The organism is Mesobacillus persicus (assembly GCF_900109925.1).
Taxonomy (GTDB): domain Bacteria; phylum Bacillota; class Bacilli; order Bacillales; family Cytobacillaceae; genus Mesobacillus_B; species Mesobacillus_B persicus.
Genome location: NZ_FOBW01000004.1, coordinates 115,344 through 230,686, shown reverse-complemented (window position 1 = coordinate 230,686; position 115,343 = coordinate 115,344). Strand labels below are relative to the sequence as shown.

Annotated in this window: 107 protein-coding genes, 1 tRNA gene and 1 other RNA gene (2 of these 109 cut by a window edge); 84 read left to right on the top strand and 25 right to left on the bottom strand. The window is 41.4% G+C overall.

Going from position 1 to position 115,343, the window contains the following annotated elements; translation table 11 throughout:
* Together BMX30_RS08045 and BMX30_RS08040 are read right to left on the bottom strand one after the other, a co-directional pair.
* Positions 1 to 110, bottom strand: the 5' portion of a protein-coding gene (locus BMX30_RS08045; RefSeq protein WP_244532529.1) for an LCP family protein. It extends 934 nt beyond the left edge of the window; only the first 110 of its 1,044 coding nucleotides appear in the window; it begins with the start codon at positions 108 to 110; its stop codon lies off the left edge, out of view.
* 90 nt (positions 111 to 200) lie between these two features.
* Entirely contained in the window at positions 201 to 839 is a 639-nt protein-coding gene (locus BMX30_RS08040) for a YigZ family protein (RefSeq protein WP_090743396.1), read from the bottom strand.
* Positions 840 to 1,169: 330 nt separating this feature from the next.
* On the opposite strand from BMX30_RS08040, the gene BMX30_RS08035 reads away from it, so the two are divergent.
* The 7 genes from BMX30_RS08035 (at position 1,170) to BMX30_RS08005 (ending at position 8,232) form a co-directional block, all read left to right on the top strand.
* A complete protein-coding gene (locus BMX30_RS08035; RefSeq protein WP_090743393.1) occupies positions 1,170 to 2,309 on the top strand; it encodes a sensor histidine kinase in 1,140 nt (379 codons plus the stop codon).
* Positions 2,310 to 2,383: 74 nt separating this feature from the next.
* Positions 2,384 to 3,070 (top strand): response regulator, encoded by a 687-nt coding sequence (locus tag BMX30_RS08030; protein ID WP_090743390.1) that lies wholly within the window; start codon positions 2,384 to 2,386, stop codon positions 3,068 to 3,070.
* 223 nt (positions 3,071 to 3,293) lie between these two features.
* Positions 3,294 to 4,136 carry a DegV family protein gene (locus BMX30_RS08025; protein ID WP_090743558.1) on the top strand — a complete coding sequence of 281 codons (843 nt, stop codon included), beginning with the start codon at positions 3,294 to 3,296 and terminating at the stop codon, positions 4,134 to 4,136.
* A gap of 141 nt (positions 4,137 to 4,277) precedes the next feature.
* On the top strand, positions 4,278 to 5,774 hold the full coding sequence (locus BMX30_RS08020) for an ATP-dependent helicase ComFA (RefSeq protein ID WP_090743387.1): 1,497 nt from the start codon (positions 4,278 to 4,280) through the stop codon (positions 5,772 to 5,774).
* Positions 5,771 to 6,484 (top strand): ComF family protein, encoded by a 714-nt coding sequence (locus BMX30_RS08015; RefSeq protein ID WP_090743384.1) that lies wholly within the window; start codon positions 5,771 to 5,773, stop codon positions 6,482 to 6,484. Before BMX30_RS08020 ends, BMX30_RS08015 begins: the two co-directional genes overlap by 4 nt.
* A 213-nt stretch (positions 6,485 to 6,697) precedes the next feature.
* A complete protein-coding gene (hpf, locus tag BMX30_RS08010; RefSeq protein WP_090743381.1) occupies positions 6,698 to 7,243 on the top strand; it encodes a ribosome hibernation-promoting factor, HPF/YfiA family in 546 nt (181 codons plus the stop codon).
* A 149-nt stretch (positions 7,244 to 7,392) separates the two neighbouring features.
* Positions 7,393 to 8,232 (top strand): DUF1028 domain-containing protein, encoded by an 840-nt coding sequence (locus BMX30_RS08005; protein WP_090743378.1) that lies wholly within the window; start codon positions 7,393 to 7,395, stop codon positions 8,230 to 8,232.
* A 65-nt stretch (positions 8,233 to 8,297) separates the two neighbouring features.
* Here BMX30_RS08005 and BMX30_RS08000 read toward each other — a convergent pair whose 3' ends face one another.
* The 6 genes from BMX30_RS08000 to BMX30_RS07975 form a co-directional block, all read right to left on the bottom strand.
* Positions 8,298 to 10,190 carry a cytochrome c3 family protein gene (locus tag BMX30_RS08000; RefSeq protein ID WP_090743375.1) on the bottom strand — a complete coding sequence of 631 codons (1,893 nt, stop codon included), beginning with the start codon at positions 10,188 to 10,190 and terminating at the stop codon, positions 8,298 to 8,300.
* Positions 10,191 to 10,416: 226 nt separating this feature from the next.
* Positions 10,417 to 11,520, bottom strand: a complete 1,104-nt coding sequence (locus BMX30_RS07995; protein ID WP_090743372.1) for a cytochrome c3 family protein — start codon at positions 11,518 to 11,520, stop codon at positions 10,417 to 10,419.
* 102 nt (positions 11,521 to 11,622) lie between these two features.
* Positions 11,623 to 12,591: a 6-bladed beta-propeller gene (locus BMX30_RS07990; protein WP_090743369.1), complete on the bottom strand. Its 969-nt coding sequence runs from the start codon at positions 12,589 to 12,591 to the stop codon at positions 11,623 to 11,625.
* Positions 12,592 to 12,606: 15 nt separating this feature from the next.
* Positions 12,607 to 13,314: a tetratricopeptide repeat protein gene (locus BMX30_RS07985; protein WP_090743366.1), complete on the bottom strand. Its 708-nt coding sequence runs from the start codon at positions 13,312 to 13,314 to the stop codon at positions 12,607 to 12,609.
* Between the two features lie 93 nt (positions 13,315 to 13,407).
* Complete coding sequence (locus BMX30_RS07980; RefSeq protein ID WP_244532528.1) at positions 13,408 to 14,589, bottom strand: cytochrome c3 family protein; 1,182 nt, start codon at positions 14,587 to 14,589, stop codon at positions 13,408 to 13,410.
* A gap of 28 nt (positions 14,590 to 14,617) precedes the next feature.
* Positions 14,618 to 15,973, bottom strand: coding sequence for a cytochrome c3 family protein (locus tag BMX30_RS07975; RefSeq protein WP_090743361.1), 1,356 nt, complete (start codon positions 15,971 to 15,973; stop codon positions 14,618 to 14,620).
* 573 nt (positions 15,974 to 16,546) lie between these two features.
* Here BMX30_RS07975 and secA point away from each other — a divergent pair.
* The 7 genes from secA to BMX30_RS07940 all read left to right on the top strand — a co-directional run bounded on the left by secA (position 16,547) and on the right by BMX30_RS07940 (position 25,579).
* A complete protein-coding gene (gene secA / locus BMX30_RS07970) occupies positions 16,547 to 19,060 on the top strand; it encodes a preprotein translocase subunit SecA (RefSeq protein WP_090743359.1) in 2,514 nt (837 codons plus the stop codon).
* 150 nt (positions 19,061 to 19,210) lie between these two features.
* A protein-coding gene (gene prfB, locus BMX30_RS07965) for a peptide chain release factor 2 (RefSeq protein WP_139195383.1) occupies positions 19,211 to 20,312 on the top strand; the annotation gives its coding sequence in 2 pieces (ribosomal slippage) (positions 19,211 to 19,282 and positions 19,284 to 20,312; 1,101 coding nt in all).
* A gap of 599 nt (positions 20,313 to 20,911) precedes the next feature.
* A complete protein-coding gene (locus tag BMX30_RS07960; RefSeq protein ID WP_090743356.1) occupies positions 20,912 to 21,781 on the top strand; it encodes a YitT family protein in 870 nt (289 codons plus the stop codon).
* Positions 21,782 to 21,831: 50 nt separating this feature from the next.
* The gene (gene cccB / locus BMX30_RS07955; protein WP_342028064.1) at positions 21,832 to 22,152 is read left to right on the top strand and encodes a cytochrome c551; all 321 of its coding nucleotides are present in this window, start codon (positions 21,832 to 21,834) and stop codon (positions 22,150 to 22,152) included.
* Between the two features lie 466 nt (positions 22,153 to 22,618).
* A complete protein-coding gene (ftsE, locus tag BMX30_RS07950; protein ID WP_090743353.1) occupies positions 22,619 to 23,305 on the top strand; it encodes a cell division ATP-binding protein FtsE in 687 nt (228 codons plus the stop codon).
* Positions 23,295 to 24,191 carry a permease-like cell division protein FtsX gene (gene ftsX, locus BMX30_RS07945; RefSeq protein ID WP_090743350.1) on the top strand — a complete coding sequence of 299 codons (897 nt, stop codon included), beginning with the start codon at positions 23,295 to 23,297 and terminating at the stop codon, positions 24,189 to 24,191. Before ftsE ends, ftsX begins: the two co-directional genes overlap by 11 nt.
* Before the next feature lie 92 nt (positions 24,192 to 24,283).
* The gene (locus tag BMX30_RS07940) at positions 24,284 to 25,579 is read left to right on the top strand and encodes a murein hydrolase activator EnvC family protein (RefSeq protein ID WP_090743348.1); all 1,296 of its coding nucleotides are present in this window, start codon (positions 24,284 to 24,286) and stop codon (positions 25,577 to 25,579) included.
* A 105-nt stretch (positions 25,580 to 25,684) separates the two neighbouring features.
* Here the strand turns inward: BMX30_RS07940 and BMX30_RS07935 are convergent, their stop codons facing one another.
* Together BMX30_RS07935 and BMX30_RS07930 are read right to left on the bottom strand one after the other, a co-directional pair.
* The gene (locus BMX30_RS07935; RefSeq protein WP_090743345.1) at positions 25,685 to 26,047 is read right to left on the bottom strand and encodes a phage holin family protein; all 363 of its coding nucleotides are present in this window, start codon (positions 26,045 to 26,047) and stop codon (positions 25,685 to 25,687) included.
* Positions 26,048 to 26,620: 573 nt separating this feature from the next.
* Positions 26,621 to 26,902 (bottom strand): alpha/beta-type small acid-soluble spore protein, encoded by a 282-nt coding sequence (locus BMX30_RS07930; protein ID WP_090743342.1) that lies wholly within the window; start codon positions 26,900 to 26,902, stop codon positions 26,621 to 26,623.
* A gap of 237 nt (positions 26,903 to 27,139) precedes the next feature.
* On the opposite strand from BMX30_RS07930, the gene BMX30_RS07925 reads away from it, so the two are divergent.
* From BMX30_RS07925 to BMX30_RS07875, 11 genes are all read left to right on the top strand, one after another.
* Positions 27,140 to 28,579, top strand: a complete 1,440-nt coding sequence (locus BMX30_RS07925; protein WP_090743338.1) for a S41 family peptidase — start codon at positions 27,140 to 27,142, stop codon at positions 28,577 to 28,579.
* Positions 28,580 to 28,952: 373 nt separating this feature from the next.
* Entirely contained in the window at positions 28,953 to 30,128 is a 1,176-nt protein-coding gene (locus BMX30_RS07920) for a PDZ domain-containing protein (RefSeq protein WP_090743552.1), read from the top strand.
* A gap of 217 nt (positions 30,129 to 30,345) precedes the next feature.
* Positions 30,346 to 31,101: a hypothetical protein gene (locus tag BMX30_RS07915; RefSeq protein WP_090743335.1), complete on the top strand. Its 756-nt coding sequence runs from the start codon at positions 30,346 to 30,348 to the stop codon at positions 31,099 to 31,101.
* 415 nt (positions 31,102 to 31,516) lie between these two features.
* Positions 31,517 to 32,116 carry a flavin reductase family protein gene (locus BMX30_RS07910; protein ID WP_090743332.1) on the top strand — a complete coding sequence of 200 codons (600 nt, stop codon included), beginning with the start codon at positions 31,517 to 31,519 and terminating at the stop codon, positions 32,114 to 32,116.
* A gap of 37 nt (positions 32,117 to 32,153) precedes the next feature.
* Complete coding sequence (locus tag BMX30_RS07905) at positions 32,154 to 32,759, top strand: alpha/beta hydrolase (RefSeq protein WP_090743328.1); 606 nt, start codon at positions 32,154 to 32,156, stop codon at positions 32,757 to 32,759.
* Positions 32,760 to 33,086: 327 nt separating this feature from the next.
* Positions 33,087 to 33,821: a TVP38/TMEM64 family protein gene (locus BMX30_RS07900; RefSeq protein WP_090743325.1), complete on the top strand. Its 735-nt coding sequence runs from the start codon at positions 33,087 to 33,089 to the stop codon at positions 33,819 to 33,821.
* 356 nt (positions 33,822 to 34,177) lie between these two features.
* Positions 34,178 to 35,101 (top strand): cysteine synthase A, encoded by a 924-nt coding sequence (cysK, locus tag BMX30_RS07895; RefSeq protein ID WP_090743322.1) that lies wholly within the window; start codon positions 34,178 to 34,180, stop codon positions 35,099 to 35,101.
* Between the two features lie 120 nt (positions 35,102 to 35,221).
* A complete protein-coding gene (locus BMX30_RS07890; RefSeq protein ID WP_090743320.1) occupies positions 35,222 to 35,647 on the top strand; it encodes an OsmC family protein in 426 nt (141 codons plus the stop codon).
* A 203-nt stretch (positions 35,648 to 35,850) separates the two neighbouring features.
* Entirely contained in the window at positions 35,851 to 36,657 is an 807-nt protein-coding gene (locus BMX30_RS07885; RefSeq protein WP_090743317.1) for a uroporphyrinogen-III synthase, read from the top strand.
* A 44-nt stretch (positions 36,658 to 36,701) separates the two neighbouring features.
* Positions 36,702 to 37,340 carry a YitT family protein gene (locus BMX30_RS07880; protein ID WP_244532526.1) on the top strand — a complete coding sequence of 213 codons (639 nt, stop codon included), beginning with the start codon at positions 36,702 to 36,704 and terminating at the stop codon, positions 37,338 to 37,340.
* Positions 37,341 to 37,470: 130 nt separating this feature from the next.
* Positions 37,471 to 37,698, top strand: a complete 228-nt coding sequence (locus tag BMX30_RS07875) for a CsbA family protein (RefSeq protein WP_090743313.1) — start codon at positions 37,471 to 37,473, stop codon at positions 37,696 to 37,698.
* A gap of 106 nt (positions 37,699 to 37,804) precedes the next feature.
* Here the strand turns inward: BMX30_RS07875 and BMX30_RS07870 are convergent, their stop codons facing one another.
* Positions 37,805 to 39,094, bottom strand: a complete 1,290-nt coding sequence (locus tag BMX30_RS07870; RefSeq protein WP_090743310.1) for an ATP-binding protein — start codon at positions 39,092 to 39,094, stop codon at positions 37,805 to 37,807.
* A 507-nt stretch (positions 39,095 to 39,601) separates the two neighbouring features.
* Between BMX30_RS07870 and uvrB the strand changes: the two genes are divergently transcribed.
* The 4 genes from uvrB to BMX30_RS07850 all read left to right on the top strand — a co-directional run bounded on the left by uvrB (position 39,602) and on the right by BMX30_RS07850 (position 46,181).
* The gene (uvrB, locus tag BMX30_RS07865; RefSeq protein ID WP_280139944.1) at positions 39,602 to 41,578 is read left to right on the top strand and encodes an excinuclease ABC subunit UvrB; all 1,977 of its coding nucleotides are present in this window, start codon (positions 39,602 to 39,604) and stop codon (positions 41,576 to 41,578) included.
* Positions 41,579 to 41,585: 7 nt separating this feature from the next.
* Positions 41,586 to 44,462 carry an excinuclease ABC subunit UvrA gene (uvrA, locus tag BMX30_RS07860; protein WP_090743304.1) on the top strand — a complete coding sequence of 959 codons (2,877 nt, stop codon included), beginning with the start codon at positions 41,586 to 41,588 and terminating at the stop codon, positions 44,460 to 44,462.
* A gap of 253 nt (positions 44,463 to 44,715) precedes the next feature.
* Positions 44,716 to 45,834, top strand: coding sequence for a DUF4097 family beta strand repeat-containing protein (locus BMX30_RS07855; protein WP_090743301.1), 1,119 nt, complete (start codon positions 44,716 to 44,718; stop codon positions 45,832 to 45,834).
* Complete coding sequence (locus BMX30_RS07850; protein WP_090743298.1) at positions 45,831 to 46,181, top strand: phage holin family protein; 351 nt, start codon at positions 45,831 to 45,833, stop codon at positions 46,179 to 46,181. Before BMX30_RS07855 ends, BMX30_RS07850 begins: the two co-directional genes overlap by 4 nt.
* A 103-nt stretch (positions 46,182 to 46,284) precedes the next feature.
* Here BMX30_RS07850 and BMX30_RS07845 read toward each other — a convergent pair whose 3' ends face one another.
* Positions 46,285 to 47,085, bottom strand: coding sequence for an N-acetylmuramoyl-L-alanine amidase (locus tag BMX30_RS07845; RefSeq protein ID WP_244532525.1), 801 nt, complete (start codon positions 47,083 to 47,085; stop codon positions 46,285 to 46,287).
* Between the two features lie 92 nt (positions 47,086 to 47,177).
* Positions 47,178 to 47,411: a DUF2164 domain-containing protein gene (locus BMX30_RS07840; protein WP_090743292.1), complete on the bottom strand. Its 234-nt coding sequence runs from the start codon at positions 47,409 to 47,411 to the stop codon at positions 47,178 to 47,180.
* A gap of 485 nt (positions 47,412 to 47,896) precedes the next feature.
* On the opposite strand from BMX30_RS07840, the gene hprK reads away from it, so the two are divergent.
* The 5 genes from hprK (at position 47,897) to BMX30_RS07815 (ending at position 51,912) form a co-directional block, all read left to right on the top strand.
* Positions 47,897 to 48,832, top strand: coding sequence for an HPr(Ser) kinase/phosphatase (gene hprK / locus BMX30_RS07835; protein ID WP_090743289.1), 936 nt, complete (start codon positions 47,897 to 47,899; stop codon positions 48,830 to 48,832).
* Between the two features lie 70 nt (positions 48,833 to 48,902).
* Positions 48,903 to 49,754: a prolipoprotein diacylglyceryl transferase gene (lgt, locus tag BMX30_RS07830; RefSeq protein WP_090743286.1), complete on the top strand. Its 852-nt coding sequence runs from the start codon at positions 48,903 to 48,905 to the stop codon at positions 49,752 to 49,754.
* 31 nt (positions 49,755 to 49,785) lie between these two features.
* The gene (locus BMX30_RS07825) at positions 49,786 to 50,730 is read left to right on the top strand and encodes a nucleoside recognition domain-containing protein (protein WP_090743283.1); all 945 of its coding nucleotides are present in this window, start codon (positions 49,786 to 49,788) and stop codon (positions 50,728 to 50,730) included.
* Complete coding sequence (ppaX, locus tag BMX30_RS07820; protein ID WP_090743280.1) at positions 50,720 to 51,367, top strand: pyrophosphatase PpaX; 648 nt, start codon at positions 50,720 to 50,722, stop codon at positions 51,365 to 51,367. The genes BMX30_RS07825 and ppaX overlap by 11 nt, the downstream gene beginning before the upstream one ends.
* Positions 51,367 to 51,912: an acyltransferase gene (locus tag BMX30_RS07815; RefSeq protein WP_090743278.1), complete on the top strand. Its 546-nt coding sequence runs from the start codon at positions 51,367 to 51,369 to the stop codon at positions 51,910 to 51,912. Before ppaX ends, BMX30_RS07815 begins: the two co-directional genes overlap by 1 nt.
* Positions 51,913 to 52,129: 217 nt before the next feature.
* Here the strand turns inward: BMX30_RS07815 and BMX30_RS07810 are convergent, their stop codons facing one another.
* Complete coding sequence (locus tag BMX30_RS07810; protein WP_090743275.1) at positions 52,130 to 53,662, bottom strand: BCCT family transporter; 1,533 nt, start codon at positions 53,660 to 53,662, stop codon at positions 52,130 to 52,132.
* A gap of 640 nt (positions 53,663 to 54,302) precedes the next feature.
* Between BMX30_RS07810 and BMX30_RS07805 the strand changes: the two genes are divergently transcribed.
* From BMX30_RS07805 to BMX30_RS07735, 15 genes are all read left to right on the top strand, one after another.
* Positions 54,303 to 55,487: an ATP phosphoribosyltransferase regulatory subunit gene (locus tag BMX30_RS07805; RefSeq protein WP_090743272.1), complete on the top strand. Its 1,185-nt coding sequence runs from the start codon at positions 54,303 to 54,305 to the stop codon at positions 55,485 to 55,487.
* Complete coding sequence (hisG, locus tag BMX30_RS07800) at positions 55,484 to 56,107, top strand: ATP phosphoribosyltransferase (RefSeq protein WP_090743269.1); 624 nt, start codon at positions 55,484 to 55,486, stop codon at positions 56,105 to 56,107. Before BMX30_RS07805 ends, hisG begins: the two co-directional genes overlap by 4 nt.
* 30 nt (positions 56,108 to 56,137) lie before the next feature.
* Complete coding sequence (hisD, locus tag BMX30_RS07795; RefSeq protein WP_090743267.1) at positions 56,138 to 57,409, top strand: histidinol dehydrogenase; 1,272 nt, start codon at positions 56,138 to 56,140, stop codon at positions 57,407 to 57,409.
* 113 nt (positions 57,410 to 57,522) lie between these two features.
* Complete coding sequence (gene hisB, locus BMX30_RS07790) at positions 57,523 to 58,110, top strand: imidazoleglycerol-phosphate dehydratase HisB (RefSeq protein WP_090743264.1); 588 nt, start codon at positions 57,523 to 57,525, stop codon at positions 58,108 to 58,110.
* Positions 58,111 to 58,731, top strand: coding sequence for an imidazole glycerol phosphate synthase subunit HisH (gene hisH / locus BMX30_RS07785; protein ID WP_090743261.1), 621 nt, complete (start codon positions 58,111 to 58,113; stop codon positions 58,729 to 58,731).
* Between the two features lie 55 nt (positions 58,732 to 58,786).
* Positions 58,787 to 59,518 (top strand): 1-(5-phosphoribosyl)-5-[(5-phosphoribosylamino)methylideneamino]imidazole-4-carboxamide isomerase, encoded by a 732-nt coding sequence (gene hisA / locus BMX30_RS07780; RefSeq protein ID WP_090743258.1) that lies wholly within the window; start codon positions 58,787 to 58,789, stop codon positions 59,516 to 59,518.
* On the top strand, positions 59,518 to 60,276 hold the full coding sequence (gene hisF / locus BMX30_RS07775; RefSeq protein ID WP_090743255.1) for an imidazole glycerol phosphate synthase subunit HisF: 759 nt from the start codon (positions 59,518 to 59,520) through the stop codon (positions 60,274 to 60,276). Before hisA ends, hisF begins: the two co-directional genes overlap by 1 nt.
* The gene (hisIE, locus tag BMX30_RS07770; protein ID WP_090743254.1) at positions 60,273 to 60,908 is read left to right on the top strand and encodes a bifunctional phosphoribosyl-AMP cyclohydrolase/phosphoribosyl-ATP diphosphatase HisIE; all 636 of its coding nucleotides are present in this window, start codon (positions 60,273 to 60,275) and stop codon (positions 60,906 to 60,908) included. Before hisF ends, hisIE begins: the two co-directional genes overlap by 4 nt.
* A 534-nt stretch (positions 60,909 to 61,442) precedes the next feature.
* Positions 61,443 to 62,942, top strand: coding sequence for a tetratricopeptide repeat protein (locus BMX30_RS07765; protein WP_090743251.1), 1,500 nt, complete (start codon positions 61,443 to 61,445; stop codon positions 62,940 to 62,942).
* 181 nt (positions 62,943 to 63,123) lie between these two features.
* Positions 63,124 to 64,074 (top strand): thioredoxin-disulfide reductase, encoded by a 951-nt coding sequence (gene trxB / locus BMX30_RS07760; protein ID WP_090743248.1) that lies wholly within the window; start codon positions 63,124 to 63,126, stop codon positions 64,072 to 64,074.
* A gap of 539 nt (positions 64,075 to 64,613) precedes the next feature.
* Positions 64,614 to 65,072: an NUDIX hydrolase gene (locus tag BMX30_RS07755; RefSeq protein WP_090743245.1), complete on the top strand. Its 459-nt coding sequence runs from the start codon at positions 64,614 to 64,616 to the stop codon at positions 65,070 to 65,072.
* A 62-nt stretch (positions 65,073 to 65,134) separates the two neighbouring features.
* On the top strand, positions 65,135 to 66,028 hold the full coding sequence (rapZ, locus tag BMX30_RS07750) for an RNase adapter RapZ (protein WP_090743243.1): 894 nt from the start codon (positions 65,135 to 65,137) through the stop codon (positions 66,026 to 66,028).
* A complete protein-coding gene (locus BMX30_RS07745; RefSeq protein WP_280139943.1) occupies positions 66,025 to 66,996 on the top strand; it encodes a gluconeogenesis factor YvcK family protein in 972 nt (323 codons plus the stop codon). The genes rapZ and BMX30_RS07745 overlap by 4 nt, the downstream gene beginning before the upstream one ends.
* Positions 66,997 to 67,295: 299 nt before the next feature.
* The gene (gene whiA / locus BMX30_RS07740) at positions 67,296 to 68,246 is read left to right on the top strand and encodes a DNA-binding protein WhiA (RefSeq protein ID WP_090743241.1); all 951 of its coding nucleotides are present in this window, start codon (positions 67,296 to 67,298) and stop codon (positions 68,244 to 68,246) included.
* 26 nt (positions 68,247 to 68,272) lie between these two features.
* On the top strand, positions 68,273 to 68,530 hold the full coding sequence (locus tag BMX30_RS07735) for an HPr family phosphocarrier protein (RefSeq protein ID WP_090743238.1): 258 nt from the start codon (positions 68,273 to 68,275) through the stop codon (positions 68,528 to 68,530).
* A 121-nt stretch (positions 68,531 to 68,651) separates the two neighbouring features.
* On the opposite strand, the gene clpP is transcribed toward BMX30_RS07735, so the two are convergent.
* Positions 68,652 to 69,248 carry an ATP-dependent Clp endopeptidase proteolytic subunit ClpP gene (clpP, locus tag BMX30_RS07730; protein WP_090743235.1) on the bottom strand — a complete coding sequence of 199 codons (597 nt, stop codon included), beginning with the start codon at positions 69,246 to 69,248 and terminating at the stop codon, positions 68,652 to 68,654.
* A gap of 515 nt (positions 69,249 to 69,763) precedes the next feature.
* Between clpP and BMX30_RS07725 the strand changes: the two genes are divergently transcribed.
* The 20 genes from BMX30_RS07725 (at position 69,764) to BMX30_RS07630 (ending at position 90,411) form a co-directional block, all read left to right on the top strand.
* A tRNA-Arg gene (locus tag BMX30_RS07725) sits at positions 69,764 to 69,835 on the top strand.
* 110 nt (positions 69,836 to 69,945) lie between these two features.
* On the top strand, positions 69,946 to 71,319 hold the full coding sequence (gene rpoN, locus BMX30_RS07720) for an RNA polymerase factor sigma-54 (RefSeq protein WP_090743232.1): 1,374 nt from the start codon (positions 69,946 to 69,948) through the stop codon (positions 71,317 to 71,319).
* Positions 71,320 to 71,434: 115 nt separating this feature from the next.
* Positions 71,435 to 71,695 (top strand): glutaredoxin family protein, encoded by a 261-nt coding sequence (locus BMX30_RS07715; protein WP_425283745.1) that lies wholly within the window; start codon positions 71,435 to 71,437, stop codon positions 71,693 to 71,695.
* A gap of 125 nt (positions 71,696 to 71,820) precedes the next feature.
* A complete protein-coding gene (locus BMX30_RS07710; RefSeq protein ID WP_090743226.1) occupies positions 71,821 to 72,843 on the top strand; it encodes a sugar-binding transcriptional regulator in 1,023 nt (340 codons plus the stop codon).
* A gap of 99 nt (positions 72,844 to 72,942) precedes the next feature.
* A complete protein-coding gene (gap, locus tag BMX30_RS07705; protein WP_090743223.1) occupies positions 72,943 to 73,950 on the top strand; it encodes a type I glyceraldehyde-3-phosphate dehydrogenase in 1,008 nt (335 codons plus the stop codon).
* Between the two features lie 202 nt (positions 73,951 to 74,152).
* Positions 74,153 to 75,337 carry a phosphoglycerate kinase gene (locus tag BMX30_RS07700; RefSeq protein WP_090743221.1) on the top strand — a complete coding sequence of 395 codons (1,185 nt, stop codon included), beginning with the start codon at positions 74,153 to 74,155 and terminating at the stop codon, positions 75,335 to 75,337.
* A gap of 141 nt (positions 75,338 to 75,478) precedes the next feature.
* Positions 75,479 to 76,234 (top strand): triose-phosphate isomerase, encoded by a 756-nt coding sequence (gene tpiA, locus BMX30_RS07695; protein ID WP_090743218.1) that lies wholly within the window; start codon positions 75,479 to 75,481, stop codon positions 76,232 to 76,234.
* Entirely contained in the window at positions 76,231 to 77,769 is a 1,539-nt protein-coding gene (gene gpmI, locus BMX30_RS07690) for a 2,3-bisphosphoglycerate-independent phosphoglycerate mutase (protein ID WP_090743215.1), read from the top strand. Before tpiA ends, gpmI begins: the two co-directional genes overlap by 4 nt.
* A gap of 113 nt (positions 77,770 to 77,882) precedes the next feature.
* A complete protein-coding gene (gene eno, locus BMX30_RS07685) occupies positions 77,883 to 79,181 on the top strand; it encodes a phosphopyruvate hydratase (RefSeq protein WP_090743212.1) in 1,299 nt (432 codons plus the stop codon).
* A gap of 151 nt (positions 79,182 to 79,332) precedes the next feature.
* Positions 79,333 to 79,566 (top strand): preprotein translocase subunit SecG, encoded by a 234-nt coding sequence (gene secG, locus BMX30_RS07680; RefSeq protein WP_090743210.1) that lies wholly within the window; start codon positions 79,333 to 79,335, stop codon positions 79,564 to 79,566.
* 207 nt (positions 79,567 to 79,773) lie between these two features.
* Entirely contained in the window at positions 79,774 to 80,520 is a 747-nt protein-coding gene (locus tag BMX30_RS07675) for an alpha/beta hydrolase (RefSeq protein ID WP_090743207.1), read from the top strand.
* 63 nt (positions 80,521 to 80,583) lie between these two features.
* Entirely contained in the window at positions 80,584 to 82,920 is a 2,337-nt protein-coding gene (gene rnr, locus BMX30_RS07670; RefSeq protein ID WP_090743203.1) for a ribonuclease R, read from the top strand.
* A gap of 124 nt (positions 82,921 to 83,044) precedes the next feature.
* A complete protein-coding gene (gene smpB, locus BMX30_RS07665; RefSeq protein WP_090743200.1) occupies positions 83,045 to 83,512 on the top strand; it encodes an SsrA-binding protein SmpB in 468 nt (155 codons plus the stop codon).
* 161 nt (positions 83,513 to 83,673) lie between these two features.
* Positions 83,674 to 84,010: a transfer-messenger RNA gene (gene ssrA, locus BMX30_RS07660) on the top strand.
* 672 nt (positions 84,011 to 84,682) lie between these two features.
* The gene (locus tag BMX30_RS07655) at positions 84,683 to 84,874 is read left to right on the top strand and encodes a YbxH family protein (RefSeq protein ID WP_090743198.1); all 192 of its coding nucleotides are present in this window, start codon (positions 84,683 to 84,685) and stop codon (positions 84,872 to 84,874) included.
* Positions 84,875 to 85,013: 139 nt separating this feature from the next.
* On the top strand, positions 85,014 to 85,991 hold the full coding sequence (locus tag BMX30_RS07650; protein ID WP_090743195.1) for a ring-cleaving dioxygenase: 978 nt from the start codon (positions 85,014 to 85,016) through the stop codon (positions 85,989 to 85,991).
* Positions 85,992 to 86,158: 167 nt separating this feature from the next.
* Positions 86,159 to 86,428 (top strand): DUF1450 domain-containing protein, encoded by a 270-nt coding sequence (locus tag BMX30_RS07645; protein WP_090743192.1) that lies wholly within the window; start codon positions 86,159 to 86,161, stop codon positions 86,426 to 86,428.
* 177 nt (positions 86,429 to 86,605) lie between these two features.
* A complete protein-coding gene (locus BMX30_RS07640) occupies positions 86,606 to 87,619 on the top strand; it encodes a DUF418 domain-containing protein (RefSeq protein ID WP_090743189.1) in 1,014 nt (337 codons plus the stop codon).
* A 347-nt stretch (positions 87,620 to 87,966) separates the two neighbouring features.
* Positions 87,967 to 89,142 carry a YeeE/YedE family protein gene (locus tag BMX30_RS07635; RefSeq protein ID WP_090743540.1) on the top strand — a complete coding sequence of 392 codons (1,176 nt, stop codon included), beginning with the start codon at positions 87,967 to 87,969 and terminating at the stop codon, positions 89,140 to 89,142.
* A gap of 282 nt (positions 89,143 to 89,424) precedes the next feature.
* A complete protein-coding gene (locus BMX30_RS07630; RefSeq protein ID WP_090743186.1) occupies positions 89,425 to 90,411 on the top strand; it encodes a Gfo/Idh/MocA family protein in 987 nt (328 codons plus the stop codon).
* Between the two features lie 41 nt (positions 90,412 to 90,452).
* Here BMX30_RS07630 and BMX30_RS07625 read toward each other — a convergent pair whose 3' ends face one another.
* Positions 90,453 to 91,592, bottom strand: a complete 1,140-nt coding sequence (locus BMX30_RS07625) for a zinc-dependent alcohol dehydrogenase (protein WP_090743183.1) — start codon at positions 91,590 to 91,592, stop codon at positions 90,453 to 90,455.
* A gap of 138 nt (positions 91,593 to 91,730) precedes the next feature.
* Between BMX30_RS07625 and BMX30_RS07620 the strand changes: the two genes are divergently transcribed.
* Both BMX30_RS07620 and BMX30_RS07615 read left to right on the top strand, forming a co-directional pair.
* The gene (locus BMX30_RS07620; protein WP_090743180.1) at positions 91,731 to 92,003 is read left to right on the top strand and encodes a ubiquitin-like small modifier protein 1; all 273 of its coding nucleotides are present in this window, start codon (positions 91,731 to 91,733) and stop codon (positions 92,001 to 92,003) included.
* A 1-nt stretch (position 92,004) separates the two neighbouring features.
* The gene (locus tag BMX30_RS07615; protein ID WP_090743177.1) at positions 92,005 to 92,277 is read left to right on the top strand and encodes a MoaD-like domain-containing protein; all 273 of its coding nucleotides are present in this window, start codon (positions 92,005 to 92,007) and stop codon (positions 92,275 to 92,277) included.
* A 60-nt stretch (positions 92,278 to 92,337) separates the two neighbouring features.
* On the opposite strand, the gene BMX30_RS07610 is transcribed toward BMX30_RS07615, so the two are convergent.
* Positions 92,338 to 94,179 carry an aldehyde ferredoxin oxidoreductase family protein gene (locus BMX30_RS07610; RefSeq protein WP_090743174.1) on the bottom strand — a complete coding sequence of 614 codons (1,842 nt, stop codon included), beginning with the start codon at positions 94,177 to 94,179 and terminating at the stop codon, positions 92,338 to 92,340.
* 135 nt (positions 94,180 to 94,314) lie between these two features.
* On the opposite strand from BMX30_RS07610, the gene BMX30_RS07605 reads away from it, so the two are divergent.
* Both BMX30_RS07605 and BMX30_RS07600 read left to right on the top strand, forming a co-directional pair.
* Complete coding sequence (locus BMX30_RS07605; RefSeq protein ID WP_090743171.1) at positions 94,315 to 95,349, top strand: ThiF family adenylyltransferase; 1,035 nt, start codon at positions 94,315 to 94,317, stop codon at positions 95,347 to 95,349.
* A gap of 168 nt (positions 95,350 to 95,517) precedes the next feature.
* Entirely contained in the window at positions 95,518 to 95,712 is a 195-nt protein-coding gene (locus BMX30_RS07600) for a hypothetical protein (RefSeq protein ID WP_090743168.1), read from the top strand.
* 121 nt (positions 95,713 to 95,833) lie between these two features.
* Here BMX30_RS07600 and BMX30_RS23470 read toward each other — a convergent pair whose 3' ends face one another.
* The gene (locus BMX30_RS23470; protein WP_170843820.1) at positions 95,834 to 95,983 is read right to left on the bottom strand and encodes a hypothetical protein; all 150 of its coding nucleotides are present in this window, start codon (positions 95,981 to 95,983) and stop codon (positions 95,834 to 95,836) included.
* Between the two features lie 417 nt (positions 95,984 to 96,400).
* On the opposite strand from BMX30_RS23470, the gene BMX30_RS07595 reads away from it, so the two are divergent.
* Both BMX30_RS07595 and BMX30_RS07590 read left to right on the top strand, forming a co-directional pair.
* Entirely contained in the window at positions 96,401 to 97,126 is a 726-nt protein-coding gene (locus BMX30_RS07595) for a response regulator transcription factor (protein ID WP_090743166.1), read from the top strand.
* Positions 97,104 to 98,480, top strand: a complete 1,377-nt coding sequence (locus tag BMX30_RS07590) for a sensor histidine kinase (protein ID WP_090743163.1) — start codon at positions 97,104 to 97,106, stop codon at positions 98,478 to 98,480. Before BMX30_RS07595 ends, BMX30_RS07590 begins: the two co-directional genes overlap by 23 nt.
* A gap of 11 nt (positions 98,481 to 98,491) precedes the next feature.
* On the opposite strand, the gene BMX30_RS07585 is transcribed toward BMX30_RS07590, so the two are convergent.
* The 5 genes from BMX30_RS07585 to BMX30_RS07565 all read right to left on the bottom strand — a co-directional run bounded on the left by BMX30_RS07585 (position 98,492) and on the right by BMX30_RS07565 (position 102,705).
* Positions 98,492 to 99,247 (bottom strand): (S)-benzoin forming benzil reductase, encoded by a 756-nt coding sequence (locus BMX30_RS07585; protein ID WP_090743160.1) that lies wholly within the window; start codon positions 99,245 to 99,247, stop codon positions 98,492 to 98,494.
* 189 nt (positions 99,248 to 99,436) lie between these two features.
* Positions 99,437 to 100,171 carry an ABC transporter ATP-binding protein gene (locus tag BMX30_RS07580; protein WP_090743157.1) on the bottom strand — a complete coding sequence of 245 codons (735 nt, stop codon included), beginning with the start codon at positions 100,169 to 100,171 and terminating at the stop codon, positions 99,437 to 99,439.
* Positions 100,164 to 100,865 (bottom strand): ABC transporter permease, encoded by a 702-nt coding sequence (locus BMX30_RS07575; protein ID WP_090743155.1) that lies wholly within the window; start codon positions 100,863 to 100,865, stop codon positions 100,164 to 100,166. Before BMX30_RS07575 ends, BMX30_RS07580 begins: the two co-directional genes overlap by 8 nt.
* A gap of 36 nt (positions 100,866 to 100,901) precedes the next feature.
* Positions 100,902 to 101,774: an ABC transporter substrate-binding protein gene (locus BMX30_RS07570; RefSeq protein WP_090743537.1), complete on the bottom strand. Its 873-nt coding sequence runs from the start codon at positions 101,772 to 101,774 to the stop codon at positions 100,902 to 100,904.
* Positions 101,775 to 101,790: 16 nt separating this feature from the next.
* Positions 101,791 to 102,705, bottom strand: coding sequence for a helix-turn-helix transcriptional regulator (locus BMX30_RS07565; RefSeq protein WP_090743152.1), 915 nt, complete (start codon positions 102,703 to 102,705; stop codon positions 101,791 to 101,793).
* A gap of 581 nt (positions 102,706 to 103,286) precedes the next feature.
* Here BMX30_RS07565 and BMX30_RS07560 point away from each other — a divergent pair.
* The gene (locus BMX30_RS07560) at positions 103,287 to 104,456 is read left to right on the top strand and encodes an FtsW/RodA/SpoVE family cell cycle protein (protein WP_090743149.1); all 1,170 of its coding nucleotides are present in this window, start codon (positions 103,287 to 103,289) and stop codon (positions 104,454 to 104,456) included.
* A 208-nt stretch (positions 104,457 to 104,664) separates the two neighbouring features.
* Here BMX30_RS07560 and BMX30_RS07555 read toward each other — a convergent pair whose 3' ends face one another.
* Positions 104,665 to 105,639: an ABC transporter substrate-binding protein gene (locus tag BMX30_RS07555; protein WP_090743146.1), complete on the bottom strand. Its 975-nt coding sequence runs from the start codon at positions 105,637 to 105,639 to the stop codon at positions 104,665 to 104,667.
* A gap of 241 nt (positions 105,640 to 105,880) precedes the next feature.
* Between BMX30_RS07555 and BMX30_RS07550 the strand changes: the two genes are divergently transcribed.
* From BMX30_RS07550 to BMX30_RS07530, 5 genes are read left to right on the top strand one after another with little or no spacing between them, the layout of a single operon-like run.
* Complete coding sequence (locus BMX30_RS07550) at positions 105,881 to 106,885, top strand: FecCD family ABC transporter permease (RefSeq protein ID WP_090743142.1); 1,005 nt, start codon at positions 105,881 to 105,883, stop codon at positions 106,883 to 106,885.
* Positions 106,882 to 107,937, top strand: a complete 1,056-nt coding sequence (locus BMX30_RS07545; RefSeq protein ID WP_090743139.1) for a FecCD family ABC transporter permease — start codon at positions 106,882 to 106,884, stop codon at positions 107,935 to 107,937. The genes BMX30_RS07550 and BMX30_RS07545 overlap by 4 nt, the downstream gene beginning before the upstream one ends.
* A gap of 26 nt (positions 107,938 to 107,963) precedes the next feature.
* Positions 107,964 to 108,788, top strand: a complete 825-nt coding sequence (locus BMX30_RS07540) for an ABC transporter ATP-binding protein (protein WP_090743137.1) — start codon at positions 107,964 to 107,966, stop codon at positions 108,786 to 108,788.
* On the top strand, positions 108,778 to 109,548 hold the full coding sequence (locus tag BMX30_RS07535) for an IucA/IucC family C-terminal-domain containing protein (RefSeq protein WP_170843819.1): 771 nt from the start codon (positions 108,778 to 108,780) through the stop codon (positions 109,546 to 109,548). Before BMX30_RS07540 ends, BMX30_RS07535 begins: the two co-directional genes overlap by 11 nt.
* A 2-nt stretch (positions 109,549 to 109,550) precedes the next feature.
* On the top strand, positions 109,551 to 109,793 hold the full coding sequence (locus BMX30_RS07530; RefSeq protein WP_090743133.1) for a YusU family protein: 243 nt from the start codon (positions 109,551 to 109,553) through the stop codon (positions 109,791 to 109,793).
* A 267-nt stretch (positions 109,794 to 110,060) separates the two neighbouring features.
* Here the strand turns inward: BMX30_RS07530 and BMX30_RS07525 are convergent, their stop codons facing one another.
* Entirely contained in the window at positions 110,061 to 110,192 is a 132-nt protein-coding gene (locus tag BMX30_RS07525; protein ID WP_090743131.1) for a YuzL family protein, read from the bottom strand.
* A gap of 230 nt (positions 110,193 to 110,422) precedes the next feature.
* On the opposite strand from BMX30_RS07525, the gene BMX30_RS07520 reads away from it, so the two are divergent.
* From BMX30_RS07520 to BMX30_RS07510, 3 genes are all read left to right on the top strand, one after another.
* Positions 110,423 to 112,804, top strand: a complete 2,382-nt coding sequence (locus BMX30_RS07520) for a 3-hydroxyacyl-CoA dehydrogenase/enoyl-CoA hydratase family protein (RefSeq protein ID WP_090743531.1) — start codon at positions 110,423 to 110,425, stop codon at positions 112,802 to 112,804.
* 151 nt (positions 112,805 to 112,955) lie between these two features.
* Entirely contained in the window at positions 112,956 to 114,131 is a 1,176-nt protein-coding gene (locus BMX30_RS07515) for an acetyl-CoA C-acetyltransferase (RefSeq protein WP_090743128.1), read from the top strand.
* A gap of 347 nt (positions 114,132 to 114,478) precedes the next feature.
* Positions 114,479 to 115,343, top strand: partial view of an acyl-CoA dehydrogenase family protein gene (locus BMX30_RS07510; protein WP_090743125.1) — the 5' end (the start) only. The gene runs 923 nt beyond the window's last position; the window shows 865 of its 1,788 coding nt (coding positions 1-865); it begins with the start codon at positions 114,479 to 114,481; its stop codon lies off the right edge, out of view.

Genomic DNA, 115,343 nt, shown 5'->3' with positions numbered 1-115,343 from the left:
CTTAGGAAAATGAGTGTTAGGAGTAAAAAAATGTTTCGTTTTCTTCGTTTTTTCTTTTTCATTATATGATTATGGCTTCTATTCATAGAATGCTGGGTATTCGGTCTCATTTATTCCCTCCATTTTCTAAACCAAGAGTCCTAATGGTTAATTATAATATATTGTGAGATTTTATCTATAATATTTTACAAGAGGTTAATTTAAAGATTTACCAATTCTTCTAAAAACCAGTTATTCTTGATTTTTATTACAGCCTGCCCATTCGTAAGCTCCACGATCCAGGCTGTAAAGTTTTCTTTCTCCCCTTCTTCGACAAATGTTTCAATTTCGACATTTTCAAGATAATGAATCTCCTTAATTTTATATACAGAGGACCGAAGATCATTCTCTACCTTTCCTAAAAGCGTATAGTCGATGGTCGTGTGCATGATACGCATGAGTTTTCTCTCAACAATGCCAATTGAATTAAGTGCTTCGGAGGTGGCTTTTCCATATGCACGTATCAGCCCACCTGCACCAAGCTTAATGCCGCCAAAATAGCGTGTTACGACAACAACGGTATCTTTTAGTTGTCTCTTTTTAAGGACTTCTAGGATCGGGACTCCTGCAGTCCCGCTAGGCTCGCCATCATCATTTGCCTTTTGAATTTGATCATGTTCACCGATCATATAGGCAGAGCAATTATGGTTGGCATCCCTATGTTTCTTTTTAATCTTCTGGATAAAATCTTGGGCTTGTTCTTCCGTTTCAACCCGTTCGGTAAAAGCAATGAACCTAGATTTCTGAATCGTTATCTCATGTTCACCATAACCTTTTACCGTTAAATAATGGGGCAGCATCAAACCGCTCCTTTCTCTGATCATCTATCTCCATCCATTATAATTCGACAAGAGCAATCCGACAAATTGAGGCAGGAATGTAAATAAACTTTAATATTCGTAAAATGATAGGATGGTATAATAGAACATATTATCAAAAGAACTCGCTTTTTGACGTAATCTATTTGTAGATGTGCAGAGTGCTTCACGCTATGATGGATTATTATAGGGTTATATCTTTTGAAATAGTAAAGGGCTAATCCTTTTGTATTTATTGCGGGGTTGCCTGTACTCCATCTCTAGATGATTTCGATAAACTAAATTTGATAGAGATACTCCGGGGGAATCACGATGGTTTTGAAAAAGATAGAGACAAAAACGCTTGACCATATTCTTGAGACGATGATAGATACGGTTGTCGGCAGTAAAAAGGAAGTTTTTAGTATTGGTGAACAATGCCGACAAGATTATGAATCAATTATGACTGAGTTAAAAGAAGTCAAACAATTAGGATTGAAGAACCTTGAAGAAGGGGACAAACTTGAGGATCAAGTCCGTTCAGCGCGTAAACGATTGTCTGACGTAAGCAAATGCTTCAAAGACTATTCGGAAGCAGAAGTTAGGGATGCCTATGAAGTAGCTCATACACTGCAGATGGAGCTGACAATAAAACGTCAGATGGAAAAGCAACTAAAGGTCCGGCGAGAGGAGCTTGAGCATCGTCTGATTGGCCTAACAAACACAATTGACCGGGCTGGGGACCTTGCCTCGCAAATATCCGTCGTCATGAATTATATGATGAGCGATATTCGCCAAATGGGTAAGGCGCTAGAAACAGCGAAACAGAAGCAGGATTTTGGATTGAAAATTATTGAAGCGCAAGAAGAGGAGCGAAAGCGATTGTCACGGGAAATCCATGATGGACCTGCGCAAATGCTTGCCCATGTAATGATGCGCTCGGATTTAATTGAGAAAATATATAAAGAGCGAAGTGGCGAAGAAGCGATTGATGAAATTCGTAATTTAAAGGTCATCGTTCGCTCTGCTTTGTATGAGGTTAGAAGGATTATTTACGATTTGAGACCAATGGCACTTGATGATTTAGGCTTAGTGCCTACCCTCAAAAAATACCTACAAACGATCGAAGATTATCATAAGACAACGAAAATTCAGTTTAGTAATCTTGGTGAAGCCCAAAGGCTCCCAGCGAAATATGAGGTTGCGCTCTTTAGGTTGATTCAAGAATCGGTTTCCAATGCGTTGAAACATGCGGAAGCGTCGTACGTAAATGTCGAATTGGAAATTACGAAAGATATGGTAAAGGTTGTTACGAAAGATAATGGCAAAGGCTTTGATGTGAATACAAAGAAAATGCAATCCTTTGGCATTCTTGGGATGAAGGAGCGGGTAGAACTGCTCGATGGGGAAATCTTCATCGATTCTACCATTGGGAACGGGACACAGGTCATTGTCCAAGTGCCGATTAGTTGATAGAACAACGACTGGGCTTAAACGAATAGAAGAATAACAGATGGAAAAGTGGATACGAGGAGGGCGAAGGAAAGATGGGAACGAAAATCGTCATAGTTGATGATCATCAGCTTTTTAGAGAAGGGGTAAAACGAATCCTTGATTTTGAAGATTCATTCGAGGTGGTAGCCGAGGGAAATGATGGCAGCGAAGCGTTGTCTTTATATGAGCAATACTTGCCTGACGTGATGCTTATGGATATTAATATGCCGGCGATAAATGGAATAGATGCAACTCAACAACTTATCGAGAAATACCCTACGGCAAAGGTGATTATTCTTTCGATTCATGATGATGAAAATTATGTGACTCATGCGTTGAAAACCGGAGCAACGGGTTATCTATTAAAAGAGATGGATGCAGACGCTTTAATTAACGCTGTAAAAGTGGTTGCTGAAGGTGGATCTTATCTACATCCAAAGGTTACACATAATCTTGTAAAAGAATTTAGAAGATTGTCTATGCAAGAGGGAGGGGCAGGGGTTCAAACGATTGCCCGGGTCGAAATTCGTCGGCCACTGCATTTGTTAACGAGACGCGAGTGCGAGGTGCTCCAACTACTTGCGGATGGCAAAAGCAACCGAGCCATCGGTGATGCCCTATTTATTAGTGAAAAAACCGTCAAAAACCATGTGAGCAATATCCTCCAAAAAATGAATGTAAATGACCGGACGCAGGCCGTTGTCGTAGCAATCAAAAATGGTTGGGTAGAAGTGAAGTAGTCACGAAGCAAGGGGACGGTTCCCTTGCTTCTTTAATTGGAATTACATTCCAATTAGGAAGCAGAAGAACCGTCCCCAATCAAATCAATCATATAAGGTCATAGCTTCGAGCTCTTCTAAAGACTTTTAATCTTTTCTGACAAAAGAATGCAATTTGATTGAAATTCATATAAAATGGAAAATAGACGAAATGCTAGATAAAAAAAGGCAGGTAATTCTATACATGAAAACGGCTGTTGTCACGGATAGTACCGCGTACATCCCTAAGGAATTACGTGAGAAACTAAATATCCATATGGTTCCATTAAGTGTTATTTTTGGTAGTGAGTCCCTTCGTGAAGAGATAGATTTAACGGCAGAAGAATTTTATGAAAAGGTGAAAGTCGGCGAACTTCCGACCACCTCGCAGCCACCGATTGGGCAGTTTGTTGAGTTGTTCGAACAGCTTGCAAAGGAATATGATTCGGTCATTACTGTTCACCTTTCAAGTGGAATTAGTGGCACTTATCAAGGTGCTGTCTCAGCTGGTGACATGGCCGAGGGTATTACCGTACACCCATTTGATTCAGAGACCGCTTGTATGGTTCAGGGTTTTTATGCGATTGAGGCGGCAGAGCTGGCAGCACAAGGCCAGACGGCTGACGAAATTATCGCTCGACTCAATCAAATGAAAGAATCCATGCGTGCATACTTCATGGTTGATGATTTAAGTCATTTGCAACGCGGTGGAAGGCTGTCCAATGCGCAGGCGTTTATTGGAAGCTTATTACAAGTGAAGCCAATCCTTCATTTTGTTGATAAAAAAATCGAACCATACGAAAAAATTCGCACGAAGAAAAAAGCCCTTAACCGTGTCTCCGACCTACTAGGCTCAGACGTAGCGAGTGGTGGCAGCTACCGAGCGGTTGTCATTCACGCTAACCGTGAAGAAGAGGCGATGGAGTGGAAAGTTGATCTCGAAGCAAAGTATCCAAATGTAGAGTTTACGATTAGTTACTTCGGTCCGGTCGTTGGCACACATCTTGGGGAAGGCTCACTAGGGATGGGCTGGTATAAAAAAGGGTAAATCCCTTCAGCTAGTAGAATGACGTCATCTCAGGCTTGCAAAAGGCCTGGGAATGGCGATTTATATAAATGTCCATAAAAATATAGCAGATCCTAATTAGGAGGGTACCATGAAACATTCCGTTTGCTCAGGTGGTCTTGTATGAGGTTTGCCATCGAAGAGAATAAACTAACCCCTGCTCCATTGCTTCTAACTCCTCAAGAAACCTATCCCATTAGTAAACTAAATCTACTTCCTGAAATACCACTAGATTCTACTTTTTGTTTTAACTCTCAGCTGCAACATTATCTCTCGGGAAAACAATTATTACTAGATGATCTTCCTTTCACCTTAGACGACATTCAACTGCATTATGTAAAAGGCTATCTCATGTATCGAAAAGGGATAGAAATCGTTGGCGATAAGAACCATTGTCTAAGATGTGGGACGAAAGATTCCCGCTGGTTCGCTGAATTTCCTTGTGCTCGTTGTGGTGATATATGTACCTATTGCCGTCAATGCTTAATGATGGGGCGCGTTAGTAGTTGTACCCCGCTAATCAGTTGGAGGGGTCCTGTTCCTGAAGGGAAGGTTCCGCTAAACCTATTAGAATGGACAGGTACACTTTCGCCAGGCCAAAGTGGAGCATCGTCACGTGTCGTTAACGCAGTTGACCGATTAGAACAGCTCCTCGTGTGGGCGGTGTGCGGAGCAGGAAAAACAGAGGTGTTATTTAAAGGGATTGAACACGCTTTAACCCAAGGCAAGCGTGTTTGCATCGCAACCCCTCGGACGGATGTCGTCCTTGAGCTTACGCCCCGTCTGAGAGCAGTCTTTCCACACACTACTGTTGCATCCTTATATGGTGGTAGTGAAGACCGCCATACATACGCTCCCTTAACGATTGCGACGACTCACCAGCTTCTCCGCTTTTACCAAGCATTTGATACCTTGATTGTCGACGAGGTCGATGCCTTCCCATATTCCATCGATGAAACGCTTCAGTATGCCGTAAAACAAGCCAAAAAGCCTCATTCAGCACTAATCTTTCTAACCGCCACACCAAGCCGGAAATGGCAGCGAGAATGTCATTTAGGCAAGCGCGAGTTTGTTACCATTCCAGCTCGTTACCACCGCAAACCACTGCCAGTTCCGAAGTTCGTCTGGTGTGGGAATTGGGCAAAACTCCTAGCTCAAAAACGTCTGCCGACGAATCTTCTCGTCTGGACGAAGAAAAGGCTAGCCGCTAATAAACAAGCACTCATTTTTGTACCAAGAATTGAAGCAATGGATAAGATGTTGCATGTGTTTCAGAAACTGCACCCGCAAATTGAATCTGTCCACGCTGAAGACCCCGACCGCAAAGAAAAGGTTATGCGCATGCGAAATAAGGAAATTCCGGTCCTGCTCACTACAACCATCCTTGAAAGAGGCGTCACTTTCGCGAATATTGATGTCGCAGTCTTAGGTGCCGAGGATCAAGTGTTTGCAGAAAGTGCACTCGTTCAAATTGCTGGGAGGGCAGGAAGAAGTGCACAATTTCCATCAGGAGAGGTCATCTTTTTTCATTATGGGAAAACAGAGTCAATGGTTCGCGCACGCAATCAGATTCTCGCAATGAATAAAGAAGCAACTCAAAGGGGGATGTTAGACAAGTGAGTTTGTTCGCGGATTCATATTGTTTAATCTGTCATGGAGTAATTGACCTGGCGATTAGTTGGTCGAGTGTTCTCTTGGCTACCGAGGATATGGTCGTATGCAAGAGCTGTCATGAGCGACTCAAACCATTAAGTGGTGAACGTTGCCGGATCTGTGGCCGTGTGCTTTCAACGGATTACCGCAACAGAGACCAATGTTTTGACTGCATCCGCTGGGAGGAAGACTCAGAATGGGGCGGCTTGTTAGCTCAAAACTTCTGCCTGTATGAGTACAATGAATTTTTAAAAGAAGTGATTGCTACATTTAAGTATCGAGGGGATTATCTATTGGCTCGAGCTTTTAAATCTGGCATTTTGAGAACTTTAAAAAACCGTAAATTTGACTTGATTGTTCCCATCCCCTTAAGTGGAGAAAGGCTCTATGAACGAGGGTTCAACCAGTCAGAAGCGCTTATTTTAGAAGCAGGTTTACAGCCGACAAGGCTTATATCGAGAATTCACTCGGAAAAGCAATCAAAGAAGTCTCGTTCGGACCGGATTCACATCCCGCAAGTCTTTCGCATAAGTGAAGTTGAAGTAGTGCTTCTGCGGGATAAAACAGTGCTTCTTATTGACGATATCTATACGACAGGTTCAACACTTAGGCATGCTGCAAAAGTGTTGCATGAGCATGGGGTGCATCAGGTGTTTTCTTTTACGATTGCGAGGTAGAAGTTGTGAAATGATCTCTATCCTTTTTCAATAGCATCATTCGTTAACTTCCGACAGTTTTCAACAAAGTTCCGCGTGATTTATTTACCTTTTTTACTATGATGACGGAGAAAACTTCATGAATTCGTCAATCTTTTCCCTGTTAATGCAGGAGTTCTTTAGGGTAAAATAGAAGTATAGTTACATAGTTATTTTAAAGGAGGAGTATCGCTTATGAACTATAACATTCGTGGTGAAAACATTGAGGTAACTCCAGCTATTAGAGAGTATATTGAAAAAAAGGTTTCGAAGTTGGAGCGTTATTTTCATGAAACACCAAATGCAAGCGTAAGCGTGAACCTGAAAGTTTATCAGGACAAAAAATCCAAAGTCGAGATCACAATCCCGATGAAAAACCTTGTCCTCCGTGCTGAAGAGCTTCATGAAGACATGTATGCGGCGATTGATTTGATTACCGATAAATTAGAACGTCAAATTCGTAAGCATAAAACAAAAGTAAACCGCAAATTCCGCGGTCAAGACAGCATCAAAGATGTGGCTCCAATCTTTTCCGAGATTGAGTCTTATGGAGACGAAGATGAACTAGAATTGGTTCGTACGAAGCGCTTTGATTTAAAACCGATGGACAGTGAGGAAGCGATTCTACAAATGAATCTACTTGGCCATAACTTCTATGTATTCCATAATGCAGATACAAACAATACAAACGTTGTGTACAAGCGTAAAGATGGCCGCTACGGCTTAATTGAAGCTCAATAATTGTTCATCTAAAACTTAAACTAAGCTGAAGCCCGTGGCCATTAATTTTGGCGGCGGGCTTCATTTTTGTCAGGGAATAGCTGATAATATTTCTATACATACTTCAAGTATTGTAAAAAAACATCTGTGAGAATGAGGGGGCTATCATTTTGACTTTTTCAATCGTTGGCTACGATCCGAAGGAAAAAGAGTGGGGAATTGCCGTACAATCTAAGTTTCTCGGTGTAGGAGCGGTGGTACCGTTCGCCAAGGCTGGAGTCGGGGCTGTGGCGACACAATCTTACGCGAATACTGCTTATGGACCACAAGCGCTTGAATTGATGGCCGCGGGGAAATCGGCTGCAGAAGCGTTAGAAATCATTACAAAGGACGACCCTGATAAAGAAATGCGCCAGGTGGGGCTGATTGATGCCAATGGCAACCCGGCTACTTTTACAGGTACCTATTGCTATGACTGGGCCGGAGGAATCACAGGAGAGCACTTTGCAGCCCAAGGAAACATCCTCATTGAAGGCACAGTAGAGGCGATGGCTCGTACGTTTACAGAGACAAAAGGAAGCCTCGCTGAGCGACTGCTAGCAGCGTTAGATGCTGGTCAGGAGGCAGGAGGAGACAGCAGGGGCCAACAATCTGCTGCACTACTTGTCGTCAAAGAGGCGGGCGGCTACGGCGGTTATAATGACCGTTACATCGATCTGCGAGTGGATGATCACCCGCAGCCGATTAAAGAACTCATCCGAATTTATGGATTACAACAGCTTTATTTTGCTAAATCTAAACCGGAAAATGTTGTGGCGATTGAAGGTGAAGTGAAGGTTGAAGTCGTTAAACACCTGTTACGCCTTGATTACTTAAAAGCTGACCCAGCCAATGGGGAGGAGCTTCACAAGGCGCTTACTGCTTACATCCATACCGAAAACTTTGAGGAACGTGAGCAGGAAGCAGGGAAGATTGATTTGGATGTATTGGAGTTTATGAAAAAACAGTAGGGATGGAAAAAGACACCTTTCAGATTTGTGAAAGGTGTCTTTTTCCTAGTTAGGATCTATTGGTTCTAAGGTGTTTCACTTGTCGAAGAAAGGCTTGTCTCCGTTTCTGTTGTTACATCAGAGTTCTGTATTGTCGAGTCCTCTAAAGTACTTCCAGATTCCTTTACAGTCACTGGGTCAGTGGTTGGTTCAGGATTTCTCACAATCAATTTCTTAGGAGCATGTGCAGCACTTCTCATCTGCTCTCGAATATCCTCTCCTGATCCGTGACAGGATGAACAGGATTTCGTTGTGTCCTGGTGATTATCCGCTTCAGCGTTATAGATTGGGTTCTTCCCGTATAACTCCGTATTTCCATTATGGCATTTCAAGCAGAAGTTTCGCTCGTTATCTACTGTCCATTCCGTTCCGACCGTTTTGAACTGATCCCCAGCCGCTAGAGGGGCATTGCCAAGATTTCCTTTAAGAAGCTTGAGATTATCGGAGCCATGGGTCTCATGGCAATCAGCACAGGTTAACTGACCGTTTAAAGAAGTTCCATCTTCAGCTGTAATCTTGTGACCTGAATCCGCAAGCAAGGTCTCGTCTTTATAATACTTTTCGATATCAACTGCCGTCCCATTTCCATTATGGCATTGGAAGCATAACGAGAAGTCTGTTGATATCCCCGTGGCTGTACCTTGTTTCTTATATGTGTTCTCGGGATGATTCTTTAGTTTATTCGGATTTTCTTCTGTCCAACCTGTATGTGGATTATGACAGGACGTGCATGAATAGGTTGCTTCTAAACCATCTGTGTAATTAAAATGTTGATTCGCTGCATTGTAATGATCAGGTATAGGAGCACCATTGGTCCCGTCATGACATGACATACATAAATTTTTCGCAGTCTCGCCACCATATTTCCCACCTAAAAGCTTCGGGTCATTTCCATTGTGCGTACTATGGCAGTTCGCACAAGAGTTAGTATTGTTGCCAAAATTCCCATGGATTTCATGAGATGGTACTTGTGGAGCTGTAGTAAACTTCAGAAACCTCTGATAGATTCTCCCGTTCTGATCATTCGTAATAGCAGGATTCACGAATACATAATAAGTAGTGCTGTATTCCAGGGTTTCTGTTGGGGTAAAAGTAATTCTGTATTCCCCGTCTGTCTTTCCAGGAATAACATCATCTGCTACTTCCGTACTTTTAAGGGTTGCCCTCGTATCAGAAGTAATAATTAAAGGTTCACCGGTAAGATTAAGGGTTCCGCTTTCCTTAACAATTATCTCAATTGAAGAATCTACAGGAACTCCTGTCATATCTTCAGCTTGTAAGTAGTCTTCAGGATTTGAGACACCATTTGGCATGATGTTTAGACTAACAATATATGGTCTAGGAACTGGTGCGATTTCAGTAACAGCCTCTGCAGTTGATTCGGGTTCAATCTCGGTCGAGCTACTCTGTTCAGGCTCACCAGTCTGTCCCGATTCTTCAGCTTCCTGTTCCATTCCACCGGGTTCAGGGTTAATAGAGTCGATGTTACCTGAGGGTTCAACTGAAAACGTCAATTGAACCTCTGACCTATTGGTGTCTTCATCATCCAAAGTAAATAGTAGGGTATGGTTGCCTTCGCTAAATGGCCTTGTGTAAATCCATTCCCCAGAACTAGTGTTTACTAATTCAAACTCTCCTGTGCTAGTTATTTCTAAAGGTACTTCTGAATCAGCTAGCTTTTGATACACCTTAAAATTTAGCTTCTCTGGCGGGGTCAAATCATCCGAAATCCGCCCTGTGAATTCAATCATTTCTGTATCGAATAATGTCCCATCTACTGGTGTTATGATCTCGAGGATGGGGCCGCCCGGAGCCGAAAGGACCGTGTTACCAGGAAAATAAAAAAGGAGAGAACTAAGAGAGAGGCAGCAGATGACGAAATATGAAATTAGCTTCTGGGTATAATTCGTCTTTTTCACAATACTTCATCCTCTTCTTTAGATTAGGCCGTCTTATCAGCAGCTCTTAATTTGATTATATCAACCGTTAAAACGGGAAAAGTCGTTGTTCAAGGAAAACTTTTTGACATTTTCACAACAGGTTGAAATAATAGAAGACAAGGCAGTAATAATCACTATTACTACCTTGTTTACAAGCATTCAATTGGTTTGGCTATCCAGTAGTGGCGCTATTGGATAGCTTTTTTTATCTAATTCCTGGCTTACCCAAGAAGGCATCTTGAATTCCGTATTTTCCTTGAATAGGAGCTAGATATTTAGAATCCGGCTGTTGTGTATCAATAGCCTTTGATGTTTGATGACAAGTCCAGCATACAACCATGTTCGTGTATTTTTTAAGAGAAGAACCAGCCGCGCTTACATCCTTCATATATTCTTCTGCAACTGCTGGATCCCAACCTTCAGCTACCTTATCAGCAACTGTATGTCCTAATGTGTCCTTTAACAACGTAATATCTGTACCATGAGCGTAGTGACAGCTTGCGCAGTTACGTCCCGCAGAAGCGCTGTTTGTTGTGTGTGAATAGTGTCCACTAAATGATGATTGATTTCCGCTGCCTGCTAAATAATCATCATGGCAAGTAGAGCAGAATTTAGCATAGTTTTGCTTATCGGTATTGCCCTTTGGACCGACAGAAGTAGTAATTTGTAATCCAGACGTAGTAGTCATTGCATTTAAATCTTCAAAATCTGGGTCTGGAGTCAACTCAAGGGTAATAGCCTTTGTGCCTTTTTCAAGACCGGCGTAGAGCCCACCTTGTTTACCCATTGATGCAGTAACAACTTCTTCCCTTAGTAATCTGTCATTTACAGAACCGTGTGGGTTGTGACAGCTTGAACAAGTTAATTCAATCGCATCAGCTTCAAATGTGGCACCTGGTGCGGCACTAATAGCAACACCTGATTTCACGTTGTGCATAGAAGAACTCTGGTGTGTATCATTGAATGTACCGGCACCAGCGCCTTCACCTAAAACATTATAGAAGCCCATTGTTCCATCGTGACAAGACAAGCACATATCATATTCTGCATTTTCAAATTTTAATAAAGTCGAAGTATCTCCTTGGTGCGTACTGTGACAGTTTGCACAAGAGTTGGTGTTGTTTTGAAAATTACCATGTGTTCTATGGATATTTTTTTGACCTTCACTGTCAATGGTTCCTACATTAATGCCAGGTGCTGGATTGGTTGAAGTTGGATCAAACTCCCCTTCAGCAAAGGCACCAGTACTGAACATGCCTAACAAAAGCAGCATGAATACAGCGGATAAACCAATTTTTAATTTACTCATTTTACAAACCTCCCTGATTCCTCTCTTTTTTCTCTGTCTCTATATCTATGAGATTACTATTACTGGCTACTTCCAAGCATCACCACCTTTAAGGAAAGAGTGTTAATAATAAACAGAGACCCTTTGGTTGATTGTATCTGTAACGTAAAGGGTATCGCGGTTATCGATAAATAAGCCGTTAGGGAGATACAGCTTGCCATTATCGGTACCCATTCCACCTAATACAAATGCTTCAGTTCCATCAGGGGTGTAAGCATAAATGTTATGAGATTGGTTGCTTACTATATAAACAACGCCTTGAGAATCAACAGCAACTCCTCTAGGATTTACAAACAGCGGCGAACCTTTGCCGTCTTGGGAGCCATTGATGATACGAATAAACTTGCCATTTTGATCAAAGACTTGAACACGGTTATTCCCTGAGTCGGTAACATAGATTTGTTTCTCCCTGTCGACTGTGACTGCATTAGGGGCAATAAATTGACCTTCTTCAGCACCTGGTCCGCCAATTTCCATTATTTTTTCACCATCTAATGTAAAAACGAATAGTTTATTAGCTTTAATGTCTGTCACATATAGTTGTTCATCATAAATGCGCAAGCCACCTGGAGAGGCAATCGCTTTTTCTTCCGATTTTTCCTCAAAGTATCTAATGAATTTCCCTTTTGAATCAAATATTGAAATATTCCCGTTGTAGAGGTCTGCTACATAAATTTCACCTTCAGCATTTCCTGCTATTCCGTATGGGAATTGAAACTGACCTTCTTCCGTTCCGTTTTCACCAAACTTAAAGATAGCTGTTCCTGCTTGATCGAAAACTTGAATTTGTCGATTGCTTGTGTCGCTGACATAAACAAATTCTCCAATTCTCGCTACATCCATTGGTTTTGATAAGGGCTCGTTAAAATCCCCGTAAAACGATTGAGAGTACTGTGGTGGGCCGCTCTGATCGACAGCTGCGAGCATTGGCCTTACATTTCCTTCTAAATTAAAGAAGGAGATGGTTGCGAAGAGGGCAACGGAGAGCGCGAAAATTGAACTCATGGTGATATAGACATTTTTTTTCTTCACTACAATCAGCTCCTTCTACTCGTTTTCTATTGCGTTAACTGCTAGTCGTTCTAAGCCTTCATTAGCTGGCTTGAATAATGGGTCAAATGCTAATGCTTGTTTATAAAGATTTTCGGCTTCCTCAGTCTTGCCTTGATCTTCTGCGAGACGACCAAGCTCATTAATAATATCGGTGTTTGATGGTACAAATGAAAGTGCTTCTTTTAATGACTTTTCAGCATCGGCATACATTTCTAGTTCACGATAAACCATACCCGCTAATAGATGGCTACGGTAATCGCGTGGAGCAAGCTCAATTGTTTTTTGCGACTCTTTTAATGCATCGTTGAAGCGACCCTCAGCAATAAAGACAAGGCCAAGATTGAAATAAGCACCAAAATAATCAGCTTCAAGGTCTGTCGCTAACTTCATTTGTTTAATGGCTTCTTCGTTATTGCCCATTAAATGTTGTGTGTAGCCAAGATTTACACGGTGCTCCGCACTGTTTGGCTCAGCATCAACCAGTCCTTTATAATGGTCAAGTTGCTCCTTTAATCTGTTTTCATCTGCGTTAGACCAAAAGAACTGATCGCTAATAATATAGCCCCCTCCTAAGCAAAGAACTAGGGTTGAGAATATTAAAAGAAAGGATTGTAATTTGGTGAAACGGTCACTTTTTTTCTTTTTTATTTCTTCTTGACTATGGTTGTTTTCTTCTATGACTGGCAGCTCTTGGGCTTCCATAAAAATCACCTCGTATTTCATAGTTTTCTTTAAGACGCCTGGTAGTTAATCTACTGTTTATATCCTTCAAAAGCTCCAAATCATGATTTATATTTAATCTCTTTTAGCTAATTCTTGGTGACAGCTTGTACATTTTTGTTCAACATGACAGGTAAAACAGGTTTCTGTCAGCTTCTGATTTGGACTAATCGGAATTGGATGGCGTTCGCGCCACTTTTTATTCTGACTATGCGTGCTTGGGTGACATGATGAACAGTAGACCTGGCTATTGCTAGTTGCTGTCGTAGTCGTATTTGTTGTTTTCTTAATGTCATGGCAAGCAAGACAGGATTCTTGATTTTGCTCGGCTAAAGTTCCGTGATTGCTAATGAATTTTTGATTGTGGCTCTCTGGCCGGATCTCATGACAATCTACACAAAATGTGTTTTCTTTAGCGTAGTTTAAATGATTCTTAGGTTGCTGTTTTACGTCATTTAAATATTTTGCAACTGGTGAAGCTTCTTCGTATCCTTCAAGCTTTATAGTCGACATATCTTTATGGCAGTCATTACAACTTGCTAGGTCCTCTTTTGCTTCAATACCATGTGTTTTCACAAAACTAGATTCTTTGTGGCTATCTGGTACCATGCCAGTTGTATGACAGGCGCTACACTCGGTGGTAATCTTTCGGGCTTTATGACAATCTATACAAGTTTCCATATCCGGTTTCACAAATTTTTGATCAGACATGATGCTTGCTCCGGTCTTGTCATCCCACTTCACGTAGTCGGTTTTATAGGTCATTTTCCGTTCAGCAATCTTGCCGTGTGCGATGCCGCTATGGCATTGCATACAGCTGACATCTTCTTCTTTATGCTTGTCGTGGGGAATAATTAAGTCTCCAGAAACAGTAAAATTTCGATTATAAACGTTATGGCACTTTTCACAGGAAGCGTCTGATATTTCACTTGGCATCCGAATGGGCGCTTCGTAGGTTTGCATTTGCTTTTTTATGGCTTGCTCAATTGTATCGATTTTGCCTTTTGCGACGTTTTCAACACCTGGCTCGGTATGGCAGTCAACACAATCCACTTCACTATGGGCGGAGTTCTTCCAAGTGAAGTACTCTGGTGCCATCTCGTGACAGGAAGCGCAGAACTCTGATTTTGATGACCCTTGAAGACTAGCGAAACCAACCGAGAAGAAAATCACCAGGAATAGTAGTGTAAGGGTGGCAATTTTCCATTTTCCGCGAAAGCGGGGAGGGGTCGGTTTTTCTTCGGTATGGTCTTCCATTATGATCCCTCCTCAATCTTTGGACTCATTATTGTTTTAGACCGCTAAAACCAGTTCGGTGACATTGTTCGCAATAGACATCAGTCGGTGCCGTTAGTTTGGTTGTAGCAGAAGGTTTGGCCTGATCATGGCAGATAAAGCACTGTTCTTTTTGTTGCTTTGATTTTGCATCGTCCGCATGGGCAGTTAACCATACATCAGATTCTAGGTGACTCTCTGGCCGAGAACTGTGACAAGAGCTACAGAAGTTATTTTCACGCGATTCTATTTTTGCGATTGCAGGGTCAGGATTATACTCTGTTCTCTTAGCGCCAGCATCTATAAGGCTAGTAATTTCTTCTTTCGCAAAATGCTTAACCCACTTAGAGTCCTGGTGGCAATCAATACACTCGTCCAACTGTTGAATGGCATCTGTACCATGGTTTTTGTCCCAATTTATTTCCTGATGGTTATCAGGGATTCCAACTTCCATATGACAAGTCGAACATTCCATTGAAACCTTCACATCTTCTGTCTGTTTTCCTAGTGCTTGTAGAATAATTCCTTGGACTTTTTTCTTTTCATTCGTTTCTTTTTCTGCATCTGTTAAATTAGAAGCGGCTGTATCAATTGTTGCTGCTTTCGCATGATCATCATCTTGCTTTCCATGACCATCTTTATGTGGATTTTCTGGGAGGCTATATTGGATATCTTCCCAAGGACGGTTTCCTTTATTGACCTCATCATGGCAGTCGATACAAGACCCCATGTTTGGCCTCATATAACTGTCATTTACTAGCTTGTCTGCATTTTCCATTGTCCAATAATCATAAGTGGTTGAATCGTTAATTCCTCTTTCTACGACCTTTGCGTGGGCGACGCCACTGTGACAAGTGATACATGGGATGTCTTCTTGAATATGTTCACTATGATTGACGATTAGGTCCCCGGTAGCTGACACGAGTCGGTTCTCGGAGTGACACTGCATACAGCTTTCATCTGTAACTGCTATGGTTTGAACAATTGGGTCTGGTGGGCCAACAATATGGTAGTAAACTTCTTTAAGTGAATGAATTTTGTGGGTAACCAGGTTTACCGCCCCAGGCTCAATATGGCATTGGGTACATTTAATTTCACTATGGGCACTCACTTCAAACGTGACATACTCAGGGGCCATTTCATGGCACCAGGAACAGAATTCCGGATTGGATGTAAAAGCGATGGCTCCCCACAAGGTTCCTGAAAAGGCAATAACAGCAAATAAACTAGCAAAGAGTAGTTTCCAGCGATTCACTGGATTCTTCCAATCTATACCGCGGAACTTGCGCCATAATCTTCTGAATAGACCTGGTTTTTTCTCTGTTTCTTCTGTCTGGACTTTCTGTTTTCTCTTCCAGAACTTCATTATGCTCTCCCCCTTTACGAGACAATTGTTTTTTTATTTTTATAAGGTGATCTTCCCTATTACAAAGTATCCGATATTCCTAATCTATTTCCAATGTACATTCTGTGAATAAAATTACATATTTAACTAATTTTTAAAACGTTCACATTTTGGTCTAAATATCCAAATAAACGTTGATTTTAAGGGATTCATAACGTGATTATAGTGGTTAATAATCATTATCATTAAATGAATATTTATGTAACTAACCTTATAAACTTATAAACTATTAAAACTTTACATCCTCAGTTTTTATGATCATTGCGGAATTGTTTTTAAACAAAATTTTGAATTTTATACAATGTTGTGTGATGGCAGATTTTTTTTAAGAGTAGGAAGTAGTTTCCTTATTGCTTAAACACGGTCTCCCCTTTTTAGGAATTTCGTCATTCGCCTCTTGGTTGTCACTGTTATTAGTAAGTGGTAAAATTAGTAGGATAAAACGGATTTTCTTAGGATTCGTAGCTTTAGAGCGAATCTTTTTTCTTTTTAGTTGGATATATAATGGAATGAATACATAAAAGGAGCGTCAGTATGGGGATTTTAAATAAAATTTTCGACCAGAACAAACGCGATTTAAAACGTCTAACGAAGTTAGCGGATCAAATTGATGCCCTTGGTGGCGATATGGAAAGGCTTTCGGACGATGAGTTGAGAGGAAAAACGAAAGAGTTTCAAGACAGATACCAACAAGGTGAATCAACAGATGATTTATTAGTTGAGGCGTTTGCGGTTGTTCGCGAAGCTGCACGTCGTGTGCTGGGCCTCTATCCGTATAAAGTTCAGTTAATGGGTGGCGTTTCTCTGCACGAAGGAAATATCTCTGAAATGAAAACAGGGGAAGGGAAAACCCTAACAGCTACAATGCCTGTTTATCTAAATGCAATCACTGGTAAAGGTGTTCATGTTGTAACCGTTAACGAATATTTGGCAAGCCGAGATGCGAATGAAATGGGCCAGCTATATGAGTTCCTTGGATTGACTGTTGGGTTGAACCTAAATGGAATGAATAATGAAGAAAAGCAAGCTGCCTACAATGCCGATATTACTTATGGTACAAATAACGAATATGGGTTTGATTACCTCAGAGATAACATGGTGCTCTACAGCCAGCAAAAGGTCCAACGCCCGCTTCATTATGCTGTCATCGATGAAGTAGACTCGATTTTGATTGATGAAGCTAGAACACCATTGATTATTTCAGGGTCAGCGCAGAAGAGTGCCTCTTTATATATTCAAGCAAATGCCTTTGTTCGAATGCTGAAAAAAGAAGAGGATTACACTTACGACGAAAAAACAAAGGGCGTTCAGCTAACAGAGGAAGGAATCACGAAAGCTGAAAAGGCTTTTGGGATTGAAAATCTGTTTGATATTGCCCATGTAACGTTGAATCACCATCTTAATCAGGCATTAAAAGCAAATGCCAGCATGCATTTAGATGTTGATTACGTTGTCCAGGAAGGCGAGATTGTCATTGTTGACCAGTTTACGGGTCGTCTGATGAAAGGTCGCCGCTATAGTGATGGGTTGCACCAGGCCATTGAAGCGAAGGAAGGTCTGGAAATTCAGAATGAAAGCATGACGCTCGCGACGATTACCTTCCAAAACCTTTTCCGGATGTACGAAAAGCTTGCTGGAATGACCGGTACAGCGAAAACGGAAGAAGAGGAATTCCGGAACATATATAATATGAATGTTATCGTCATCCCAACAAACCGTCCAATCGCTCGTGATGACCGAGCAGATCTGATTTTCTCATCCATTGATGGAAAGTTCCGAGCAGTTGTTGAGGACATTGCGCAACGGAATGCATTAGGACAACCTGTGCTTGTCGGTACAGTGGCGATTGAAACGTCTGAGATTATCTCTAGATATTTGACTAAAAAGGGCGTTAAGCATAATGTCTTGAATGCGAAAAACCATGGTCGCGAAGCAGAAATCATTGCCGAAGCTGGACATAAAGGGGCAGTAACGATTGCCACGAACATGGCTGGACGTGGTACTGATATCAAGCTTGGTGAAGGTGTGAGGGAGCTAGGCGGACTAGCGGTCATTGGAACAGAGCGCCATGAGAGTCGCCGTATTGACAACCAGCTCCGTGGTCGTTCTGGACGTCAGGGAGACCCTGGTGTTACTCAGTTCTACCTGTCGATGGAAGATGAACTCATGCGCCGCTTCGGCTCGGATAATATGAAAAATATGATGTCTCGACTTGGAATGGATGATACCCAGCCAATTCAGAGCAAAATGGTGACAAGGGCTGTTGAGGCAGCGCAAAAACGAGTTGAAGGCAATAACTTTGATGCGCGGAAGCAATTGCTTCAGTACGATGATGTCTTACGTCAACAACGGGAGATCATATATAAGCAGCGTGATGAGGTACTTGAATCCGATAACCTCCGCGACATTGTTGAAAGCATGATTCGTGCTACTGTCGAAAGAACGGTTTTCGCTCATACAGCAGATGAACAGGACCGTGATGAATGGAAGTTAGAAAGCATTATTGATTATGTGAACGGTAACTTCTTAAATGAAGGCGATCTTAAGATAGACGAACTTCAAGGAAAAGACCGCGATCTAATTGTTGAAGTTATCCTTGATAAAGTGAAACAGCGTTACAATGAAAAGGAAGAGCAAATGCAGCCAGATCAAATGCGCGAGTTTGAAAAGGTTATTGTTCTCCGTAGTGTTGATTCGAAGTGGATGGACCATATTGACCAAATGGAGCATCTGCGCCAAGGAATCCATTTACGTGCCTATGGACAAATCGATCCTCTACGTGAATACCAAACGGAAGGTTTCGCTATGTTTGAAAGCATGGTCGAGGCGATTGAGGCTGATGTTGCAAGATACATCATGAAAGCGGAAATCAGAAATAACCTTCAACGTCAAGAAGTTGTAAAAGGACATGCGGTTAACCCGAAGGAAGAAGGCGGCCAAAAGGCTAAGAAAAAGCCAATGGTTAAGCAGATGGATATCGGACGCAATGATGCATGCTATTGCGGTAGTGGCAAGAAGTATAAAAATTGTCATGGGAAAGTAGAGTAACAAACTGAGGCGCAACCTTAGTTGAGTTGTATAGACTAAATACACGTATTCCTAAAAAGGAGGCCGGTGAAGTTTTCGCCGCCTCTTTTTTCCTTAAGGCAGTAAAATCAGCTATAATGTTATTATCTATTTTTTTATGAGGTGAACGAGATGGAATTAGCGGATATTCGAAATGAACTTGAAAAAACAGCTAAGAAATTAGCGGACTTTAGGGGGTCTCTTTGACTTAGAGAACAAAGAGGCCAGGATTGCTGAGCTTGATGAAGTGATGCTCGCTCCCGAGTTTTGGGATGACCAGCAACAGGCTCAAACTACAATTAATGAATCCAATGCTCTGAAGGATCAGGTTCATGTTTTCCATGATATGTTTGAGACGTTTGAAAATCTGGAAGTTTCTTATGAACTTGTAAAAGAAGAAAGCGATGTCGAACTTCAAGCTGAACTTGAAAGTGAGTTAGTTGAGTTGTCAAAGCGATTAAATGATTTTGAGCTCGAGCTTTTATTGAGCGAGGAGTATGATAAAAGCAATGCCATTCTTGAGCTACACCCTGGTGCGGGTGGGACTGAGTCACAGGATTGGGGTTCGATGCTGCTTCGTATGTATACAAGATGGGCGGAGAAGAAAGGCTTTAAGGTTGAAACACTTGATTATCTACCTGGTGAGGAAGCAGGGATTAAAAGCGTCACTCTATCAATAAAAGGCCATAATGCCTACGGGTACCTTAAAGCTGAAAAAGGAGTGCACCGTCTCGTGCGAATTTCCCCATTTGATTCTTCAGGACGCCGACATACATCCTTTGTATCTTGCGAGATTATGCCAGAATTAAGTGATGACATCCAAATCGAGATCCGTACAGAGGATTTGAAAATTGATACGTACCGTGCGAGTGGCGCGGGTGGTCAGCATATTAACACAACAGACTCAGCCGTGCGAATCACGCATACTCCAACGGGTGTCGTGGTTACATGTCAAACTGAGCGTTCCCAGATTAAAAACCGTGAGCGTGCAATGACGATGTTAAAAGCTAAACTCTATCAGCGGCAGATCGAAGAAAAGGAAAAGCAGCTAGCCGAAATTCGTGGTGAGCAAAAAGAAATTGGCTGGGGAAGCCAGATTCGCTCTTATGTCTTCCACCCGTATTCCATGGTTAAGGACCACCGCACCAATACCGAATCGGGAAATGTGCAGGGTGTGATGGACGGCGACATCGATCCGTTTATTGATGCTTACTTAAGGTCAAAGATTCTATAAGATATAGAAAAAACCTCTACTGCATAGATTGCCGGTAGAGGTTTTTGCTTTTAACTATTATTGGTGAATCTGCGTACCTTTAATTTTGTTTTTTAGTGTAAACATTGAGGACCAGATTAATTGGTGCCCGGATTGGCTGTTGGAAGAGGGAGAAAGGTCACCAATGGGGTCGATAGGTTCCCTAAGTGGTAGATGAAAGAGGGAGAAAGGTCACCAATGGGGTTGATTGGTGCCCTAAGTGGTAGATGAAAGAGGAGGAGAGGTCACCAATGGGGTTGATTGGTGCCCTAAGTGGTAGATGGAAAAGGAAGAAAGGTCACCAATGGGGTCAATTGGTGACCTAAGTGGCAGTCAGAAGAACTAGAAGGGTCACCAATAAGAGGCCACGGTTACCAGACCTATGAATCTAATCCAAGACAACCTCCTAGCTACCTCAAAATAACGAACCAAAGACTCTATAATGAATATTTACCCTACTGTTCACAGCAAACTAAGGTCAACGTTTTATTCCTTTAATACGGCAGATGGCTGGCGTTTACAGCATTCTTGCCCCATGGTATACTCTACGCTGGAAAATTCATCTAAGGGGCTTATTTACTATGAAGAAGATAAACAGAAATCATCGACCGAATCCAAAGCTAGGCAAGCTGATGGAATACATAAATACGCTAATCGGTGCTGCTTTTGTAGCATTGGCATTCAACTTATTCCTGTTGCCCAACCAGATTGCTTCAGGAGGAGTTAGTGGAATTAGTATCATCCTAGCCAACGTTCTTGGCTGGGAGCCAGCGTTTGTTCAATGGGCTTTTAATATTCCCTTATTCATTGCTGGGGTAATGCTGCTTGGGGGAAGGCAGTACGGGCTGAAAACCCTTGTAGGTACGGCTTTTCTCCCGTTTGTCGTTTATCTTACAAACGACCTAGAGCCATGGACGACAGATCCGCTATTGGCAGCCTTATTTGGAGGCATTGGTGCTGGTTTGGGCTTAGGAATTGTCTTCCGCGGAAAGGGTTCCACTGGTGGGACCGACCTTGCTGCACAAATTTTTAACAAATACACCGGCTTTTCACTCGGTACATCGATTGCCGCTATCGATGGCATCATTGTCCTTGCCGCCGCGGCCATTTTCGACATTGAGCGCGGGCTTTATGCGTTAATCGGTTTATATGTTACCAGCAAAACCATCGACCTCGTACAGGTTGGGTTAGGTAGGTCAAAGATGACTTTAGTCATTACTTCGAAACAAGAAGAAGTTCGTGAAGCCATTTTGAATAAAATTGACAGAGGTATGACAAAACTAACAGCATATGGTGGGTATACCGATCAAGAACGGCCAATTCTGATGTGTGTAGTAGACCAAACGGAGTTCACAAAATTGAAACAAGTTGTGAAAACCATTGACCCAAGTGCGTTTGTCATTGTAACCGATGCTTCAGAGGTCTTAGGTGAAGGTTTTAAAAGAGAGTAGGCTTGGTATATTATAGGAATGTAGGGAAATTTTACTTAGGGGGAGTTAACGTGAAGAAGAAGTTTTTATTCACATTATTCATGGGAGCATCACTAACACTTGCTGCGTGCGGTGGTGGCGATGACACAAGCGACGGCGGTGGTGATACAGCTACAGCTGATGGTGAAACTTTATATGCGCAATCCTGTTCGGGATGCCATGGCGGCAATCTACAAGGTGGAGCAGGTCCTGAGCTAACGGCAATTGGAACGAAATACTCTCAAGAAGAAATTGAAAGCATTATTGCAAACGGTCAAGGCACAATGCCTCCTAAATTACTTGAAGGCGAAAAAGCAACGGCTGTTGCAGAATGGCTTGCAGCAAAAAAGTAGGCTAGAAATAGCCCTCGAAGAAGCTTGTGAGAATATATCTCACAGGCTTTTTTTTACATGAAAATGGAAAATGCGACAATCAGTTATTCTTCCTCTACTTCGAAAAATCGACAGAAATCTTCCCTTACCAGCCTCACGATCCGAATATCCTTCTAACTTAATCAAATTTTTTTCACACTTTAGTCAAAGTTCTTTACACGTTGTCACTAGAATTAAATATCAAGGCATGCCGTTGGAAACTGCCTTAAAAGCAAGGATATACAGGGGAATCATCTATTATCCTCAATGTCTATTCTCCCCTCTAAAACCAGTATATGGTGCCTTTGGTAATAATGCAGTACCCTTGAAAAGAAACTGTAATATTTTTATGGGTTTCATTGAATGCCCTTAATGATATAATGAGTCTGTTACAAAAATTGTCGAATGCTAGTCAATGGTTAAAATACTATCAAAGGTGATTTTAAAAATGATAGAAATGAAGGATGTTTTTAAAAAGTACCCGAATGGAGTTACAGCTGCAAACGGGATTAATGTCTATATAGGCCAAGGCGAATTTGTTTATGTCGTTGGACCCAGTGGCGCAGGTAAATCTACGTTTATTAAAATGATGTATCGAGAAGAAAAGGCAACAAAAGGTGATATTACCGTAAATGGTGTAAATCTTACCACATTAAAAAATACTAAGGTTCCAATTTTCCGCCGTAACATTGGAGTCGTTTTCCAAGATTTCAAGCTTTTAAATTCAATTTCTGTTTACGACAATGTTGCCTTCGCTTTAGAAGTGATTGAAGAACAACCGAATGTAATTCGGAAAAGGGTTCTTGAAACGCTTGATTTAGTTGGGCTAAAACATAAGGCTAGAATGCTACCTACTGAACTTTCTGGTGGAGAGCAACAGCGTGTGTCCATTGCTAGGTCCATTGTTAACTCCCCTAAAGTAGTAATTGCCGATGAACCAACGGGGAATCTTGATCCTGATACTTCATGGGAGATTATGAAAATTTTTGAAGAGATTAATATTAGAGGGACAACAATTGTGATGGCAACTCACAACAAAGATATCGTGAATTCGATTAAGCATCGTGTCATTGCGATCGAAGGCGGAAAAATCGCACGTGACCAACAGAAAGGTGATTATGGTTATGAAAGCTAGAACATTCCGCCGTCATGTGAAGGAAAGCTTTAAGAGTTTAGGTCGAAACAGCTGGATGACCTTTGCATCTGTAAGCTCTGTAACTGTGACGCTCTTATTAGTTGGTGTCTTTTTCGTCATTATGATGAATTTAAATAGTGTGGCAACCTCGATTGAGCAAGATGTTGAAATTCGCGTTCATATCGATGTGGCTGCAAATGAACAGGATAAAGAATTATTAGAACAAGAGATGAAGAGGATTTCACAGGTTGCTAGTATTGATTATTCTCCTAAAGAAGAAGAACTTAATAGTTTAATTGCAAGCTTTGGTGATGAAGGAGAAGCTTTCAAGCTTGTTGAACAGGAAAATCCTTTAAAAGATGTGTTTATCGTAAAAACAAAAAATCCAAGCGACACGATGGTTGCTGCGGAGAAAATTGAAAAACTTGATTATGTTTCAAGTGTTAAATATGGGCAGGGAACAGTAGAATCTCTTTTCAAATTTATTGATATTAGTCGAAATGTGGGCCTTATTTTAATTATTGGGTTGTTATTTACTGCAATGTTCCTCATTTCGAATACCATCAAAATTACGATTATGGCCCGTCGTTATGAAATTGAAATTATGAGACTTGTTGGAGCTACCAACTCTTTTATTAGATGGCCGTTCTTCCTTGAAGGACTTTGGCTTGGAATTCTAGGTGCGGTTGTGCCTATTGCGGTTATATCAACGGCATACTACTACTTGTATGACCTCATCCATTCGAAGCTAGCAGACAATAACTTTATTCAACTCCTTGAATTCAACCCATTTGTCTACCAGTTATCTGCGATTTTAATTCTAATGGGGGCAGCGATTGGAATTTGGGGAAGTCTTATGTCCGTTCGGAAGTTTTTAAAAGTATAAGTCTAGTAAGGGGTAACCCCTTACTTTACATATCACGAGATGGTTAGAAAAAAGGTACGAAACAATTAATAGGATGAGAGGGGAAAGTCATAGTGAAAAAGCAGTTACTCTCACTAGCGGTCGTCAGTACTTTAAGTTTAAGCTCATTGCTAAGTCCAGCAATGGTTGAACAGGTGAATGCAGAGGACATATCTAAGTTAAAAGAAGAACAACAAAATATAATTCAAGAACGTTCAAGTTTGAATGCGGAAATTGAAGAAAAAGAATCAAAATTGAATGAAATAAAAAGTGAACAGGCTACGATAGATTCAGAGATTAAGAGGCTCGACCTTGCAGTGGCAGATGCTACGACCAAACTCGAGGAAAAAAATGCTGAAATCGACCAAACCGAAAAGGATATTGAGCAGCTTGAGGTTGAAATCGCTGAATTAACTGAACGTATTGAAAAGCGAAACGATATGTTAAAGGAAAGAGCGGCGTCCTACCAAGAAAGTGGAGGATCCATCAGTTATTTGGACGTTCTATTTGGAGCTCAGAGTTTTAGTGATTTTATTGACCGTGTAAGTGCGGTTGCAACGCTAGTTCAAGCCGACAAGGATATACTTGAACAGCATCAAGCCGATAAACTTGAATTAGAAGCAAAGCAAACGGAAATAACAGCAAAGTTAGATAGTTTAAAAGAAATGAAAGTAGAGCTAGAAACACTAAAGTCTAGCCTTGACAGTCAGATTGAAGAAAAGAATCAATTAATGAGCTCTTTAAATCAACAGGAAGAAGAGATGCATGCGGAAATGATTGCCGCTGAGGAAGAGCAAGCTGTCCTTGCTGCACAGGCAGCTACTATTCAGAGGGCGATTCAGTTGGAGCAGGCACGACAAGCAGAACTTGAAAGACAAAGAGCAGCTGCTGCCGCTGCCGTTACAACTCAAAGTAGTAGTGGAGGAGAAACGGCGTCAGTAGATACTACTGCTTCGGCACCAGCGGTTTCTAGCGGTTTGTTTACATGGCCAGCTTCAGGAATTGTATCCTCTGGCTACGGAAGTCGCTCTGGTGGGTACCACCACGGGATTGATATTGCCAAGCGAGGTCCTGGTGTACCAATTGTGTCTGCTGCCGATGGGGTTGTCATTCGTTCGTACTATTCACCAAGCTATGGGAATGCTATTTTTATTTCGCACTCCATTAATGGACAAGTCTTCACTACCGTCTATGCACATATGAGTAACAGAAGTGTTTCTAGTGGGGCCGTTGTGAAAAAGGGACAAAGAATTGGAACAATGGGCAACACCGGTCAGTCATATGGTCAGCATTTACACTTTGAACTCCACAAAGGACCTTGGAATAATTCAAAGTCTAATGGTGTTAATCCATTATCTTATTTACCATAAAAATAAAAGGGGAGAGATTTTATCTCTCCTTTTTTATTTTCCCTTTTCGTTCGCCTGTAAACTTGTTATTACTAGGTAATACACTCTATTATCCTCCCGATAATGTTAACTCTCCTCATCTTCGTTTTCGATTGTCACCTTTTTCTTATTTACTTCTTCTTTTCCGCAGTCGGAATCGATCCTTTTCTCAACTTTGATGATTTCCTTTTTTTCCTTACGAGAGCCCATTGTTTGCTTCAACATTTGGTGGCCAAGTACAGCAATCCCTGCTGCAAGAATTCCATTCAAGATTCCTTCGTAGGATAATCCGAAAGCAAAGGTTCCAAAGCCAATCGCGGCGACCAACAAAATCCATATAATCATCCAATCTGGTATTTTTGGGGTTTGTTTTAGAGCGAAACCAACTACCCATAAAGCTGGAACGAGTAGATAATAATTTCGGTTTAAATACTCAATTAATAACTCCATCGCTTCACCTCCAATGCAATAACTTGTCTAACTTCTGTATAATATGAATTTGTGTTTCAATTTGCTTAGACAATGGCTTACTATACATAATGTTGTCTGAAAGGATATGGTGACTGTTGTTTTATGGAAGGGGAGATTTGTTCTTCAATATTGTAATAAAAGCTATCTTAAACTAGGATGTTGATTTCCGCTCCAGGCGCTCAGCGAACAGCGGGGCGTGCGGTGAGCCTGGCCAGCTCCAGCGCCTAGCCCCTCGAGTCGCTTCAGTCCGTCAGTGGAAGTCAAAGAACGACTTCCTCTGCCGGCCTTCCAGCGCTTGTCGGGGCTGAACAAGGCGCTTCCGCTTTTCTATCTCCTCGTCGCTTGTGCTCCTGTGGGGTCTCACCTGTCCCGCTGCTCCCGCAGGACATTGAATAACTTCCTTGAATAGGCCCACGCACGAGAAAATGAGCAGTTCATTTTCGAGGAGTCAAGCGCCTGGAGTTCCAATCAACGGGTAGCAAAATCAACAGCGTCCTTTTAACAAAATAAAATAAAAAAGCACACCATTCTAAAGGTGTGCTTTCGAGTCGTTTATCGCTTCTGATTTTTCATTTGTTCTTGTGCCATTTTGATCATTTCTTTGACCATGTTTCCGCCGATGGGTCCTCCTACTTTGCCTGCTTCTTTTGAGGTGAGGCTGCCGTTATATCCATGTTGAAGGGGAACGTTGACTTCTTTGGACACCTCGTATTTTACCTGGTCGGGATTATTGTCATCCACTTGATACCCTTGCTGTTTCATGACATTTACCTTCATTTGATTCAATGCCTCACGTGCTTCTGGAACGAGAGGTCGCCGATTTCTACGGGCCATCTTTTGAGCCTCCTCATATTTTTGTTTAGTATGTGCTTTTACTTTAAAAATACTAAGTGATTCCGCTAATTAATGGTTATTAATAACAACCTTCCTGAGAACATGTTGATGAATAGAAAAAAGCTAGGAAACAAGCCTTAAAGATTGCTTCATAACTCGTCCAGTAGCATCATATAATGGAAAGCAAGTCCAATAAATATAGATAAAAGTCAGAAAAGAGAGGCGAGGAGGACGAAAATGAAGCGGAACTGGATCGCGATAATGATGACGGGGTCCTTGCTGATTGGGGCGGGTGGCACATATGCCGGCATGCAGTGGGCTGACTCGAATAAAAACAACAGCGGGGTAGGAATAAATCAATCTGAACCACAAGTTATTTCCACTGAGGGGCTTGAAAAGGTTGAACAAGCTTATAGTTTGATTTTAAGTAATTATGTTGAAGAAGTGGAACAGGAGAAGCTAATCGAAGGCGCTATTCAAGGGATGTTGACGACCCTTGAGGATCCGTACTCCGTTTATATGGATGCAGAAACCGCAAAGCAATTCAATGAAACCCTGGAGTCATCCTTTGAAGGCATAGGCGCTGAGGTGAGCATGGTCGACAATAAGATTGTGATTGTTTCACCGTTTAAAGATTCTCCAGCAGAAAAAGCTGGGTTGAAGCCGAATGATCAGATTCTCAAGGTGGATGGCGAAAGTGTTGAAGGTCTTGATTTATATGAGGCGACGATGAAAATTAGAGGGGAAAAGGGAACGGCCGTTGAGCTAGAAATTCAGCGTCAAGGCTTGCAGGAACCTCTAAAGGTAAAAGTGAAGCGTGATGAAATCCCGCAAATCACCGTCTATGCCGACATGAAACAGCAGACAGGTGAAAACATTGGCTATTTAGAGATCACCTCGTTTTCCGAAGATACGGCCAAGGAGTTTAAAAGCGAATTAAGCAAGCTCGAAGATCAAGGATTAGACGGTCTTATCATTGATGTACGAGGAAATCCTGGTGGTTTTCTTTCTAGCGTTCAAGAAATTTTAAAAGAATTGGTTACCGGGGAAAAGCCGATCTATCAAATTCAGGAACGAAACGGCGAAAAGACGCGTTATTTCTCTTCGTTGAAAAAAGCAAAGGAATATCCAATCACGGTGCTTACAGATAAAGGTAGTGCCTCAGCGTCAGAGATTCTTGCTGGTGCATTAAAGGAGGCCGGTGGTTACCCTGTCATTGGCGAGAAGACCTTTGGCAAGGGGACGGTCCAACAAGCGGTTCCAATGGGAGACGGAAGCAATATCAAGCTTACTTTATTTAAATGGTTGACTCCAGAAGGGAATTGGATTCATCAAAATGGGATTGAGCCATCTGTTCCTGTAGAGCAACCGAGTATTTATCACACTCACCCGATTCAAGCAGAGCAGCCGCTTAAAAAAGATATGAATAACGAGCAAGTGAAAAATGCCCAGGAGATTCTCTCAGGTATTGGCTATGCACCGGGACGTACGGATGGTTATTTTAGTGATCAGACGGAAATGGCGGTAAAAGCCTTTCAGCGCAAAAGAAAAATGGATGTAACGGGAATTATTGATCCGAAAACGGCTACTGCGCTCGAAGAAGCAGCACGAGAAGAAATGAAAAAGGAAGAAAATGATGCCCAACTGCAAACAGCGGTTAAGCTATTAGTAAGGTAGAAAATTCAACCAGCCTAGCATTAGGTTGGTTGAATTTTTTTGTTGATTTCATAGTTTTACGTTATTGGGGGTGGTTGATTTACAGTAAATTCGTGGATTTGGTCGTCGATTTTTGACTTACTAGCCAGTTTGCTTTGTTTACTTGCCGATTTTTTGATTTACTAGCCAAAAATCTACAATTTATATGCCAAAAGACATAATATGTAAAAAGACAAAACACATACTACCAATAAATTAGAAATCCACGATAATAATATTTTCCAAAACTAGTAATATGTTTTAATCAAAAGTTTTGATAAAATAGGTTTAACTGACGATTAAACGCAAATCTTGATATAAAGGCTGGTGACATGGGGTGACGTTCGTTTGGTTCATGGAATTGCTCAAGGGGACAGGTCAACTTTTTCTTCACCCTTTGTTCTATTATTTCTTATTTTTAGCAGCAGTTTTAGGAGTTTCTCGGGTAAAACGTGAGCGCAGGAATTTCCATGTACGTGCAGAGGATGCATATTTTGAGTTGAGGCAGCTGCTACCTATTGGGCTTCTCATTGGATTGGTGCTATCGGTCATTACGATTCTAGCGGGACTGACTGTACCATTCGCTTTAATCATCTTAACTGCAGCTGTGACGATTCTTTTGAGTTTGCCTGCAAGGGTAAGACTTCTTTCTCCAGTTTATACGGTAGGAATAGCTTTCTTTATTCTCATTTTTACGACAGGTCAAGATTTGGGAATCCCGTTCATTGGACATTATTTCGAATCACTTGAAGACAAAATTTACCCATCCGTTGCTCTTTTGTTGGCGCTACTCGTAATCGGGGAAGGGTTATTAATTAAAAATAACGGGGCGAAGGGCACTTCTCCAAAATTGGTCAAAAGTAAGCGGGGACAGACGGTTGGTGTTCACGAAGTCAAACGGCTTTGGATGCTTCCGATGTTTCTTTTAGTTCCAGGTGAAGCAATTGAAATCCATTTTTCTTGGTGGCCTTTATTCGTAGTTGGTAATCAATCCTACTCTTTACTCCTTGTTCCATTTGGCATCGGGCTGCATCAGCAGATTCAGGGGATGCTTCCGAAAGAAGCAATCCGTCTTCACGGAGGGCGTGTCATCGGGCTAGGAGTTCTTGTACTGGCGATTGCGATTGCGGGTTATTGGTTTCCACTTGCCTCGATTGGAGCAGTTGCGGCTGCGATCATTGGCAGAGAATTAATTGCCTTTGGCCAACGAGTTCAAGACGAGGGACGTCCGTTTTATTTTTCAAAGCAAAATCAGGGCGTCATGATTTTAGGAGTGATTCCAGATTCCCCAGCTGCTAAAATGGCACTACAGGTTGGGGAAAAGGTGACGAAGGTTAACGGTGTCTCTGTTAATGATGAGAAAGGCATTTACGAGGCAATTCAGCGAAATGCCGCTCACTGTAAACTTGAGGTCATCGATACGAATGGTCAGATTCGGCTCATCCAACGGGCATTATATGTAGGTGACCATCACCAATTAGGTATTCTATTTGTCCAAGATGAAAAGAAATGGGATAGTTCAGCCGTTTAGTTAACAAAAAGGATGTCTCGAAGTTCGCTTTGAGACATCCTTTTTCTCTATTTTGAAGTTGGCTAGAATAGCAAAAAAATAATAAAATCCAAAATAATTAAAAAATAGGCCAAAAGAGTCTTATATTAACATACCCCAAACTGTATAATATAAAAGTTATATGTCATTTCGTAAATTAAAAGTACGAATAGATGTTTTTAAGAAACGAGGCATTGAGATGAATTTATTTGAATCCAATGAAACAGTCCAGGCGTTAAATGCAATTGGGGAAAATATATTTGTTGCTGATACGAATTTTGACATTGTTTGGGTGAATGACTACGCAGATGAACTGATTAAAAAAATTGGCTCGTTCATAAATATTACTAGAAAAGAAGAGTTATATGGACGGAATATAAAGGATTTTCACCGTAACCAAGGGAAACAGCAAGCTAATATCCTACTGAACGGTCCTTTTCCGTACCAAACGAAAATTAACCTCTTTGACCGTTACAGTGCCAGTATTGTGGTTAACCCATTAGACAGAAACGGTAGTAGAATAGGTTATATTTTGACTTGGAAAGATGTAACCGAATATGAGGAAGATCGGGCAATCATGGAGGGTATGTATACACCAATCCTCGAAATGTATTTAGACGGAGTCCTGTTGATTCCGATAACTGGAGTGTTAAAAGCAGACCGGATTCAAAAGATGAAGGAAAAAACTCTCTGTATGGCTTCTGAAAAAGGAGCGGAATATGTGGTAATAGATTTCACGGGTATGACCGAAATTGATGAGCGATTTGTTCTGAATGAAATCAATTCTTTGTCAAGTGCATTACGGCTATTGGGTGCGGAGGTCCTTTACACTGGTTTTTCAGTTGATTTAGTCAAAATGATGGTCCATCAAGGACTCCAAGTCAATGCGATGACCTTTAAATCTGCAAGACAAGCGATGAATTACTTAGTTCGAACAAGAGCAAGTAAAAGCTAGCCGGTTACATCAGTCAAGGAGTTCATTAACCTTGGCTTTTTTCATTTTAAGGAAGCTAGTTTGATTGACACGGTGTTTAATTTGTACTACCATTTATCTCAGAATAAGTATATTTTTATTTAAGGCTCTTTTCACTACTTTGTTGTTATAGGAGCTTTTTGAGAAAAGAGCGTGCAAACTCTGTATCATCGCGCAATTAATAGATAATTTGATTTGGGGCGTGAACAACAATCTCTACGAAAACAGGTATTTTAAAAAGTACAGTAAGTTATTTTGGGCCAATGGGGTCCTTATATTTTAAAAGTATATCTCGAATTCAAGATAATAGTCGTGGGTAGTCGAAAGGTAAAGTTCAAACACAAGGAAGCAAAGTGATTGATATGAGACAATAAATAAAAAGTAGGAGGCGATTTGTTTGCTTGCCATTGATCCATCCGCCAACACTGAAAGGGAAAATTATAAGCTACTTACAGGAAGTATCATTCCAAGGCCGATTGCTTTTGTAACGACCTTGTCAAAACAAGGAGTTCTAAATGGTGCTCCCTTCAGCTACTTTAATATTGTCTCAGCTAATCCGCCGATGATATCGTTATCTATTCAGCGAAACGGTCAATCTCTAAAAGATACTGCTCGCAACATTCATGATACGAAAGAATTTGTTGTTCATATCGTCGATGAGCAAAATGTGACGAAAGTAAATGAGACAGCAGCAAGTCTTCCAGCAAATCAAAGCGAAATTGATCTTGCCAATCTAACTACGGTTTCGAGTACAAAAGTTTCTGTACCTGGGGTGAAAGAAGCGAAAGTTCGAATGGAATGTACACTAGAGCATTCCATTGAAATAGGGGAAGGGAGCACTGATTTCATCATCGGTAGAATCGTTCAGTTTCATATTGAGGAAACTATCTACGAGCAAGGAAAGATTGATCCTACTGGACTTGCAGCAGTCAGTCGACTGGCGGGGAATGACTATGCAAAAATCGGGGAGATTTTTACAATTAAAAGACCAAAATGATAAAAGTGAATTCAAATCGAGGGTAGGAGGAAAAAGGATGAAACATATATTTCAAAAAGGCAGTGATCCATCTAGACCTGTATTGTTATTGCTACATGGTACAGGGGGAAATGAATTAGACTTATTGCCGCTTGCTGAGAGAGTGGATGGAACAGCTTCTGTGTTAAGTGTTAGAGGGAATGTGCTTGAAAATGGGATGCCAAGGTTCTTCAGACGATTAGCGGAAGGCGTGTTTGATGAGGAGGATTTAGTGGCTCGTACGAAGGAATTATATGAATTCCTTGATGAAGCGGCGGAGCAATATGACTTTGACAGAAGAAATATTGTCGCAGTTGGTTATTCAAATGGTGCGAATATTGCAGGGAGTCTGATGTTCCATTACGAGGATGCTTTAAAGGGAGCGGTTCTTCACCATCCAATGGTTCCACGTAGAGGCATTGACCTACCGAATTTATCAGGAAAGCCTGTTTTCATAGGTGCCGGTTCGAATGATCCAATCTGTCCTGCACAGGAATCAGAAGAGCTTAAGTCCTTGTTAGAGAATGCCAATGCAAATGTCGAACTTCATTGGGAGAATCATGGCCATCAGCTTACCTTCGGAGAAGTTGATGCGGCAGCAAAGTGGTATCAGCAGAATTTTTAACGATATTTTACAACCTAGGGAGGAGCGAAGGCTCCTCCTCTTTTTGTCCTTCCTTCAAGCCTGTGCCTGGCAAGTATGTACCACAGAATTGCTGGTGGATGGACAATCTAGTAAAAATAGGAAGAACAGCCAATGAGAGTAATTTTCATCCTTTTTCTTGCCCTTCTTCTTCCGTTAATGAGATAATTATTTAATAACTAATAAGTTTTCAAGTAAGGTTACATTAACCAAATTGCTATTTTCTTTCAATTGCGCTTCATCTTAAAAGTTATGTGCAACTAGCTTGAGGTGAACAACATTTAAATTTAGATGGAGAATAGGGTGATTATGAAAAATAAATGGGGCAAACTGAATTTTACCCAGGGTAAAATAAATGGGAAGATTATTTTGGTGGGTATGGTGCTTTTGGCCATTGCTGGACTTTTAATGACTGGCCAGGATTTCCTTCGTCTCATTCTAGACGGAGATATTGATAAAATTAGAACGGCTTTCACAGGAAATCCCTTAAATGCTTTTCTGTTCATGCTGCTTGTAATGATGATCCAAAATAGCTTTACCGTGATTCCGCTTATCTTAGTGATTACCATTAATATCACACTATTTGGAGTAGTGAATGGTTTTTTATGGAGCTGGTTTACTAGCGTAATAGCAGCAGTACTTGTGTTTATAGGTGTACGTTTTTTATTTAAAGATTTGTTAATCAACCGATTTCCACCACGTGTGCTCGAAGATGTCCAAACAAAAGGGTTTACCTATGTGTTTCAAGCGCGAATTTTTCCGTTTGTCCCTACCAGTTTAATCAATATATTGGCTGGATTGAGTACTGTACACTTCAGGCATTTCTTTTTGGGCACGATGTTTGGGAACTTCTTATTCTTCATTGTGCTTTCGCTCATTCCAGCGGGCATACTCTCGTCATCATTTAGTGAGTACGAACTAGGAATGATTCTATTTGCAGCCATTACCGTATTCCTCGGTTTAAGGAAGGTCTATCTACGAAAGAAGCGATCAATTATAAATGAGCCACTAGAGGGATCACCTAGCAAGGAAATTAGTAAGTAACACTGGTAAGCTCTTTTCGCTATGTAAAAACAGCTTGCGAACTAATTTACTCTCACCAAATAGCTTTTTCCTACGATAAAATCGGCTTTAGGATTTTAACGACAATCATTACGAAACAGCCCTTTGTAACAATAAAGGATGTAGTCATCAATGAAAAACGGAAGTCTTAATGAAATGAAGGCTCTGAAGATATTCCGGTTTTTAAGGAACAAGAGGCCTTGTCGACAAATGTGAAAGAAGAAGATATTGCCCTACCTCTGCAATTACTGGAGTTAATCGGCCGAACGAAAAAAGAGATGGATCACTAATTCTAAAGTATAATTTATAGCGTAAATAGATTGAAAGGTTGGTAAAAGATGAAATTATATAGCTCCATTCTTGAATTAATCGGAAAAACACCCATTGTAAAAATGAATAGAGTTCCAAAACCAACAGGTGGAGAAGTCTATATGAAGCTTGAATCTTTTAATCCGGGCGGAAGTGTGAAAGACCGTGCTTCGATTAATATGATTGAGCGTGCAGAAGCAGAAGGGAAGCTCATTCCAGGGAAAAGTACTGTGATTGAGCCGACATCTGGGAATACGGGCATTGGGATCGCGATGGTCTGTGCTGTAAAGGGTTACCGATGTATTATTACGATGCCAGCAAATGCAACGGCTGAACGCGTGAAAATTTTAAAGGCATACGGCGCTGAAGTTCATTTGACTCCTGCGGACCTCCGTATGCAAGGAGCCATTGATGAGGCCAATCGTTTAGCAGAGAATATCGAGGACACGTTCATTCCAATGCAGTTTGAAAACCAAGCAAATTCAGACGCACACCGAGGAACAACGGCTGTCGAGATATTGGAAGCATTTGAAGGCAAGCTGGATGCCCTTGTGTTAACTGCTGGAACAGGTGGGACAGTAACCGGTGTTGGTGAAGAGTTAAAGAAGCATATTCCAGGAATAAAAATTTATGTGGTCGAGCCATTTGGTTCGCCTGTTTTATCAGGAGGAGAGCCAGGGCCACATAAAATTCCAGGAACAGGACCAGGTTTCATACCGAAAATCTTAAATCGCGAAGTTTACGATGAAATCCTTCATATCAAAGATGAAGAAGCCCAAGTAATGGCTCGACGTCTAGCCGCAGAAGAAGGGATTTTTGTTGGAGCGTCCGGTGCGGCCTCTGCTCATTTTGCCGTTGAAATTGCCCAATCTCTCCCGACTTCGGCAAGGGTACTCTGTTTGGCACCTGATACAGGAGAGCGTTATTTATCTTCTGATTTATTTCCTGGTTAAAAGAAGATCCGGATAGCCAATAAAAGGGGCTCGCGCTTTTTATTGGCTTTTCATCGAACGGTTACATGATGTGTGTGAAGTGAGGGATACTAACGTTTCGAAAGGAGTTGGATTGATAAGATGGATTTAAAAGTTAAGTGGAATGGGAAAATGGCTTTCTCAGGAGCATCACCTTCTGGACATGAAATGAAAATGGATGCAGCCGCTGAAATTGGTGGAGAGAACTCAGGGCCAAGACCAACAGAATTGCTTTTGAATGCTGTGGCTGGTTGTACAGGAATTGATATTATCTCAATCCTGCAAAAAATGCGCTTGGAGCCTACTTCTTTCCAAATGGATGTCTCAGGAAGTCGAGCGGACGACCATCCGAAACGCTTTACCGAAATACATATCCACTATTCCTTGGAAGGTGAATTGCCTGATGATAAGGTCGTGCGGGCGATTCAGTTATCTAAGGATAAGTACTGCTCGGTCTCTCATTCATTGAATGCGAACATTACTGCAAGTTATTCCATTAACGGAGTGAAAGGCGAAGCTCAACTCTAACTGTCATTTGAATTATCAGGGTACTCACATAAAAAAAATTGCCGATTTCCACTTGGGAATTGGCTTTTTTTAATTGTGGCTCAGTAAACCATTCCTGGCTGTTTATTAGGTTGATGGGTGCTGAAAAAACCCCTCGCTGTTTAACACGCCTTCTAAAAAAATGATATAGTAAATTAAAAGACTTTTCTGAATGGGGGAGAAGAATGAGAAGGTTAGAGGGGAAAAGGATTGCCTTAGCAGGTTCACGTAAAATAGAAGAAATTAGCAAGATTATTACGAATTTAGGGGGAGTTCCACTCGCTCGCCCAGCACAAGGAACGGTTTTTCTAGATGATTCAAAACTAGAGGAAGATATCCGCGAACTTGTGAAGGGGTCGTACGATTGGTGTATTTTTACGACAGGAGTTGGAACAGATACTCTACATAAAACCGCAGAGAAGCTTGGATTGGTAGAAGAATTCATTCAAGCAATCAGCGAATCGAAGGTAGCCGCTCGCGGTTATAAGACTGTAAACACCCTAAAAAAACTGGGGATCACGCCAATCGTAAGGGACGATGATGGAAGTACAGCGGGCTTAGTTCGCTCATTAGCCACTCATCTCCAAAAACACGCAAAGGTTGCCCTTCAACTGCATGGGGATCCGGCGCCGAAATTAATTTCATTTTTAGATGAACAAGAAGCTGAGTATAAAGAAATACTCCCTTATCAACATATCCCACCACAGCAAAAAGTACTAGAGCAGCTTGTACTAGAAATCATCAGCGGTGAAGTAGATGCCGTTAATTTTACAAGTACCCCACAAGCTAGATTCCTCTTTTCCTATGCACGCAATATTGGCAAGTTGGAGGATGTCTTATCGGCTTTTTCGAACGATGTTGTCGCCGTTGCAGTTGGGAAGGTAACGGCTGCAGCTTTAAAGGATGAGGGAATCGAACGAGTGGTTGTTCCTGAAATCGAGCGAATGGGAAGCGCCATCGTTGCATTAGAAAACTATTTTTCCAGAGCCTGAACCTACAGTGATGCTGTATTGTCCGGTCTTTACTAAGCAGTAAAATGAATATTTCTTGGACAGCTACCATATGTATTATGGTAGCTTTTTTTAGTCGTGCAGGTGAATGGGGTGGTACTATCTTTATAAAATTAGCAGCAATGTTTACCGGAAGTATTTTAGTTGGGATTGCCATTAATGGTTTTTTGGTTCCACATCAATTATTAGATGGGGGAATTGTCGGTGTTGCCCTGATTCTTCATTATTATTTTGAGTTTCGGACAGGCTTGTGGACGGCGTTGTTAAGCATTCCCTTAAGTATTTATGCTTTTTTTAATGATAGAAAACAATTTTATGGTAGTTTTCAAGGAATGATTGTAACGGCGTTTTTTATCGATGTATTATCCCCTTTGGAGTATGAATTTTCTCTTCCGCTTTGGTTAAGTGCGATTTTAGGGGGTGCCATAAGTGGAATTGGGGTTGGGTTAATGCTCCGATATAAGACAAGCACTGGGGGAACCGATCTGCTAGCTTATTTTATTGCGAAAGCAACTCCATTAAATATTGGACTCCTCATCTTCTTAATCGATGGAATCATTGTACTGTTGGGTTATCCTACCCTCGGACTTCAAAGTTTGATCTTCTCAACCCTCACCATTTTCATTGGAGGGTCTGTTGCATCGATCTGTTATGAGAGAATTTAACGGACTCTAACATCATCTCACGGTAATATTTTCTTGTCTGTCTATAAGAAAACAGCTATGCTAAATGGTAACAAAGATGGTCTTTTCGATGGAAGAATCAGAACGGACAGGGAAAGGTGAATGATTTGTTATGAAGTATATGCTGGCTTTGTTATTACCGGGGATGATTGTTGTTTTTTTTACAAGGGTTGTCTTTAATCATTACTTAGGGCTTGTGTTGACTGTTGCACTAATCGCAGCCTCTGTTTATCGAGGGTATACCGATACGATGCTGCTTATTGTCATTGATGCCTTTTCATTAACGGTTGGTTTTTATTTTGCCAATAAAATGATCCAAAGGAAGCGACAAAAAAATTAACTGTGCCGAGGGTGTTAAACTCAGCACAGTTATGGAATAAAACTAGCAGTTAGATTATTGCAACAGCCATCACAATCACCTTTTAAAAGGGGCGGTGCTCCCTTTGCTAACCAGCTGTTTTAGGAAGAATAATGGAAAAAGTTGTTCCTCTTCCTAGTTGGCTTGATACTTCAATTTTACCTGACATTGATTTCAAGATATTGAAAGCAACTAAGGTCCCTAGACCCGTCCCGTTTTTCTTCTGTGATTGAATCGGGCTACCAATGGTCCTTACCTCATTATTAGCCATTCCTTTTCCATTGTCTTCAATTAAAATATAAATCGAATCTAGCATCTCATGAATTGCGACTTCAACCACTCCATCTTCTTTCGTGGCCTCAATTCCATTTTTGATGAGATTTAATAATGCATGTCTGAATTGATATGGATCCCCTTTGACGGTAAGTTCTTTGTCAATGGCAGGGAAAAACTTCAGTTCCACTTCATGCATTTGGGCGTATGATTGAATCGAGTGCAGGGTAGCTTCAAGTTCGCTATGAACATTTAACTTCATCTTTTGACTGTTTTGATCCTTTGCTAACACAAGGTAATCTCTAATAATATTTTGAGCTGCCTCGAGTTCCTCTACCATTTCATTGACGACGGCACGTTTGTTAGAAGGTAACTCCATTGTCTTTATGATCTCAACAGAATTATGAATATTAGTAATCGGGCTCTGCAATTTGTGAGCAATACTAATTGAAAACTGACTTAATAAATGCATTCTTTCATACTCGGTGATCTCAAAGTTGATTTTATCTAACTCTAATAGTGATTCATGAATATGACGAGTCGAAAGCATGGTTATAATATTTAGGGTAGCAAACAAAATCCATAATACGAATTCTCTTCCAGATAACACTTGGTCATCAAGAAACTGGGTTCCAAACCCGAATATCATGATGGCAATCGCTAACAGAGAGAGTGCGTATAAGCGTTTATGCTTTGAATCAAACTTTTCGTACTTATGAAGTGAAAAATGGAGGATGGCGAGAAGAACAAAACATATAAAGATTGTTAGGTAAATCCCTTCTCCACCGATGATAAAACGTGTGCTTAAAACAATTCCTAATAGAGGAAAACCAACTTGATAACCGCCATAAAGAAAGCCAAGAATAAGCGGAATATATCTGAAATCCAATATATAGCCTTCATTAATTGAAACAGGGAAAGCCATGCAAAGGAGAATGGATAGGCCATAGATGAAAATGAGTCCTAGCTTCCGTTTTGTAACGGATTGAAATTTCCTTTTAAAATAAGCTTGATAAAATAAAGTCGGAAATAAAATCATTAAAATCTGAATTAGCCATAGACCGACTGGAAAGTAAAATAAACGGTCCATACCCTCATAAAACAACTAAATCACTTCCCTTCCTTCATCATATCCTCCCATTTTAAAGGACAACGATTGATAAAGCTGTATTAGATATCACACTTATGAACTATTTGTGTATTTTTTTTCTTATGCATAGGCTGTTTTCGCAAACTTTTTAAAAGAAACAATCTTTTAAAAAGTTTGCGAAAACAGCCTTTGTTCAAGATGTCTGGTAAAAAAGTCCGCAATGTCTAAATAGGATTTTGTCGGTATTTGTCCTTATTCAAACGTTTGATTAAAATTGTGCCAAAGTTGGTCGTAGCAACGATATCACTAGTTAATCAAACGTTTGATTAATTAGGATTCGACTCGTTTTTGTTTAAACTGACATTTCAGAAAATATTTTAGAACGTTTGTTTGCTTATTGTTGGTTAGTTTTGTATGCTTTGTGGTAGAATGGTGATATAGATTTAGACAACTGGACTTGCATTCTTGATGCAGACTTTTAGGATAAAGGGATAAGGAAATTTGTTTACAGGAGGCTTCGTTGTGGACCAGTTTGAATTAGTGTCAAAATACTCCCCACAAGGTGATCAACCGGAAGCGATTAGACAACTGGTTCAGGGGGTAAATGAAAATAAACAACATCAGACGTTGCTTGGAGCAACGGGGACTGGAAAAACATTTACGGTCTCTAATGTCATCAAAGAAGTAAATAAACCGACGTTGGTCATTGCCCATAATAAAACTTTGGCTGGCCAGCTCTACAGTGAATTTAAGGAATTTTTCCCAAACAATGCGGTTGAATATTTTGTTAGTTATTACGATTACTATCAACCGGAAGCATATGTCCCTCAGACGGATACGTTCATCGAAAAGGACGCTAGTATTAATGATGAGATTGATAAGCTTCGTCACTCTGCAACCTCTTCCTTATTTGAACGCAGAGATGTGATTATTATTGCCAGCGTTAGTTGTATATACGGCCTCGGTTCTCCGGAGGAATACCGTGATATGGTCGTTTCGCTTAGATCCGGAATGGAAATTGAGCGCAACAAACTATTGCATCGCCTTGTTGATATTCAATATGAACGAAATGATATTGACTTTAAGCGTGGGACGTTCCGCGTGCGTGGTGATGTAGTTGAGATTTTCCCTGTATCTCGGGACGAGCATTGTATTCGTGTTGAGTTTTTTGGTGATGAAATTGATCGGATTCGTGAAGTTGACGCCTTGACTGGTGAAATTATCGGTGAACGCGACCATGTGGCGATTTTCCCGGCATCCCACTTCGTAACACGTGAAGAAAAAATGCGGGTGGCCATTGAAAATATTGAAAAAGAACTAGAAGAGCGACTTGTGGAACTCAGAGAAGACAATAAACTCCTTGAAGCCCAACGGCTTGAGCAACGTACTCGCTATGATTTAGAAATGATGAGGGAAATGGGTTTTTGTTCCGGGATTGAGAACTACTCCCGTCATTTAACGTTAAGATCGGCAGGGGCAACGCCTTATACGTTAATTGACTATTTCCCGGAAGACTTTTTACTCGTAATTGATGAGTCACATGTTACCTTGCCGCAAGTAAGAGGGATGTACAACGGTGACAGAGCGCGGAAAAATGTCCTTGTTGACCATGGCTTTCGCTTACCATCTGCGCTCGATAACCGTCCACTCACTTTTGAAGAGTTTGAAAAACATATGCACAACGCCATTTATGTATCCGCAACCCCTGGTCCATATGAGATGGAACATACCCCGAAAATGATTGAGCAGATTATCCGTCCAACAGGATTATTAGACCCAACGATTGATGTTCGGCCAATCGAAGGTCAGATTGATGACTTAATCGGGGAAATTCAAGAGCGGGTTAAGCAGAATGAGCGGGTATTGGTGACGACCTTAACAAAGAAGATGTCCGAAGATTTAACGGACTATTTAAAAGAAATTGGTATTAAAGTGAACTATCTACATTCCGAGATTAAGACACTTGAACGGATTGAAATTATTCGTGAATTGCGGCTAGGAAAATATGATGTCCTAGTAGGAATCAACCTTTTAAGAGAAGGACTTGATATTCCTGAAGTCTCATTGGTGACAATTCTAGATGCTGACAAAGAAGGGTTCCTTCGTTCGGAACGTTCGTTAATTCAAACGATTGGTAGGGCAGCCCGAAATTCCAATGGACACGTGATTATGTATGCTGACAGGATGACCAATTCGATGGAAATAGCGATTAGTGAGACGAAACGCCGTCGAGCCATCCAAGAAGAATATAATGAAAAGCATGGAATCACTCCACAGACCATCCAGAAGGACATTCGTGATGTCATCCGTGCAACGATTGCGGCTGAGGAACAGGAAGAATTCAACCCTTCTGAAGGTTTAAAGAAGCTTTCTAAGAAAGAACGTGACGAGGTTATCGTCAATATGGAAAAAGAAATGAAGGAAGCAGCAAAAGCGCTTAACTTCGAACGCGCTGCCGAGCTTCGTGACCTTATACTTGAGTTAAAAGCGGAAGGATGACAGAACCATGGCGATGGAAAAATTAATTGTAAAAGGCGCCAGAGCCCATAATCTGAAAAATATTGATGTCACCATTCCGAGAGACAAGCTTGTTGTGCTTACAGGGCTTTCTGGGTCAGGGAAGTCCTCCCTAGCTTTTGATACCATTTATGCTGAAGGACAACGGCGATATGTGGAATCTTTATCCGCGTATGCCCGTCAATTCCTGGGTCAAATGGATAAACCAGATGTGGATTCCATTGAAGGACTCTCTCCAGCCATTTCGATTGATCAAAAGACGACAAGCAATAACCCTCGTTCAACTGTGGCAACTGTAACAGAGATCTATGATTATATGCGTTTGTTATATGCTAGGGTGGGGAGGCCTTTTTGTCCAATCCATAACATCGAAATAGCTTCGCAAACGATTGAGCAAATGGTTGATCGAATTCTTGAATACCCCGAGCGCACGAAAATGCAAATCATGGCTCCGATTATCTCCGGACGTAAGGGAATGCATATCAAGGTCCTTGAAGATATAAAAAAACAGGGGTATGTTCGTGTTCGCATCGATGGGGAAATGCATGACGTTAGTGAGGAAATCGAACTAGATAAAAACAAAAAACATTCGATTGATGTGGTAGTTGACCGAATTGTTGTAAAAGAAGGGGTTTCTGCGCGCGTAGCTGACTCTCTTGAAACAGCATTAAGACTCGGGGAAGGAAGGGTCTTGATTGATGTTATTGGCCAAGAAGAACTGATGTTTAGTGAAAACCATGCATGTCCCGAATGCGGCTTTTCCATTGGTGAGCTTGAGCCACGGATGTTTTCCTTTAACACTCCGTATGGAGCTTGTCCTGATTGCGATGGTCTCGGCTTCAAGAAGAAGGTGGATGTAGACCTAGTTATTCCGAATAAGGACTTGAGCTTAAGGAAACATGCGATTGCGCCATGGGAGCCAACAAGTTCGCAATATTATCCGCAGTTGCTTGAGGCAGTATGTAACCATTTCGGAATTGACCTGGAAGTTCCAGTTAAGAATCTACCTAATGATCAACTTGATAAGATCCTTAACGGCTCAGGAAATGAGCGAATCTACTTCCGATATGAAAATGATTTTGGCCAAATTAGAGAAAATTATATTGAATTTGAAGGCGTCCTACGAAACGTTGGACGGCGCTATATGGAGACTAGTTCTGATTTTATTCGTGAGCAAATGGAAAAATATATGGCTGAAAATCCATGTCCATCCTGCAAAGGGAATAGGCTTAAACCAGAGAGCCTAGCTGTACTTATCGATGGTGTACATATCGGGGTGGTAACCTCTCAATCCGTTGAAGAAGCTCATCAGTTCTTCGATCATCTTCAACTAACAGAGACAGAAATGAAAATTGCAAAACTGATTCTAAGGGAAATCAAGGAAAGACTTGGTTTTTTAAAAAATGTCGGTCTCGATTATCTGACCTTAAACCGATCGGCTGGAACCTTATCGGGCGGGGAAGCCCAACGGATTAGGCTTGCAACGCAAATTGGCTCAAGTCTTACAGGTGTTCTTTATATTCTTGATGAACCGTCAATTGGTCTTCATCAGCGAGATAATGACCGTCTCATCGGCACACTTAAAAATATGCGAGACATTGGGAACACGCTTATTGTAGTGGAACATGATGAAGATACCATGTTAGCAGCCGATTATTTAATCGATATTGGCCCTGGTGCAGGAGTCCATGGTGGGGAGATTGTCTCAGCAGGTAAACCTGAGGAGGTCATGAATGATCCAGATTCACTCACAGGGCAGTATTTGTCTGGTAAAAGGTTTATTCCTCTACCACTAGAACGACGCAAGCCAGATGGTCGCTATATTGAAATTAAAGGAGCAAAAGAAAATAACTTAAAGAACGTAAATGTTAAGTTCCCGCTTGGAACCTTTATCGCCGTAACAGGTGTCTCGGGATCTGGTAAAAGTACATTGATCAATGAAATACTTCATAAATCACTTGCTATGAAGCTTCACCATGCCAAAAGTAGACCTGGGGAATATCGTGAAATTAAAGGGATTGAGCATCTGGAAAAGGTGATTGATATTGACCAGGCCCCTATTGGTCGGACCCCAAGATCGAATCCAGCTACATACACCGGTGTGTTTGACGATATCCGTGATGTGTTTGCTGCAACAAATGAAGCAAAGGTGCGAGGCTATAAAAAGGGACGTTTTAGCTTTAATGTCAAAGGTGGCCGCTGTGAGGCATGCCGTGGAGATGGAATCATCAAAATTGAAATGCATTTCCTTCCCGATGTGTATGTTCCATGTGAGGTATGCCACGGGAAACGATATAATCGCGAAACATTAGAAGTTCAGTATAAAGGAAAGAATATTTCAGATATCCTTGAGATGACAGTGGAACATGCGGTTGAGTTCTTCAGTAATATCCCGAAAATCAAACGTAAGCTACAGACGATTTTTGATGTCGGTTTAGGCTATGTGAAGTTAGGGCAACCAGCAACGACTTTGTCTGGAGGCGAAGCCCAGCGTGTTAAGCTTGCATCCGAGTTGCATCGCCGCTCACAAGGTCGTTCTCTTTATATCCTTGACGAACCGACCACCGGCTTGCATGTGGATGATATCTCGCGTCTGTTAGTCGTCCTTCAGCGTCTTGTTGAGAATGGGGATACTGTATTAGTCATCGAACATAATCTTGATGTTATTAAGGCGGCCGATTATATAACCGATCTCGGACCAGAAGGTGGAGACGGTGGAGGGACAATCATCGCTTCAGGAACCCCAGAACAGGTTGCTGAGGTTAAAGAGTCCTACACTGGAAAGTATCTAAAACCAATCCTTGAAAGAGATCGTCTGCGAATGAAACAACAGGTTGAAGAAAAAGAAAGCATTACAAGTACTTGATTTTTGATTTTATAAAGCGCCCTTGAGCATCAAACTCGAAGGCGCTTTTCTTCACCCTAATCATTCACAAAATATTCTTTTTCGCTGCCTTAAAGAAGAAAGTTTTCCCCATAAGGTCTCGAATTACTATGACAGATGAAACTTCTTCTGATGTTCAATCGTAATATTTATTATGGAGACTTCAGATGTTCACTGCATACAGGTTTTAGAATATGAAAATAAGAATAAACTGAAAGTGCGGGGAGGTATTTATATGAAGGAAGAACGTAAAAAGATCTTAAAGATGGTAGAGGAAGGTAGGCTGACAGTTGAAGAGGCCTTATTCCTAATTGAAGAGCTTGAGAAAAAGGAAAAAACGATGGAAGACAAGAAAGCAGAACTGATAACAGAGCTTTCGACAACAGTGAAGAATGATGATTCTTATGGGGGAGAATCTCAGAAAGAGGAATCGACCGGGCATAAGTTTCAATCGACTGTTGATAAAATTGTCGACTTTGTCGATTCTGCTTTTAAGAAGATTAAGGATATTGATTTAGACCTAAACTTTGGTCAGTCGATTGACATCACCCATATCTTTCAGCAAGGTGGTTTAAATCTAACACAGGTTGATATCGACCTTGCGAATGGATCTGTTCATGTCATTCCATGGGATCAAGAAGATGTTCGGGTGGAATGCGCGGCAAAAGTATACCGTGTTGAAAACCAAGAGCAAGCAAGGAAGAAGCTTTTAGATGAAGTACTGTTTTCAATGGAAGGACAAAAATTGATTTTCTCTAATCAACAAAAGTGGATGAAAGTCGATGCGACTATCTATATCCCTCGGATAGAATACGAGAAAGTTAGAATCCGGCTTTTCAATGGTGCCATTGCCGGTGAAAATCTTAAAGTAAATGACCTTAAAGCTAAAACAGCTAATGGAAAAGTAACCTTTGAAAACCTGATCTGTAAAAAACTCGAAACCGAAACGGCCAATGGACAAATTTCTGTGATGGATAGTCAGATTTATGAACTCGAAGCCGAAACATTGAATGGTGCGATTAAAGCGGATGGTTCGTTTCATCATGCGGATTTGCAATCCTTCAGTGGTAGTGTGTCCTGCACTGTAAGAAACCAAACTTGTGAGCATATTGAGGCTACAACTGCTACAGGTGCCGTTGAGGTTTCGATTCCAGTGGGAACTCCGGCAAGAGGTGAGCTGAAATCCAACTTGGGCAATTTTAAGCTGGAGCTTGAGGATATAGAAATTATGGAAGAGAAGAGTGAAATGGTTCAAAAGTCGCTACGTTTTAAGACGAAGGAAGAAGGTATAACTCCATTAAGGGTTTATGCTGAATCCAAGACAGGTTCCATCTCGCTTAGAAAAACCTTATGAAATGGTTGATCGGAATTGTCATTAATGCTGTATTATTCATTGCGATTGCAGGGTACTTCGAGTCCTTTTATGTTTCAAGTTTTGGTGCAGCATTAGGCGCAAGTTTCCTACTCTCGATTCTGAACGTGTTTGTCCGGCCAATCCTTATCATCTTCACTCTGCCTGTGACTTTAGTTACTTTAGGCTTGTTCCTTTTTGTGATTAATGCCATCACACTAATGCTAACTGATAACCTTATGGGTAGCTCGTTTGATATAGGCGGGTTTGGAATGGCGATCTTAACGACATTAATCATGTCATTTGCAAATCTTATTTTACAAAATACAATTTTAAAAAAGAAGGATTGAAAAATAGGCCGACTCCGTATGGGAGAACGGCCTTTTTGTTGTTATCCATACATTTTGATAAAAAAACACCGGTTTCACTGGAACCGGCACTCTTTTTTATGATCTAATCTAAGTGAATGAATGTTTCATATCCGTCACTTCTCATTCTGGAGACAAGTGCATCGGCATTTTGCTTCCTTTCAAATGCACCAGTTTGGACTTTATATAAGCCGTCCTCTTGAAAAAGATAAGGCTCATATCCATCCTGCTTTAATTTTTCTACTAGTTCATCTGCATTTTTTTTATCTTGAAATGCCCCTGCTTGAACTTTATACAGCCCGTTTGTTGATGGTGGGTTAGGATTGCTGTTTTTTTTTAGACTAAATTGACTAGCAACAGCATTTACAATCGCTTCAGCTACCGTTTTTCGATACGTTTCTGACCGAAGCAATTTAATATCCTCTCTATTGGTCATAAAACCACATTCAACTAAGACAGCATCCATTCTTGTTTCCCTTAAAACATGGAAGTTGGCGGTTTTGACCCCGCGATCGGGTAGACCGGTTTCAGCAATAAGGTTCCTTTGGATCCTCTGGGCAAGCTGAGTCGCAATGGGTGGCCTTGAAGTGTACACATACGTCTCAATTCCACTTGGACTAGTCCATCCACCACTTCCAAATGCATTTGCATGGATTGCAACGTAGGCATCGACATTCAGGCGATTCGCCTTGTCGGTCCTCTCTTGTAGAGGGACGTCTCTGTCGTCTGAATGAGCAAAGTAGACCGTGACATTTTCGTAGTTTTGTAGGAAGCTCCGAGCATAATTCGCTACGGCCCTATTAAACTCATACTCCCTCATACCGTCAGGACTCCGCTTTCCCGGACTATTATATCCGTGACCTGCATCGAGCATTATTCTCATCATTATCCCTCCCCTCTTTTTTGGATTCACTTGTATAATATGAATACCAAAAAGAAAAGGACATCGACATATGTATTAATTTGGACAAGTTGAGATTATTTTTTTTCTAGTTCAAAGATATCTTCTAGCTTTTGAGACATAAAACGGGATGCATCTTGTACACCGAGATTATAAAAATGGGCACCGAGCTTATCGCTTATAAACTCAAGAATTAATAAGGCAGCCAAGTCACCTAGTTCCTCCCCACGCTCCTCATGAAAATACCTTTTAATTTCCCCTGTCATTTCATCCTTAACACTTTTAGGAAACTCAAATTTCTTAACACTCATTTAGATAGCCACCTTTTTTTGTTTTTCGTTCATTATATCCTTTTTTGACGGGCCGATGTTAATCGTGGTTGTAGATTTCGTTCCGCTCCCTTTGCTTTCACGGGTAGATGGATGGTCTTGGTGCCCTATCTAGGTGGAAAAGGAAAGAAAAAGGTCACCAATAGGTGTTCTTGGTGCCCTATCTAGGTGGGAAAGGAAGGGAAAAGGTCACCAATAGGTGTTCTTGGTGCCCTATCTGGGTGGGAAAGGAAGGGAAAAGGTCACCAATAGGTGTTCTTGGTTCCCTTTCTGGGTGGGGTAGGAAGAAGAAAGGTCACTAATAACTGTTCTTGGTCCGCCTTTTTTCATTCCAAGTAAGTACCAATCAGCTTTTTTATGCCTCCCAGTCTTAATTTAGAGTATCCTTCGTTTTGTTCTGTTCGAAATAATGCTAAAATATATAGTATTGATTTTTTAAAATTAAAATGTTGAAGGAGGATTCCTCTTTGCCTAAAGTCCGGACAAAAGATATCATAGAAAAATTCAACCTTGAACTTATCAGTGGGGAAGAAGGGATTAACCGCCCAATTACAACGAGTGATTTATCACGGCCAGCACTTGAGATGGCTGGATACTTCGAATATTACCCGGCAGAACGAGTCCAATTGTTAGGGAAAACCGAGCTAACTTTTATTGAAAAGTTAAGCCCAAAGGACAAGGAATTTCGACTAGATCAGCTTTGTACTGATCTTACACCGGCGATTATCGTCACTCGTGACATGGAAATTCCTGAAGGATTAATTGAAGCATCAGAGCGAGAATCAGTTCCTATTATGAGGTCCGGTCAAAAAACAACAAGGCTTGCAAGTCATTTGACGAACTACCTAGAGAGTAAGTTAGCTCCGACGACGGCTATTCATGGAGTGCTTGTTGATATTTATGGAATTGGGGTTCTCATTACCGGGAAAAGTGGGGTTGGTAAAAGTGAAACCGCACTGGAACTTGTGAAACGTGGGCACCGGTTGGTCGCGGATGATTGTGTTGAAATTCGCCAAGAAGACCAAGATACGCTCGTTGGGACATCGCCAGAATTGATTGAACACTTGCTTGAAATCCGTGGTCTAGGCATTATCAATGTTATGACGCTCTTCGGAGCAGGGGCCGTCCGTACGCATAAACGAATTTCATTAAACATTGACTTAGAATTATGGGATAAAAACAAAACGTACGATCGCCTGGGCTTGGAAGAAGATAAGTTGAAAATTATTGATACCGATATTACTAAGTTAACAGTCCCAGTACGTCCAGGGCGAAACCTCGCTGTTATTATTGAGGTTGCTGCTATGAATTTCCGTCTTAAAAGGATGGGGGTAAATGCCGCCGAACAGTTCTCTAATCGACTTGCAGATGTGATTGAAGATGGAGAGCATGAGGATATTTAGGTGATGGATGTGTTAATTTAGCCACGACTAATAAGGCTTGAAAGATTAGATAGAGAAAAGGAGCTTAATTATGGAAGAGAACTTTTCACCGATTGATCCGGTTGCCTTTTCGTTAGGGCCGATATCAGTGCATTGGTATGGCGTGATCATCGGTTTAGGAATTGCACTTGCTCTGTGGTTAGCCATACGCGAGGGAGAAAAACGCGGATTAGACAACGACCTTTTTGCAGATTTGATGCTTTGGGCAATCCCGATTTCTATTTTGTCGGCAAGACTCTATTACGTCATTTTCCAGTGGGAATATTATTCACAACATCCTTCGGAAATCTTGGCGATATGGAACGGTGGGATTGCCATCCATGGGGCGCTAATTGGGGCCGTAGTGACTGCCTATATTTTTACCAAGAAAAAGAATGTGTCCTTTTGGAAAGTCGCTGATATTGCTGCTCCAAGTATTATTCTTGGTCAGGCGATTGGACGCTGGGGAAACTTTATTAATCAAGAGGCGCATGGTGGTGAAGTCACTCGAGCATTCCTGGAAAACTTGATGCTCCCTGAATTTATCATTAATCAAATGTATATTAACGGTACTTATTACCACCCAACTTTCCTTTATGAATCTATTTGGAATCTACTTGGCTTTGCTTTACTAATGTACTTGAGAAGAGTAAATCTTCGCAGGGGAGAACTCTTCCTTAGTTACGTCATTTGGTATAGCATCGGTCGTTTCTTTGTCGAAGGTCTTCGTACCGATAGTTTAATGCTGACGGATATGCTGAGAATTGCTCAAGTGATTTCGATTGCTCTGATCGTCCTTGCGGTTGCATTATGGATTTATCGTAGGAAGCAGGGCTATGCGAACATTCGTTATTTGGATGTAGAAGAACAACCGAAAAAGAAAAAATCTAAAGGGAAAAAATAAAGAGAGAACAAAATAGGGGGGAGGTGCTTCAATGGTTTCATCCTTAAAGAAGGGAACGATGGTTGGCCTGCAGACAGTGTGGACATTGGGGAAAATCATTTTTCCAGTTACACTGATTGTGTCCATTCTCCAGTTTACACCGGTTTTACCATGGATAATCGAAGCTGTAACACCATTGATGGCACTGATTGGGTTGTCTGGGGATGCAGCCATCCCACTAGTTATAGGGAATTTTCTTAACTTATATGCGGCGATTGGGGCTATTTTAACGCTTGAATTGACCGTAAAAGAGGTTTTCATCATTGCAGTAATGCTATCATTTTCGCATAACTTGTTGATTGAAACAGGTGTGGCACTAAAGGTTGGTGTGAAGCTTTGGGTCATCCTTGTTGTGCGGCTTGGATTAGCACTAGTATCAGGCGTGGTAATTAACCTCGTTTGGCACGGAGGCTCTGAAATCGCTAAATACGGAATGGTTCCCACTCAGCAGGAACAGCCTTCAGGGTGGGCGGCGATTATTTTACAAGGAATCGAAAAGGCAGGAATGGGGATTTTCCAGATTGCGGTCATTGTCATTCCACTTATGATTGTGATTCAAATAATGAAGGACCTCAAATGGCTTGATGTGTTCTCTCGTTGGTTAGCACCGTTTACAAGAATGCTTGGGATGAAAGAAAATACCTCGATGACCCTTGCGGCAGGACTAGTCATTGGTCTAGCGATGGGGGCAGGTGTAATGATTCAAGCAGTAAAGGAAGATGGGGTATCTAAAAAAGACGCGACGATTGCATTTATTTTCCTTGTGGCCTGTCATGCGGTTATTGAGGATACGTTAATTTTTATCCCGCTGGGAATCCCTGTGCTCCCATTACTGTTGATTCGCATTAGTGTGGCCATCCTACTGACCATCACTGTTGCATATATCTGGAATCGAGCAGAGGTTGCCAGAGGAAAGGAAGCTGTTTATGAACAATAATATTGACACGGTCTTATTTGATCTTGATGGAACTTTAATTGATACAAACGAACTTATCGTATCCTCATACCTTCATACACTTGAACATTATTTCCCTGGCCGCTTCCAAAGAGAGGATGTCCTTCCGTTTATGGGTCCTTCTTTGCATGAAGTTTTTGGGAACCTAGATTCTACGAAAGTCGATGAAATGATTCGGACGTATCGTAAATACAATATTTCTAATCACGATTCTTTTGTAACTGAGTTTGAAGGTGTGACCGAAACGATTAAGGCCCTACATGACAGTGGTTTTAAATTGGCCATTGTAACGACAAAGATTGCAGATGTGGCAATGATGGGCTTGAGGCTAACTGGATTGGACCGATATTTCAATATCATGATTGCCCTTGATGATGTAAAGAATGCAAAACCGGATCCTGAACCAATCTATAAAGCATTGGACCTTCTAGGCTCACAGCCGGAGTCAGCGATGATGGTTGGCGATAACCACCATGATGTTTTAGCTGGTAAAAATGCAGGGACGAAGACGGCTGGAGTTGCTTGGTCATTAAAAGGAAAAGAACATCTTGCTACTTTTGAGCCAGATTATATGCTCGATGAGATGACAGATCTCTTGCCAATTCTCGGGGTGAAGTAATGAGGAATACGGTTAGATACCCGGTAGAAGGGGCGAATTCCCTTTGGCATGTCTATAAAACGGTTCCTTTTTGGAAGGTAGTTAAAAATTTTATTGTTATCCAAATGGCCAGGTACACACCCTTTTTAGCAATGAAGAATTGGCTGTATCGGACGTTTCTTAAAATGAAGGTCGGAAACGAGACATCCTTTGCCCTGATGGTCATGTTGGATGTCATGTTCCCGGAGAAAATTAGCGTTGGTCGAAATACGGTGATTGGCTATAATACTACCATTCTTGCTCATGAGTACTTAATCAAAGAATATCGACTGGGCGAAGTCATCATTGGCGATGAAGTCATGATTGGCGCGAATTCAACCATTCTTCCAGGAGTCAAGATTGGCGATGGTGCTTTTGTCTCTGCTGGTACAGTTGTTCATAAAGACGTACCTGCGGGAGCCTTTGTCGGTGGAAATCCGATGCGGGTTGTTTATACAAAAGAAGAATTAGCCGAACGGTGGGCCGATGACCCGATCTATGGTAAAGATAACCCTGCAGCTCAATAGCTGTAGGGTTGTTTTTGTTTTATTGTCGTGACGTACCATTCTAGATTATAGGTGCTTGCAACAAAGAAGGCTGTATGTGCCCGTGGTGAGTGAAAATCCATACGACCGGTAAGATAGAGGGGCTCTATGTGCCCGCAACAGGCAAAAATCCAGTGTTGCTGTAACATAGTAAAAAATAAAAAAAGACAGCGAACTGAATTCGCTGCCTTTCCCCTAATTATGCTGTTTGTTTCTTCTTCTTAACTGTTGGTTGAGACAACTGCCCTTCCTTGAAATCTTGCTTCAATACTTTGTGAAGCGTAAAGGTCATCGCCAAGAGAATAAACGTAAACGGCAAAGCCGCTACAATGGATGCCGTTTGGAGTCCAGAAAGTCCACTAGATATCAGAAGGACTGTTGCAATCGAACTCATCAGAACGCCCCAGATGATTCTTACACGAATTGGTGGATTCAAGCTTCCCCCAGTCGTCATACTACTTAAAATAAACACAGCTGAATCGGCCGATGTCACTAAGAAAGTAAGAATCAACATCATCGTCAAAATCGAGATGAGAAAGGACAAAGGTAACTGATCAAATAGAGTAAATAACGCACTTGTAATGTCATTGTTTACAGCAGCTGCAATATTTGTTCCTCCAAATAAGTCCATGTGGAGTGCTGTACCACCGAAAACAGCAATCCATACTAATGCAACAACTGGCGGAGCAACCATGACTCCAAGAATAAACTCGCGAATTGTCCGTCCACGCGAAACCCTTGCCACAAAGGCACCAACAAATGGTGACCAAGCAATGGCCCATGCCCAATAAAACACTGTCCACTCACGAGACCATGGGTTCTCTGTATAAGGATTTAGACGGAAGCTATAGTTAATGAAATTGGTTAAATAATCACCGATTCCAACGATTAGCGTATCGAGGATAAAAACAGTGGGTCCGGTTATAAATACAAACGTCATCAAGACAAGGGCTGCACCTAGGTTAATATTACTCAACCATTTAATTCCTTTATCTAACCCAGTAGAAGAAGAGATTAAGAATAATGCAGTCATGACCGCGACAATTCCTAGCTGTGGCCAGATTCCAGTAGGGACTCCCCAGACAGAATTTAATCCTCCGTTAATCTGCATAATCCCCATTCCTAAAGAAGTCGCTACGCCCATTACTGTAGCAACAACAGCGAGGATATCAATCCCGTTTTTTAGTTTCTTGCGCTCACCAATCAGTGGAGTTAAAGAGGTAGAAACCAACCCATTCTGTTTTTTCTTAAATTGGAAATAAGCCATAATCAGTCCGACGATTGCAAACACCGTCCACTGACTGACACCATAGTGGAAGAATGAATAACCCATGGCCACTCGAGCGGCCTGTTCTGATAATGGTTCAACGCCACTGACCGGTACGTTATTAAAGTGCGTCATTGGTTCGCCGACACCATAGAAGACAAGGGCAATACCGAACCCAGCCGAAAAGAGCATGCCAATCCATGTGAATAACGGATAGGCAGGCTTTTCATCCTGACTACCTAGACGAATGTTTCCATACTTACTAAAAATGAGGTAAACAAGAAAAGCAGTAAAAATAAAGATAGCTAATAAGTACAACCAGCCAAATGAAGAGGTGGTAAAAGATAAAGCGGCATTTGCTCCGTTAGCAAATGTAGATGGAAATAAAGCACCGGCCAGAACAAATACTCCTAACGTAATCGCCGATACCCAAAAGACACTATTAAATTTATTGTTGGTAAACATCAACTCTCCCTTTCTAGGATCCTTTTTTCCGCAATGTATGATGAAAAAAGTAAGAACGAAGGGGGATACCACTTTAGAAAACCATACTTACAAGAAGTGCTAGAGGTGTCAAAAGTAGTATTTAAATGGCGAGAATTCGTTTTCCTAAAATCGCAATGTAACCGTCTTCTTTACATGGAGCCATACTCAGGTGCGAAAACCGTTTGGGACCCAATACTCTCTTTGCTTAAGAAGTTCCCCTTCTTTTTAGCAAAGAAGACTAATTGTGAAAGTAGGAAAAATAATTCATTGTTTTGCCTAATGACCTGATTCTTACTTTGAGGATAAGCCTCCCTTCTAAAATTATATTAGCAAACTATTTGTTGCTTATACAACTAAGGGAATTGGGAGAAAACCTCTCAAAACGGGAGGATTCGGGATTTTTTCGAGACAAATGACGAATTTTAAAGGATTTTCGCGAAAAAAAGCTAATTCTAAATATACAGTCATTTCTATTGACGTAAGTTTTTAGAAACGGTAAACTACATATAACTTTATTTCATTACCATATTAGCGAACTAAAGCACTTTAGTTTTAAGACCGCTAAACAATGAACGGGTAAAAAATGGAACGTCAGCTTAAAGATAAAGGGTGAAAAATAATGAGTCGATTATTCATGTTCGAGAAACCACTTGGAATGAGGGATACTCTTCCAAATTTATATGAGACAAAGGAGCATGTTCGTTCCTCACTTGAAGCAGAAATGAAATGCTGGGGATATCAATTCATTGGCACTCCAGCACTTGAATATTACGAGACGGTTGGTACGGCCTCAGCGATTCTGGACCAACAGTTATTTAAGCTTCTTGATCAGGAGGGAAATACCCTCGTTCTCCGTCCTGATATGACGGCACCGATTGCAAGAGTTGCAGCTTCTAAGCTGTTGAAAGATAACCTTCCCTTTCGGCTAGCGTATTCTGCGAACGTATTTCGCGCACAGCAACGTGAAGGTGGACGTCCAGCAGAATTTGAACAGGTGGGCGTTGAATGCATTGGGGATGAAACGGTTAGTGCAGACGGAGAAATGATTGCCCTTGCAGTAGCCTCTCTAAAAGAAGCAGGTCTGAAGAACTTCCAATTATCGATCGGCCATGCAGGATTTGTAAAAGAGCTCTTTATCCAAATTCTTGGTACAGAAGAGCGCGCGAGGGAATTAACAAAATTTTTATATGAAAAAAATTATGTAGGATATCGAGAGCATGTAAAATCTTTGCCACTTTCATCGATTGATAGTCAGCGACTATTGGCCTTCCTTGACCTTAGAGGAGGCGTAGAAGTTATCGGGCGCACACTTGATTTGATTGAAAATGAAAAAGGAAAAGAGGCAATTCTTGAGCTCAAGGAGCTCTGGAACATCATTCGTGATTATGACATAGCTGGCCATATCAAATTTGACCTAACACTTGTCAGCCACATGAGTTACTATACGGGCATCCTGTTCGAGGTTTATGCTGGAAATGTTGGCTTTCCAATCGGTAATGGTGGGCGTTATGATGGCTTGCTTCAGAAGTTTGGCAAATCTACAGGGGCGACAGGATTTGCAATTCGTTTAGACCGACTGCTTGAAGCGATAGGTGAACTAGATGAAACAGTACCAGTTAATTGCATTTTATTTAGTTCAGAGCGTCGAAAGGAAGCCTATGAACTAGCTAAGGCAAAACGTCTAGAAGGCAAGCGAGTGGTCCTTCAGGATATTAGTGGCGTGAAAGATATTGATGCTTGTACAAATAAATATTCAGATGTCACGTTTTTAGTTGGAAAAACAGGAAAGGAGCCGGTGGAATGAGCGAAGTATTAACGATTGCGATGCCAAAAGGGCGAATTTTTGAGGAAGCTTCCGATTTACTGCGAAAAGCCGGCTACCGTTTGCCGCCTGAATTTGACGATTCACGAAAATTGATCATAGATGTAGAGGAAGAGAACTTCCGGTTTATTTTATCGAAACCGACAGATGTTGCTACCTATGTCGAGCATGGCGTAGCTGACCTTGGCATTGCTGGGAAAGACGTTCTTTTAGAAGAGGAACGTGATGTTTATGAGCTACTTGATCTGAAAATCAGTGCTTGTTATTTAGCTGTTGCGGGGTTGCCAGGAACAAAAATGAATGATGTGGCGCCCAAAATAGCTACAAAGTATCCGAACGTGGCGGCTGCTTTTTTTAGAGAACAGGGAGAACAGGTCGAGATTATTAAGTTAAATGGCTCAATTGAATTGGCTCCTTTAATCGGCCTTTCTGACCGGATTGTCGATATCGTTTCAACAGGACGGACATTAAAAGAGAATGGACTCGTTGAGTATGAAACAATCACTCCGATTACTTCTAGATTGATTGTGAACCCTGTTAGTTATCGAATAAAGGACGAGCGGATTTCGGAGATTGTCAATGCTTTAAGTGAAGTAATTTAAGCTCAATTGAAGTTTGAAAGGATGATGAAGTTGAAGATTGTTAAAGTTAGCGGGGATGTTTCGATAAAAAGGTCGGTCGATAGTGGAACGGCAGATCAGCGGGCAGCCGTTCAAAAGATTATTGCCGATGTTCGCGCTTCTGGGGATGCTGCGGTCAAAGCCTATACGGAAAAATTTGATCGAGTATTGCTTTCATCCTTTCAAGTAGAGCGCTCCGAAGTCGATGAAGCTTATAAACAAGTCTCAGATCAAATGGTCGAAGTCATTCGTGAGGCAGCGGAAAACATTTGGAGTTATCATGAAAAGCAACAGCGCCCGTCATGGATGACCACTGAGGATAACGGAACCATCCTTGGCCAAAAGGTAACTCCACTTGATTCGGCTGGGGTGTATGTCCCTGGTGGGACGGCCGCCTACCCTTCTTCTGTACTTATGAACGTGATTCCCGCAAAGGTTGCAGGCGTAAAGCGTATCGTGATGGTTTCACCACCAAGTTCAGATGGGAAGCTACCAGCTGGAGTCCTCGTTGCTGCCGATATTGCTGGAGTAGAGGAAATTTACAAAATTGGTGGTGCCCAAGCGGTCGCTGCCTTAGCCTATGGGACAGAATCGATTCAATCTGTTGATAAAATCACCGGCCCAGGGAATATATATGTGGCCTTAGCCAAACGGGAAGTATTCGGTGACGTCGATATTGACATGATTGCAGGGCCAAGTGAGATTGCTGTTTTGGCCGACGAAACAGCAAAAGCGGATGAAGTGGCCGCAGATCTCTTGTCACAAGCAGAGCATGATGTGCGAGCAAGCAGTGTCCTTGTGACAACTTCACCGACATTAGCTGAAGCGGTTCAAAGTGAAGTGGCCGCGCAGTTATCCGTCCTTCCTCGCAAGGAAATTGCTGGACGCTCGATTGAAGATTTCGGTGCGATTTATTTGGCAAAGGATCTCGACGAGGCCGTTGAAGTCGTGAACCAATTGGCGCCGGAACATTTGGAGATTGTGACTGGAAATGCGATGGGGCTTCTCGGGAAAATTCGTCACGCGGGAGCGATTTTTATCGGTCGTTACAGCTCCGAACCGGTAGGCGATTATTTTGCAGGCCCGAATCATGTTTTGCCAACGAACGGGACGGCACGATTTTCAAGTCCGTTAAGTGTTGAGGACTTTCAAAAAAAATCTAGTATTATTGTCTATAGTGAAGAGGCTATTCGTGAACATGGTGCGAAAATTGCCGAATTTGCCCGTCTTGAGGGGCTAGAAGCCCATGCACGGGCAGTTGAAACAAGATTGAAGAAATTTTAAACCAAACGCTTTGTTAAAAAACAGTATTGATTTTAAGCCGTAGATTGGATGGGATATCAACGTACTTGTTTAACAGAGCATAAAAATAGACCCACCAGGATGGAGGAATAAACATGGAACGAGTGGCATCGGTTGATCGCAAAACAAACGAAACAAATATTCAATTAAGCTTAGGGATTGATGGTGAAGGATTTTCTGAGCTAGAGACAGGAGTCCCTTTTCTAAGCCATATGCTAGACCTTTTTGCTAAGCATGGTCAGTTTGACTTAACGGTCAATGCCAAAGGGGATATTGAAGTAGATGACCACCATACAACGGAGGATATTGGGATTTGCCTGGGGCAAGCCCTTCGGGAAGCACTTGGTGATAAGCGCGGCATCAAGCGTTATGGCAATGCATTTGTGCCAATGGACGAGGCGTTGGCACAGGTCGTTGTTGACTTGAGCAATCGTCCGCATCTAGAGCTTCGCGGTGAATTTCCTTCACAAAAAGTCGGTAGCTTTGATACCGAACTTGTCCATGAGTTTTTATGGAAATTGGCGATTGAGGCACGGATGAACTTACACGTTATTGTTCATTATGGGCAAAACACACACCACATGATTGAAGCTGTGTTCAAGGCATTAGCGCGTGCGCTCGATGAAGCTACAACGATTGACCCACGTGTAAAAGGAATTCCATCCTCGAAAGGAATGCTGTAGATGATTGGAATTGTTGACTATGGAATGGGGAATTTGTTTAGCGTGAGTAAAGCGCTCGAACGTTTAGATGCCGCTTATTTTATCTCGGAAAAAAGCGAGGAATTGCAGAGTGCAGATGCCTTGTTGGTCCCAGGAGTAGGGGCATTTCCAGATGCAATGGAACGTCTGAACGAACTTGGAATTGCTGAGATGATTCGTGAGTTTGCGAACACCGGGAAGCCGGTTCTTGGCATCTGTTTAGGGATGCAATTATTGTTTGAAGAAAGCAAGGAAAACCGTGTGACCAAAGGGCTCGGGCTACTGCCTGGTACAGTGGAACGTTTCCCTGGAATTTCGTTGACTGGTGAGGCTTACAAAGTGCCGCATATGGGCTGGAACTTGCTTCGGTTTGAGAATGGTTCAGCGTTAACTGATAACGTCGAATCAGGGCATGTCTATTTTGTTCACTCCTATTATGTAAAAACAGATGACAAGGATGTCCTCATTGCAGTAAGTGATTACGATGTCGAAGTTCCTGCTGTTGTCGGTCGAAACAATGTATTTGGAATGCAGTTTCATCCTGAAAAAAGCAGTAGGCTTGGAATGGAATTATTAAGAAATTTTACTCGTTTAGCTCAATAGTGCGATAAGCTATTCCTATAGAAAACTAATGGTTAAAACGGAAAGGGGGACCAAGATGAGTTTTATTATCTATCCGGCAATTGATATGAGAGGCGGCAAATGTGTCCGGCTTTTACAAGGAGATTACGGGAAAGAAACGGTATACGGAGATTCCCCATTTGACATGGCATCATCCTTTGCCGAGTCAGGGGCTGAGTGGATTCATATGGTCGATCTTGATGGCGCTCGAGATGGAAAACGAGTCAACGATACATATGTGTTGCAGGCAGCGAAAGAGCTAAATGCCCGGGTTCAGATAGGTGGAGGAATCAGAAGTGAGGCTGACATTGCTCATTACCTAGAGAATGGTGTCTCAAGGGTAATCATTGGCAGCATCGCTGTTTCCAACCCAGAATTTGCTGAAGAAATGGTTCGGAAGTACCCTGGTCAGATTGCAATTGGAATCGATGCGAAAGATGGTTATGTAGCCACACACGGCTGGATTTCGACTTCAGAGGTGAAGGCGGTTGACTTAGGAAAACGTTTCGCCGATGCTGGAGCGGAAACGTTTATTTTTACCGATATCGCCACAGATGGGATGCTCTCAGGACCAAATTTAGAGGCTGTTCGAATCATGGCAGAAGAGACCGGTAAAAATGTGATTGCTTCTGGTGGGGTCAGCCAATTGGATGACTTACTGGCATTGCAGAAGTTCCAGAATGCGGGTGTTGGTGGAGCAATCGTCGGAAAGGCACTTTATGAGGGGCGCTTTACAGTTAAAGAAGCGTTGAAAGCGGTGAGTCAGTAATGTTAACGAAACGGATTATTCCTTGTCTTGATGTAAAAGAAGGACGGGTGGTCAAAGGAATCCAGTTTGTTCAGTTGCGGGATGCTGGAGATCCTGTTGAATTGGCCCGTTTTTACGACGAACAAGGAGCCGATGAATTGGTGTTTCTTGATATTTCGGCATCCAATGAAGGTCGAAAAACTATGGTGGAAGTCGTTAAGGCCGTCGCTTCAGAGCTTGCGATTCCATTTACGGTTGGCGGTGGAATTAACTCGTTAGAAGACATGAAACGAATCTTGCGCTCTGGAGCAGATAAGGTAAGTCTCAACACAGCAGCCGTGTTAAACCCGAGCTTAATTACCGAGGGCGCAGACTTCTTTGGAACCCAATGCATCGTTGTCGCCATTGACGCGAAATATGATGCGGAGCTTGGTTCATGGCGTGTTTATACCCATGGTGGGCGACAAGCAACCGACCGGGAAGTGATTGAGTGGGCTCGAGAGGCTGTACGTCTTGGTGCCGGAGAAATTTTACTTACGAGCATGGATAGTGATGGGGAGAAGAAGGGCTTTGATCTTAAACTGACTAAGGCTGTTAGCGAAGCTGTTTCGGTTCCGGTCATTGCTTCAGGAGGAGCAGGGAATGCCCAGCATTTTGTTGATTCTTTTATAGAAGGAAAAGCAGATGCCGCATTAGCCGCTTCCATTTTCCATTACAAAGAGACATCGGTGGCAGAAGTGAAATCCTACCTCCGTGAAAAAGGAGTGGAAGTTCGATGAATATAGAAGAGTTAAAGTTTGATGACAACGGATTATTAACTGCGGTAGTGCAAGATGCTTCGACGTTTGAAGTGTTAACTGTGGCTTATATGAACCGGGAATCCCTAGGGAAGTCACTTGAGACGCGTGAAACCTGGTTTTATAGCCGCTCTCGCCAAGAGCTTTGGCATAAAGGGGAAACAAGTGGCAACACACAGAAAATCGTCGATATCAAGTTTGACTGTGATGCAGATGCTCTTGTGGTCCTCGTTCAGCCTGCAGGTCCAGCCTGTCATACCGGTTCGGTTAGTTGTTTCTCAGAAAGCTTATTAGGTGAGTCTACCGAGGGACCGAACCTAGCTGACTATAAAATTTTAAAAGATTTAGAGCAAATCATCTCTGACCGTGAGCGTGAGCGACCAGAAGGTGCTTACACCACTTACTTGTTCGAAAAAGGTGTCGATAAAATCCTGAAAAAAGTCGGCGAAGAAGCATCTGAAGTGATCATCGCCGCCAAAAACCGAGACCAAGAAGAATTGAAGTGGGAGTCAGCAGACTTGCTTTACCACTTGCTCGTCTTGCTCCGTGAACAGGGACTACCGTTTAAAGACATATTGGGCGTGTTGAATGAGCGCCACTTGGATAAGAAATAAATTAGAACCAGCTTGGCTAGTGTCAAGCTGGTATTCACTATTGTTTATTAGGGGAGATTAAGGGTAGGTACATTGATTAATAGAGGGAAAAATTCCCCTTATTTAGTAAATGGCACTGAAAATAGCCTAAATAGAGGGAGAATTTCCCCTTATTTGACTCGAAATAAGTAAAAGTAGGTAATTTTAATATAAATAGGGGGAATAACTCCCGCTATTTACCCAAAAACAAGCTCTAATCTGGATTTAACGGTAAAATCTCCCCTTATTTTTATCGCTGGTTACTCTCATGAGTCTTTGTATTCTTTAGGGATTGCGTGCTTTGGAGGTTTACTCACCGTATCCATCTGTTTACTCACCAATTTCCCCCGATACATTTGCTAAAAGGAAATTAAAAGTAAAATCAACCATCACCACAATACTCGTCCAACACTACCTCATCCTCTCAATACAAAATTTGCACCACCCACCCCCTTCACCCAAACCACCAACCTATGTTATACTAATTTGGTTAAAAAACCTTTACCGGAGGACAAAATGGGAGAAGACTCTAAAGTAAGAAAACAAAATGGGCAACTACTGTCATTTGTCCCGACAGGTGAGTACTATTTCACCAAGGGGGTCAAAGCGTATCATCGCCGGGATTTGCAGCGAGCTCATAAATATTTTGATCGAGCAATGCAACTAGAGCCGGGGGAACCGATGATTGTCTGTCAGCTCGCGATTGTTTCCACTGAGCTGGGTGATTACCAACAGTCAATCCGCTTGTTGAAAATGATCCTCGAAGAATTGGATGAAGAAATGGTAGAATGCCATTATTTCTTAGCAAATAACTATGCTCATATGGGCTTATTTAAAGATTCCTATCATCATGCGAATCTATATTTAGAATTGACTCGCGATGGTGAGTTTAATGATGACGCTGAAGAACTGCTCGATTTGATTTTGCTAGAAGCAGATGATCTCGAAGAAGCTCTTTTAGAAGAAGACAGTTTGATTGTCAAGCAGGATGAGGCTCGTACTCGTCTTGAGGCCGGTGACTTTCAAAAGGCGATTGAAATCTTCGAGGAGTTAATTGAGGAATATCCTGAATATTGGTCAGCTTATAATAACCTTGCGTTGGCTTATTTTTACCTAGGTCAGCCAGTTAAGGCTAATGATATCCTAAACCAAGTCCTAAACCAGAGCCCGGGGAATCTTCACGCGCTTTGTAATAAGCTTGTGTTTGCTTTTTATCAAAAACGGACGGACGAGGTTCAAGAATTAACGGCTTCACTAGGGAAAATTCAGCCGCTCCTGATGGAGCAACAGTTTAAGTTGGGAGCTACCTTCTCGTTGATTGGCGAATACGAGTTAGGTTATAAATGGCTGAATCGCTTACGGAAATTTGGTCATGAAGGGGATGGCCCGTTTTATTATTGGCTTGCCTACTCCTCATTCCATACAGGACGTGAACAGGCGGCTAAGCATTACTGGAAAAAGGTGCTAGAGTTTAGCCCAGAAAAAGAAGGCCATGAACCATGGGGAACAGGTGCAACCAGCATGGACAGCATGGACACACAAGTTTCTACAATTATCAAAAGGCTTCAAAGCGAGCATCCTGAAGAGCGCCTTTTCGCCTTGTTTTTAACATCTGTTTCTAATCAGAAAGAAGAAATTCTTTCGACTAAAAAAATCACCGAAAACCTGACAGCTCTTGAGGAAAAGTATTTATCCTATGTTAAGTCTGGAAAGGTTAACCCTGGACTCGAGTCTGTGATCGGCGCGCATGAGACTGCTCTTGTGCTTTACGACTTCCATCAGCCAATTGACCAAGGCGAAGCTGGCATTTATTTAGTTTGGTTTGCAGTCTTCGAAGAGGCTGTTAAGGAAGGGTTTAATTTTAAAAATAAAAAAGCTTGGGCAGCAGCTGTGGAATTTGTTTGGGAAAAGCTTCGCAATGGCAACATTACAAAAATGGCCATCGCCAAAAAATACGGACTATCCGTATCCACCCTAACAAAGTACATCAACCAAGTAACAGAATGCCTAGATTAACGATAAAAAGTGCCAGGCACCATCCAGAAAATGGATGGTGCCTGGCACTTTTTTTGCTTGCCGAGCAAAAATTTGGACTCTTTGATGTTTGTTTTATAGGATAGGGATAGGAAGTGAATACTAATCAATATCGAATTGGTTTTTTAAGGATATACTGTAATAGATAAAGGAGTGTCGTACTATGTCAGAAGAAAAAATTTATGATGTCATTATCATTGGTGCAGGTCCTGCTGGGATGACTGCTGCTGTTTATACATCGCGTGCGAACCTGTCTACGCTCATGCTTGAACGTGGAGTTCCAGGTGGACAAATGGCGAATACAGAAGATGTAGAGAACTATCCTGGCTTTGATAGCATCTTAGGGCCGGATCTTTCTACAAAAATGTTTGATCACGCAAAAAAATTTGGTGCTGAGTATGCTTACGGTGATGTGAAAGAAATTATTGATGGCAAGGAATACAAAACAATCAATGCCGGCTCTAAGCAGTATAAGGCACGTTCAATTATTATCTCTGCTGGAGCAGAGTATAAAAAAATTGGCGTACCTGGAGAACAAGAACTTGGTGGGCGCGGAGTTTCTTATTGTGCCGTTTGTGACGGGGCGTTCTTCAAAGGAAAAGAACTTGTCGTTGTCGGTGGGGGAGACTCAGCGGTCGAAGAAGGAGTTTATTTAACACGCTTTGCCTCAAAGGTAACGATTGTTCACCGCCGTGATGAGCTCCGTGCTCAGAAGATTCTTCAAGATCGAGCATTCGCGAATGACAAAATTGATTTTATTTGGAACCATACAGTGAAAGAAATTCATGAACAAGACGGCAAAGTTGGAAGCTTAACACTCGTGTCTACAACAGACGAGAAAGAAATGGAATTTAAGGCAGATGGGGTCTTCATCTACATCGGAATGATTCCACTAACGAAACCGTTTGAAGGTCTAGGAATAACCAACAGCAATGGTTATATTGAGACAAATGAGTTGATGGAAACGAAAGTACCTGGTATTTTCGCAGCTGGCGACATTCGTGAAAAAACATTAAGACAAATAGTTACAGCAACTGGTGACGGTAGTATCGCTGCGCAACAAGCACAGCATTTCGTCGAAGAGTTAAAAGAAGAACTAAAGACAAAGGCTTAAGTAAGCTTTACAGCAGGTTTTATACAACGAGTTTTTATGAAACTTTTTATTGCCTGTTTTTAAGTATATTGGTGATTTTAGAAACTTTTGTTTGGAAAGCGAAGTGCCTGGAGCGGAAATCAACAGCCGAGTTTAGCGCAGCCTTATAATTTTTAAAAATGACTTTACCCATTATCCATAGTGAGTGGAATAAAAAACAAAAACGTAATTATTAATTAACTCTGCTGTAACAGTAGTGAAATATTTATAGGGTACAATAAGTTTATAAATTGACCCCCTTTTAAAATATTACTTGGTGCACAGGTTCTGCCTGTGCTCTTTTTTTGTCTATACATATGATACAGCTTGTATGACGTCACTATAACACCCGTGAAAACCGCTTGATATTGCGGTTAAGATATTTACAAAATTATCAATTTTCGATTCGTTGTGAGAGGTTTCTAAAAATAGTATAATGAGAACAACGAAAAGTTCGGAGTCCTGTCAATAAGTAATAGTTAAAACCGGACATTCTTTAATCCGAAAAGAAGGTGAATATATTGCAACGCGTAGCGAATTGTTTATTGCTAAAGGGGAATAGAGTGCTATTACTTCAGAAGCCTCGACGCGGATGGTGGGTTGCCCCTGGTGGTAAAATGGAGCCAGGAGAGACGGCGAAGGAATCATGCATCCGAGAATTTCGTGAGGAGACTGGAATTTATTTATTAGATCCGAAAATTAAAGGCATTTTTACGTTTGTCATAAAAGATGGAGATCAGGTTGTGAACGAATGGATGATGTTTACCTTTAATGCGACAGAATCCACTGGTGTTCACCTAGAAAGATCTGAAGAAGGGGAACTGGCTTGGCATGATACCGAGGAGATTAAAAATCTTCCCATGGCAGCTGGAGACTATCATATCCTTGATTACATGGTTCATGGCCAGGGGATTATATATGGAACATTCACGTATACTCCGGAAATGGAACTCATTCATTATCGCCTTGATCCCAACTAAGGTAAAACAATTATCTCAATTCACATTGATCAAAATAAAGATTTTCGGGAGGAATTGGAAAAATGAGCATCGGTTCAACAAATGATACCCAAATGGTCATTATTACTGGCATGTCAGGTGCGGGGAAAACAGTCGCTATTCAAAGCTTCGAAGACTTAGGTTTCTTCTGTGTTGACAACCTCCCGCCAACCTTACTACCTAAATTTCTTGAATTAATGAAGGAATCAGGAAATAAGATGAATAAAGTGGCACTAGGAATGGATTTGCGTGGTCGAGAGTTCTTTGATTCTCTTTTTAAGGCACTTGATGATCTTGCGGAAAAGGCTTGGGTTGCTCCACAAATATTATTTCTTGATGCAAATGATGAAACTCTTGTTAGGCGTTATAAGGAGACAAGGCGTTTTCACCCATTAGCAAAGAAAGGTCGTCCCCTTGATGGCATTAAACTTGAGCGTGAGTTACTTGAGGAGTTAAAAGGTAGAGCTCAAGTCATTTATAACACATCGACCCTAAAGCCTAAGGAGTTACGCGAGAAAATTCATGAAGAATTTTCGACGGTAAAGAAATCAACTTTTACAGTGAATGTGATGTCGTTTGGCTTTAAGCACGGGATACCAATTGATGCTGACTTAGTATTTGATGTCCGCTTTTTGCCGAACCCTCATTATATTGAACATATGCGACCAAAGACTGGACTTGATGAAGATGTGTCCACCTATGTTCTGAAATGGAATGAAACCCATAAATTTCTTGAAAAAGTACTCGATTTATTGACGTTTATGCTTCCGCATTACAAGCGGGAAGGGAAGGCGCAATTAATTATTGCAATCGGGTGTACAGGTGGGCAGCATCGGTCAGTTGCCTTGGCAGAGCAAATATCGAGGCATTTTGAAAAAGACTACCTTACTCGCGTTACCCACCGTGATATCGAAAAGAGGAAGGAACAGTCGACATGACCATGGAAACTCAGCCGAGAATCGTCATCATTGGTGGTGGAACTGGTCTGCCGGTTTTACTTCGTGGCTTGAAAAAATATGATCTTGATATCACGGCAATTGTAACGGTTGCCGATGATGGTGGTAGTTCAGGGCGATTGCGGAATGAAATGCAGATTCCGCCTCCAGGAGATATTCGCAATGTGCTTGCTGCGTTATCTGATGTTGAGCCCTTGGTCGAAGAGATGTTTCAGCACAGGTTCAAGACTGCGAATGAGCTCTCAGGCCATTCGCTAGGGAATTTGATTTTAGCTGCGATGACTTCTATCACCGGAAATTTCTCACATGCCATTCAAGAAATGAGCCGCGTGTTAAATGTACGGGGAAAAGTGCTTCCAGCCGCTAACCGCAGTGTCATTTTAAATGCGGAGATGGACGATGGTTCAATTGTAAGCGGAGAGTCTAAAATTCCTTATTCAGGTAAGCGAATAAAGCGGGTTTACCTTGATCCTAAAAATGTTCAGCCACTACCTGAGACCATTCAGGAGATTAGACAAGCTGATTTAATCGTGATTGGCCCTGGAAGTCTTTATACAAGTATCTTGCCAAACCTCCTCGTGGAGGAACTTGGGAAAGAGGTTAGCAAGGCAAAAGCGAAAAAGGTATATATATGTAACCTGATGACACAAGCTGGAGAAACTCTCAATTTCACGGCAAGTGATCATATAAAAGCGATTTATGACCATATGAATTGTGCATTCTTAGACATGATTTTAATAAATAATGATGATATTCCGGAAGATATTGAGCTAAAGTATAAGGAAGAGCGTGCAAGGCCTGTTCAATTTGACTTTGATCTTCTTGAAGAATTGGGGCTTGAGGTCATTTCAGAGAAAATAGCCAATCTTGAAGGGGACGTCATTCGTCACGATACACGGAAGGTTGCAGAAATTTTATATTCTTTGATTTTAAATGAAACCAAAAGGTAATCTACCGCGTAATAATGATAAGCTTTTTTCCGCAAGGCTGTTGTCGTAAGATATTGTTAAAATACTAAAGCGCAAGATAAGCTATTTTTTACGTTTATAGTATGTTTGCAAGCTCTTTTCTAATAATTCAATAACACATTGGACTATAACGAGGCTTAATTCAGCTTAAAATAATACCCAAAATAACGAAGTCTGAGAAAAGAGTCTTTCGGAAATAAAAAAGCATATATTTTTGCGCAAATAGATGCTGTCAGCGGAAGTGCCTCTAGCACTTTCGCGTTATACTAGGAGGTGAGGGGATGTCTTTTGCTTCGGTTACAAAGAAGGAATTGACGAATTTAGAGGCTAATGGCTGCTGTAGTAAGGCAGAGTTATCGGCCTTAATCCGGATGAACGGTTCTCTTTCATTCTCCAACCGCCAGCTAATTGTAGACATTCAAACTGAAAACGCAGCGATTGCGCGACGGATTTATACCTTGATTAAAATGAATTACCAAGTACAGGTAGAACTTCTTGTCCGGAAAAAGATGCGACTTAAGAAAAATAATGTTTATATCGTTCGATTAAAGGAATCGGCTAGAACCATCCTTGAGGATTTAAAAATTGTTGGTGAAGGTTTCGCGCTTATTCATGATATATCCGGTGACCTCATCAAAAAGAATTGTTGTAAGCGTTCTTATTTGAGAGGGGCGTTCCTAGCTGGTGGATCAGTTAATAACCCGGAAACTTCTTCCTACCATCTTGAAATTGCGTCACAATACCAAGAACATAATCAATCTTTATGTGAACTAATGAATAAATTTGGTCTAAATAGTAAAACACTAGAGCGAAAAAAGGGATTTATTACTTATTTAAAAGAAGCTGAAAAAATCACCGAGTTTTTAACGATTGTCGGTGCTCATAATGCACTTCTTCGGTTCGAAGACATCCGAATTGTCCGCGATATGCGGAACTCGGTCAATCGTCTTGTGAATTGTGAAACTGCAAACTTAAATAAGACAATTGGGGCAGCTTTAAGACAGGTTGAAAACATCCGATTTATTGAAAATACAGTTGGATTACAAATTCTCCCTGGTAAGTTAAGAGAGATAGCTGAACTTCGAGTTGCCTACCAAGATGTAACCTTAAAGGAATTAGGTGAGATGGTGTCCGGTGGAACGATTAGTAAATCGGGAATCAACCATCGATTAAGAAAAATAGATGAGATTGCAGATAAGCTCCGTGCAGGAGAAAGAATAGAACAAAAATAGCGGTAAATAAGGGAGAGGGAAAAAGAATGGTAGAAAAAAAGGTAACAGTTAAATTAAAAACTGGTTTGCAGGCACGACCAGCGGCGTTGTTTGTTCAGGAGGCAAATCGGTTTACGGCTGATATTTTCCTTGAAAAGGACGGTAAAAAGGTTAATGCGAAAAGCATTATGGGCTTAATGAGTTTAGCGGTTGGGGTTGGTACCACAGTTAATTTAATTGCAGATGGGAAAGATGAAGAAGAAGCATTATCGATGCTTAGCGAATATATTCAGAATGAAGCATAATAAAACTCGCTCCGATAAAGGAGCGAGTTTTTTCGTTGAGCCAGGGACAAAGCACGTCTCTTCGAAATACTCCCTTAACAAAATGGAAGCATCCGAAACCGGATGCTTCCACCTTTTTATATTATTTCTTATCGTTCGGGTTGCGAGTCACAATGTTATCAACTAATCCATATTCTTTCGCACGTTCTGCGGTCATGAAGTTATCACGCTCTGTATCACGTGCAATCACTTCTAATGGCTGCCCTGTGCGTTCAGATAGAATACCATTTAGCTTATCACGTAGGAACAAAATGCGTTTGGCGGCAATTTCAATCTCGGTTGCCTGACCTTGTGCTCCACCAAGTGGTTGGTGAATCATAACCTCAGCATTAGGAAGAGCATAACGCTTTCCTTTTGTTCCAGCTGCCAGTAAGAATGCACCCATTGAGGCTGCCATCCCGATGCAGATGGTTTGAACCTCTGGTTTGATAAATTGCATAGTGTCATAAATGGCCATTCCAGCAGTGATGCTGCCGCCAGGACTGTTAATGTAGATGGAAATGTCTTTCTCTGGGTTTTCGGCTTCTAGGAAAAGAAGCTGGGCAACAATGGAGTTGGCAACATTATCATCAATTGCACTTCCTAGCATGATAATGCGGTCTTTTAAAAGGCGGGAATAAATGTCATAAGCACGTTCCCCGCGGTTGGTTTGTTCAATAACTGTAGGAATTAAGTTCATTTTTGTTCCTCCTTTAACACAAGGTTTTCTCAAAGACAGGACTAGGTAAAATAGTTCTGAACGATGAGGTCTATGTATATTTTATGATACACGAATGGTCAATTAAGGTCAAACGAATCACTCATGTCCTCTTAATGAATTATTCGACAATTTTTAAATGTACCATTCCTATTTTTTCCACTACTTCCATCATACCCGCTCTTTTGGATTTTAAAACAAGTTAATATTCGTGAAAATTGTTGTTTTGATAAAAAAAAGGGTTGATTTCCGCTCCAGGATGCTCGCTTTCCGCGGGGCGTGCGGTGAGCCTCCTCGCTCGTTCCTCGCTGTGGGGTCTCACCTGTCCCGCTGCTCCCGCAGGAGTCTCGCACCTTCCGCTCCAATCAACCGGTCTCTTCCAAAGTTCGTATTCATACACAGCCAAAAAAACAATAACCTGCTTGCACTTTAAAGAAATTTACCTTATAATAAGTATTCGTACTGCTAATCTTATAGTAGCACAAATTTATTCATATGCCCTCGTGGTGCAACGGATAGCACGTAAGATTCCGGTTCTTAAAATGGGGGTTCGATTCCCTCCGAGGGCGCTATAAAAACTCCTGTTCTAATTATAGAGCAGGAGTTTTTATTTTGAGTCAAAATCCTCCATTCCGTATCGGCTCATTATCAGGTAAAATGAGAGAGGGGAGGGGATTGGATGGATTTAAAAGCTGGGTTGTGGCAAAAGCAAACCTTGAAGCTAGCGATGACTCAAGAGCTAACTCAGGCTATTGCTTTATTACAGTATTCCGCCCAAGAGCTTTCTACTTTTTTAGAAGAAAAGGCAATTGAAAATCCTCTATTAAAGGTGGAACACAAAAATGTCCGTTCCATTGAGAGAATGACGAGGTCTCGAAAAAGTAATCGTCCTTCTGGCTCTAGTGAACGGGATCAGAACTGGATTGAACAGATTGCAGAAAAAACTGATGATACACTACAGGATTACTTATTGTTTCAATTAAACCTAGTACCGATAACAACCACTGAGCAAAATGTAGTCCGATTCTATATTGAGACCATTGATGAAAACGGTTACTTAGGATTTGGTATAGAGGAAGCCTGTGCAAAATTTAAAATTACAGATCAGATGGCTGAAAGTTGTTTGAAGATTTTACAGGGGTTCGACCCTGTTGGCGTAGGCGCAAGAAATTTACAAGAGTGTCTACTTTTACAAGTAGAGAAAGAGTTATCACTAACAGATGAAAACAGTAGTGAGGATGGGCGTCCTCCACAACAACTCCTTAAAACCATTCTCAGTGACCACTTCATTTTGTTTGCGGAAAAGAAATGGAAATCTATAGCTAAGATGATAAAAATGGATTTAAAAGAAATCCAAAAGGCATTTGACTATGTGCAAACACTAAATCCAAGACCTGGAAGCATCTTTCAAAAGGAAAAAGCAGCGTATGTTGTTCCAGATGTCATTGTAAAGCTTGAAGACGGCCATTTAACAGTCAGTTTATTTGATGATACAATACCGAAAGTAACGTTTAATGAGCAATATTTTCAGGAGTTAGCCTCATATAAGGATTCTGAAGTAGGTCGATTCCTACAAGATAAACAAAATGATTACCAATGGATTCTTAAAAGTTTAGAACAACGTCGCGAGACTTTGATGAAGGTAGCCTTAAAGATTGTTGAAAAACAAAATGACTTTTTCTATCATGGTCAATCTTTTTTGCGACCGATGACGATGAGGGAAGTTTCCGAAGAACTAGACATTCATGAATCGACCGTCAGTAGGGCTGTCCGTGAAAAGTATATCCAAACACCCAATGGCACGTATGAGATGAGGTCATTATTTTCAAGTTCGGTACAAACGACGGAAGATGACCAAACGTCTTCTAACCATGCCAAAGCAGCGATCGAACTACTAATACAAAATGAAAATAAGCAAAAACCCCTGTCAGACCAAGACATCGTCCATATGTTAGAAAATCGCTCCGGAATCGTGATCTCCAGACGAACAGTCGCCAAGTATCGCGAACAATTAGGGATTCCTTCCTCAACAAAGCGAAAACGGTTTGAATAATGTAAACTCTTTTCGTATACCTGTTTTAAAGCGCATCTAATTTTGTATCAACAATACATTTAAAACAGGCTTTCGAAAAAAGCTGACTAGGTTTAGCTAGAAAAGGATGAGAAATTTGAAGAGTATTGTTAAGTTGTATATGAGGCAACGCTGCCATCTATGTGAAGAAGCGTATATTTTACTAGAAGAGCTTCAAGCTGATTGGAAATTCGACATAAAGCAAGTGGATATCGATGAAGATGACCATCTAACAGAGTTGTACGGAATTACAATTCCCGTCATTGAACTTAATGGGGAAGAAGTACAGGCAGGGATCATTCACAAAAAAGACCTAATTGAAGCGTTTACAGAAAAAAATGTCGAATATATTAGTTGAACTAGCTTTTCACTCCTGTTAGAATGAAAAAGAAATCAGGGGTGATTTTTTTTGGAGTGAGTGGGACATAATATGTCACTACGGGACATGAAATGACCATTCTGTGTTAAAGGGGAAAAATCGTCATGGACTTTTTGCTAGACATACAAAAAAGAATATTGCCTGATCTCGTGGAAATTATGCAAAAACGCTATCTGATTTTACAGTACATACATACGATGCAACCTGTTGGCCGTCGCAATCTGGCCGTTAGTCTTGGTTTTACCGAACGAGTTTTACGCGGTGAGGTTGAGTTTTTAAAAGAACAGGACCTAATTCAAATGTCTGCTCAGGGAATGAGTCTGACAAAAGAAGGAAAAGATATACTGGAAAGTCTTGAAGGCGTGATGAGTGATATTACGGGATTAAGCAAATTAGAGCAACAACTTCAAAACAAACTAGGGATTACTAAAGCAATTATTGTTCCTGGAGACAGTGATCAGTCCCCCTGGATTAAAAGAGAACTTGGAAAAGCTTGTGCAGTTTGTATGAAAAACCGTTTAAAAGCGGAAAATATCATTGCTGTGACAGGTGGATCAACGATTGCCGCAGTGGCAGAAATGCTACCTCCAGAATTGGGAGAAAAAAAACTACTATTTGTACCGGCTCGAGGTGGCCTTGGACATGATGTGAATAACCAAGCAAGTACAATTAGTGCAATCATGGCTAGCAAAACGAATTCCCAACATCAAGTCTTTTATGTACCAGATCAGGTAAGTAGTGAGATTTATGAGTCCTTTATTAAAGAACCAATGGTTATCGAGATGCTCTCATTAATAAAATCGGCTGACATTGTTTTGCATGGAATTGGAGATGCTATTACAATGGCGGAACGCCGAAGTACTTCGCCTGAAGTGATGGATAAAATCATTAAGGGAAATGCAGTTGGAGAGGCATTTGGCTATTATTTTAATGAAGACGGGGAGATTGTCCATAAGGTACAAACCATTGGCATCCAGCTTACAGACCTAAATGAAGCTGATTTTGTTATTGCTGTCGCAGGTGGCGCTTCTAAGGCCAAAGCAATAAGAGCTTATATGAAACAGGCTCCAGAATCAACGATTCTTGTTACAGATGAGGGTGCCGCACGTATTTTGATTCGAGGGTAAAGAAGCTTTGTCCACTATCATGTTTAAGAATTTTGGTAACAGGGCAATGCCTTTAATATATAAAAAACACATGCTTTACGACTTAAAGGAGGAAATATCATGGCAGTAAAAATTGGTATTAACGGATTTGGACGTATTGGACGAGTAGTATTCCGTGCAGCTCTTAAAAATCCTAACGTAGAAGTAGTAGCAGTAAACGACTTAACAGATGCAAACATGCTTGCGCATCTTCTAAAATATGATTCCGTACACGGAAAGTTAAATGAAGAAGTTTCAGTTGACGGCGAATATCTAGTAGTTTCTGGTCAGCGTGTGAAAGTTATCGCTGAAAGAGATCCTGCACAAATTGGCTGGGGAAATCTTGGTGTAGAAGTTGTTGTTGAATCAACTGGTCGCTTTACGAAGCGCTCTGATGCAGCGAAGCACCTTGAAGCTGGCGCTAAAAAAGTTATCATCTCTGCACCTGCAAACGAAGAAGATATCACAATCGTTATGGGTGTAAACCATGAAAACTATGATGCAGCGAACCATCATGTAATTTCCAATGCATCTTGTACTACAAACTGCTTAGCTCCATTTGCAAAAGTACTTAATGATAAGTTCGGTATTAAGCGTGGAATGATGACAACTGTTCACTCTTATACAAATGATCAGCAAATCCTTGACTTACCACATAAGGACTACCGTCGTGCTCGTGCGGCTGCAGAAAACATTATCCCAACAACAACTGGAGCTGCAAAAGCAGTTAGCCTAGTGTTGCCAGAACTAAAAGGCAAGCTTAACGGTGGAGCAATGCGTGTACCAACTCCAAACGTTTCTTTAGTTGATTTAGTAGCTGAGCTTGATAAAGACGTAACAGTTGAAGACATCAACTCTGCTCTTAAAGAAGCAGCTGAAGGAGATCTTAAAGGTATCCTTGGTTACAGCGAAGAGCCACTTGTATCTGGTGATTACAATGGCGATACTCATTCTTCAACAATTGATGCTCTTTCCACTATGGTTATGGAAGGCAACATGGTAAAAGTTATTTCTTGGTATGACAATGAAACTGGTTACTCTAACCGTGTTGTTGACCTAATTGATTACATCGCTCAAAAAGGTCTTTAATTTTTAAAAATTAAGGTTATGGATAAACTATCCATTAGCACCTATAATTTTAATGGGATGAAAGGGGAGTGGGGACCAATCCCCTCTCCCTTTTATCTGTTATAGGGCTCTGTTAAAGATCATTAGGGCCTAAATAGGGTGCTTCTAACCTCATTTGCAAGCATTCGCTTATAGCTTTAAAACCAATTAGGAGGTTTCAGCCTTGAACAAAAAATCTGTAAAAGATATTGATGTAAAAGGAAAACGAGTATTTTGTCGCGTTGATTTCAATGTTCCGATGAAGGATGGTCAAGTAACGGATGAAACGAGAATTCGTGCGGCTTTGCCAACAATCCAGTATTTAACTGAACAAGGAGCCAAAGTCATTCTTGCTAGCCACTTAGGTCGTCCAAAAGGCCAAGCGGTGGATGAGTTGCGCCTTACCCCTGTTGCTAAGCGTTTGTCCGAGCTTCTTGGCAAAGAAGTGAAAAAAACGGATGAGGCGTATGGTGATTCTGTCCAAGCAGAAATCGGTACGATGACAGACGGAGACGTTTTATTGCTTGAAAATGTCCGTTTTTATCCTGGAGAAGAAAAAAATGATCCTGAGCTTGCTAAAGCATTTGCAGAACTAGCTGATGTTTATGTTAATGATGCTTTTGGTGCAGCTCATCGTGCTCATGCTTCAACAGAAGGAATCGCTCATCATCTCCCAGCTGTTTCTGGTCTCCTAATGGAAAAGGAGCTCGATGTATTAGGAAAAGCCCTTTCTAACCCAGAACGTCCTTTTACCGCAATCATTGGTGGCGCAAAAGTAAAAGACAAAATTGGTGTGATTGAGAACCTCCTTGAAAAAGTAGATAATCTTATTATTGGTGGCGGCTTAGCTTATACATTTGTAAAAGCTCAAGGCCATGAAGTTGGAAAGTCACTTCTTGAGGCAGATAAAATTGACCTTGCAAACTCCTTTATTGAAAAAGCGAAAGAAAAGGGTGTCAATTTCTATATGCCGGTTGATGTGATTGTTGCAGATGATTTCGGCGAACATGCTAATACAAAAGTGGTTGCGATTGACGAAATTCCAGCTGACTGGGAAGCGTTGGATATCGGTCCTAAAACTAGCGAAATTTATCAAGACGTGATCCAAAAGTCTAAACTTGTAATATGGAATGGACCAATGGGTGTATTTGAACTTGAAAAGTTTGCTAATGGGACAAAGGCAGTTGCCCAAGCATTAGCTGATGCAACGGATACATATTCGGTGATTGGCGGAGGCGACTCTGCAGCAGCAGTTGAAAAGTTTAATTTAGCAGATAAAATGAGTCATATTTCAACAGGTGGCGGAGCATCCCTCGAGTTCATGGAAGGCAAAGCTCTTCCAGGCGTTGTTGCTTTGAATGATAAGTAAAGAAAGTTGAATCACTATGATTCAATTTACGACAGCTAGAAATCTTCACTGACTAGTTCGGAACAGGGCTTTGAAACAATCGAAGCCCTTCGAACAGTTCGGAAGTAGACTATAAACGAATGTTGAAAGGAAGTGCTGACTTTGCGTAAGCCAATCATTGCTGGAAACTGGAAAATGCATAAAACACTGCCGGAAGCGAAAAAATTTATTGAGGATGTTAACGGACTTGTTCCATCCATTGATAAAGTTGAATCTGTTGTATGCGCGCCGGCATTATTTTTAGGTCAGCTTGTTGAAGCGGCCCAAAACTATGATGTGAAAATTGGTGCACAAAACATGCACTTTGAAGAGAGCGGTGCTTTTACAGGTGAAATCAGCCCGAAAGCATTAGAAGAGATCGGTGTACACTATGTCATCATTGGCCATTCTGAGCGCCGCGAAATGTTCAATGAAACCGACGAATCTGTGAATAAAAAGACGCTTGCAGCATTTAAGTACAATTTAATTCCAATTGTTTGCTGTGGTGAAACACTCGAGCAACGGGAAAATGGCGAAACAAATGAGTTTGTTGGTACTCAAATAACAAAAGCGCTAGAAGGTCTTACCGAAGATCAGTTAAAGCAAACTGTAATCGCTTATGAACCAATTTGGGCAATCGGCACAGGAAAATCCTCAACGGCAGAGGATGCCAATGAGGTGTGTGCTCATATCCGCAAGGTCATCGCTGAGCGCTTCTCATCAGAGGTAGCAGAAGCCATCCGCATTCAGTACGGCGGTAGTGTTAAGCCAGGAAATATTAAAGAATACATGGCACAGTCAGATATCGACGGAGCATTAGTCGGTGGGGCAAGCCTTGAATCAGATTCCTTCTTGCAGTTATTGGAGGCAGGTCAATGAGTAAGACATCACCAACGGCATTAATTATTCTTGATGGCTTTGCCTGCCGAGGTGAAGAGAAAGGGAATGCTGTCGCTCAGGCAAATAAGCCAAACTTTGATCGTTATTGGAACACCTATCCACATGCTCAATTAACAGCAAGTGGTGAGGCTGTTGGTCTTCCTGAAGGACAAATGGGAAATTCAGAAGTGGGTCATTTGAACATTGGCGCAGGTCGAATTGTCTACCAAAGCTTGACTCGAGTGAATATTTCGATTCGCGATGGCGAGTTTGAACAGAATGAAACATTTTTAAATGCAATCAAGCATGCGAAAGATAAAGGAACAAGCTTACATCTTTTTGGCCTTTTATCTGATGGTGGAGTACATAGCCATATTGAGCATCTGTTTGCCCTTTTAAAACTAGCAGCCACTGAAGGATTAGAGAAGGTTTATGTTCATGCTTTTCTAGATGGACGAGATGTTGGTCCGCAGACAGCTCCTGGTTACGTAAAACAAACGATTGAAAAAATGAAAGAAATTGGCGTAGGTGAATTTGCGACCATTTCTGGGCGATACTATTCTATGGACCGTGATAAGCGTTGGGAGCGTGTTGAAAAATCGTTTCGTTCAATGGTTTACGGCGAAGGCCCAAGCTACACAGATCCGTTAGAATTGGTTGAAGATAACTACAAAAACGGGATTTACGATGAATTCGTATTGCCTTCCGTTTTAACTAAATCGGACGGTTCCCCAGTGGCTACCGTTCAAAATGACGATGCAGTTATTTTCTACAACTTCCGTCCAGACCGAGCAATCCAGATTTCAAATACCTTTACGAATAAGGATTTCCGTTCCTTTGATCGTGGCGCCAAGCATCCAGAGAATCTACATTTTGTCTGTTTGACTCACTTTAGTGAAACGGTTGACGGTTATGTTGCTTTCCAACCGGCAAACCTTGATAATACATTGGGAGAAGTCATTGCACAAAACGGGATGACTCAGTTGCGAATTGCTGAAACGGAAAAATATCCTCATGTCACGTTCTTTATGAGCGGTGGTCGCGAGAATGAGTTTCCGGGTGAAACAAGGGTTTTGATTAACTCACCAAAGGTCGCTACGTATGATTTGCAGCCTGAAATGAGTGCATATGAGCTAACTGAGGCTCTATTAAATGAAATCGAAGCAGACAAGCATGATGCCATCATCTTGAATTTCGCCAACCCTGATATGGTTGGACACTCTGGTATGCTTGAACCAACAATCAAGGCCGTAGAAACTGTGGATGAGTGCCTAGGTAAAATTGTTGATTTGATTGTTTCTAAAGGTGGAACAGCGATTATCACAGCGGATCATGGGAATGCGGATGAAGTCCTAACTCCCGAAGGTACACCAATGACCGCGCATACGACGAACCCGGTTCCAGTGATTGTCACGAAGCCAAACCTTGAACTACGTGAGGACGGGATTCTTGGTGACCTTGCACCGACAATGCTTGAGCTATTAGAGGTTGCACAACCAGCTGAGATGACGGGTAAAACACTCATCAAAAAATAAAGCTAACAGAAGTGCTTTTAGTTCGCGCAAATGCTTGAGTTAAGTAGTATTATTAATGTTACGTTTGAAATTGGCCGGTAGTAATCGGCAATACATTTTAAGGAGAGATTTAGATGCCATTTATATCTGACGTTTATGCACGCGAGGTACTTGATTCCCGCGGGAACCCTACTGTTGAAGTTGAAGTTTATACTGAATCTGGTGCGTTTGGACGCGCATTAGTTCCAAGTGGTGCTTCTACTGGTGAATATGAAGCAGTTGAACTCCGTGATGGCGACAAGAGCCGTTACCTTGGCAAAGGTGTTTTAAAAGCAGTTGAAAACGTAAACGAAATCATTGCTCCATTTTTAGTGGGCGAAGAATTCAACGTTCTTGATCAAGTGGGTGTGGACCAAGCACTAATTGAGCTTGATGGCACAGAAAACAAAGGGAAACTAGGTGCAAACGCAATCCTTGGTGTTTCTATGGCTGTTGCACATGCAGCTGCTGATTACTTAGACATTCCTTTATACCAATACCTTGGCGGCTTCAACTCTAAGCAGCTTCCAGTTCCAATGATGAACATTGTTAACGGTGGAGAGCATGCGGATAACAACGTGGACATCCAAGAATTCATGGTTATGCCAGTTGGTGCAGAAAACTTCCGTGAAGCACTTCGTATGGGTACTGAAATCTTCCATAGCTTAAAAGCTGTTTTAAAAGAAAAAGGCTTAAACACAGCTGTTGGTGATGAAGGTGGATTCGCTCCTAACTTAGGATCAAACGAAGAAGCACTTCAAACAATCGTTACTGCAATTGAAAAAGCAGGGTACAAGCCTGGTGAGCAAGTTATGCTGGCAATGGATGCTGCATCTTCTGAGTTCTACAGCAAAGAAGACGGCAAATACCATCTTTCTGGAGAAGGCGTTGTGAAAACTTCTGCTGAAATGGTTGACTGGTATGAAGAAATGTCTTCTAAATATCCAATCATCTCAATCGAAGATGGCCTGGATGAAAACGACTGGGAAGGTCACAAGCTTCTAACTGAGCGCCTTGGTGGCAAAGTTCAGCTAGTTGGTGACGACTTGTTCGTTACAAACACGAAGAAATTGTCTCAAGGAATTGAGCAAGGTGTTGGAAACTCTATCCTAATTAAAGTTAACCAAATCGGTACATTAACTGAAACTTTCGAAGCAATTGAAATGGCGAAGCGTGCAGGATATACAGCTGTTATCTCTCACCGTTCTGGTGAAACAGAAGATGCAACAATCGCTGATATCGCGGTTGCTACGAATGCTGGACAAATCAAGACTGGTGCACCTTCTCGTACAGACCGTGTTGCTAAATATAACCAACTTCTTCGCATCGAAGACCAGCTTGGTGATACAGCTCAGTTCAACGGAATCAAATCTTTCTATAACCTAAAGAAGTAATTTTATAAAAAGAAAAAGCGCTGGCAGACGTGTCAGCGTTTTTTCTTTAGTACAAAGTTTCACCACTTCGCCAAGACAAGTATTGTTTCAAACCCGAAAATATGATAAATTTAAAATATTGTTATATGTAGGTTTTTCAGGAGGTAGCTTCATGCATACATTGTTAATGGTTTTATTGGTTATTGTCTGTATAAGTCTTATTGTAGTTGTCCTGCTTCAATCTAGTAAAAGTGCAGGTCTTTCTGGTGCCATTTCAGGTGGAGCGGAAACATTGTTTGGTAAGCAAAAGGCTAGAGGCATTGATTTAGTCCTTCACCGTGCCACAATTGTATTGTCCGTTTTATTCTTTGTGCTAACGATTCTTGTTACTTACTTCGATATCTAAAAATCAACCCAGTCTCGATGGAGGCTGGGTTTTTTACATGATAACTTAGCTTTATGTCTATGGATAAAGCGTATCTCTGGATTGTTGTCGGTAGGTTTGTTAAAACTAAGTAGGAATAAAATCACACATTTTTAATTGTTAGCATTTTATTGATCAAACGTTTGATTAATAAGATATAATACCAACAATGAAAAAGGGAGCCATAGAATGAAGAAGTTAGTACCAAAGCCATTTACTTTTAAAGCTGGAGAGCGAGCGGTCTTAATGCTGCATGGATTTACCGGCAATTCAGCAGATGTTCGCATGATGGGGCGATTCCTACAGGAAAAGGGCTATACTTGTCATGCACCCATTTATAAGGGACATGGCGTTCCGCCTGAGGAGTTAGTACATACAGGTCCTGAAGACTGGTGGCAGGACGTAACTAAGGCGTATGAGTTTTTACAAAACGAAGGATATAAAGAGATCGCTGTTGTCGGCCTTTCTCTTGGAGGAGTATTCTCTTTAAAACTCGGGTATACAGTACCTGTAAAGGGAATCGTTCCGATGTGTGCGCCGATGTATATCAAAAGCGAAGAAATCATGTACAAAGGTATTCTTGCCTATGCAAAAGAATATAAGCGGCTTGAAGGAAAAACAGCGGATCAAATCGAAACTGAAATGATAGAGTTTGAAAAAACTCCAATGAACACTTTAAAGGCCCTGCAAGAATTAATCTCAGATGTGCGAGAGAATGTCGATATGGTTTATGCGCCAACCTTTGTGGTTCAAGGCAGACATGATCATATGATTAATACAGATAGTGCAAACATTATCTACAATGAGGTCGAATCGATTCAAAAAGAATTAAAATGGTACGAAGAATCAGGTCATGTCATCACCTTTGATAAAGAGCGAGACCAGCTCCATGAGGATGTTTATGCGTTTCTCGAAAGTTTAAATTGGAAAGAATAAATATATGTAGAGTTGAGACAACTAACATATATGCGAACCATTAATAAAAGGAGGGATTTACATATGGAAGAAAGCATACAGGACCATATTGATCGATTGCTTCATTATATGAAGGATGAGGCTTATAAACCTCTAACCGTCCAAGAGCTAGAAGAAGCTTTTGGAATTCAAGATTCGGCAACCTTTAAGGAATTTGTTAAAGCGCTTGTTGTCATGGAAGAAAAAGGACTTGTTGTCCGGACCCGCAGCAATCGTTACGGTTTACCGGAAAAAATGAACCTTGTCCGTGGTAAGCTGACAGGTCATGCAAAAGGATTTGCCTTTGTAATTCCTGAAGAGCCAGGAATGGATGATATTTTTATCCCACCAAATGAAACGAACAACGCGATGCATGGCGATATTGTTCTTGCTCGTGTTTCGACAGAGAGTTCCGGGCAGCGTCGCGAGGGAACGGTTGTCCGCATTGTTGAACGAGGAGTTCAGCAGATTGTCGGTACATATACTGAGAGCAAGCATTTTGGCTTTGTTGTACCTGATGATAAAAAATTCACTAGTGATATTTTTATTCCGAAGGAAGCCAGCCTTGGTGCCGTAGAAGGGCACAAAGTTGTTGTAACTTTAACGAGTTATCCAGACGGCCGTAAATCCGCTGAAGGTGCAGTTATTTCTGTCCTAGGTCATAAAAATGACCCTGGCGTAGATATTTTGTCTGTTATTCATAAGCATGGATTACCAATGGAGTTTCCTGAAGAAGTCATTCAGCAAGCAAATGAAACTCCTGATGAAATCGATGAAAGTGAAATTGCCAATCGCCGTGACTTACGAGATGAGGTCATTGTAACGATTGATGGAGCAGATGCAAAGGATTTAGATGATGCGGTCACCGTAACAAAGCTTGAGAACGGGAATTATAAACTTGGCGTTCATATCGCAGACGTTAGTTATTATGTTAAAGAAGGTTCACCAATTGACCTTGAAGCAGAAGAACGGGCAACAAGTATTTACCTAGTGGACCGAGTGATTCCGATGATCCCACATCGATTGTCCAATGGGATTTGTTCGTTAAATCCAAAGGTGAACCGTCTTACGCTAAGCTGTACGATGGAAATTTCTCCTGATGGTGAAGTAGTGGACCATGAGATTTTCCAAAGTGTTATCAAAACGACAGAACGAATGACCTACCACGATGTGAATTTAATTTTAGTTGATAAAGATGAAGAAGTAAGAAAACGCTATGAACCACTTGTTCCGATGTTTGAGATGATGGAAGATTTGGCGGCTATCCTTCGCAAGAAACGGATGGATCGAGGAGCAATTGATTTTGATTTTAAGGAGTCAAAAGTGCTAGTCGATGAAGATGGCCATCCATCTGATGTTGTTTTGCGTGAGCGTTCGGTAGCTGAGAAATTAATTGAGGAATTTATGCTTGCTGCCAACGAAACTGTTGCAGAGCATTTCCATTGGATGGAAGTTCCGTTTATTTACCGTATCCACGAGGATCCGAAGGAAGACAAGCTTCGCAAATTCTTTGAGTTTATTACAAACTTTGGCTACATTGTAAAAGGGACGGCAAACTCTGTTCACCCGCGTGCATTACAGGAGATTATCGAAGAGGTTCAAGGAAAGCCAGAGGAAATGGTTGTGTCCACTGTGATGCTCCGTTCGATGCAGAAGGCGAAGTATTTTGAGGAAAGCCTAGGACATTATGGCTTATCAACAGAGTTTTATACCCACTTCACTTCACCAATCCGCCGCTACCCTGACACGGTTGTACACCGATTAATTAGAACCTATCTAATTGAAGGGAAACTTGACCAGTCAACAAGAGCAAAGTGGGGATCTCAGTTACCGGAAATCGCTAAGCACTCGTCTGATATGGAACGACGTTCAGTGGAAGCGGAACGTGAAACAGATGAACTCAAAAAAGCGGAATATATGGAAGATAAAATTGGTGTCGAGTACGATGGAATTATCAGTTCGGTTACGAACTTTGGAATGTTCGTAGAACTTCCTAACACGATTGAAGGCCTCGTTCATGTTAGCTATATGACGGATGATTACTACCGTTTTGATGACCGTCAATTCGCGATGATTGGGGAACGTACAGGTAATGTCTTCCGCATTGGTGACGAAATAACTGTCCGTGTCGTCAAAGTTAACAAAGATGAGCGTTCTATTGACTTTGAAATCGTCGGCATGAAAGGGACACGCCGCGAGCGCACAGAGACGCCAAAAGTATTTAAAACGGGAAGTAGTGAAAGGAAGCCACGAAACGGGAAAGCTGGAGACACTCCTAAGGGCAAAAGTTCTGGTGAAGGTGGCTCAAGGAAAAAGGGGAAGAAAAATAAGAAGTTCTTTGAAAACGCACCAAAAGCGAAACGGAAGCCGAAGAGACGCTAAATCGGCGACTGCTCCGGCAATTTAAAGAGGACAAAGGTGCCTGGCTCTTTATTGGGTCGGGCCCGCTTTTTCCCCAGCTTAACTTTATGTTAATATAGAGAGAGAGATAGAAGGGGGAGACAACATGCCTAAAGGTGCTGGCAAAACGGTAGCGCAGAATAAAAAAGCCTACCATGATTATTTTGTTGAAGAGACCTTTGAAACGGGAATCGTTCTTCAAGGGACTGAAATCAAGTCGATTCGTGCTGGTCGTGTGAATCTTAAAGATTCGTATGCACGAGTGCAAAATGGCGAAGTGTTTTTATATGGGATGCATGTGAGTCCATATGAACAGGGGAACCGCTATAATCATGATCCACTCCGGGAACGTAAGCTTTTACTTCATCGTCGAGAGATCAATAAACTGATTGGCGAGACGAAGGAAACAGGTTATGCGCTTGTGCCGTTAAAGGTTTATTTGAAAAATGGCTATGCAAAGGTTTTACTCGGGCTCGCTAGGGGTAAAAAGAAATACGATAAGCGTGAAGACCTGAAGAAGAAGGAAGCAAAGCGTGAGATTGAGCGTGCTTTCCGGGATCGTCAGAAGATGTAATTAATCATTAAGAGCGATTGGTAGAAATGGATAATCATTTCCAGTTGAAACATTTCGTCAGTGTGCTATAATAAGTCTTGTCACCACGAGTGGCAAACAGCTTTTTGCTCGGAACAACACCGAGTATCCTAACGTCTGTTCTATATTATATATGGGGACGCTACGGATTCGACAGGGGTAGTTCGAGCTTAGGTTGCGAGTCGAGGGGATCGGCCTCGTTAAAACGTCAACGCCTATAACTGGCAAAACTAACAACAACTTAGCTTTCGCAGCGTAATAACTGCATAGCTGTTCGCCCCTCCATCGCCTATGTGGTAGGGTAGCGGACTCACTCTTAGTAGGCTACGCCGGATCTCACCGTCTGAGGGAGAAGGAAGAGAATAACCAGACTAGCTGACCGGCCGCCTGTCGACAGGCAAAAGGCTCAGCGAAATGCGAATATGTCGACTACACTCGTAGAAGCTTAAGTGCCGATGCTTTTGGACGTGGGTTCGATTAGTAATAGTCGCCTTGTATGGCAACATACAAGTGAAAATCCGGCTTTATCGGTGAAACCTAAGTCGCTCATTGAAGTGATAAGGCAATGCCGAGCGGTATGTGGAGCAATCCAACAGCCGTGTATCGACTTATAGGCTGCCTTCATGGTAGTACTAAGATGCGAATTTCTACCTATTAGGTAAATTAGGTAAAAAATATGATTCGCATAAGACGCCGGAGGACCTGAGAACAACAGGTTCAAGATATAGTCAGTGCCATGACGAAAGCATGGAAGTGCACGTCCCACCGTCTCCACCATACATAAGGTGGATAACAACAAGACCAGCGATTCGCTGGTCTTTTTTATATGTGAAAAAGCTAGCAGTTGCGCTAGTATTGGTGACCTAAGTGAAGCAAAACCAAGGAGAAAGGTCACCAATAAGCGGTATTGGTGACCTAAGTGAAGCAAAACCAAGGGGAAAGGTCACCAATAAGCGGTATTGGTGACCTAAATGAAGCAAAGCCAAGGGAGAAAGGTCACCAATAGGCGTTATTGGTGACCTAAGTGAAGCAAAGTCAAGGGAGAAAGGTCACCAATAGCCCTCAAGTTGGGTCGGTCACATAAAGTTTAATATTTCGAAATCATTCTAGGTATAATAACTGCAAATGACCTTAAATAAGGAGGGTTAACAATTGGGTGCAGTAGACCGCAACGGATTTCGCTTCGAACCAGAGTTTAGTGTTATCGAACAAAATGGAGCTATACATGTTTATCATCAAGGTGAATTTATTGAAGAAATCAAATTTGATTTTTCTGGTAAGTATCCTGAGATGAATCAAATTGAACAGCTTATTGATCGGTATTGTGAACAAAAGGGAATCTAGCGGGGGACAGCAGATTCCCTGTTTTAGTTTGACAGACCATAAGCTCCATGTTATATTTATCTCGAATTAAAGATATTAAATCTAAAGATATCCTAAAGTGGTTAATATAATATAAGCATGAATTTATGGAGGGGAAAAAATGAAGGGCCTAAAAGGAATCCACCACGTAACCGCTATCACGAGCAGTGCCGAAAAAAACTATGAATTTTTCACATATATTCTTGGAATGCGCTTAGTAAAGAAAACTGTCAACCAAGATGATATCCAAACGTACCATTTGTTTTTTGCTGATGATACTGGTAGCCCAGGGACAGATATGACCTTTTTTGATTTTCCTGGTATTCCTAAAGGACAGCATGGGACGAATGAGATTTCGAAAACCTCTTTCCGTGTACCAAGTGATGCTGCACTAGATTATTGGGAAAAACGTTTTGATCGTTTAAAGGTCAAGCATACAGGGATTAAGGAGCAATTTGGGAAAAAGACCATCTCGTTTGTTGATTTTGATGATCAGCAATACCAGTTGATTTCAGATGAAAACAATGAAGGCGTTGCGGCTGGGACTCCGTGGGAAAAGGGTCCGGTCCCGCTCGAATATGCGATTACTGGTCTAGGACCACTTTTCGTTCGGATTGCTCAGTTTGATTATTTTAAGGAAATGATGGAGAAGGTCCTACAGTTTAAAGTAATTGCCCAAGAAGGCTCTTTTCATTTATTTGAGGTCGGTGAAGGTGGAAACGGGGCACAAGTGATTGCTGAGCATAATACGATTCTTCCACAGGCTCAACAAGGGTTTGGAACGGTACACCATGCTGCTTTCCGTGTCGATGATCGCTCGGTGTTGGAAGACTGGGATCAGCATCTGCGTAGCTTCGGTTTCCAAACATCAGGATTTGTAGATCGCTTCTTTTTTGGTTCGCTCTATTCGAGAGTGGCCCCGCAAATTTTATTTGAGTTTGCAACCGATGGTCCTGGTTTTATGGGCGACGAACCCTATGAGACTCTTGGTGAGAAATTGTCCTTGCCTCCATTCTTAGAGTCGAAGCGTGAACAAATCGAAAAGATGGTTCGTCCTATTGATACGGTGAGAAGCACAATCGATTTTACTAAAGAATAATCGTAAAGAACCTTGTTAAAATCGCAAGGTTCTTTTTTCTTTCTAAAAACTCCCTGTTGCTCTTTACTTGCGTTATTGTAAATACGTATTAAGATAGTAGTATGTAAAGTGGATGACCAATGGTTCGCAACTAAGCGGACAAACCTTCAGAAAGGGGGCCTTGGTGCGTGAGTTTTCTAGCAAAGCTTTTTACAAAAGATAAGAAATTACAAATAGATTTTTGTGAGAAAAACCTTGATCGCTTTTTAAAAGAGGAGCATTTCACAGATTATGAAGCATTTCTTAACCAAAAGAACGTCACTTATAAGGAATATCAGTGCCAAAGTAAGTGTGAAGAGTGCAAACTGTCCCCTTATGCAATCGTGAACGGGGAATTCATCGATGCCAACGATGTGCCCGAATTACTAGATAAGTTAAAACAACGACAAAAGGCATAATTTAAACGGTTGCCTATCAAGAATATTAGGGTAAATGGGTGCTGCGTTAGGAAAGCCTAACCAAGCATTTTGCCTATTCAATAGAAGTGTGGTTATATTTAAATAAGATAAAATTAGAGCGCTCCTTTGATAAGGAGTGTTTCTTTTTACTAGAACGAAAGGGAAGGGGGGGTTCCCATGAACTCAATAGAGACAAAGGACCGCATTGACACACTAGACTATTTAAGGGGATTTGCGCTGTTAGGGATCATTCTCATTAACATCGTTTTTCTATTATCTGCACAAATACCAAGTCCAGATACGCTAGATGCAGCTTATTGGAAGTTCTTATATTTATTTGTAGAAGGACGATTTTACACCATCTTTTCCTTTTTGTTTGGAATTGGTTTCTACCTGTTTATCTCGCGAGTTAATGCAAAAGGGAAGAATGGAACGATTCTATTTCTGCGAAGGATTTTGGTCATGTTTCTGTTTGGATTGGTCCATTACAGCTTTCACCCTGGTGAGGCACTGACTGTATATGCGGTTAGTGGATTACTTGTTCTTCCTTTTTATAAGCTAAAAAAAGAGATCAACCTTACGATTGGCTTGCTGCTCCTTCTACTGTTCGGTCTGCTTGCCATCAAGCCCTTACTTCCGGTTGCTCTTATTTTACTAGGACTCACAGCAGGTCAATATCGTTTATTTGAGGATTTGGTAGCAAAGAGGAGAAAATTTTGGTGGTGTACGGGCATTCTTTTCCTGTTATCGCTTATGGTCGTTTTTTATCATAACAAACAGGCCCCTTCACTTAGTGCGGAAGGGACCTTGGAAATGTATTGGTTTTATCATATCGGAATCATGGTGGGGCCAATCGTATCGGCCTTTTATGTAGGTTTGTTTATTCTTATAATACAAATTCCAATCATTCAAAAACTACTTTCACCCTTAAAATACTATGGTCGGATGGCCTTAACCAACTATGTCCTACAAACGGTGTTAATTCTTTTTGCTGGCTATGGGCTCGACTTACTTGGGAAAGTCAGTTATCTGCAATCATTGTTTATTTGCCTAGCAATACTTGCCAGCCAACTAATCTTTAGCATTTTGTGGTTGCATTTCTTCCGATTTGGTCCACTAGAATGGGTTTGGAGAATGGTGACCTACTTAGAAATTCCTCCTCTTATGTTACATAAACAGGAGGATAAATAAAAAAGACGCCTGCAAGCAGGCGTCTTTGCGTATTGGGGCGACAGACTGCACGCCACATCGTGCATTTCCTAAAAGGAGTGTCTGCCGACTTATCCAACTCAGCTCATCGCTTAATTAATATACCATCCTACCGTTACAAAAACAAGTGCCACTTTTTAACATCAGTATAAAAGTGATTATCCGTTTTTCCTATTTTCATAGTTTACAAGTTGGATTAATTAGGATAATATAAGGAAAGTTTATTCCAACTAAACTTATGAGAATATGAGGTGAATAAAGTGGCACAAACATCATTCGCAACAAATTGGGATGGTAGATCAACTACAGTTGTAACAGAGTTAAGCCCGATGCAAAAGCCATATGTAGCATTAGGGACCATTGCCGCAATTATTTTATACATTAGTATTGTGACAGTTGCTGGCTGGACACAGGGAACATTATATATCATCGGCCTTGCACTTGGAGCTGCTTTATTGTATGCCCGCTTCGGGTTTACATCCGCTTTTAGACGACTTGTTTCAGTCGGAAATGTCCAAGGCTTACAAGCACATATGGTCATGCTAGCGGTTGCTTCTATTTTGTTTGCAATCATTTTAGGTACAGGTTTTAGTTTTACTGGTGATACACCCTCAGGAAATGTGAACCCTGTTGGGGTAAGTGTTATCGTTGGAGCGTTCATTTTTGGAGTGGGAATGCAGTTGGGAAATGGCTGTGCTTCCGGAACCCTTTATAATGTTGGCGGCGGATCATCCTCGATGATTCTAACGTTAATTGCCTTCATTGCTGGGTCGGTTCTTGGTGCATATCATTTTACTTTCTGGATGGAAGAAACACCTGCGCTTCCAGCATTTTCTTTAGCTGAGTCAACTGGGTTAGGGTACTTCGGGGCTTTAATCGTGCAACTTATCGTTTTAGGCTTAATCTATTGGCTTTGTGTTCTTTTTGCGAAGAAGAAAAATCCACCAATGATGAAACCTTTAGCTACAACGCAAGGGTGGAAGAAGGTGGTTCGTGGAGCTTGGCCGTTATTTGGTGCCGCGATTGTGCTAGCCCTTCTAAATGCCTTAACGTTAATGGTGAAGGGAAGCCCATGGGGAATCACTTCAGGATTTACTCTCTGGGGTGGAAAAGCAATGATGGCTATGGGTGTTGACGTATCAACATGGGGTTACTTCGCTGGATCTGACAAGCTGACTAATTCAGTGTTAATGGACGGAACTAGCGTGATGAACTTTGGTATCCTAATCGGTGCTTTCCTATCAGCTGCTGCACAAGGTACATTTAAGCCAGGTAAAATTAAGCCAGGTGTAGCTGGGGCAGCGGTAGTTGGCGGTCTCATGATGGGCTACGGTGCACGTTTAGCTTTCGGTTGTAATATCGGTGCCTATTTTAGTGGAATTGCTTCCTTTAGTGCTCATGGCTGGGTTTGGGGTGTGATGGCCATGCTCGGAACGTACCTAGCATTATTTATCCGTCCATTATTTGGGTTAAAGAATCCGAAACCCAATGATTCGATTTGTTAATTGGGGGAACTGTAAGCTTCTCTCTATGAATGAACGATAGTCTAAAGTGATCAATTCAAATGCCATTTTCTCTAAAAGAGCATGACTCCGGTCTGCTCTTTTTTGAGTAATCTAGGTATTCTGCCACCAACAAATGGTAAATTTGTGATCCAACTTCTTTCCCAATCAGAGTGCGCCGATGGGGCTAAGACGATTGTCCTGGAAGGGAGTCAGGTAGAATATTTGTAGAATCATGTTTTAAAGGATAAGTTAACAGTAAGATCTATTCAAGGGAGGATACCTATGATTCGTTTTGGAGTAATCGGAACAAACTGGATAACAGAAGCATTTATTGAAGGAGCAAACGAGCATCCTGAGTTTAAATTAGCGGCAGTTTATTCCCGGACTGAGGAGAGGGCGCGTGAATTCGCTACTAGGTACCAGGTCAAGTCCATTTTCACTGATTTACATACGATGGCCTCTAGTAATGAAATTGACGCGGTTTACATTGCTAGTCCAACTTCTCTTCATGCCAAGCAGGCCATGATTTTCCTCGAACAAGGGAAGCATGTGCTTTGTGAAAAGCCGATTGCTTCTAATTCGGTTGAATTAAGAGCAATGATAGAGGCGGCTAAAAAGCATAATGTGGTATTGATGGAAGCATTGAAGTCGACCTTGGTGCCAAACTTTCAGGAGATAAGTAAAAATGTCCTTAAAATCGGGAAGGTTCGCCGCTACTTTGCAAGCTATTGTCAGTATTCCTCACGCTATGATGCCTATAAGGAGGGAAATATCCTAAATGCCTTCAAACCGGAGTTTTCAAATGGGGCGCTGATGGACATCGGGATTTATTGTATATATCCTCTAGTTGTCTTATTTGGAAAACCTAATGAGGTGAAGGCAACGGGTATTCTGCTAGAAACCGGAGTAGATGGTTCAGGAAGTATTGTCCTAAACTATCCGGATATGGATGCGGTTGTTATGTTCTCAAAAATTACTGACTCTGCTGTCCCTTCAGAAATTCAAGGAGAAAAAGGAAATCTTGTTTTTGACAAAATCAATGTTCCTGAAAAGGTGGAAATTCGTTACCGAAGTGGCGAAATAGAGGACCTGACAGTCCCGCAAAAGAGTCAATCGATGTATTATGAAGTTGAGGAATTCATTACGTTGGTTAATCAAGGACAATTAGAATCTAAGGTGAACTCGCATGACCATTCGTTAATAGTCATGGAAATCCTCGATGAGTGCCGTAAGCAAATCGGGGTAGTTTTCCCAGCCGACAAGAAATGAGAATAAAAGAGAATCTCCCCAGTCAAGTGGGGAGGTTTTCCTCATGGTTTTAAAATGACTTTAATCACTTCATCCTCATGCTCGCTAAACATTCGATAAGCGTCACTCGCCTGATCGAGGGGGATTTTGTGGGTTATAATTTCGGTAGGGTCAATATCACCATTTACAATCATTTCATAAAGCTTCGGCATATAGTGGATAACCGGCGCTTGTCCCGTTTTTAGGGTCACATTTCTTTCGAAAATATTGCCAAGTGGAAACATATTATACATAGACCCGTAAACGCCGGTAAGCTGAATGGTGCCAAATTTTCGCACGGAATTTTTCGCTATTTGAATGGCACTCAACGTTCCACCTTGTATTTTTAATTTCTGTTCAACCTTTTCGACAACGGATTTTTTTCCATCCATCCCAACACAATCAATTACTACATCTGCTCCGCCCTTAGTGATTTCCCTAATATAAGCTCCTGTATCTTCAAAGTCCTCAAAATTAAACACTTCGACGTTATTTTTTAACTTCGCATGTCTCAGGCGATAGGGGACGTTATCAATGGCTATCACCCGTTTAGCCCCTTTCATCCAGGCAAACTTTTGGACCATCAATCCGACAGGACCACAGCCGAGTACAACGACGGTATCGTTTGGCTTTACACCAGCATGCTCTACGCTCCAATAGGCTGTTGGGAGGACATCGGATATAAACAACAAAGCCTCATCCTCTAGTTCGCATGACTCTGGAATTTTAAACGGCATAAAGTTTCCATAGGGCACTCGTAAAAACTCAGCTTGACCACCAGGGTAATTGCCATAACGCTCGGTATAGCCAAAATAAGCTCCAGAATCAATATCAGGATTCGAATTAGAGTTCTCACACTGACTTTCCATTTCATGCTGACAGTAGAAGCAATGCCCACAAGATACAGTAAACGGGAGAATCACACGATCGCCTTTTTTCACCTTTTTTACATCAGGTCCTACTTCCTCAACAATGCCCATCGGCTCATGCCCGATAATAAACCCAGGACGAGTTGGCATTCCGCCTAGGTAAATATGGAGGTCAGAACCACAAATGGCTGTTGAGGTAATTCGGACAATGACATCATCGCTCTTTTCGATGACAGGATCTGCTACTTTTTTAACTTGTATATCTTTTGCACCTTGAAAAGTGACAGCCTTCATGATAAACCTCCTATAATAAAAAACATACGGTAATTCCATTTTAGGTTGTGAAAAGGAAGCCTTTTTCATTCCTGGATAGTGACAAAGCTGCTATTTCATCTTAAGATTGAATAAAGACATAGAGGGAGGGGCTGGCCCATGCAAGTAAAGGTATTTGCCAATCTCCGAGATATTTGTGGCGGAGTTCAGGTGGAAGTAAAGTCAGATGGCGATCGAGTCATCGATATCCTTGATAAAATGGTTGAAATGTTTCCAGAGATTGATGAAGAAATTTTCACAGAAGAAAAGAAGCTCAAGCCATTTGTCCATGTATACATAAATGGGAAAAACATTATCCATTTGGATGACCTTCAGACAAAGGTAGAACAAAGCGATCAGTTTGCCCTATTTCCTCCGGTAGCAGGTGGTTGATATGGCAAGTCGTGAACTAGAGTTCCGTGGCATTAACCGAAATCATCTTGGGATGTATTTTGAAGAGCTTGGTGGAGAATTGCTGACAGATGCTTTTCCTTTTGTATATAAGGGTAATGGATGGACAGGGGAAATCCTTAGTGAAGATAAACTTACCTTTACGAAGACTTTTAAAGTAAATGCTGTTCATATCCGCTTTACAGCTGAGACAGAGTCAGGGCTGGAAGATCTAATTAAACAATACCGCTATAAAACAACAAGAGTTGGTGGCTAAGCGGTATAAAATAAAAACGAGGGTGTCCCCAAAAATACTGGGAGCACCCTCATTTTTATTTTATTTTTGTTCGGTTGTAGCAGAGCTGTCTTCAGCAATAATACCTAGCTCACGAAGCTTTTCAGCGGGAACAATCCCGTCTTTCCATCCGCGTACTTGGTAGTATTCTTCAAGCATGATATCCATACGGCTAACAGAACCTGCGCTATTTCCACTTGCTGGCTCATCTGTGAAACGCTTTGGAAGGAAATCATCCTCACGCTTATCTAAACCAGCTAAGTTATTGTAATAACGCTCAATATTGTAAATACGTTCACCAGCTAACATAACATCCTCAGCTGTCATTTCAACGCCTGTCATTGTGCTGTATTGCTCAGCGTAGTGCTCGGCATTTTCAGAGAACGAGGAGAACTTACAAATATCCATAGAATCTCCAAAGGCAAGCATATCCTGGAATGTTTTTAACAATTCCCCTTTGCCTTCTGCTTTTAGGCGATCGGTTGGCTCTGGAATACCAGCAATTTCACTTGCAACCGTATATCCGCGTAAGTGACAAGCACCACGGTTACTTGTTGCATATCCGAGGCCGATACCTTGAATCCCACGTGGATCGTAAGCAGGAATAGACTGTCCTTTAACAGACATGGAAAGTTCAGGCGCGCCCCACTCCGCTGTTGCACGAGCTGGACCTTCGGCAAGGACTCCACCAAAGCCTTCACGGTAAGCAATTTTCTTCGTTAATTCAATCATGGCATCCTTGTCGCCCCATTTAAGAGGTTCGGAGATTAGGCCTTTTTCATAAGCCTCCATTGTAACAGAGAATGCATGACCAAGTTCAATTGTATCAAGGCCATATTCATTACACTGGTCAATCATATAAGCGATTGCTTCAGCATCGCTGACAAGACAGTTCGAGCCAAGAGACCAAGAGGACTCAAACTCAAAGCTTTCTACACGAGTTTTATATTTTCCATCTTTTACTTCGACTTCGATCTTACAGGCCACGGGACAGGCATGACAGGCGTTATTTGCAACAAGTAAATGCTTGTTAACATACTCACCACTATGCTTTTCCGCTTCATCCCAATGAGTGAATTGGGAGTTTTTTGTAGGAAGGGCTCCGACTTCATTGATTAAGTTTGTAAGGACGTTTGTACCGTATACAGATAAGCCACCCTTTTTCGGCGCAGTTAATCCGCCTTCAAGCAAGGCTTTTACGGCTTTTTTGTTAGCTACGTTGTTCGCATCTTTTTGTTTAGGTACAGGCATATTGCCCTTTTGCGCGGCCTTAATAACGATTGCCTTTAACATCTTATAACCGGAAACGGCAGCGGTGCCACCACGACCAGCTGAACGATCATGCTCATTGATAAAGGCTGCAAAGCGAACTTTGTTTTCGCCTCCTTGACCAATTGCCAATACACTCAAATCTTTTTCACCATATTTTGCTTGCATCGCTTTAATGGTTGCTCTTGTGCTTGTTCCCCAAAGCTCGGAGGCATCACGTAATTCGGCCTGGCCATCTTCTATGTACAAATAGACAGGCTTATCGCTTTTTCCTTTGACAATAATGTTATCAACGCCAGCCCATTTAATTCTTGCTGCAGTCCACCCACCAATATGGGAATCGGTTACGGTGCCTGTTAGCGGTGATTTCGTTACAACCGCCATACGACCACTCATTGAAGTCCGTGATCCAGTTACGGGACCGGTCATAAAGCACAAAAGATTTTCTTCTGAAAACGGTTCCACTTCTGGTCCGTTATCTAGGAGGTATTTTACACCAAGGCCTCTTGCCCCAATATATTTCCTCGCATAGTCCTCGTTGAGTTCCCGATAATCGACTTTCCCACTTGTTAAATCCACTACAACTTCCTTGTTCATAAAACCGCCAAGATTCATCGTGTATTGCCACCTCTTTCTATTTATTTAAAAAACTACAACTATATATAATTATATATGGAATAAAAGAAAATTTCTTCCTTATTTTAAATAATCCAAATCTTTTTTATAATGGATAGGGAAAAGAGGGATAAAATGACCGAACTAGATCGTTATTCACGACAAATTCTTTTTAAGCCAATAGGGGAGGAAGGGCAGCGCAAGCTATTAAAAAGCCGAGCGGTTATTGTTGGGATGGGGGCACTTGGAACCGTGATCGCTAACCATTTAGTCCGCTCCGGTGTTGGACATGTTCGAATGATTGACCGGGATTTGGTTGAATTATCGAATCTCCAACGCCAGTCGCTTTATGATGAAGACGATGCGTCCAATCAGCTTCCTAAGGTGATTGCCGCTGAAAAGAAGCTAAAGAAAATCAATTCAACGGTAAAAATTGACTCAATCATCGCCGACCTTAATTTAGACAATGCCGAAGAACTCTTGGCTGGGTTTGATGTCATTGTTGATGGAACCGACAATTTTTCCACCCGCTATCTGATTAATGATGTTTCCGTAAAATTGGACATTCCTTGGGTATATGGTGGCGCTGTATCATCTAGAGGGATGTATGCCGTCATCATTCCAGGGAAAACACCTTGCTATCGTTGTCTTTTTCCAGAAGTTCCCGCTGGCCTTGGAGAAACTTGTGATACCATCGGCGTTCTTTCGCCGTTAACTGATATCATTGGGTCATTTGAAGCAATTGAGGCAGTAAAGCTATTGGTTGGTGCGGAACACAATCCGAATCTAGAACAGCTGGACATTTGGTATCAATCTTCTTTGCAAATGGATATCTCAGAGGGGCGAAATCCTCAGTGTCCGACCTGTGGACAACATCAGTTTGAATTTTTAGATCTCTCCTCCAATCAGCAAATCGCCTATGCGGTCCTATGCGGACGAGATACAGTCCAAATCAATCCGAGGAATGTGAAGCAATTTGACTTAACGGAGCTTGCTAAAAAATTGAAGCTAAGTGGGCTAGAGAAGGTCAAAGTGAATCCCTTTTTGTTGCGGTTTTCACCTGATGATAAGGTATCTATGGTCTTTTTTAAAGATGGTCGGGTACTTATCCACGGAGTGGAAGATATTACTGAGGCAAAAATGTATTATTCAAGGTATTTAGGGAGCTAAATAGATAGTTATCCACAATTTTACAGGGATATCCAGAAGTTATTAACATATTATTCACATTATTCACAACGATAAACGGGAAAACTGATTCAAACAGTAACCTCGAAAAGCAGCAAGAATGAAAATTGGAGCTTAGAGGATACTGTAAACAACAGGAGGGATGTTTTTGTGGATAATGAAAAAGTGAAGCACGATAAAAATCAACAAGAATCAAATGATGTAGCCCAGGCAATAGAGGCATCAGAAGCAAATATAAAATTACAAGATGCCTTTTATGGGGATCATAACTCATTAAACAATAATGCACCAGTATATGTTGCAGGCAACAATACTCCAGCAATTAATGTGAATCCAAAAAAGTAAGGAACCGGGTTTCCCTCGGTTCCTTTTGTTTTAGATATGTTAACCGTTGATTTTCGCTCCAGTCAACGGTTAACAAAATCAATAATTCCCCTTTAATAGGGACAAGATTAAACAATTAACCTCAGTCCGTCTTATCCTTTTGATCCTTATTCCTTTTATTTCCCTTGCTATTATCCCCACTTGTTAACAACTCTTGGGAAAACTCAGCCATTTCATGTTGAAGTCTCGGTGAGTTTTGATTTTGACTACCTTCATTAATTTTCTTTGTCATTGTAAGATTCCCCTTTACATGATTTTCTTCCTTAGTTTCTCTACCGGAAGCAATAATATCCAAAAAAAAGAGGCTGGATTAATTCCAGCCTGTCAATAAGGGAAGTTCTGTTTCAAAACCAGGTATAAAAATAAAAGGGAAGTTTGTAAAACATTTAAAGCCAAGAGCACTAAGTTTTGAAAATCGAGGTCCTTAAAATTTATCGATTTTCAGTTATAGGGATTTTTCCGATCCCTATATTCAAGATTATTAGATAACATTGTTAACAGCTTGGCAACGAAGGATGTGTCGCTAATTGTTCGTATTCGTTAACTCTCTGCTGTCTTCTTGTCTTTATAATAATAGGTAGGTATGTAGATGTTATGAGGAAGTTATGTGGAAGTTATGAAGATTAGTAGTTTTAAAGGAGAGATGAACATGTGCCAGAAAATCTTGCTAGTGGATGATGAGCATATGATAACAGAAGTGTTGGAAGCCTATCTCCGCAAAGAGGGGTATGAAGTTTTTACATCGGATAATGGCCTTGATGCTTTAAGGAAGGCAGATCGTGTTAATCCAGATTTAATTGTACTTGATTTAATGCTACCAGATATTTCAGGGGAAGAGATCTGTAGGCTCCTTCGAAAAGAGTCGGATGTTCCGATCTTAATGTTAACAGCAAAATCAGGTGAGGATGAGCGCATTAATGGCATTGTTTTAGGGGCAGATGATTATGTTACGAAACCCTTTAGCCCAAGAGAGGTTGTCGTAAGGGTCCAAGCTATATTGCGTAGAGTGAGAAAAACAGAGCATGTTCCAGTTGGTGAACAACTCAGTTTTAATCATCGTGAGTTAATCATTGACCTACTAAAAAAAGAAATTACGTGGATGGGAGGGACCATTAACGTAACGCCAATTGAATACAGGCTCCTTTCTAATATGGCGCAGAACCCTGGGCGAGTATATAGTCGGATGGATCTTCTTGATAAAATTCAAGAGGATGGCTTTTCCTACGAAGGTTACGAACGCAGTATTGACACCCACATTAAGAATCTCCGTAAAAAGATTGAGACAGATGCTAGGGAGCCTAAATATATCTTAACGGTATTTGGGATGGGCTATAAGTTTGGAGGAGCACCAGATGCTAAAAACGCTTCGCTCTAAAATTTTGTTTTACTTTTTGCTCGTTTCCCTAACTGGAATTCTTGTCGTAAGCTTTAGCCTGCAATGGGGCTTTGAGGCAAGTTTTAATCATTATATAAATGAGAACCGAACGCAGCGGGTAACCCAGCTCACAAATGCTCTCAAACTAGAGTATAAGGAACGCGGTGCATTTACAGGTGAACGAGTATCCCAATTATTTTATGAGCATGCGATGACAGATAGTCTTTATTATAAGTTATACACACCAAATGAAATCTTACTAATGGATTCCACTTCCATTCGCGGAATCATGGAAGGCATGGGGATGAGCAATAACCCTTATGAAGAGGATAACTGGTTAACATCAACAGAGCCGATTAAGCTAGAAGGGAAGACGCTGGCTATTTTGAAGGTGTACTATCCAAAAGGGTTTATCGATAGTGAATATGTATTTCTCCAGACGATAAAAAAATACTTACTTACCGCCGTAGTCATCACTGTAGTATTGGCCTTGTTTTTCAGCATGCTGTTTTCTAAACGGCTAACGGCAGGGTTGAATAGTTTATCAATGGCGGTTGAGCGGCTAGCAAAGCATAAAAAGGATGTACGGGTCCCACTCGATAATCTATCACTAGAGATGAAAAGGCTTGGGATTGCTTTTAACGATTTAGCGATATCGCTTGAAAAAGAAGAAAGGTTGCGCAAGGAGTTTACGGGAGATCTTGCTCATGAACTGCGGACACCATTGGCGACATTACGAAGCCAAATTGAGGCCTTTCAGGATGGCATTTGGGAGCCAACTCCGGAACGCTTGAAGCAAAGTCATAATGAGTTGATGCGACTTGTTCGACTTGTGAACGAACTCGAAAAGCTTCTTGCGGCAGAAAACCCCCAGATTAGGCTTGATTATGTGAAATTGGATGCAGGGGAGCTGTTAGGCTCAATGCAAGATTTGTTCACTCCAGTATTTAAAGCAAAGCAAGTCGAACTAATTGTTAATCATTCAGAACAGCCACTTATCTTTAATGGAGACCGAGATAAATTGGTACAAATTTTGACGAATGTGATTAATAATGCACTGAAATATACACTAAAAGAAGGCAAGGTAAGGCTTGCGAATATTGCTTATGAAGATATGGTCGGTTTTCTAATTGAGGATGAAGGCGTTGGGATATCCGAACAGGACCTTCCTCATATTTTTGAACGGTTTTTTAGAGGGGATAAGTCACGTGATCGGAAAACGGGTGGAGTTGGCATCGGTTTATCGATTGTTAAGGCCCTAGTGGAAGCGCATAAAGGAACAATTCATGTAGAAAGCCAGCCAGGAAAAGGCACCGCGTTTACCATTTTATTCCCACGCGTATCTGGTGCCTGATTCCTAGCCCTTTATAGTAAGTCGTTTACATAATACACTTTCCCATTTTCAAGATTGCCTTCGAACATAAGTTTAACGAGAGCGTTCGCAACGATAGCAGGGGATCTAAGCATCCCTTTTTCTTTATATTCCTTAAATTTATCCACATCATAAAAGGCTTTCTCGGTGGATGAACGGATCGTTGTTTGCATGTCAGTATCCATGATTCCTGGACTATAGGCAATCATTTTTGTCGAGCTTGCCTTGTTTTCTAATTCTAGACCAGTCGTCCGGGTAAACATATTAATAGCTGCTTTCGTGCTGCAATAGATGCTCCATCCATGAACAGGCCGCTCGGCAGCTCCTGATGTGACATTAGCAATTGTAAGGGGAATTTGTGTTTTCTCTGCCTGTTTAATGATTAGGTTACTAATTAATACAGGTGCTGTTAAGTTGATTTGAACATTATCAAGAATCGCTGTGTCATTTAGATCCCCGACTGTTTCAATCGGATCGACAATCCCGGCATTATTAATTAAGTAAACGGCCTCGGTTGTCTGTTGAAAAATGGTCTCTGAGATCCTTTGGAAGACGGCTAATGTTTCTTCTGTTGAGGCAAGGTTGCAACGAAAATAATGATAATCTCCGTCAATTTTTCTAGCCACTTCGTGCAGTTCTTCATTGTCACTGCGCGAAACGGCAATCACTTTTACCTGTTCCTCTAGCAACTTTCTAGCAATCCCTTCACCGAGCCCTTTTGATGCGCCAGTTACAATTGCATACTTCATACCCATCCCTCCCAATCATTTATTATCATCATTGAACCATAAATAGAACTAGAAAAGAAAATATTTTTAAGTATGAAGATGAAAATCCTAACTGTATTCTTCATAAAGGTATTTGGCTAAATAAAGATTATCGAAATTAAGCAAAAAAGGAGTGTCCAGGAAAGAGTTCCAGGACACTCAAAGGTAAAGCTAGGATAAGAGGTGGTTCCATTCACCAATGAAGGTGGCGGAAGCGCTATTTGGGAAAGCTAGCACTTCTTCTGTGGGACCATGTTGTTTTATTTCACCGCCAATTAAAATCGCGAGGCGGTTCGTAAAGTATTTAATCTCCATCAGGTCATGGCTGATGAAAACCGTTGTAGTGTTTGTCTCCTCAACAACCTGTTTAATATCCTTCAAAAGCTGAACTTTTGTTGGAAAATCGAGTGCAGAAAATGGTTCGTCAAGGAAGAGCACTTCAGGTTCTAAAATCATTGCCCGCGCAAGATTTACTCGCTGTGCCTCACCACCTGAAAGATGATGCGCATGCTTTTTGGCTAAGTGACTTATTTTAAAAACATCAAGCCAATAGGCGACTTGTTCTTTAATTTCTCTTTTAGGTCTGTTACGTATCTTTAGTCCGACGGCCACATTTTGATAGACACTCGTATCTAGCAGCAAGGATTGCTGGAGAGCAACAGCAATCTTTCGCCGCACAACAAGTGCCGAGCTGTCAGAGACGGTTTGCCCTTGGAATTTAATAGACCCAGATTGAGGTGGGTCCAGCAAGGCTAGAGTCTTCAGTAGCGTACTTTTGCCAGCACCATTTGGTCCCATCACCCCAAGAATCTCTCCTTTTTGGAGTTCGAAAGAGGGAATGGATAAGATGCTTCGCTCCCTCGCTTTTATATCAATGTTCTCCAGAGTAATTAAAGGGCTATTCATGGGATCGCTTCCTTTGCTGTAAAAAAGTTAGGAGGAAGGTAATGAGAAATGCGAGAGTCATTAAAATAAAACTCAAGGCCAACGCAATATCAAAATTCCCCTTTGACACTTCCATCACAATCGAGGTCGTAAGAATTCTTGTGTCACCGCTAATATTCCCGCCAACCATCATCGCTGCACCAACCTCAGCAATAACTCGTCCAAACCCTGCGATAATCGCTGCAAGGAGGGCAAGTTTGCTTTCTTTCATCAGAATCCACACCAACTGCAGGCGTGTTGCCCCGAGTGCTTTTACCTGAAGGATCATTTTTTCATTAATTTGCTGGAACGCAGTTGCTGTTAAGGCTGTAACAATCGGTAGCGAAACGAGCGTTTGGGCAATAATTATCGCTGTCTCTGTATAAAGAAGTGAATAATCGCCAAGTGGCCCAGATCTCCATAAAAGTAGGGTAATCCACAGGCCAGCAACAACAGGCGGTAATCCCATGCCAATATTAATGATGACAAGAATAAGCTTGCGACCTGGAAACTTCACCAAGCCGAGAAACATCCCTAAAGGAATCCCGATTAATGTACTAATTATGATTGCTGTCATTGAAACCTTTAGCGTTCTCAACGTGATTTCAACGATAATAGGGTCGGCTGCTAGTACCATTTCTATTGCTTTTTTGAGTCCTTCTAGTAATAAATCCATCTGAATCAAGCTCTCTTTTAAAAATTTATATTACGATTATTCAAATAAGAAGAATAGTGGCTGACCGTAGTCTTCCATTCCGAATTCGGAAATTGTTTTGAATGCTTCCTCACTAACCATAAACTCAACAAAGGCTTTTGCACCTTCAGCATTAATCTTATCATTTTTATCAGGATTTACTTCCATAACATGATAAATATTTAGTAGATTTTCGTCTCCCTCGACAAGAACCTCAAATTCTCCTAAATTGTCTTTTTGCGCAAGATAAGTAGCACGGTCAGTTAAAATATAGCCTTGCTTCTCTGCGGCAACTTGTAAGCTATTCCCCATTCCTTGTCCTGTTTCCAAATAAGCGCTGTTTCCGGCGGGATCAAGGTCAGCAGCTGTCCATAATGACAGTTCCTTTTTATGGGTACCAGAGTCATCGCCTCGGGAAACAAATACAGATTCAGCCTCGAAGATCTTGGTGAAAGCTTCATTTGTAGATAATCCTTTAATGCCTGCAGGGTCAGAAGAAGGTCCGACGACAACAAAGTCATTGTACATCACTTGTTGATAGTTTAGGACATCTCCATTGTCAACAAGTTCTTTTTCAGCAACTGGTGCATGGGTAAGGAGGGTATCTGCCTCACCGTTCACACCCATTTCAAGGGCCTGTCCCGTTCCAACAGCGATTGTCTTAACATTATAGGGGTTTTCTTCTTCAAACATTGGAATTAAAACATCTAGTAAACCGCTATCTTGGGTACTTGTTGTTGTAGCAAGAATCAAATCAGTCGTCTCAACTTCAGTTGTTTCTGGCTCATTTGTTGTTTCTGGTTCTTCTGCATTGTTCGTGTCAGAGCTGGAGCAAGCTGTCATTAAAGCTAAAAATAAAACAAAAGATAGGGATAGTAATTTGTTTTTCATATTTGTTTTTCCTCCATTATTTGTGTTCGAAAATAATTTTTCCAAGTTCACTTGCATCATAGCCCTCGAGCTGTAAGATGCTATCCTTAAAAGTAGTGAAGTGAATCAGGTCTAGCAGATGTTCTAGTGCCGCCTTATTTTCTTCGGTCCATCGAAATACTAGGTCAAATTTTTCACTCGTCACAGGAATAAAATCGAGTCCAAGTTGACTTGCTGCATATTTGATACCGAATGCTACATCAGCGGATCCACGGCTGATATGGGATGCGGCACCAAGGTGGTTCCATTCCTCATTTTCATAACCCTTTATCGAGTTAGGATTAATGTCCTTGTCCGCTAGAAAAGAGTCGAGAAGGAAGCGAGTACCTGCCCCTTTTTGCCGATTTACAATCGTTACATCCTTCCGAGCTAAGTCCTCTACGGTTGTGATGTTTTTGGGATTTCCCTTTGCGACAATCAGTCCTTGTTCTCTCGACGCTAATCGGATAACAGTGATTGGCTCATGAACAAATAATTGGCGAATAAAAGGTAGATTATATTCTTGAGAAGTAGGATCCAGAAGATGGATGGCTGCCATGTCAGCGCTGCCACGATACAACATCATCAATCCTTCAAGACTACCAATATAACTGGGTTGAATAGCAAGCCCAGCTGATTCATTCGCCGCATACCTAACTAGATACTCAACAAGAAAATCATGGCTACCCGCAAGTTTTAAAGTATATGCCTGATTTGATGTAGATGCTGAATGAACCTTTACGTTAGAGGCTTTCGTCTGTTTATAACGGTCCAACTCTGCTTGTTCAATCCGCATTTTATTTCCAACTTTAAACGCGTTCAATTCACCTCGTTTGATCAGCTCATAAACAGTATGCTTTGAAATCTTAAACATAGCGGCAATCTCATCCGGCGTATATGTGCTATCTTGCATTTTAATTTCACCACCTTTAACGAACTATTACTAAAATAAACGAAAATCGGTTAAAAGAGTGTGACAATTTTCATAAATCGTCAAGTTTTGTTAAGTTTTGTTTGGAGTCGTTCACAAATTAGACAAATTTTAACTGCAAAACTTCTTTTTTATACATAAACTCGCACCACGAAAACCAGAATGAGCCATGAAGGGTTCATGGAGCACGAAAACAGGGGAAGGACCAGAGTTTGTGCTCTATGAAGCGTTCATGGAGCACGAAAACAAGGGAAGGATCAGAATTTGTGCTCTATGAGGCGTTCATGGAGCACGAAAACACAGGGAAGGACCAGAATTTGTGCTCTATGAGGCGTTCATGCAGCACGAAACGAAGGCAAGACCCTCAGTGTATCCGTCATGAGGTTCACATGAAGCTAAATTACATTACGAATACTTTTGGTATGCCTAACTCCCTCAAAAAACAGTTATTAATTCAGTTTGTTTATGTAAAACTTACCCAATCTTCACTTGGATGTTGTTATTTCTTGTCGAAAAAAATATAATGAAGTATTGTACAGTTCTTCATTAAAGGGGAAAAGATGATGACTTCCAATCAAAAAAATAACTCTAGGCTCGATTTTGGCCTTGTTTTAGTATTAATGCTCCTATTTTTAGCAAGTTGTGTATCTATTTATAGTGCGCAAGCAACCGGACAGTACAGTGAAAACTTCCTAGCCAAACAGATTGTTTGGTATGCAGTAGGGGTAGTTATTATTGCTATAGTGATAAGACTGGATTCTGACCAACTGAAAAAATTGACTTGGTATGCCTATGGCTTAGGGATAGCCGCTTTAGGTTTCTTAATCGTTGCACCATCAAGTATTGCCCCTGTCATCAATGGTGCAAAAAACTGGTTTGTCTTCCCAGGGGTAGGTTCCATACAGCCATCTGAATTCGTTAAGGTATTTATCATACTTGCCCTTGCAAGAGCTATTTTTGATCATCATCAAAAAAACACGATAAAGACGATAGGAACTGATTTTTGGCTATTGATAAAAATCGGACTCATTACCTTGCTTCCGCTTATCCTTGTTATCAAGCAGGACCTTGGGACATCGTTGGTTTTTATTGCTATCATGCTCGGAATGGTATTTATATCAGGTATTACATGGAAAATTCTTCTGCCTATTTTTAGCGTTGGAGTATCCCTAATTGGGGCCATCTTTTATTTGGTTTTATGGAAACCAGAAATTCTTGAAAAGTATTTAGGTGTTCGAGAGTATCAATTCGGTCGGATTTATTCCTGGCTGGATCCCTATAATTATCAAAGTACAACCGGCTTCCAGTTAACCAGATCGCTGCTGGCAATTGGTTCTGGAGAAACAACAGGAAAAGGGTATGGAACGCGTGAGGTATACCTGCCAGAAAGTCATACCGACTTTATCTTTAGTGTAGTTGGCGAAGAGTTTGGGTTCGTTGGGGCGAGTGTCCTAATTAGTTTATTCTTTTTGTTAATTTATCAGATAACAAAAGTGGGGATGGAAACGAAGAATGACTTTTACACGTATCTTTGCGTAGGTGTCATAAGCATGATTACGTTTCATGTGTTTCAAAATATCGGAATGACCATCGGCCTTTTGCCGATTACGGGGATTCCACTTCCCTTCGTTAGCTATGGGGGAAGCTCACTAATGGGGAATATGCTGGCGGTTAGCTTGATATTCTCGATACGATATCACTATAAAAAATACATGTTTTCTACTTCTGATTAATAAGAGGGACCATTGTTTACGCAATGGTTCCTTTTTTACATTAGCTAGTACGGTCACCATGAAAGCTTCATGAGGCCCTAAATTAGTATCAATCGGAAAAAAACGGTCACCATGAAAGCTTCATGAAGCCCAAAATAAGTATCAATCGAAAAAAACGGTCACCATAGAAAAAGCCCAACCTAGTGCCCTAGGTTGGGCTTTGTCCTAGTTATTCACTTAAAAAATGCTTCTCAATATCATCAAGCATTAAGTTTGCTGCAATGACACCACCAGCTGTATTCCAAACGGCATCTTCTACTTTGTGAACCTCGCCAGTTTTAGCTACTTCTAGATTTTTAAATAATGGATCTTCAATCCATTCTTTTTCCAGATTCGTCGCTTCGCCATCCCCCGATTCATATGTGAAATAAAAGAGAATGTCTCCATCCATTGCAGGAATTCGTTCTTTTGTTGCATTCATCTCCGCAAAATCATCAACATCTTGACTCTCAGGGCGGGCAAAGCCAATCTGTTCTAAAATTACTCCGGAGAAACTATCTTTGTGATAAATTCGAACGTCGCCAGCCATAAAGCGAACCATGGAGACCTCTTTATTTACATCATCACCAAGCTCAGTCTGAATTTCTTTAATACGGTTATCATAATCGGCAAGTACTTGGTTGCCTTCTTCTTCTTTATTAACTGCTTTTGCATAAAGTTCGAAGTTTTCTTTCCAGTTACCACGAAGTGTTTCGGCAAAGACGGTTGGAGCGATTGCCTTAAGCTGTTCATAAATGTCTTCTTGGCGCATTTTGTTCCCGATGATTAAATCAGGTTGTAAAGCAGCAATCGCCTCAACGTTCACCTGGCTTTCCAATCCAACAACCTCAACGCCTTCCATTTCGGAAGCAATATGATCATACCATGGATCGCCTGTCCAGGATTGAACTGCCCCCACAGGTTTTACACCTAAAGCTAGTAATGCTTCTGTACCTTCATTTGTTAAAATAACGACTCTTTCAGGTGTTTTATCAAGGGTTACTGTTTCCATAGCATTTTCAACGGTATAACTTGTACTTTCTTCTTCAGTTGTATTAGGTTCCTTTGTTTCCTCTGCTTCATCGTTATTTCCACCACATGCTGTTAGCATGAACATGGCTACTAACGATAAGATCGTCAATAAGAACAGTTTTGATTGTTTCATTTTTGGTTTCCTCCTACTTTTAACTGTGAATGATAATCATTTTCATTTAGTGCATCTTTATGATAAAATTCTTTATATATAGTGTCAACAGTATTTATCAAAAAATTATTATTCATTACAAAATAATGAACAAAGTGAAAACGATTCTCATACTCATTGACACCCCTTGTCTAGGTGCAATAGACTAAAGGTATTTGAAAAAATGATGAAATTATTATGCTAATTGGAAGGGTAAATTATTATGCTACTGAAAACTTCTGGTCAACGATGGGTTGGCCTGGTAATCTCCATGGTCGCAATGATATTTTTAGCATGTGCAAGTATTGTTTATGGATATACAGAAACAAGCTGGAAGATGGCTTATCAGGCATTTACTGATTTTAATGGTACAAATGAACATATTATTATCGAATCTGTTCGACTTCCAAGGGCATTAATCGCAGCAACCGTGGGTGCAAGCTTAGCAATGGCCGGGGTATTGATGCAGACGTTAACGAAAAACCCTCTTGCTTCACCGGGGATTTTCGGTGTCAATGCCGGTGCAGGCTTTGCGGTTGTGGTAGCGGTTTCTCTTTTTTCGGTTGGAAGTTTACAAGCCTATACATGGATTGCGTTCCTTGGTGCGGCTGTTGCAGCAATCAGTGTTTATGTCATTGGTTCTACTGGTCGGGAAGGGCTTACGCCAATGAAGCTTACTCTTGCTGGGGCAGCTATTGCAGCGATGTTTTCATCTTTTACACAAGGGTTGCTCGTTCTTAATGAAGCCGCTCTAGAACAGGTGCTTTTTTGGCTAGCAGGTTCGGTACAGGGGAGAAAACTTGAAAACTTGGCAAGTGTTTTTCCCTATCTATTAGCTGGTTGGGTAGCAGCGATGATTCTTTCACCTAAAATGAATGTTTTATCGATGGGGGAAGATGTAGCAAAGGGACTTGGTCTCAATACAGGGCTTGTCAAACTCGGGGCCGGTATAATCGTCATTTTTCTTTCAGGTGGAGCGGTAGCCATAGCAGGCCCAATTGGATTCATTGGAATTGTCGTTCCCCACGTTGCTAGAGCGGTAGTTGGAATCGATCATCGTTGGGTAATCCCATATGCTGGACTTTTGGGTGGGATGCTTTTGCTAGTCGCTGATATTGCAGCCCGATATATTATTATGCCTCAAGAAATACCAGTCGGAGTCATGACAGCCCTAATCGGAACCCCATTTTTTATTTACATTGCTAGAAAGGGGTTCAACGGAAGATGAGAAAATATCGTAGCTTTCGAGCATTGAATGGAAAGGTTTCTTTTTTAGTCGATCAAAAAGCAGTAAATACAATCCTAGTGCTACTTGCATTAGTAGTTTTATTACTTATCCTTAGTGCTGGTCTAGGAGAAATGAAAATTAGTCCGCTTTCTGTTTTGCAAGTATTTTTCGGGGGCGGAACTGAAATGGACCGGTTAGTCGTACAGTCCTTCAGACTGCCTAGGATTATTGTTGCTTTGCTCGTGGGAATGGGCTTAGCAGTTGCTGGTGGAATCCTTCAGGGAATGATACGAAATCCGCTTGCCTCGCCAGATATTCTTGGAATTACCGGTGGTGCAGCAGTTGCGGTAGTTGGGTTCTTAGCGATTTTTAGTGATGAAAATAACGCACTAATCGTGAGTATTCAATGGCTGCCTATTGCAGCATTTTTGGGTGCACTCGTTGTTGCTTTACTCGTTTATTTCCTATCATGGAAGAACGGTGTATCTCCGATTCGCCTAGTTTTAATAGGGATAGGGATATCTACCTTGATGCAGGCGTTGACTACGTTGCTGATGATTCTTGGACCTATTTACCGAGCAAGCCAAGCCAATATCTGGATTACAGGTACTGTACATGGCACTAACTGGAGTGAGGTAAGGGTCCTAGTACCCTTAATAATTACTTTACTAGCAGTAGCGATAATGATGGCAAGAACAGTGAACATTCAAGAGCTTGGCGATGAGATTGCAACAGGCGTTGGCGGACGTGTTCAGCGGCAAAGGTTTCTCTTGTTACTCATCAGTACAGCTTTAATCGCTAGCTCCGTTGCCTTTGCGGGTGGGATAGGCTTTGTCGGGTTAATGGCTCCGCATATGGCTAGAAGGCTAGTGGGTTCTGCCTTTGGTGCATTATTACCCGTATCTGCTTTAATTGGTGGGATTTTAGTTATGCTAGCCGATTTAATTGGCCGGACAATGTTTTCCCCACTAGAAGTTCCTGCTGGTGTCTTTACTGCAGCTATCGGGGCACCTTATTTTATTTTCCTGTTATTTAAAACAAGAAATCAATAAATAATACTGTCAAAGGGGGAGAGCTCATGGCTCAAGCAATTGAAACAGAAAAACTGACGCTTTCATATGGAAGTTCGATTATTATAAATGAGCTGGACTTAAAGATTCCAAAAGGAGAAATTACTGTTTTTATTGGAGGGAATGGCTGTGGAAAATCCACTCTGCTCCGTTCAATCGCCAGGCTTTTAAAGCCGCAAGCTGGAGCGGTTCTTTTAGAGGGAGAAGCGATTTCCAAGCTATCCACAAAGGAAATTGCACAAAAAATGGCGATTCTTCCCCAATCACCGATTGCACCAGAGGGCTTAACCGTTCTTCAGCTCGTAAAACAAGGTCGATATCCATATCAAAACTGGCTGAAGCAATGGTCGGAAGACGATGAAAAAAAGGTGAATGACGCACTAAGGGCAACTGGAATCGTTGAGTTAAAAGACAGAAACGTTGATTCCTTATCAGGCGGTCAGCGTCAACGTGCTTGGATTGCAATGACGCTTGCTCAAGACACCGATATTATCCTCCTAGATGAACCAACGACTTACTTAGATATGACCCATCAAATTGAAATTCTTGATCTTTTGTTTGAATTGAACGAGAAAGAGGGAAGAACAATAGTAATGGTGCTTCATGATCTAAACCTTGCCTGCCGCTATGCCCATAATATAGTAGCAATAAAGGACCAACAAATTTATGCCGAAGGGCAACCAGAACATGTGATTAATTGTAACTTGGTCCAACAGGTATTTGGTATGGAATGTGAAGTGACCATCGATCCACTTTTTGGGACACCACTTTGTATCCCTTATGGAAAAGGTCGTTGCATTTTACCGAAGGGTGAAGTTTCTTATGCACGTTAAATTAACGAAGGAAGAGGCAGTCGAGCTTTCAAGATTCAGGTATACCCCAGTAATTGACCAAATTAGCTCGACTGTACCTTTAGCTAGCCTGGTTAAAAAGAATGAAATGAACGATTTTTTGAAAGATGTTCAAGTGGAAATTCAGGCCCCTGATGTAAAGGTTGCCGCTTCCGTTTTTATGAAGCGGTTTGCTTTTGTGGCTGTCATTTATTTATATGCTTTATCCCACTGGAACAAGCGTCTTCATTTTTCCTTAGATACTTTGTATCTTCAAAGGTCACACAAAGAAGGAAATTGGTTGCCGGAATATTACTTTGAAGACCTTTTAGCAGAAGAGTTTCCGGGAGAAAATTGGACTGAGTGGAGACGTAAGGCATTACAAGATCTGTTCAAGGACATTATTTATCCTGTATTGAATGCTCTTGCTAATGAGGCGAAGATATCAAAGTATACGCTATGGGAGAACCTATCTGTTTACATATTTTGGCTTTACGAAAAGATCCTTGTGGACGAGGAGGGATTTTCTTGTCGTGATGACTATGATTATATAATCAATCAGGCGCCAGGAAAATTGTTTGGACCTTATCATCGTAATCCACTAAATAGATTTAATGAGGAACCGGTGTTATTGACAGAATTGGACGAGATGGTGCGAATTCGGAAAACATGCTGCTTTACCTACCAGCTTGGCGCAAAACGGACATACTGTAAGACATGTCCGTTGTACTGCAAGCAATTTAATACGGGGAAGAGGAATTAAAATTGAATGAGACGTTCAAACAACAGCTAGACGGTCTGTTAGAGAAATATACAGAGCTATTGATTGGAGAAGGGACGGAAGAAAATAAAGAAAAGGTGAAGGCTTGGATTCTCTATAACCATATTGCAAAATCCATGCCCCCACTTGCGCAGCATTGGAATCAAACATACCCTGATGCGAAAGAAAACATCATGGAGACGATTAAAGAGATTAAAAATATGAATGAACAAAAGCGAAAAAACTAGATCATTATCAACAAAAGGCTGTTTTCGTTAAGGTTGTTGTTAAAATCCAAGTGCCGATTTTAACGTAAAATAAGCTATTTCGTGCGTTTCAATTAAGTTTGCAAGCTCTTTTCTCAAAAATTGAACCTAATTTGAAGGGGCACAAAGGTCATTCTTTTGTATTGTTACCTCAAAAAGCAACAAAGTTTGAGAAAAGAGCTTAACAAAATGAATCAGTCTGAAATACACAGACTGATTCATTTATTATTTCAAACAAATAAAAACGAATTATTTTTTATATTGGTTGTTCTGGCTGTTCACTTTTCCGCCACCGTCATTTTCAACGGTCGGACCAGCATTCCCTTTGACACTAGCTGCGCTTACTCCACGTTTGGATGGATCTTTTTTCAACCTTGCCATCATATTCACCCCCGTTTACTAGCATGTCCAGAAGCAAAAAAATCAAGCAGAGTTTCCTCGTTGAGAATTAAAATCAAAAAATTTTATTTTTTTAGTCATTCGATATTGCGTAAATTTTTTAAATATTTTATTATAGTATTAACAGAGCTCATTCTTTCATGAATATTTTTTTTGGCTCAAAAATGAATGAGTATTCATTCAAACCATTGTCAAAGGGGGAGACAGATTTGATGCGACAAATCCAAAAAGCGGCTGTTTTAGGCTCTGGGGTAATGGGTTCCGGAATCGCTGCACACTTGGCTAATATCGGAATACCAACTCTATTGCTTGATATTGTGCCACGTGAATTGACAGAGGCAGAAAAGGCAAAGGGACTGACTCTTGAGGATAAGCAAGTCCGCAACCGTATTAGTGGGGGAGCACTTCAGAAGCTCTTAAAACAAAAGCCAGCACCACTTGCTTCTAAAAAGAATTTAGCACTTATTGAAGCAGGGAACTTTGAAGATGACATGCCAAAATTGAAAGATGTAGATTGGATTATCGAGGTGGTCGTTGAGAACCTTGAGATAAAGAAAAAAGTATTTACAAATGTAGATCAATATAGAAAACAAGGAAGTATCGTTAGCTCCAATACTTCAGGGATTTCAGTTGAAGCAATGGCAGAAGGACGTTCCGAAGATTTCCGTAAGCACTTCCTTGGAACACATTTCTTCAACCCGCCACGTTATTTAAAATTGCTTGAAATCATTCCGACAAAAGAAACGGATCCTGAGGTTTTATCATTTGTTAAAACGTTTGGTGAAGATCGACTCGGCAAGGGTGTTGTTGAAGCAAAGGATACACCAAACTTCATTGGAAATCGAATTGGTACTTACGGCTTGCTTGTTACCGTTCGTGAAATGTTAAAAGGTGGTTACAGTGTAGGTGAAGTTGATTCTGTTACTGGTCCATTAATTGGAAGAGCAAAAAGTGCGACATTCCGTACCTTGGATGTAGTAGGATTAGACACTTTCTATCATGTTGCCAACAATGTTTACGAACAAGTGGATGGCGCGGAAAAGGAAGTATTTGAAGTTCCAGGTTTCCTTAAGGAAATGGTTAATCGTGGATGGCTAGGTAGCAAATCCGGTCAAGGATTCTTTGCAAAACAAGGAAAAGAGATTGTCGAACTTGATCCGAATACGCTTGAATATGGTCCACGAAAGAAATTGAAAACGGCTTCCGTTGAAGCAAGCAAGCAACAAAAAGGTACTGCTAACAAAATGAAAGCGCTTGTTTATGCAGATGACCGTGCTGGTCAGCTTTTATGGAGTGTATTCAGTCCGGTGTTTGTTTATTCCGCGGAATTATTAGGAACGATTGCTGATGATATTGTCTCCATTGACAATGCCATGAAATGGGGCTTTGGCTGGGAGATGGGACCTTTCGAATCATGGGATGCCATCGGACTTGAGAAATCAGTCGCGAAAATGGAAGCAGAAGGAACAGTTGTCCCTGCATGGATTAAAGAAATGATTGGTAACGGTTTCACAACCTTCTATAAAGTTGATAATGGCGTGAAATATTTCTACAGCAACGGTGAGTATAAAGCCATTGAGGTGAATCCAAAGATCATTAACTTAAAGCAAGTAAAAGCAGAAAAAGGCGTAATCAAACAAAACGCAGGTGCTAGCTTAATTGATATTGGTGATGGAGTAGCTTTACTTGAATTCCACTCTCCTAACAATTCTATTGGCCTTGATGTGATTCAAATGATTAACTTCGCTGTTGATGAAGTTGAGAAGAATTATAAGGGTCTTGTGATTGGAAATCAGGGCAAAAACTTCTGCGTTGGCGCAAATCTTGCGATGATGCTGATGGAAGCTCAGGATGATAATTACTTTGAATTAGATATGACTGTACGTCAATTCCAACAGGCGATGATGAAGATCAAATATAGCGCCAAACCAGTTGTAGCTGCACCACATGGAATGTCACTTGGTGGCGGAGCAGAAGTATGTCTCCCAGCTGCACATATTCAGGCTTCCATGGAGACGTATATGGGTCTTGTCGAAGTTGGTGTTGGTCTTCTTCCAGGCGGCGGCGGAAACAAAGAACTGTATATCAAGCATCTTGAAGGACTACCAAACGGAGTACAAATTGACCTCCAGCAGGTAGCGAATAAAGTGTTTGAATCAATTGCAACGGCTAAGACATCCACTTCTGGTGAAGAAGCGCGTGATAACAACTTCTTAGGAAAGTTTGATGGCGTGAGTGTCAATGGCGACCACCTGCTATATGATGCGAAACAGGCAGCATTACATCTATATAACAGTGGCTACACTGCACCGGCCCGTAAAAAAGTACCAGTTGTCGGAGAGCCAGGATATGCGACACTTCTACTTGGTGCTGAGCAAATGCGTCTATCAGGATTCATTTCCGAACATGATGTTGAAATAGCGAAACAGGTTGCTTATGTCATTGCTGGAGGTAAGGTACCGTACGGAACGAAAGTGGATGAAGATTATCTTCTCAACCTTGAAAGAGAGGCGTTCTTGAAACTAGTAGCTATGCCGAAGACACAACAACGGATGCAGCATATGCTCGTGAAAGGTAAGCCTTTACGCAACTAACAGGTTACTAGCTTACAAATTCACTAGTTAAGTATGGGTTTTCATGAATTCAGCTTTAGCGCCAAGTCCCACTCGTCATAAGCCTAAATAGTTATGACTTGCGGGACTGGACGAGGCGCTTGCGCTTTTTAATAGAAACGGAGGGAATGGAATGAGAGAAGCGGTAATTGTTGCCGGAGCTCGGACCCCGGTCGGGAGAGCGAAAAAAGGATCATTGGCAAATGTACGTCCAGATGATCTTGGAGCTCTTGTTGTAAAAGAGACATTGAAGCGTGCGGGTAATTATGAGGGGAATATAGATGACTTAATTATCGGCTGTGCGATGCCTGAAGCCGAGCAAGGCTTAAATATGGCGCGAAACATTGGCGCACTTGCGGGATTGTCTTACGAGGTACCAGCAGTTACGGTCAATCGTTTCTGTTCTTCAGGCCTACAGACGATTGCAACTGGTGCAGAAAAAATTATGCTAGGTCATGCTGATACAATCATTGCTGGTGGCGCTGAATCAATGAGCATGGTTCCAATGAGTGGCCATGTTATGCGTCCGAATGCCAAGCTTGCTGAAACGGCACCTGAGTACTATATGGGAATGGGGCACACAGCAGAGGCAGTAGCAAAAAAATATGGAATTACTAGAGAAGAACAAGATGCTTTTGCGGTTAGAAGTCATCAGCGTGCAGCAAAGGCACTTCAGGAAGGCAAGTTTGCAGACGAAACCGTACCAGTTGACGTAACAGTCACTTCAGTTGGTAAGGACAATAAGCCTGTCGAAAGAAGCTTTCAATTCACACAAGATGAAGGGGTACGTCCAGGTACTACGCTAGAAGTACTAGGGAAATTACGCCCTGCATTCTCGGTAACTGGTAGTGTAACAGCTGGAAACTCCTCACAAACAAGTGATGGTGCCGCTGCTGTTATGGTTATGGACCGTGAAAAAGCAGATTCTTTAGGCTTAGCTCCAATGGCGAAATTCCGTTCCTTTGCACTCGGTGGAGTACCACCTGAAATCATGGGCATCGGGCCAATTGTTGCGATTCCTAAGGCATTAAAACTAGCTGGCCTTGAGCTTTCAGACGTAGGCTTGTTTGAACTAAACGAGGCGTTTGCATCTCAATCAATCCAGGTTGTTAGACAGCTAGGGTTGAACGAGGACATCGTCAATGTAAACGGTGGGGCAATAGCGCTAGGACACCCACTAGGCTGTTCAGGTGCAAAATTAACATTATCCCTTATCCATGAAATGAAACGTCGCAATGTTCAATTTGGTGTCGTAACAATGTGTATTGGTGGCGGAATGGGTGCCGCTGGAGTATTTGAACTTTTATAGTCTTTTTAGATGAATCTTTTCGTAAAGATTGATGCTTTTTAATATTAATTCCCATAACAGTAGTGGAATGTAGCGGAAGACACTTGACTCCTGCGGGATGAAGAGGAAAGGTCGAGACCCCACAGGCGAAGCCGAGGAGGCTCGACTTCCTCCCCGCGGAAAGCAAGTGTCTGGAGCGAAATGGAACGGACTTGTTAATGTTCTAAAATCTATAGAAAACAACAAAGTATACAAACCTGTGTGTTGATTTTATGATCCAGGCATACCCAACTTAGGGCTTGCCTAGGATTTTACTTAAAAGGATGTTTATAAAGTGTAAATAAAAGAATGAATTGGAGGAAATACAAATGGCAAATCCAACTGAAAAGAAATTGCTTAAAGGCGGAAGCTTCTTAATCGAGGAAGTAACACCTGACCAAATTTTTACTCCTGAAGATTTCACTGATGAACAAATCATGATTGCAAAGACAACGGAGGATTTCGTTGAAGGTGAAGTGCGTCCACAAATCGAACATCTTGAAAACCATGAGTTTGATCGCACGGTTAAACTATTGAAGCAAGCTGGCGAACTTGGATTACTTGGAGCGGATGTTCCTGAAGAATACGGCGGTCTTGAGCTAGATAAAATCAGTTCTTCCCTTATTACTGAAAAAATGTCTGGTTCCGGTGGTTTCTCTTTATCTCACGGTGCACACGTTGGGATTGGATCATTACCAATTGTCCTTTTTGGAAACAAGGAACAAAAGGCAAAATATTTACCGGCTTTAGCAACAGGTGAGAAAATTGCTGCTTATGCTTTGACTGAGCCAGGATCTGGATCTGATGCACTAGGTGCAAGAACAACTGCGAAACTAAATGCAGAAGGAACACACTATATCCTTAACGGAGAAAAGCAATGGATTACAAATGCAGGTTTTGCAGATGTGTTTGTTGTTTATGCAAAAATTGATGGGGAGCACTTCACTGCTTTCATCGTTGAGCGTGAGTTCGCTGGTGTATCTACTGGAGCAGAGGAAAAGAAAATGGGAATCAAGAGTTCTTCTACACGTACATTGATTCTTGAAGATGTTCCAGTACCAGTAGAAAACCTTCTTTTCGAACCAGGAAAAGGTCACATGATTGCATTCAATATCTTAAATATCGGTCGTTATAAGTTAGGTGTTGGTGGAATCGGTGGTTCTAAAAAGGCGTTTAACCTGACTGTAAAATACG

Excerpts from the sequence above, each read along its gene's own strand:
- BMX30_RS07980 (WP_244532528.1), bottom strand. The coding sequence starts at position 14,589 with ATGGAAGACCATACCGAAGAAAAACCGACCCCTCCCCGCTTTCGCGGA.
- rapZ (WP_090743243.1), top strand. The coding sequence starts at position 65,135 with ATGAGCATCGGTTCAACAAATGATACCCAAATGGTCATTATTACTGGC.
- ftsX (WP_090743350.1), top strand. The coding sequence starts at position 23,295 with ATGAAAGCTAGAACATTCCGCCGTCATGTGAAGGAAAGCTTTAAGAGT.
- BMX30_RS07575 (WP_090743155.1), bottom strand. The coding sequence starts at position 100,865 with ATGGATTTATTACTAGAAGGACTCAAAAAAGCAATAGAAATGGTACTA.
- BMX30_RS07650 (WP_090743195.1), top strand. The coding sequence starts at position 85,014 with ATGAAGGGCCTAAAAGGAATCCACCACGTAACCGCTATCACGAGCAGT.
- ppaX (WP_090743280.1), top strand. The coding sequence starts at position 50,720 with ATGAACAATAATATTGACACGGTCTTATTTGATCTTGATGGAACTTTA.
- rnr (WP_090743203.1), top strand. The coding sequence starts at position 80,584 with ATGGAAGAAAGCATACAGGACCATATTGATCGATTGCTTCATTATATG.
- BMX30_RS07615 (WP_090743177.1), top strand. The coding sequence starts at position 92,005 with ATGGCAAGTCGTGAACTAGAGTTCCGTGGCATTAACCGAAATCATCTT.
- BMX30_RS23470 (WP_170843820.1), bottom strand. The coding sequence starts at position 95,983 with ATGACAAAGAAAATTAATGAAGGTAGTCAAAATCAAAACTCACCGAGA.
- BMX30_RS07845 (WP_244532525.1), bottom strand. The coding sequence starts at position 47,085 with ATGATGAGAATAATGCTCGATGCAGGTCACGGATATAATAGTCCGGGA.
- BMX30_RS07905 (WP_090743328.1), top strand. The coding sequence starts at position 32,154 with ATGAAACATATATTTCAAAAAGGCAGTGATCCATCTAGACCTGTATTG.
- BMX30_RS07880 (WP_244532526.1), top strand. The coding sequence starts at position 36,702 with ATGAATATTTCTTGGACAGCTACCATATGTATTATGGTAGCTTTTTTT.
- BMX30_RS07935 (WP_090743345.1), bottom strand. The coding sequence starts at position 26,047 with ATGGAGTTATTAATTGAGTATTTAAACCGAAATTATTATCTACTCGTT.
- BMX30_RS07810 (WP_090743275.1), bottom strand. The coding sequence starts at position 53,662 with ATGTTTACCAACAATAAATTTAATAGTGTCTTTTGGGTATCGGCGATT.
- hisB (WP_090743264.1), top strand. The coding sequence starts at position 57,523 with ATGGAACGAGTGGCATCGGTTGATCGCAAAACAAACGAAACAAATATT.
- BMX30_RS07555 (WP_090743146.1), bottom strand. The coding sequence starts at position 105,639 with ATGAAACAATCAAAACTGTTCTTATTGACGATCTTATCGTTAGTAGCC.
- BMX30_RS07855 (WP_090743301.1), top strand. The coding sequence starts at position 44,716 with ATGAAGGAAGAACGTAAAAAGATCTTAAAGATGGTAGAGGAAGGTAGG.
- BMX30_RS07675 (WP_090743207.1), top strand. The coding sequence starts at position 79,774 with ATGAAGAAGTTAGTACCAAAGCCATTTACTTTTAAAGCTGGAGAGCGA.
- BMX30_RS07920 (WP_090743552.1), top strand. The coding sequence starts at position 28,953 with ATGGAATTGCTCAAGGGGACAGGTCAACTTTTTCTTCACCCTTTGTTC.
- hisIE (WP_090743254.1), top strand. The coding sequence starts at position 60,273 with ATGAATATAGAAGAGTTAAAGTTTGATGACAACGGATTATTAACTGCG.
- BMX30_RS07540 (WP_090743137.1), top strand. The coding sequence starts at position 107,964 with ATGGCTCAAGCAATTGAAACAGAAAAACTGACGCTTTCATATGGAAGT.
- BMX30_RS07625 (WP_090743183.1), bottom strand. The coding sequence starts at position 91,592 with ATGAAGGCTGTCACTTTTCAAGGTGCAAAAGATATACAAGTTAAAAAA.
- BMX30_RS07640 (WP_090743189.1), top strand. The coding sequence starts at position 86,606 with ATGAACTCAATAGAGACAAAGGACCGCATTGACACACTAGACTATTTA.
- BMX30_RS07630 (WP_090743186.1), top strand. The coding sequence starts at position 89,425 with ATGATTCGTTTTGGAGTAATCGGAACAAACTGGATAACAGAAGCATTT.
- eno (WP_090743212.1), top strand. The coding sequence starts at position 77,883 with ATGCCATTTATATCTGACGTTTATGCACGCGAGGTACTTGATTCCCGC.
- rpoN (WP_090743232.1), top strand. The coding sequence starts at position 69,946 with ATGGATTTAAAAGCTGGGTTGTGGCAAAAGCAAACCTTGAAGCTAGCG.
- lgt (WP_090743286.1), top strand. The coding sequence starts at position 48,903 with ATGGAAGAGAACTTTTCACCGATTGATCCGGTTGCCTTTTCGTTAGGG.
- BMX30_RS08040 (WP_090743396.1), bottom strand. The coding sequence starts at position 839 with ATGCTGCCCCATTATTTAACGGTAAAAGGTTATGGTGAACATGAGATA.
- BMX30_RS08030 (WP_090743390.1), top strand. The coding sequence starts at position 2,384 with ATGGGAACGAAAATCGTCATAGTTGATGATCATCAGCTTTTTAGAGAA.
- BMX30_RS07585 (WP_090743160.1), bottom strand. The coding sequence starts at position 99,247 with ATGAAGTATGCAATTGTAACTGGCGCATCAAAAGGGCTCGGTGAAGGG.
- BMX30_RS07590 (WP_090743163.1), top strand. The coding sequence starts at position 97,104 with ATGCTAAAAACGCTTCGCTCTAAAATTTTGTTTTACTTTTTGCTCGTT.
- BMX30_RS07890 (WP_090743320.1), top strand. The coding sequence starts at position 35,222 with ATGGATTTAAAAGTTAAGTGGAATGGGAAAATGGCTTTCTCAGGAGCA.
- BMX30_RS08025 (WP_090743558.1), top strand. The coding sequence starts at position 3,294 with ATGAAAACGGCTGTTGTCACGGATAGTACCGCGTACATCCCTAAGGAA.
- BMX30_RS07520 (WP_090743531.1), top strand. The coding sequence starts at position 110,423 with ATGCGACAAATCCAAAAAGCGGCTGTTTTAGGCTCTGGGGTAATGGGT.
- BMX30_RS07885 (WP_090743317.1), top strand. The coding sequence starts at position 35,851 with ATGAGAAGGTTAGAGGGGAAAAGGATTGCCTTAGCAGGTTCACGTAAA.
- BMX30_RS07805 (WP_090743272.1), top strand. The coding sequence starts at position 54,303 with ATGAGTCGATTATTCATGTTCGAGAAACCACTTGGAATGAGGGATACT.
- BMX30_RS07610 (WP_090743174.1), bottom strand. The coding sequence starts at position 94,179 with ATGAATCTTGGCGGTTTTATGAACAAGGAAGTTGTAGTGGATTTAACA.
- BMX30_RS08035 (WP_090743393.1), top strand. The coding sequence starts at position 1,170 with ATGGTTTTGAAAAAGATAGAGACAAAAACGCTTGACCATATTCTTGAG.
- BMX30_RS07985 (WP_090743366.1), bottom strand. The coding sequence starts at position 13,314 with ATGGAAGCCCAAGAGCTGCCAGTCATAGAAGAAAACAACCATAGTCAA.
- whiA (WP_090743241.1), top strand. The coding sequence starts at position 67,296 with ATGTCTTTTGCTTCGGTTACAAAGAAGGAATTGACGAATTTAGAGGCT.
- BMX30_RS07710 (WP_090743226.1), top strand. The coding sequence starts at position 71,821 with ATGGACTTTTTGCTAGACATACAAAAAAGAATATTGCCTGATCTCGTG.
- BMX30_RS07550 (WP_090743142.1), top strand. The coding sequence starts at position 105,881 with ATGCTACTGAAAACTTCTGGTCAACGATGGGTTGGCCTGGTAATCTCC.
- BMX30_RS07605 (WP_090743171.1), top strand. The coding sequence starts at position 94,315 with ATGACCGAACTAGATCGTTATTCACGACAAATTCTTTTTAAGCCAATA.
- BMX30_RS07545 (WP_090743139.1), top strand. The coding sequence starts at position 106,882 with ATGAGAAAATATCGTAGCTTTCGAGCATTGAATGGAAAGGTTTCTTTT.
- hisA (WP_090743258.1), top strand. The coding sequence starts at position 58,787 with ATGAGTTTTATTATCTATCCGGCAATTGATATGAGAGGCGGCAAATGT.
- BMX30_RS07995 (WP_090743372.1), bottom strand. The coding sequence starts at position 11,520 with ATGAGTAAATTAAAAATTGGTTTATCCGCTGTATTCATGCTGCTTTTG.
- hisH (WP_090743261.1), top strand. The coding sequence starts at position 58,111 with ATGATTGGAATTGTTGACTATGGAATGGGGAATTTGTTTAGCGTGAGT.
- BMX30_RS07565 (WP_090743152.1), bottom strand. The coding sequence starts at position 102,705 with ATGCAAGATAGCACATATACGCCGGATGAGATTGCCGCTATGTTTAAG.
- BMX30_RS07525 (WP_090743131.1), bottom strand. The coding sequence starts at position 110,192 with ATGGCAAGGTTGAAAAAAGATCCATCCAAACGTGGAGTAAGCGCAGCT.
- BMX30_RS07745 (WP_280139943.1), top strand. The coding sequence starts at position 66,025 with ATGACCATGGAAACTCAGCCGAGAATCGTCATCATTGGTGGTGGAACT.
- hpf (WP_090743381.1), top strand. The coding sequence starts at position 6,698 with ATGAACTATAACATTCGTGGTGAAAACATTGAGGTAACTCCAGCTATT.
- BMX30_RS07960 (WP_090743356.1), top strand. The coding sequence starts at position 20,912 with ATGAAGAAGATAAACAGAAATCATCGACCGAATCCAAAGCTAGGCAAG.
- BMX30_RS07825 (WP_090743283.1), top strand. The coding sequence starts at position 49,786 with ATGGTTTCATCCTTAAAGAAGGGAACGATGGTTGGCCTGCAGACAGTG.
- BMX30_RS07635 (WP_090743540.1), top strand. The coding sequence starts at position 87,967 with ATGCAAAAGCCATATGTAGCATTAGGGACCATTGCCGCAATTATTTTA.
- BMX30_RS07570 (WP_090743537.1), bottom strand. The coding sequence starts at position 101,774 with ATGAAAAACAAATTACTATCCCTATCTTTTGTTTTATTTTTAGCTTTA.
- BMX30_RS07840 (WP_090743292.1), bottom strand. The coding sequence starts at position 47,411 with ATGAGTGTTAAGAAATTTGAGTTTCCTAAAAGTGTTAAGGATGAAATG.
- cysK (WP_090743322.1), top strand. The coding sequence starts at position 34,178 with ATGAAATTATATAGCTCCATTCTTGAATTAATCGGAAAAACACCCATT.
- hisF (WP_090743255.1), top strand. The coding sequence starts at position 59,518 with ATGTTAACGAAACGGATTATTCCTTGTCTTGATGTAAAAGAAGGACGG.
- BMX30_RS07915 (WP_090743335.1), top strand. The coding sequence starts at position 30,346 with ATGAATTTATTTGAATCCAATGAAACAGTCCAGGCGTTAAATGCAATT.
- trxB (WP_090743248.1), top strand. The coding sequence starts at position 63,124 with ATGTCAGAAGAAAAAATTTATGATGTCATTATCATTGGTGCAGGTCCT.
- BMX30_RS07620 (WP_090743180.1), top strand. The coding sequence starts at position 91,731 with ATGCAAGTAAAGGTATTTGCCAATCTCCGAGATATTTGTGGCGGAGTT.
- secA (WP_090743359.1), top strand. The coding sequence starts at position 16,547 with ATGGGGATTTTAAATAAAATTTTCGACCAGAACAAACGCGATTTAAAA.
- gpmI (WP_090743215.1), top strand. The coding sequence starts at position 76,231 with ATGAGTAAGACATCACCAACGGCATTAATTATTCTTGATGGCTTTGCC.
- BMX30_RS08020 (WP_090743387.1), top strand. The coding sequence starts at position 4,278 with ATGAGGTTTGCCATCGAAGAGAATAAACTAACCCCTGCTCCATTGCTT.
- ftsE (WP_090743353.1), top strand. The coding sequence starts at position 22,619 with ATGATAGAAATGAAGGATGTTTTTAAAAAGTACCCGAATGGAGTTACA.
- BMX30_RS07580 (WP_090743157.1), bottom strand. The coding sequence starts at position 100,171 with ATGAATAGCCCTTTAATTACTCTGGAGAACATTGATATAAAAGCGAGG.
- BMX30_RS07975 (WP_090743361.1), bottom strand. The coding sequence starts at position 15,973 with ATGAAGTTCTGGAAGAGAAAACAGAAAGTCCAGACAGAAGAAACAGAG.
- secG (WP_090743210.1), top strand. The coding sequence starts at position 79,333 with ATGCATACATTGTTAATGGTTTTATTGGTTATTGTCTGTATAAGTCTT.
- BMX30_RS07815 (WP_090743278.1), top strand. The coding sequence starts at position 51,367 with ATGAGGAATACGGTTAGATACCCGGTAGAAGGGGCGAATTCCCTTTGG.
- BMX30_RS07515 (WP_090743128.1), top strand. The coding sequence starts at position 112,956 with ATGAGAGAAGCGGTAATTGTTGCCGGAGCTCGGACCCCGGTCGGGAGA.
- smpB (WP_090743200.1), top strand. The coding sequence starts at position 83,045 with ATGCCTAAAGGTGCTGGCAAAACGGTAGCGCAGAATAAAAAAGCCTAC.
- BMX30_RS07595 (WP_090743166.1), top strand. The coding sequence starts at position 96,401 with ATGTGCCAGAAAATCTTGCTAGTGGATGATGAGCATATGATAACAGAA.
- gap (WP_090743223.1), top strand. The coding sequence starts at position 72,943 with ATGGCAGTAAAAATTGGTATTAACGGATTTGGACGTATTGGACGAGTA.
- BMX30_RS07535 (WP_170843819.1), top strand. The coding sequence starts at position 108,778 with ATGCACGTTAAATTAACGAAGGAAGAGGCAGTCGAGCTTTCAAGATTC.
- BMX30_RS07850 (WP_090743298.1), top strand. The coding sequence starts at position 45,831 with ATGAAATGGTTGATCGGAATTGTCATTAATGCTGTATTATTCATTGCG.
- clpP (WP_090743235.1), bottom strand. The coding sequence starts at position 69,248 with ATGAACTTAATTCCTACAGTTATTGAACAAACCAACCGCGGGGAACGT.
- BMX30_RS07930 (WP_090743342.1), bottom strand. The coding sequence starts at position 26,902 with ATGGCCCGTAGAAATCGGCGACCTCTCGTTCCAGAAGCACGTGAGGCA.
- BMX30_RS07560 (WP_090743149.1), top strand. The coding sequence starts at position 103,287 with ATGACTTCCAATCAAAAAAATAACTCTAGGCTCGATTTTGGCCTTGTT.
- BMX30_RS07900 (WP_090743325.1), top strand. The coding sequence starts at position 33,087 with ATGAAAAATAAATGGGGCAAACTGAATTTTACCCAGGGTAAAATAAAT.
- BMX30_RS07925 (WP_090743338.1), top strand. The coding sequence starts at position 27,140 with ATGAAGCGGAACTGGATCGCGATAATGATGACGGGGTCCTTGCTGATT.
- hisG (WP_090743269.1), top strand. The coding sequence starts at position 55,484 with ATGAGCGAAGTATTAACGATTGCGATGCCAAAAGGGCGAATTTTTGAG.
- uvrA (WP_090743304.1), top strand. The coding sequence starts at position 41,586 with ATGGCGATGGAAAAATTAATTGTAAAAGGCGCCAGAGCCCATAATCTG.
- BMX30_RS07735 (WP_090743238.1), top strand. The coding sequence starts at position 68,273 with ATGGTAGAAAAAAAGGTAACAGTTAAATTAAAAACTGGTTTGCAGGCA.
- BMX30_RS07875 (WP_090743313.1), top strand. The coding sequence starts at position 37,471 with ATGAAGTATATGCTGGCTTTGTTATTACCGGGGATGATTGTTGTTTTT.
- BMX30_RS07765 (WP_090743251.1), top strand. The coding sequence starts at position 61,443 with ATGGGAGAAGACTCTAAAGTAAGAAAACAAAATGGGCAACTACTGTCA.